Source organism: Pseudoalteromonas sp. NSLLW218, assembly GCF_015864775.1.
Lineage (GTDB): Bacteria > Pseudomonadota > Gammaproteobacteria > Enterobacterales > Alteromonadaceae > Pseudoalteromonas.
In genome coordinates this window covers 1-115,343 of the sequence record NZ_JADYWO010000001.1, presented here as the reverse complement: position 1 = coordinate 115,343, position 115,343 = coordinate 1, and the positions used below count along the sequence as shown (strand labels likewise).

Below are 115,343 nucleotides of genomic sequence, written 5' to 3'. Positions count from 1 at the left end.
TACTGGCATGCCTGTCTCATCTAACGATAATAATCCGGCTGATTGATCAAGCAAACGCATTACAACTGATTCGCCATGCTGAACGGGCATAGTAGATAGGCGCACATCAATACTATGGCTGCGCACTTTTATATTAAAGCGACCATCCTGAGGGAGGCGTTTTTCAGATATATCCAATCCCGACATAAGCTTTAAACGTAGCACGAGTGCCGATGCTATTTTTACTTGGTTAAGAGTGTGCTCTTGTAATATGCCATCTACACGTTGACGAATGCGGAGCAAACCTTCATCTGGCTCAATGTGAATATCGGATGCGCGAACTTGCACAGCATCTTCAAATATTGATTGCAGTAGCTTTACAACGGTTGCATCAGATGTTTCATCACCTAAAGAGTTTAAATCAAACTCTTCTACGTCTTGATATTCTTCATGGAGTTGTGCTGCAAAGTTAGTAATTTCATCTGTACGACGATATACGTTGTCAAACGCAGCCATTATTTGACTTTCTTGTACAACAGCTAAATCTATTCGTTTAGGAGCAAGCATAGTTGCAAGTTGATCAAGCCCCCTTAGATCAGCAGGATCGCTCATCCCGACTAAAACAGAGTCACCATTGTCTTCAATTACTAATGCTCTGTAGCGACGTGCATAAACCTCAGATAAAAGCTTAGATACATCAGCTGATATTTTTCGCTGTGATATATCTAAAAAAGGTACTTGTAATTGCTGCGCTAAAAAACGTAATAGTTGTGGTTCACTAATAAACTCAAGTGTAATAAGCGTCGAACCTAATTTACGACCCGTCGCAGCTTGAACGTTTAGCGCTTCGCTTAGTTGCGCTTCGGTGATCATGTGCTCATGAACAAGTAAGTCCCCTAAGCGCATTTTTAAACTAGGTCTCATACGGCCTCCTTTAGCGCAACTAAACGCTGTAATGCATGCTGCGTCATAGCTGTATTTAGTCCACCTAAATCTAGAGCCACTTTGTAAAGCTGTTTAGCATCGAGGTACTCTCCTAATGCATCTTTTGAGGTTGCAAGTGCCAGCCACCACTTAGCTTGACTAGGCTGTAGTTGTGTAAGATGTTTAAAGCTTTCAAGTGCTTTATGGTGCTTACTCGCACTTTGCGCAGCAGTACCTTGTAGCACCCAAAAATCAAGATTCGCCTGGGATTCAAATTCATCACTTAAAAGCAGTAATACTCCTTCATACTGCTGTTGCATAATGAGTATTTTGCTTAGCATTACACGCCATTCAAGTACGTTAGGGTTTTGGCGAATACCTGCTTGCAAAACCTGTTGCGCAGAATTTATATCTTGTTGTTTAAAGTAAGTTGCAGCTAGTAAATTTCGAGCTTCAACGTGCAAAGGCAATTGCGCTAAAATAATATTTAAATCACTAATGGCTTCGTTGTATAAGCCAAACTGTATTGCTTGTTTAGCTGCGGCTAATTGCTCAATCAATAAAGCCTGTGGCGACTTAGTTTCTGCTGCGCTTTTGATCATAGTATTTTGTGGCTTAGTTTTAGTCACTGAAGTAGTTTTTGGCTTGCTGACAATAACTTTGCTAGCCACTAACATATTATCTTTAGCTAGTGCAGGGCTTTGTTTAACCTCGGCAATTACAACCGGCTCAGCCGTTGGTTGAGAAACCAGTAATGTTGCTTCACTCAACTTGGATTCAGCTAAATCATTCACTTCTGGTTTTATTTGCTCAACTTGCACAGCCTTCTTCACAACTTCTTGCTCAACTAAAGGCTCTACAGTGCTTTTTTCATCTTGAGAATCAGATAAATTAGAGCTCAAAACCGCGACCATCTTTTGCTGTGGTAACACAGACTCACGTTGAGTCTCTTTTTTGTCGGCGGTCGGTAAATATAGGTATGCTAAAAAAATGACACTTAGCATAATAAGTAAAATTACGGCTTTAAATGCAATATTTTTTACATCATATATCGGCTTTAAACTTATACCTTCTTGAGTACTTACTTGTTTAGCTTCTCGTTGCTCAATATTTTTAAGCATATTATTTATAACGCTCATAACCACTGCCTCCATACCCATATGGCAGCAATAGCTAAAACACTAAACATTAAAGCACTGTAGCTCCAATATTGTCCGGTTCGATACTTTGCGCAGTCTTCGGTATCTTTTATGGCAAGTTGAATATGGCGATTTGTTATTGTATTTAACCCTTCACCGTAAGCTTGTAATAGTGCTTTGTGGCATAAAATATTAACTAATCTAGGAATTCCACGGCTAGCTCTAGCAATTTTGAGCCCCATACTATTATTAAATAAAGGAGGCCTATTAAACCCTGCAACTTGTAAGCGGTGATTAATATAATAAACAACCTCAGCGCCAGTCATCGCCCGTAATTTATAGGAAAAACTGATACGTTGGCGTAATTGCCTTACTTTGTTGTTTGCCAGCTTTTCATCAAGTTCAGGTTGTCCAAATAACACAACTTGAATTAGTTTTTCGCTTTCTGTTTCTAAGTTTGTAAATAATCTCAGCGCCTCTAGAGTCTCCCAGCTCAAGCATTGCGCCTCATCTATCAAAAGCACTACACGCTCATTATCTTCTTGTAAGTCGAGTAAGTGATGATTTATAAGCTGCCCTAGTGCTTGCTGATCTAATGCTTTATCTACGTCCATACCCAGCTCAATTGCAATTGCCCATCTAAGCTCTTCTGGGCTTAAATAAGAGTTAGGTAAATAAGCCACAATGTAATCTGGCTCAAGTTGGTTTAATAGCTTTCTACAAAGTAGCGTTTTACCAGTCCCAACTTCACCAGTGACTTTAATAAACCCTTCACCCATTTCAATAGCTGTTGTTAACACTTGCATCGCTTCGTGGTGCGGTTCAAGTGCACAAAAAAACTCTGTGTTAGGGGTTAACGTGAAAGGCATTTCACTTAAATTAAAAAAGCTTAAATACATAGTTAGTTTTCATACCATGTTTTTAAAAGCTGACGGCTTTCACCTTGTTGTTTTTTCCAAGTATCTGGCATAACAACCGTTGGTTTGATTAGAATAATCAGTTCTTTTTTCTCTTGGCGTTTACGAATACTTTTAAATAAATTGCCAAATAGTGGGATATCACCCAACACGGGGGTTTTTGATTCTTCATCCTGTGTTGATGTTTGCATCAAACCACCAATAACCACTATTTCGCCACTTTGAGCGCGAATAACAGTATCTGATTCTCGAATGTTACTTTGTGCTAGAGGCAACTCAAAACGTTGATCGTCTAATGTAATTACTTTTAGCTGCTCTTCTGTTTCAGTTACTGAAGGGTGAACATGCAAAATAACTGAGCCGTACTTGTCAATTTGCGGCGTTACATCAAGGGCAATACCAGAAAAGAACGGCGTTAAATCAATTTCAGGCGAGGTCGTTGTAGCAGTACCCGTTACCGTCGTACTTGATACATTAGTAACAAAATATTCGTCTTGCCCTACTTTTATAACTGCTTTTTGATTGTTTGTAGCGGTAACTCGAGGGTTAGATAGCATTTGCACATCACCTTGCGTTTCAAGCAAATTAATAACCCCGTTAAAGTCTCCTTTTTGAATGGTTAGCGATGACGCTCCACCAATTGCGGCTGAAATACTATTACTAATAGTAGAACCCGCTGTTGTAGCAAACGAAATACCGCCCTCTAAACCACTCGCTATACGCTCCCAGTTAACCCCCTGTTGGTACTCATCTTTTAAAGTTACTTCTATTATTTTTGCTTCTAGAATAACTTGGCGTTGCAGGTTTTCTTGGCTTTGACGCAAAAACTCTTTTAGCTGACTAATTTCGCTTGGTAGTGCATTTACGGTTACCAAACTAGCTTGTGGGCTTGCAACAACATAGCGCCCATCGCTTGCGCCAATTAAAGACTTAAGGGCGACTTCTAATTCTTTCCAAAAATCATTTTTATTAATTGTTTGGATTCGAGAACCGTTTAAATCTAAGCTTTGATTATCGCCGCCAAACTCATTATTTTGCTGGTTACTACTACCTGAACTTGAACCATTCGAACTACTGCTACTTTGTGCAAATTGACTAACCCCACCAGCAACCACACTCACTGTAGACTGACCATGGCGCTGCATCATTAAATAATTTACAGGTATTGTTTCTGTGCGCATTTTGGCTGGCAGTACTTGTACTATTCGTCCTTCATTAACAATATCTAAAGGATACATACGCTTAATAACAGCAATGACTTCATTAAAAGTAACGCTTTTAAGATTTAAACTAATTGTGCCATTTACCTCAGGATGCACAGCAACACTAAAAGGCGTATCGTCTGTTAAGCCTGCAAAAAAGGCGCCTATTTCAACGTCATTAGCGGCTACATCAAAACGCTTTATAGATAAATCATCACTTATAGTTTGCTCATTATTTATTGATGATAGTAGGCTTTGGGTAAGCTCACTCGGCATCTGTAAAGGCGCAATCGCTTTAGTATCTACAGGCTTTTCAGCCAGCTCTTGTTCTATATGAGTTTTAACCTCTTTACCTGGTTTAAAGCTATGGCACGCAGTTAAAAATGTAGGTAACAATAGAAGAACAAGCCACGGATGAGATAAATTATTTTTTAATTTCATAGTCATATAATTCTAATTTTATTTGTTTATCATCATTTGCTAACACAACCTGTTTTGAGTTAATGCTTAGCACCCGAAAATCGTCTACAGCATCACCGACTCGATAAATATGGCCTGAAATAATGGCCTTAAATGCTGTACTGTTTTTAATAATAGATTGCAATTTAAGTTCTGTGTTTTGAGTTACACTCTTGTTGTTATTTACATACATATTTGGTTGAGTAGGATCGCGTAATTGCGCTAATGCACTGGGTGCGAAAGTGAACAAAAGTAATAAAAAACATAAATTATAATGCGATAAATTTTTCATTAGCGCTCACTGTAGCAATTTGTAAAGTTAATTCAGCTTGAGGGTACTCTAGTACCTGATAACTAAACTCCTGTATTAATAACTTATCTTGATTATTTTTTAATGCGGCTAAATATTTTTGTAAGCTAAAGTAGCTACCTTCTAAAGTAACGACCATCTGATGCTCAAAAAATAATGTTTGCGTATCATGTTCACCTAGTTTTTCTACATCGATAGCCTGTGCTGGTTTGACATTAAAGCTACTCACTTTTACGTCGCTACTATCTACGAGCAAATCTTTTAAAACGGCAGGTACATTTTTAGCCGCTACAAAGCCTTGGCTAAAACTATTAAGTTGATTATTTATTTCTGCTAACTCATCTCTGGTTTGTGCAATTTGACTGCGTAAAACCTTAGTGTAGTCGTAGTTTAGTGCTTGATTTAACATGGAGAGTTGCGCATTTATCTGCTGTAACTCCTGCAATGCTGCATTTTGTTCAGAGCGAATATGAGCAACTTCATCTTGCTGTGGAAAAATAACAAACCACAGGCCGAGGTAAATCACCATGAATAAGCCTACAAATACAGTGGAATACTTCTCACGCTTTTGCAGCGATGCAAATTGAGCTCGATACTTTGCCCAAATAGGCCAACCTTTGTCTTTCTTGTTGTTCATGGTTTAGCGCCTTTATCAGCAAGGTCGGTCGCCACATTAAATTCACTCAGACCATCTTTTGTTGACAGTTCTAAAACTGAAAATTCTTTATCAATAAAAAAAGGTGACTGCTTTAAATTATTAAACCACATAGGTAAAAATTTTGACTGCGATACTTGCCCTTGAAACGTGACACTTTGCCCTACAAATTTAATATGGGTAAGCCAGATATTAGGCTCGTGATACTTGGCTAAATCTTGCATAACCTGCGCATAGTCGGTTGCGGATTGATCTGAGCTTTGCTCTAAATAACTAAATATTTGCTGCTTATGCAAAACCTCTTGCTGAAGTGTTTTTAGTTCATTAATAAAAATTGTTTTATTTTGCTTCTCTGCTAGCTGCTGTTTTACAACTTCTAACTGAGCTTTTCCTTGTTTGAGATATTCCTTTTTTTGTTCTAAATCAAGCTCACTTGAATAAGTTTTATAACTGTAAAAAGCCCACGTGATTGCAATAATTAATAGCGCACCTAACCACAGTGTAATCATTCCCGATAAAGGGACTGGGTCTCGGCGTACTCGTAAGGTTTTTTGATAAAAATTAATCCGGGTTTTCATAGCACAGACTCCGGATCTGTTAATTGATAGGCTGCTCCGAGCGCATAATAAAAGTTTGGCTCTAATTGCTGCGCTAATTCTAAGTTAGGCGCAAAATCTACAACTTTTACTTGTAAAAACTCTGCAAGACCGGCTCTAAGAGTTAATGAAGATAAATCATCGCACTGTAGCTGTATGCTGCGAATTGGCGGTTGCTTGAGCTGGCTTTCAAAAAAGTCCATCGAACGCTGAATTTCTAACCCTAACGCCTCTACTAGTTCTTGGTTTTGATCCTTGTCTGAAATACCTAAAAAACCATTTAATCGCCTAGCTAATACTAATTGTCCATCACGAATAATTAAGATTCGAGGTTCATGATTAGCATGCTGCACAATCAGCATATGCGCCTCTTTGTATGAGCCAAATAAAGTTACTAAAACCATTTCTTCAGAGGTCATTGCACGCAAAACTGGTTTAGTTTGTTCAAAACTGTCTATAAACGGAAGTAGCTGCAGCTTATTGGTAATAAATACATTCATTTTGCTGCTTTGCATTGGTAACGTTATTGGATAATCGATAAAGTCAGCTACAATGTTTTCAGAAGCTATATCAACTAAATCTTTTGTAGTCCAAGGCAGCGACTGAATGATTTCTTCATCACTAAGGTTTGGTTTATCCATTTGCACTATTTGATAAAAGTAGTGCGGTATGACTAAATTAACTGAACAAATATCAGTAGACACCTCATTTGTACAAGCAACAATTGCAGCGGTATAATCGGTTTGCTCAGACACATTTACACTGTGAGAACTGTGAACCATCCATTGGTCGCGTTGTTTTTTTAAACATACCGCGTTAACAGTATCTGCGTAAGTTGCAACACCAATAGCTGTATTTGGATCTAAACTACGATTTAACCATGAAAACAGCTTTTCTTTCATATAGCTACTATTGTTAATTGGGTATGAAATAAGTGTCGTACATTTTAACTACTTTGCCAAATTGAAAACCAATAAAATGCATGAAACATTCAAAATAGATGAAAATAACTATATTCAACAATTAGATAGCTCGTTTCTAAAAAAGAGAAATATTTGTTTAGGTATAAAACGTGATGATTTACTCCATCCGCTAATAAGTGGCAATAAATGGCGTAAATTAAAATACAATTTAGCGTATATGCAAAAGATAAATAAAACAGAACTTCTGACTTTTGGTGGCGCGTTCTCAAATCATATTCACGCCTGCGCAGCTGCCGGAAAAGAATTTAATATAAAAACTCGCGCGATTATTCGCGGACCTGAACTGGATAACAACAACCCAACAATCCAATTTGCAAAACATTGTGGTATGAACCTACATGTAGTTAATCGTATAGAGTATCGAAAACGCCACGACACCGATTACCTTAATGCTCTGCAAGAGCGCTTTCCAAATGCTTATATTATTCCTGAAGGTGGTACAAACGAGCACGCCTTATTAGGATGTAAAGAGTTAGTACAAAGCTTACCTGAGCATAACTACTTAGTGTGCCCTACCGGTAGTGGTGGCACGCTTGCTGGATTAATAGAAGGCAGTGCTTCAACAACACAAGTGATTGGTGTAGCAGTATTAAAACAAGCTAATTATTTAAATGAAGAAATAAAAAAGCTGAGCGCTAAAGCTAATAATCAAAACAACTGGCAGTTACTCACAGAGTTTCATGGTGGTGGCTATGGTAAGTTTTCACCTGAGTTATGGCAGTTTTGCCAAGATATGAGTCGCACACATAATCTACCGCTTGAGCCTATTTATAGCGGAAAAATGATGTATGCATTGTGGCAACTTATCGAGCAAGATTATTTCCCATCTGGGAGTAAAATTATTGCGGTTCATACTGGCGGGCTTCAGGGCTTGAATGGACTTAAATATAGAGGGTTAATTTAATTAAATACCGCTTGCGTAAACTCTTGAAGTGGCTCTGAAAAGTAAAACCCTTGAGCTCCCACCACTCCCAATTTGGCAAGCGTAAACAACTCTTTTTGAGTTTCTACACCAACGGCATATACAGGTAAATTTAAAAGGTTTGCGGCTTCGACTATCTTTTTTATTTGCCTTTGATTTTGAGTTTTTTCATTTAATAAATGAATTAGTTCGTATGATAATTTAAGCCCGCATACTTGGTTATAATTAGCTAATACAGCTACTTTCTCACTACTTTTTACATTATCAATCACAACTTGTGAACTGCTTTTTTTAATTACATTAAGTGCATTAGTTATCGATTCTCTATGAGTAGAAAACTCAGCCTCACTTATTTCAAATTGTAATTTAGTACTTAATTTAAGCTCTGCTATTTGACTAGGTAACCATTCCCAAAATACATTATTAAACCAATTTTTAGGGTGTAGATTTACACTAACTGTTAAGGCCGAAGATTCACTCAGCATTAGCTTTTTAACTTGTGTTATTACTGCTTTATCTAATATTAAAGCGTCTTGATTACTATAAACCTGATTAATAAAATAACGAGCAGCTAGTAAACCAAGTTGGCTATGCCTAACCCTGATAAGAGCTTCATGTTCTAAAATTTCCCCGCTAGAGAGCTCAAATAAAGGCTGGAAGAATAATATAAATTTATTCTTTTTAATATTTTCGATAACTTGCTTACTAGAAAGTGGTTTTTCTTGACAGTAATTTAACGCTAAGCGGTGAGAGTGCTGGACTGAGCTGTTTTGCGATAGCATAAGTGCTGATTTTGCTAACTGATAAACCGCAATTTTATCTGCGCCTAATCGATAGTCGCACGCACCTATTTTAATGTTTTTATGAGTCATACTTTTTTGATAATTTTGGCATAGTAAAAACACGCTTTGATGAAGCTTTTCAACGTAGCTGTCTAACTCGGGAGTAGGAATATGTGGCAAGGTGACGGCCAAGTAACTGGAATTTAGTATTTTTACCGACACATCTTTAAATTCAGTCAATTTTCTAGTGATTAACACTTTAAAAATAGCTTCTTTATCGGTTTTCTTGTCAAAGTCACATTCAATGAGTAAAAATAAGCTATGTGATGCTCTATTAACCCCATACAACGAACTTAATTCGCATTTTTTTACTTGTTTAATTAATCGTATTTTATTTTGTTTTTGTTTAATAATTTTAGTAGGTTGTATCATTGTATTTTTGGGCGTAATTTTACGACTTACATTCAATAACCCCCACCAGCGATAAGACCAGCCAGCGGCGCCTAATATGATCAAGTTTAGCAATATAAATAAGTAACTTTGTGTTACCCAAGCAGGATAGTGATAGAGGCTCAAATTTAATGTTTTGTAAGAAAAAACTTCGCGCTCTATATTCACTAAATGCTTAAAATGCTCTGCAGGCTTTGGCACTTCCAACATAAAACCTTCACTTTTAGCCAATGCAGCCAACACTTCATTGTTTATAGAAGGAGATAAATTCAGCTCGTAAACGTGTTTAACGAACTGCTGCCCAGAAGCATGAACTTTTTGATGTAATGCATCATTTAAAATAAAATTAAAACTAATAAGTATCATTAAAAATAAGACAAAAGAGATACCTTTGAAGTACTTGAAAAGCCAGATTTTACTCTTTTGCATAGCCTGCCACTCGTTAAATTATTAACTAAAGTGTTGTTCAATATCTATAGAAGTACAAGGCTATAAACTAAGTTTAAACGTTAATTAATAGTGCTAAACAAAAAACACTCAGATAAACGAGAACTTACACAAACAAACAACTATGCCCTTTATTTTATAAATAGATTAAATTGAATCCTCAAGCTTAAGCGCGTTTTGCTTGTACTATGTGCAGCGAAGCTGTGTGCTTTGTTTATAGTGCCCAACTCACTAACTTCTGACATTGATAATTCAACCTTTGCTGAAATAAACATATGGGAAAAGGATGTATGAGATTTCATATAGCAACCGGTGAGGAAAATTCTATTTTATGAATTGTCTTTTTAAGTTATCCAAAATAGGCTCAAGCCAACGGACGATATTACGATAGGTACTTAATATAGATAATTATTAAATCACTTTAACGGCTCAGTTATTTAAACAGCGGATTATAGTTTCACGTAAATTTTTAGCTTTAATAGGCTTTGCAACATGGGCGTTCATGCCAATGGATAAGTATCGTGTAATATCATCTTTCATAACATTAGCTGTTAAAGCAATTATTGGAATATTTGCGATTGCTTTATCACTATCGTTACGAATAATTTTACTTGCCTCAACCCCATCCATAATAGGCATATGAATATCCATCAAAATAATATCGTACGATTGGGATTTCACGGCTTGAATACATTCTAGTCCATTGTCGACCAAATAAATTTGAGCATCCGCATTTTCTAGTATGTTTGTAACTATTAGTTTATTGATCGAGTTATCTTCCACAACTAATATTTTGATACCTGCTAGCGGCTTTTCACTTACTGCATTTACCACAGGCACTTCATTCAGAGAGCCTACTACTTTACTTTCAATCGCCTCATACAAAACACTTGTGTATACAGGTTTCTGCAAAATAGTTTTTATACTTACTTTTTTGGCTCCATTATTTAGTAAACTTTCGTCACTCATTATAAGCACAATCGTGTTGGCATAAAGTTGAGGGTTAATATTAAAAATGCGTATTAAAAAAGTTTCGCTACTCATTGATGGCATTGCCCAGTCGACAATAATAACTTTAAATTTCTCTTTATTGTGTTCAATAATATCAATAGCTTGTTTAGCAGATTGACAGGCCGTACATGCTAGCCCCATAGCCGTTAGCTGATTTTCAATTACCTTAAGATCATCTTCATTATCATCTACAATTAGTACTTCAAACGCATCAGTAAAAGTTAGGTTAGGAGTATCATCAATTAACGCTTGGTTATTCAGTTTCACCTTAATTGAAGCTATAAATTCACTACCTACACCTTGAGTGCTTTTTACCGTTATATCTCCCCCCATCGATTGGCATAAACGCTTACTTATAGTTAAGCCTAAACCTGTGCCGCCAAACTTCCTAGTTGTAGAGCTGTCAGCTTGAGTAAAAGATTCAAATAAATCGGCAAGGCTTTGCTCGGCAATGCCAATACCTGAATCTTTAACAATAAAATACAAACAAACACTCTTAGGATCGGCTAATGATCTTTTTGATTCTATTAATACCGAGACAAAGCCCTGTGTAGTAAATTTAATTGCGTTAGAGCATAAATTTAGCAGTACTTGGTTTATTCGAACTACATCACCAATTAAATTGAGTTTGACCTCTTCACCAATGACAATATCAAATGTGATCCCTTTGCTTTGAGCTAGCTCATCAAAAGTTGCTTTGATGTAGTCAACAACCGAATTTACAGAGAAAGGAAATTCTTCAAGGTTAATGTTTCCAGACTCAATTTTTGAAAAATCTAAAATATCGTTAATAACTACAAGGAGTTGATCTGAAGAATATTTAATTTTATTTAAATAATGCTCATATTCCCCAGGCAAACCTTTTTCGAGCAAAATGTTGGTTAAGCCAATAATCCCACTCATAGGCGTTCTAATTTCATGACTCATATTTGCTAAAAATTCAGACTTAGCGGATGTCAGCTTTTCGGCCTCATCTTTGGCTTGCAACAGTTCTTCAGTACGCTGATCAACGCGAGACTCTAATCTTTGCTTTTCTTCATCAAGCTCTTTTAAAAGTTGGATTCGGCGTTGATTTAAAAACAATACGAAAACTAAAAAGCTGCTAAGAATACAGATAATCGCAGTAGCGCTGTAAATCAATGTTTTATTTTGCTCAAAATAGGTTGGCTCGTAATAAGATATAATCGACTTTTCTGGCAAGCTTTGTGAAGCTATATCGAACTTGTTTAATTGACGCCAATCGTAAGCATAAACACTTAGTTCTTCACCACTGATTGCACTTAGGCTTTTATTTTCATTGTATAAAATTATCGAATCGGCAATACGTGCGCCTATTTTTTCACCCGACAACACATACCCACCAACAACACCTGAACCTAATAGTACCTCCCAATAACTAAAAACGGGCGCTGAACTTGCTTCAGCTAATCGCTCTACTAGCTGATAAGGGCTAAGAGATTTATTATCGTAATACCTGAAAATGGGTGTAAACAATATAATTGAATCATCTGGCGCATTTTTTATTCTAGTGAGTAGCTCTGGCATTGAAAGATCAAACCACTTTTCTACGTCTAAATACGAAAAGTCACGGTTAATAACCGAAAATAGCCCTCGATAAAAGCTCATCCCAATATCATTTTTTGTATCTAATATAACGATTAATTTTTTAGGCTTCATTAAATTAACAGCGCTTGCTGTTGCTTGCGCGTAGTCTAATTTAGCTTGGATCACTGCTCCATTGGTGCTTTCAGGTAAACTAAATTGAGCGCCTGGTTCTAAATATATTCTTGGAGCATTTATAAAAAAATCATCTAATTGCGATAAAAGTACAGCTGCAGAAGGCGACTGAGTAACAATGATATCTATATGCTTATTTTTATATTTTTGCTTAAGGTAGTCCTTCATTAACTGTTTTTGATTTGCTTCATCAAAGCGGTTTACATCCATATTTTCAACGAAGAGTTCATAACTAAAAGAACGTTCTATAAGTTTTTTACGTAGTCCAGAATCAACACTTTTGTGCCAAGGCATATCTTGGTTTGTTGAATTTATAAATAAAACATGAGTGACATTTGAAGAAGATTGAGCGTTTGAAATTGGACTCAAAAATAGAAAAACAAGAAATAAAAATAAGATATTAGTTTTCATGTTTCTCATTGTGTAATCAAGGTAAAAGTCTTTTAATGGTAAGTGTTAACGATATATATATCAATTAAAGTTAATGTAAACTTCACCATAATTTAACATGCTTACTAATACTATTTCATTTTATTGCTTAATGACGATATTCATTGATAGTTCTTGGGTGTCCTCACTAAACAACCCGTATAAAAAAGCCCAGTATGAACGGGGCTTTTCTGTAATAAATCTTTACACTGTAAAGGTTGGGACACTAGAACGGGATATCGTCGTCAAAATCAATGGTCGGTTCCATTGGGTTTGATGCACCACCTTGCGGGGCGTTTTGCGGTTTAGGAGCGAAGCCACCTTGCTGTTGTGGTGCACTTTTTTGCTGTGGTGCATAACCACCTTGAGGCTGATATTGATTACTTTGCTGCTGTGGTGCTGGAGCCGGTTTTGGTTGTGCTGCTGGTGCGGCTTGTTGCTGTGGATTATAGCCACCTTGCTGTGCGCCTTGACCTTGGTTATTTTGACCGTAACCACCACTTTGTTGGCCACCTTGCGGCTGATTACCTTGGTAACCACCACCTTGTTGGCCGCCTTGATTACCTTGATAACCACCGCTTTGCTGATCGCCACCGCGTGCGCCAAGCATTTGCATTTGACCTGTAAATCCGTCAACTACAATTTCAGTTGTGTATTTTTCTTGGCCTTGTTGATCGGTCCACTTACGTGTTTGAAGTTTACCTTCAACATAAATTTGTGAACCTTTACGACAATATTCACCAACAATTTCAGCTAATTTGCCAAAGAATACAACACGATGCCACTCAGTTTTATCAACCATTTGGCCAGTGTTTTTATCTTTATAGCTATCCGAAGTTGCTAAGGTAATATTTGCTACACCGTTACCGTTAGGCATATAACGAACTTCAGGATCTTGCCCTAAATTACCAACCAAAATTACTTTGTTCACACCGCGTGCCATGGAACCATCTCCTATAAATGTTAGATTAAACCAGCGACTTTACGCGCTTGGTCTAGGTCAAATTCTTTATCATTAATCTTTAAATAGCTGCGACTTTCATCGCGAACCACAGTTGCTTCTATTACGCCAGGTAAAGCAACTAACTGAGAAGCAAGTGTTTGAGCATGCTCTTCAGAATCTAATTTGGTCATTAAACTAATAACTTTACTTTTGGGTGGGACTTGCATTTTCCACGCAATAATAAGCCATATTAACCCAACAAGTGCCGCTGCCGCAAACACAGCTTGCGTCGTTGTCGTTTGTGCTACATAACCACCTAACATACCGCCTAAAAAGGCGCCTAAAAACTGACTAGATGAGTAGCCACCCATTGCTGAACCTTTTTGGCTTGCAGGTGCTATTCGCGATACAAGCGCAGGCATAGTGGCCTCTAAAAAGTTAAACGCCACAAAATAAAGCAGCATACACACAGCAATGCCTACTACACTATTAACCCATACCGACATTGCTAACATACTAATAGTTAACAAGGCTACTGAGCCAATAAATGCTTGTTTTTCTTTCTCTTTTTTAATGGCCACAATCATTATTGGTACCATTAATAAGAATGCTAAAAATAGCACTGGAATATATAAATACCAGTGATGGTCTGCAACCAAGCCATCTTTAATTAACTGACTCGGCAGTACGACAAATATAGTGGTTAGTGTTAAATGCAGTAGCAACACACCAGCATTTAATCGTGCTAACTGCGGATGTTTAATTAGTTTTTTAATATCACTAAAGCTTGCTAATGTATCACCTTTGGGTGCTTTATTTACCGCATTTGGCACTAGCATGGTCACTATAAATATACCAAAAACAGCTAAAATAGCAGTCAACCAAAATACACCCGCAATACCCCACGAAGCTGCGACAATTGGCCCAAGTAGCATAGCAAAGGCAAAGCTCATTCCTATGCTCATACCAATAACGGCCATTACTTTTGGTCGCTGCTCATCGCGGCTTAAATCTGAGGCAAACGCAAGTAGCGCACTGGCTATTGCGCCCATACCTTGTAGAGCGCGGCCTACGGTAACCATTTGAATAGAGTCAGCTAATGCAGCAACTACAGAGCCAATAGCAAATACGACTAAGCCACCAACAATAACCTTTTTACGACCAATTTTATCGGATAAGCGACCCATAGGTATTTGCAATACGGCTTGCGTTAAACCATACGCACCAATGGCAAAACCAATCCAAATAGGCGAAAAACCTTCAAGCGATTGTCCATAAATAGCCAATACAGGCATCAGCATAAACAAGCCGAGCATTCTAAATGCAAACACACTCGCCAGCGATACTGCGGCGCGTTTTTCTCGTGAATTAAGTGAAGATGCGGTCATTATCTGCGTGATCTTACTCTATGAAAAATTGAGGTTGGGATTCTACCATAAGCTTGGCAATAATTAATCGCCTATAAGTAAGGATTTTTCATTGATCAAGGATTAATATTGCTTCGTATTATGCGATACTGAGTAAATAATTTTGGTAATAAACGAGATAGCATGGAAAACATTGAAGTCCGAGGCGCCCGTACGCATAATTTAAAAGACATCAGCCTAACCATCCCACGTGATAAATTAATAGTTATTACTGGTCTATCTGGTTCGGGGAAGTCATCACTTGCATTTGATACACTTTATGCCGAAGGACAACGCCGGTATGTTGAATCACTCTCTGCGTATGCAAGACAATTTTTATCGCTTATGGAAAAGCCTGATGTAGATCACATCGAAGGCCTCTCTCCTGCAATTTCTATTGAGCAAAAATCAACGTCTCACAACCCACGCTCTACGGTGGGTACTATTACCGAAATTTACGATTATTTACGACTTATGTTTGCCCGCGTTGGCGAACCACGATGTCCTACACATGATTTACCACTTGCTGCGCAAACAGTGAGCCAAATGGTAGATACTGTTTTGGCACTGCCTGAGGGCAGTAAATTAATGCTGCTTGCGCCTATAGTAAAAGAGCGTAAAGGTGAGCATGTTAAGTTATTAGAACAGCTATCGAGCCAAGGTTATATTCGCGCCCGTATAGATGGTGAAGTATGTGACTTGTCTGATCCACCAACACTTGAGCTTCATAAAAAACATACTATAGAAGTAGTTGTAGACAGATTTAAAGTAAAAGATGGCTTACAACAACGCCTAGCAGAATCGTTCGAAACCGCACTTGAAATGTCTAATGGCGTGGCACATGTAGCATACATGGATGATAGCAGCGCTGAAGAAATTCTATTTTCAGCAAATTTTGCCTGCCCTACTTGTGGCTATGCAATGACTGAACTAGAACCGCGTTTGTTTTCGTTTAATAACCCTGCTGGTGCGTGCCAAACCTGTGATGGTTTAGGTATACGTCAATATTTTGATCCTAATCGCGTAGTGCATAACCCAGAGTTAAGCCTTGCTGGCGGTGCAATTAAAGGCTGGGATAAACGAAGCTTTTATTACTATCAAATGCTACAAGCCGTTGCGGATCATTACAATTTTGATTTAGATGTACCTTATCAAGATTTAGACAGCGACTCGAAAAAAATTATTTTAGATGGCTCTGGTAGCACTAAAATTGCGTTTAATTACCGTAACGACCGTGGCGATTTAATTACGCGTAATCATGAGTTTGAAGGCGTTTTAAATAACATGAATCGCCGCTACCGCGAGACCGAGTCAAACTCTGTACGCGAAGAACTTGCTAAATACCAAACAAGCCAAGCATGTCCTAGCTGTAATGGCTCGCGTTTACGCGAAGAATCTCGAAATGTATTTATTGGGCAAACCAACTTACCTGCAATCACGTGCATGAGTATTGGTGAAGCTATGGAATTTTTTGAAGGGTTAACGCTAACCGGACAAAAAGGCCAAATAGCTGAAAAAATACTAAAAGAAATTCGCGACCGTTTATCGTTTTTAATTAACGTTGGCCTAAATTACTTATCACTTGAGCGCAGTGCTGACACACTATCAGGTGGTGAGGCTCAGCGTATCCGCTTAGCCAGTCAAATTGGTGCCGGTCTTGTAGGTGTAATGTACGTACTAGATGAGCCATCTATTGGATTACATCAACGCGATAACGACCGCTTGCTACAAACACTGGTCCATTTACGCGACTTAGGTAACACCGTTATTGTAGTAGAGCACGATGAAGATGCTATTCGTGCCGCTGACCATATTATTGATATTGGCCCAGGCGCGGGCGTTCATGGTGGGCATATTATTGCTCAAGGTACACGCGACGATATTTTAGCAAGCAAAGAGTCTGTTACGGGCCAATTTTTATCTGGCGTACGTAGAATAGAAATACCAAAAGAACGTCATCCAACGAACGACAAGTGGTTGGAGCTATTTGGCGCAACGGGTAACAATCTTAAAAATGTAGATTTAAAAATTCCATTTGGTTTAATGACCTGTGTGACAGGTGTATCGGGTTCGGGTAAATCAACGCTAATAAACGACACTTTATTTAAACTTGCTCATACAGAGTTAAATGGCGCAACAACAGCCGAAGCGGCACCGTATAAATCAATTAGCGGTTTAGATCATTTTGATAAAGTGATCGATATTGACCAAAGCCCGATTGGTCGTACTCCGCGTTCAAACCCGGCAACCTACACAGGTATATTTACCGGCATTCGTGAGTTATTTGCAGGTACGCAAGAAGCGCGCTCACGTGGCTACAAAGTAGGTCGCTTTAGCTTTAACGTTAAAGGCGGACGCTGTGAAGCGTGCCAAGGTGACGGCTTAATTAAAGTTGAAATGCACTTTTTGCCTGATGTGTATGTACCGTGTGATGTATGTAAGAGCAAACGCTATAACCGCGAAACGCTCGAAGTACAATACAAAGGTAAAAACATACACCAAGTGCTTGAGATGACTGTTGAAGACGCTCATGATTACTTTGATAAAATACCGGCTATTGCCCGTAAACTTAAAACGCTGATGGACGTCGGTTTATCGTATGTTCGTTTAGGACAAGCCGCTACTACTCTTTCAGGTGGTGAGGCGCAACGTGTAAAATTAGCGCGCGAGCTATCAAAGCGTGATACAGGTAAAACGCTCTACATATTAGATGAACCAACAACAGGCTTACACTTTGCTGATATTGAACAGCTGCTTGTTGTACTTCATCGTCTGCGCGATCACGGCAATACAATTGTTGTTATTGAGCACAACCTCGATGTTATTAAAACAGCAGACTGGGTTATCGATTTAGGACCTGAAGGCGGTGCTGGCGGTGGTGAAATACTCATTGCAGGCACACCAGAAGAAGTAGCCGAATGTGAGCGTTCACATACAGGGCATTACTTAAAACCTCTATTAAATAAATAGAGGTTAAGTTGTGACAAATCAATCGGCATTAAAGTTATTTAACCGTCGAGATTACACTTAATTAAAAATGGCGAGAAGACTCACTTCTCGCTATTTTTTTGCTCTAACTTTTCATTTATCAACATAATACCAATCCGCAATAATACTTAATCATTTTGCGGGTCTAAACGTGTCGCTACCTGTGTTAAAAAATTCTCATTTAGACAAAATCGAAAATGCTATTAAAGAAAAACAACACACCGCTGCAAATTTAACTTCGAAAGATAAACAGGCCCTAGTCGTTCCAACTTATCTGTATTATTTGCATGTCTTTATATTTTGATGCTGTAAAGAAAATATGATTGTTATCACTAATAAAAAATGCGATAGGTTTAAAATCCACATGTACATCTTGTACTGTTTTATCTTCTAAATTAAGCCGAGCAACTCTTGAAATTGCATCAGAGTAGTAAAGGTAATTTCCATTAATGGCAAAAATTTGTGCTTGTCGCGCGTCTTTAGGCAATTCCCAATTCTGTTTATTTGATAATTTAATTAACTGATTATTAGTAATTGCATAGTTAGTACCGTCAGCACCTGAAATTAATTTATTGGCTTTAATATCCTCTAATATAGTTGTGTCTCGCGTTAATAAATTAAACTGACCAAATAGATTTTCTGAACCGCTTCGCTCTAAATAAATTATACTTTCATTATCTTTAGACCATACATAGTTTAGTATCTTTCGCCCTTTAAACTCAGCTATGGTATAGAGCTTGTTCGACATAACGTCAAAAAATGCAATATCACTATTAACTCTTAATAAAACCCGATCTTGCTTACTCGATACCCTTAGTCCACCAATAGCAAAGTTAGATTTCCCTTCATAAGTAAAGTTACTAAGCTGCTTTGTAAGTCCGTTTTGAGATAACCACAACTGACTGCTGCCAGAGCGCTCGGATACAAAAATATGCGCTGGTCCTTTCTCATTAATTACTTCTGCAATGATGTAGTCGTCTTCATCACTTTTGTAGAGTGCTTCATACTCAGGAGCATCGCTAAAAAGATTAGTCGCTTTAATTAACGAAAATGCTTGTGTTTTATTTGCTGAGTAAAAAAGGCTATTAGCAGATTGAACTGCAATATAATAAGGTGAAATTGCTGGGGTAACCGTTAGTGTGCGCTTAATAATATTATTTTTATCAAACACTATGGTTGAAAGCTCAGAGCCTTCAAAAACGATCACGCCTTTATCGTCTGCAAGCCAGTCAAACGCGAAGCTAATTACGCTTTTCTTTGCTTTAAATAACCGCTTAGTTTCATGGGTTTCAAAGTTGTAACTAAATACAGAAAAAGGCTTACCCTTTTGACTAAGTACATATGCTATTTTACTACCAGAATGAGATAAGCGAGGCATGATTACGCCATACATGACGCCTGGTGGTGGGATCACTATGAATTCTTTTTTAAGTTCTAAATCATATTTATATAAACCTGAACCCTCATGCTCATTTTTATATTCGGTGTAATAAATATGCTCACCACTTTCGTCTACTTGCGCATAACCTGTGTATCTAAGGTCACACTTTTTAATTAAGGTAGCCTCTCCTATAACAGGAAATTGGCTTAAATCGACGAGTACCATTTCACACTTTTGCTGCTTTAAGTTGGTCGCTTGTAACAACACAGAGCGCTGATTTAACTGCCACGATAAAATAGATACTTGAAAGCCAGGATAGGTAATTTCAACTTCCCTTTGATCAGATAGTCGCTTTACAAATGCATGCATTACGTCATTTTCAGGTTCAACATTTGTATAAGCTAAATATTGTTTATCTGAAGACATCTCAGGGTGAACCTCACTGCCTATATTCCACGTGCTTGCTACCTTATTAACCGTGATCTGTTTAATCTTTTCACTAGAAGGTGCATTAATAAAAAACAACCCAAACCATATTAAAAAGCACAGGCAAATAATGACGAATAAAGAATAAATCAAAAACTTTTTACTATTCTTTCTTTGAACCGGTTGCGAAATAGTTGCAGTAGCTACTTCTTCATTTTTGGCAGAAATACCCGTTGAGTCAGGAAAAATATTTGTAGACTCTTTAGAAACATTTGCTTGCGTTAAACGTTCAGGTATTACTGTTAGGCTATACCCTTTACGGTAATGCGTTTTTAAAAGCGGTGCTTTTTCAATTGGGTGGGCAAGCTGCTTTCTTAACTCTGAGATTGCACGGTTAATCGCATTATCATCAACAAAGCTCTGTTGCCACACACTCTCAATAAGCTCTTGGCGGGAAACGATTTGTTGAGGCTTATCTATAAAGTGGAGTAATAACTTTACTAAAAGTGGATCTAATTCCCTTTCTAAATGGTTTGAAGTAATCACACAGCGATTACTAATAAATTGCCAAGGTCCGATTTGATAATTCATAGTCTTTACGTATTTTTATTTTTATAAACCGTATCACATCTATACTTTATTTTATAGAAAAGCATTTTAAACCTTATATTAGCATTATAAGGTTTAAAGCTAACATACTAAATTAAAAGAATTATTTAGCTTTAAAATCTTATCTATTAATTGCTCATAACTAGATAAGCGACTCTTAATAAATTCAGCGATATTCTTTAAACCGTCATCAACAAGCAGCTTAGTAAAAAATCATTTGTGATTCTAAATTGGCTGCATTTAAAAATATAAAAGGTTTAATTATGAACAGCACAATGAAAAAAGTACTACCGGCTTTACTACTAGCAACTGCTTTTAATACTACTTCAGTTATAGCAGCTGACACTAAACAAGACACCGTTCAAAATAATTTTGAGAAATGCATGATTGGTGAAAGCATAAAGGCAATTAACCCTGCTAATCAAAAACTACAAAAAACAAACAAAATAGACGCTTCTGAGTCTTTAAAAAATAATGTTGATACACAAACGTTACTTTCTTCACTGGATGAACAAATATCAGCTGAGCTTGACTCTTCAATGAGCAAAATAAACTCGCAAATTGATAAAAATCTTTCAAAGGTAACATCGTCAATTACTGCATATTTCAGCAATCTGTTATCGAACTAAAAACAATAAAATTAAAAGTTATATTAAGGAATTATCATGAAAAAGTTCACAAAAAAATTAGTATCTGCCAGCGTATTACTTAGTTGCAGCCTTTTAGCAAATACAGCACAGGCTCAAAGTTCTGTTTGGAAAGTAAGTAATGGCAATGACTCACTATTTATTGGCGGTACAGTTCACATACTACCTAAAGCTGAAATGCCACTGCCCGCTGAGTTTAACCATGCTTATGAACAAGCAGATACAATTATTTTAGAAGCACCGTTACCTGATCCAGCCGACACCAATGCACAAATGCAAATGCTAGGTGCGCTATCGTATACAAATAACGAAACGTTGAGTCAAAAGCTAGAACCCCAGGTTAAAGCTTCACTTGAAAATAAGCTTAGCGAGTTTGGCGCTAACCTAGCTAAGTTAGATGGTTTTCGTCCTGCTATGGTGAGTATTGTTTTAATGTCGATGGAGCTTCAAAAGCAAAACTTAATGGGTGAAGGGGTTGATGCTTATTTTACTAAAAAAGCGACTGAAGATAACAAAACAAAAAATTACTTAGAAACAATGGAATTTCAGTTAGAGCTTTATAAAACAATGGGTCAAGGCAACGAAAACGATTTCATTAAACGTAACTTAGCTGAGCTTCACAACTATGGCGATATGTTTAAAGGACTTTTAGCTGCCTGGCGCAAAGGTGATACAGACACACTGAATAAAGTGGCACTTGAAGGTATGCAGAAAAATGATCCGAATAGCTATAAACAACTCATTACAGATAGAAATAATGATTGGTTACCAAAAGTAGAAGCCATGTTTAACAACGACAAAAATGAGTTTGTACTTGTTGGAGTTGGGCACCTTGCAGGACAAGATAGTTTACTTACCTTACTTGAAAACAAAGGCTACAGCGTTTCTTTAGTCAGTGTTGATAGCACGGCGGATATAACAGTAAGAGGGGCTGAATAATGGATAAAACAGACAAACTAGCGATATCGCTACTGTTTCTATTTGGGTCTATCATGTTGATATGTGCTATATAAAAAATGCCGCTAACAAGCGGCATTTTTTTATTGTAATAAACTTACCCGCGAGGAATAAAACCAAGCGCATCGTATACCGATTTTAATGTTTTCTCAGCACGTACACTGGCTTTTTCAGCACCTGATTTCATTATGCTATTAAGTAGGTTTTGATCTTCTCTGATCTCTTTAAAGCGAGCTTGAATTGGCTCAATCATGTTTACAACTGCATCAGCTGTATCTTTCTTTAAATGGCCATACATTTTATCTTCATACTCAGGCACTAGGTCTTCTATTGAGCGCTTAGTTGCAACACTTAATAAAGTAAGCAAGTTTGATACACCAGGCTTCTCGCTGCGATCAAAGTAAATACGTGCTTGTTCGTCTGAATCAGTTACTGCTTTTTTAAGCTTCTTCACAATTTGTTTAGGCTCATCTAATAACATAATGTAACCATTTGGGTTTTCGTCAGACTTAGACATCTTTTTAAGTGGATCTTGCAAGCTCATTACGCGTGCACCAAACTCAGGAATGTACGGCTCTGGTAATTTAAATACGTCGCCGTATAAATTATTAAAGCGTGTTGCTATATCGCGAGTCAGCTCTAAGTGTTGCTTTTGATCTTCACCGACGGGTACTTGATCAGCTTGATATAATAAAATATCCGCAGCTTGCAATACCGGATATGAAAATAAGCCTACGTTTACGTTATTTGCATGCTTAGATGACTTGTCTTTAAACTGAGTCATTCGATTAAGCTCACCCATTTGCGCGTAACAATTTAATACCCACGCTAACTGTGCGTGCTCAGGTACTTGTGATTGTACAAATAAAGCAGATTTTTCAGGGTCAATGCCACATGCCGCGTAAAGAGCAATACCATCCAACACTCGAGAGCGCAGTAATTCAGGCTCTTGGCGAACTGTAATAGCGTGTAAGTCTACTAACATAAAGAAACTTTCGTGGTCTTCCTGTAACTTTAGCCACTGGTTAATAGCGCCAACATAGTTGCCTATTGTCATACCACCGGTTGGCTGAATGCCGCTTAAAACTACTGGTTTACTCATGATTTTCCTTTATTTGGCTTAATTAATAATATTTAACGCTGCGTTAGAACAGGTATTATATCTAAGAAGTGATCGCATAGGTACTGTGGATTATAATCCTCAAGATTTTCACCTTGGTTATAGCCATAACTAAGTGCAATTACGTCTATATTCGCGGCTTTAGCTGCAAGTATATCGCTTTTAGAATCACCTATCATTATTGCTTTATTAGGCTGAACATTTAGTTTTTTGCAGGCAAATAGCAATGGCTCTGGCGATGGTTTTTTTGCCATGTCGTCACCACATACAATCACATCAAAATGACTCGTTAGTGCCAGTTTATCGAGTAATTTTTCTGTAAATATTCGAGACTTATTAGTGATTAATGCTTTAGGCATACCACGAAGTGCTGCAAGCCCTGTTTCTACATGTTGGTAAAAACACTATACTCACCAACTTGTTGTTCATAGTGCTTATAAAACTCTAATATTGCTTTACCACTAAGTGACTCATCTAGATGTTCACTCACTTGCATATCGCCACTCAAAGCACGTTTAACGAGGACTTCAACACCATTACCGACCCAACTTTCCACCAAGCGTTGGCTAACAATAGGGAAAGCAAGACCACTCAAGGTTAAATTAATAGCAATATACAAGTCGTAAACACTATCAACCAAGGTACCATCTAAATCAAATAAGGCGACATCGTACTTCATTACTTAACACTTCCAAGCTGTTTACGCATTTGATCAATCACAACCTTGTAATCTGGTTGATTAAAAATAGCTGAACCTGCAACAAACATATCAGCACCCGCTTGTGCTGCTGCTGCAATATTATCGACTTTAATACCCCCATCAACCTCTAAGCGAATTTCTCGACCTGATTCAATAATACGCTGTTTTGCTTGGCGTAATTTTTCAAGCGTATGAGGGATAAAACTTTGCCCACCAAAACCTGGGTTTACCGACATTAGCAAAATGGTATCGAGCTTATCAATAACATGGTCTAAATAGCTTAGGCTTGTTGCTGGATTAAACACTAAGCCTGCTTTACAGCCGTGATCTTTAATTAACTGTATTGTACGGTCAACATGCTCACTGGCTTCAGGATGAAAGGTAATAATTGATGCACCCGCCTCTGCAAATAATGGAATAAGACTATCTACAGGCTTAACCATTAAATGCACATCGATAGGTGCTGTAATGCCGTAATCTCTGAGTGCTTTACACACCATAGGACCAATTGTGAGATTAGGTACATAGTGATTATCCATTACATCAAAATGAACCACGTCAGCGCCCGCATCGAGAACTTTATCAACATCTTCGCCTAACTTTGCAAAGTCAGCAGACAAAATAGAAGGGGCTATTAAATATTTTTGCTCTGGGTTAAACATGATTAACTCCATCAATAAATAGTGTATTGCGTTAATGTAACTTAATTGAAGATGTTACCCAAGTAATATGGCGTAATAGCCCCTATTTCAGGTAACTTTAAGTTTGATATTTAATCAATATTTGCTATGATTAAAAAAGTAACAAATTATTGGATTTCATCATGCGTGCTTTTAAAACTGGGATATTAATTGCGTCGGCATTACTGCTTATCGGGGCGTTTAGCTTTGGTTCAAGCTCTGAGCAAGAATTAAGCTCAGTGGGTAATTGTCATAATACACAAGTGGTAAGTGTTCAAAACACATTAACTACGTGTATTAAAGTTGAAGAAGAGTCATCGTGGTTTTCATGGTTAACTGGCGATAGCCGTAGTGCTCAGTTTCATTACCTCGATTTACTAGAGCTACTTACTAGCTCAGAAGATTCTAAAAACACTCCATCTTTAAAACCTTTATTTTAAATAATGCTGCAACTTTTTAGTGCGTTGCAAAGTGTGCTAGCAGCATTTTTTGGTGTTCAATCTGAAAATAAACGCCAAGTCGATTTTAAACAACACTCTCCTATCTCTATCATCCTAATTGCGATTGTACTATTTATTGCTTTTGTTATCGCAATTTACGCAGTGGTTGCTTGGGTGCTAGATACATAGCCATCAACTCGTCAACTTTATTTCTAGAGCCACCTTTGGGGCTAATAGTGCGCTTTACTTGAATTTGGTCAAGTGATGCTTGGCTATAAATTTTTCGAGTCCATACGGTATCGTGATTGGAAATGAGTACTGGTGTATCATTTTCAAAGGCAGCCTTCTCAGCCAAATTAGCCAAATTAGCCTGATCATCTAAATTAAACCCCCCTTTAGCGTAAGACGTAAAAGAAGCTGTTTTACTTAATGGTACATAAGGCGGGTCGCAATAAATAACAGCATTGTTAGGCACTAACTTAAAAACGTCATCGTAATCTAAACAGGTGAAGGTTGCTTTTTGTGCTTTTTCAGCAAAAAAATACATTTCTTTTTCAGGAAAATAAGGCTTTTTATATTTACCAAAAGGCACATTAAAAATACCTTTTAGGTTATATCTGCACAGTCCGTTGTAACCATGGCGGTTCATGTATAAAAACAATATTGAACGTTCATATACATCACGGCTTTGATTAAACTGCACACGATATTCGTAATAAGCATCTGCGTGATTATTCAAATCAACAAATAACTTTTTAGCATCACTAATGAGCTCATCCGGGGAGCTTTTAAGCTCTTTGTATAAGTTAATTAAGTCTGCATTTATATCGTTGAGAATATAGTGTTTAAAGTCACTATTTAAAAACACAGAGCCTGCACCAACAAAAGGTTCAACCAACGTATCAGCATGCTTGCTAGCTTGGTTTAATCGCGCATTAATGTTTTCAACTAGGCTGTATTTTCCGCCGGCCCATTTAAGGAAGGCTCTACTCTTTTGTTGCATTGGCTCTTTACTTCAATCTGGTGTTGCGCGATTTTACACTAAAATAGTGTGTTTTACTGATCTACGAGTGCTATTTCTTGCTTTATTTTACTAATTTTTTTATAGAAAGGTTTATTTTTTTTAACCCCAGCAGATAAAGTATCCATTGCTGATTTTGCTTCGTTTATACTTCCAAAACTACCAAATGTAACAACCCACCATATTTTATTATTTCGCTTCGTTTGGTAAGTATGAGTTTGCTGCTGTAGATTGAATTGAGCAATAAAGCTATCGCTAACTTCCTGCTGAGTTACGGCTAATAATTGAATAACACTATTTGTATCTGTTTGCTGCATGTACCATATATTATCTTGGCTACTCTGAGTTTGCTCTGCTGTATTTACTTTTAGAGCTTCAGATTTAACCTCACTTGATACACTGCTTTTATTATTAGTACTAACATCAACATCACTGTCTAGTACGTTAACGGAGTTGGCAGACTCGGTAAGGCTTTGCATGATCGCAGGCACATCATTAATGTGTTCGCGTTCTAGCTTAACAGGTTGCTCAACTACTTTTGGTTTATTTAGGCTCGCTACTGAGTCATTTTTCTTTATAACCGGCTCACTTACTTGCTCTACAGATATTGCTGTATTTACGACTTGTGTTTCTTCCTGCTGATAATACTGTTGCCACCACTGTGTCATATCCGACTTATAAAGCAGACCAATAATTAAAAGCATAATCAGCAACATCAAAATCAATAGGTGCAATCGCCAAGATACTTTGTCCTTTACGATAATATCGGCTATGTGCTCACTAGGTTGCCAAGCAAGCAATAAACTGGGATTACCGTGAGCCTCAGCTAAAAAAGTACTAAAAACAGGGTCTTCATCATAAGGTAAGTCTGAAAAATACCATTGTAATAACATCTTACTTTCTCGAAGCGTTAGCGGCTCCAAGTAAATTTCAACAGCGTTGTTTAAAGGCAGCTTAGACTGTGAAGCTATTATTATATATAGCGTATTTGGGCTGTTCTTAGAAAGTAACTCAAGCTCAATTAACATCTCATCAGATAATTGCCTACCGCCATCAAGTACCCATAAACATGGCCCACATGGTTGTTGCTGGAGCAACTGGTAATAGTTTTCAGGTAAACTTAAGTTATGATCGATCAGGGGAGAGTTAAAGCTTTGTTCTAATAACTCACTCATTAGCTGAGCGTCAGTCATTTGTGCACTTACTTGCACGAAGGCTTTATTAAAGTCGTTGTATTTATCTGTAATGAAGGTTTCGAGCATATAACTTTTACCTAGCCCAGAAGTGCCAAGTAAAACAATTAAATTTTGCCCGTACTCAAATTGCAGTGCGATTCTATCCACCAAAGCCGCACGGCTTGGTAAAATTTGTGACTGCATTTACTGCTCGATTAAGTCTCTAACTTGATCATCAGATACATTATCAACTAATGCACACTGGCCAAATTGGGTAGGTAGAATAAAGCGGATAGTGCCTTTTTTATTCTTTTTGTCTTTACGCATATGCGTTAAAAACTGCTCGCTAGTCATTTGCTTTGGAATTTCTGTTGGTAAATTATATAGCTCAAGCAGCTTAATAATTCGATCAACTTCGCTTGCGCTTAAATCTTGGCGTGTCTTGGCAAGTTTGGCTGCTAATACCATTCCTGTTGCAACAGCTTCGCCGTGTAACCAAACGCCATAACCCATCTGTGCCTCAATTGCATGGGCAAATGTATGGCCTAGGTTTAACAAAGCTCGTAAGCCGTGTTCTTTTTCATCTTGAGCAACTATAAGCGCTTTTATTTCACAACATCTAAAAATGATATGCTGTAAGCATGCTTCATCTAGTTGCTGCAAATTAGCTACATTTAGCTCTAAATATTCAAATAATTCGGTATCGTAAATCAGACCATACTTAATTACCTCAGCCATACCTGCTGCAAACTCTCGTGCAGGTAGAGTGTGTAATGTTTGCGTATCAATAAAAACCGCTTGAGGCTGATAAAATGCCCCTATCATATTTTTACCTAACGGATGATTTACTGCCGTTTTTCCACCTACCGATGAATCAACCTGTGAAAGCACTGTCGTTGGTATTTGAATAAACGGTACGCCGCGCTGATAACAAGCCGCTACAAAACCAGTTAGGTCACCTACAACACCACCACCTAACGCAATTAGACACGTATCTCGGCCACAGTTATTTTGTAGTAAAAATGCTGATATTTTTTCAAACCATTCCAGTGATTTATATTGCTCACCGTCAGGAATAATAAAAGATAGCGGATTTAGATCAGCTAATGAATCAAGTAACCTTTGCAAATATAAAGGCGCTATTGTGTCATTAGTAATGATGATAGGCCGACAATCACCAATGTGGTGAACCAGGCGGCCATTATCTTGAAGTGCAGATTGCCCAATATAAATAGGATAACTTCGCTCGTCCAAATTAACAGTTAATTTAAGCATGCTTGGCTATTCCTTTATTATTGGTTTTTAAAAATCTAATTTCTCGATGATTTGGTTAGCAACAACTTTAGCGCTTTGCTCATCGGTACGTACAACAAAATCAGCAACTTCTTTGTATAGTGGCTCGCGTTCTTCTGCTAAGCGCTCTAGTACGTTACGAGGTGCTTCTTCAGTTTGCAGTAATGGGCGACGCTTGTCGCGTTGCGTGCGTGCAACTTGCTTCTCTATAGGTGTCTCTAGGTATACAACGATACCTCGAGCCGAAAGCTTGTTTCGGACTTCTTTGCTCATTACTGAACCACCACCTGTAGCAAGTACAATACCTTGCATCTCGGTTAAATCGCCAATAACAGACTCTTCTCGAAGTCTAAAGCCTTCTTCACCTTCAAGATCGAATACCCATGCAATATCTGCACCTGTGCGGCGTTCGATTTCTTGATCAGAATCAACAAATTCAAGGTGTAATTGGTCAGCGATGTGACGACCAATCGTGCTTTTGCCAGCCCCCATGGGGCCAACTAGAAATATATTACGTTTCTCAGCCATATCTTTTAGTACAAACAAACTCTAAAATTTGAAATAAAACCCCGCCTAACGACCTGGCCCCAAAATTAAGGAGGGGATTATCTCAGTAATTGCGGGGGTATTTCAAGTCAATTAGCATAAAAAGCCATATAACGAGCAATTAATCTAAATAATCACCCGTTGGTTAACATAAAACCACTGTATTTTAATCAATTTGTATTTTTGGTGTCACAAAAATAAGTAATTCACGCTTTTCATTAAACTCACTCGTGGTTTTAAACAGTCTTCCTACGTAAGGAATGTCACCTAAAATTGGCACTTTACTCGTAGTATTAATGATCTGCTGCTGGAAAATACCACCGAGTACTACGGTTTGTCCATTCTCAACTAACACTTGTGTTTGAATCTCTTGGGTATCAATAGACACTGCTTCACCTGTTCCCGTTTGTACGGTATCGCCACGCGTGTCTTGAGTAATAATTAAGTCTAGAATTACTTTATTATCAGGTGTGATATGAGGTGTTACTTCTAAGCTTAGTACCGCTTTTTTAAAGCTTACGGTAGTAGCACCACTTGAAGCTGACTCAGTGTAAGGAATTTCAGTACCTTGCTCTATTCGTGCTTTTTGCTGATTAGCCGCTATGATACGCGGGCTAGCAATAATTTCGCCTTTATTTTCTTCTTCAAGCGCACTTAGCTCTAAATCAATTAACGTACCGTTAGCCAATTTTGCTATATGCAAACCAATGCTGGCCGCAGGGTTAGTGATAGGTAAATTTACATTTAATCGATCTGAAATGCTTGGCGCATTTGTAGTTGATGTTGCGTTATAAATACCTTCAGCGCCTTCAAGGGAGCCTGAAATACCAACACTACTACCTTGGTCACTAAAGCCCCATCGTACACCTAAGTCCTCAGTAACGTTATCGCGCACAGTTACCATCCGAGATTCGATTACAACCTGCTGTACTGGAATATCGAGTGTTTCTATCATCCGGCGAATGTTTTCTATACTCTTTACAGTATCTTTTACCAATAAAGTATTTGTACGCTGATCAACCGACACACTACCGCGGGCAGTTATAATACTGTTCCTATCTGTTTTTAATAAGTCAGCAAAATTTTCGGCTTTAGCGTAGTTTAATCGAATGTATTCACTATAGAGTGGTTCTAAGTCTTCAACTTGCTGTTTAGCTTTTAAATCTTTAGCTTCACGTGCTGCAAGCTCCTCTGCAGGCGCTACCATTAAAATAGAGCCATCCATGCGTTTATCTAGCCCTTTAATACGCAGTACTACGTCAAGCGCTTGATCCCACGGTACGCCATCTAAGCGCAGTGTTATATTACCGGTCACTGAATCACTGGTTACTAAGTTAAAATCGTTATAACCCGCAATAATTTGTAGTGCTGCTCGCACAGAGATATCTTGAAAATTTAAGGTCATAGGACGACCTTGATACTCAACGCCACCATCTAAATAGGCGTTTTGCGTTTCATCTTTTTCTACCGTCAGCGTTAAAATATTATCTATTTGCTGGTACGTAAATGTAAACTGAGCGTTTGGCTCAATAACGACACGACTTAATCCGTCTTCTTTAAAAGTCTCGATATTACTTACGACAGTACCAAAATCTAATACATCTAATTCATAAAGTAGGTCATCTAAAATATCGGTGTGATGAAAGTCTGCGTAAATTTTCCCGCCACTCTCATGAACTTCAATTGCAGCTTGAGTGTCTTGTAAAAATACGAGTACTTTCGCTTCGCCCTTTTCACCACGTCTAAAATCAATTGATTGGATACGGTTAATGTAATTTCCACTTACGTCACCTGAGTCCATCGCTACATCTTCATTTTCAGATTCTGTAAGAGGATTATCAGACACGCGTATTGATACTAAGTTGTTATGAACTTCAGTTTCATAAATTTTTAATCGATCTAAGTTTACCGTTACTTTTAAACCACTGTTAGTTAAAACATTAGTAACACTGCTAATTCCAGCTTGATTAACTTCAACATCATTTAAACCAACCTCTAACTCTGCGGTATCAAAAAACATTTCGATTCGGGCTGGGCTATTAAACACCTGAACTTTTGGCTCAAGCGTTAACTCTTCATCAAAAACAAGCTGTAACTCAGTTTCGCCTTTAAGTAATGGATTATAACGAACATCATAAAGTAACGGCCCTGCAACGGCTGAATTTACAGTGACTAAAGCAACAGCAGCCAGTAATGTTCGTGAAATACGATGAAGCCAAAGTACATCCTTATGCATGCTATTTTTACCTTTTTTATTATTAATTTGCGCCATCTGTTGCCGCCTCTAACATTTCTAATTTAGTCAAGCGCTCTTTCCAACAGCCAGACCCATCAGGGATTAATTCCACTAACTCTATATAGTCGTTACTTACTGTTTTTACTTTGCCATCATAACTACCAAGGTAATTCCCTACCGTTACACGATGCAAAGTAGCATCAGCTGCTGTTATTAATGCCCATATTTGTCCACTAGAACCAATTGTGCCTTTCATTGCTAAGTTATCTAGCGGGTATTTTTCTAACGGTTCGCGGCGACGCTCTTGATCAGGGTGCAAACAGTTTTTTACTTGTGTTAATTTATTTTGGATTATCTCAGGCTGAGGCGCTACAAACGGGCTACGTAGCTGACCAGCACTGTACTCAAATATTTCAAACTTTGTCAGCTCAGGAATTGATTCAACCTTTGGTGTTGTGCTTGCTTTTACCTGGTCAATAAATTCTTTTTGCTCAGACGTATCATCATTACAACCACTCAAAACAAACACCATTACTACAGGTACTACGCGAAGGAGCTTCATTTTTTAACTCCTTCTTCATAACGATATGTTTTTGCAACAACACTAAATGTTAACTGTTTATCGCCCGATGATAAAATAGAAAAGTCATGTAAGCTTACAATTCGTGGTAACTGAGCTACTTTACCCACAAACTCACCAAACTCATGGTAGGTTCCTATCACTTCTATTTTAATCGGTAATTCAGTATAAAATTCTTTCTCGACTTCTGGTAACCAACCTATTTTTAAAAAAGTCAGACCACTTGTTGTGCCAACATACGACAAATCATCAAGTAAACCAGGGGTTTCGTTAGAGGTAGGTAAACGTTTTAATAATTGTGAAAACTTATCTTCCATTTCAATCATTTGTTGACGATAGATCTCAAGCTTACTCGCTACTGCGTATTTAGTACGATAAGTTGTGCGTAACTCGACCTCTTTCGCAACTGCACTGTGGTAACTATCAATTTCATCAGAAACTAATAGGCTATAACTAAAAAACAATACAAGTCCGGCAACAAACGTACAGCAAATTGCTTTAACTGCAATAGGCCAATCGCCAATGTTATCGAGCTCTATTTCATTCCAATCAATTTCACTCAGTGCTTTAAAATCAAGGCTCATCACTAACCTCACCAATTTTATCAAATGGTTTTACATAAAATTCCATATTAAAATCACTAAGTAAACGCGAAGATTGATCGCCTGCAACAATGCCTTGCATTGAAGGATTCTCTAGTAAATATGAGCTTTGTACTTGGCGCAGCATTGTTGATAAACGGTTATTAGATTCACTGCGTCCCAATACATGAATTTGGCTACCTCGGCGCTCGAGTTTTGTTAAATAAACCCCACCCGGCACTATTTTGGCAACTTCATCCATTATTTGCGTACCCAAATTACGGCTGCTTTGTAATTCTTCAATGAGCCTCATACGCTGTTGTAAGTTTTCTTTTCTTTTATCTAAACTTCTAATTTCACTAATTTTTTTATCTAGCATGCTAATTTCTGAACTTAAATAGTTATTCTTTAAGTTTTGACCGTCTTTTAATGAACTATAAAAAGAGCTTAATAAGTACATACTCGCAAAACAAAGTATAACGACACCAATAAGTATAGTTACAAATTTCTTTTTCGATTCTTCGCGCTGCGATTCACGCCAAGGAAGTAGATTTATATGTGGCATGTTGAAAAGCTCCTTAATGCCAACCCTGTCGCAATTGCAAACTGCGTTTTGTGACGTTGCATTACATTACGATCTACTTTTGGAGAAATTTCCATATTTTCAAAAGGCTCAGCAACGACAGAGTGAATACCTAGTTCTTCAATGAGTAATCGGTCAATACCTTTAATCATCGATGTACCACCCGTTAATACAATATAATCGATTTGCTCTTTGCCACTGGTTGTTAAAAACATTTGCACCGCACGTCGCACTTGTTGAAGTAACGAAGTTTGAAAAGGGGCTAATACTTCAAAGGTGTAGTTTGGCGGTAAATCACCTGATGTTTTACCAATTTCAGCTTCATCAAATCCTTTATTATAATAAGCAACGATACTATTTGTATATTGGTCACCACCAAAAACTTGGTCACGTGTATAAATTGTTTCCCCAGCTTGAACAACGCTCACAAGCATTAAAACCGCACCAATATCAACCACAGCCACGCATTTATTAAATGCGTCGCTAGGTAACTGTTGGTAATACACATCCATTGCACGACTTAATGCATAGCTTTCTACATCAACTATTTTAGCTTCTAAATTTGCTGCTTCTAAAGCGCCAACACGCGCTTCAACACTTTCAGTACGGGCAGCTGAAAGCAAAACATTCATTTTACTAGGATCGGCTTCATTCGTCGAAAGCTTCTCAAAGTCGAGGCTTACTTCATCAAGAGGATATGGAATTAAACTATCGGCTTCAATTTCAATTTGCGACTCAAGTTCAGCATCAGTTAACGATACATCCATGAAGATCACTTTTGTGATGACTGTTTGGCCAGAAACAGCCACTGCCGCAAATTTTAACGACTTTGGTAATTTTTTTCTTAATTTTGTAATTACGTTACCAATCGCTTCAATATCTTGGATTGTACGCTCACTCATAGCGCCTTTTGGCATCGGCTCAATTGCAAGTGCTTCAAGTCGAAATCCAGTTTCAATTTCACGTAAAAGCACAGCCTTAATAGAGTGCGATCCAATATCAATTCCTACCATCATTTGGGACGGTTTTTGAAATAGTTGACTTAGCATGTTTCAACTTGGCCTTTGTTTTAATAATAAACAAGTTATAATTTTTATATGAAAAAATATTATTCATTTTTTAATCAATATATACTAGCAGTCAAAACTCGCAATTGGGAGTCCATTTAGGGAAATATAAGTGATTTTATTAAAACGAACTTTACAATTTTTTATCATTTGTGTGTTAATTGGTCTGATTACTTTGATCAGTCTTTATTACTACGTTAAACCTGATATCCCCAGTGTGCAAGTTTTAAAAGACGTGCAATTACAAACTCCTATGCAAGTATTCACTAAAGATGGGCTTTTAATCAATCAATTTGGTGAAAAACGTCGTATTCCAGTGACTATTGATGAAATTCCTCAAACACTCATTAATGCATTTCTAGCGACAGAAGATAATCGATTTTACGATCATATAGGCATAGACCCTATTGGCATCGTACGTTCGGCTGTTGTTCTTATATCTACTGGCGAGAAAAAACAAGGTGCAAGTACTATTACTATGCAGCTTGCTCGTAATTTCTTTTTAACACGCGAAAAAGCATATATACGCAAAGTTAAAGAGATATTTATAGCGCTTCATATCGAAGATGTATTAACAAAAGACGAAATTTTAGAGCTTTATCTTAATAAAATAGAATTAGGTAATCGTGCTTTCGGTATTGGTGCAGCAGCGCAAGTTTATTACGGTAAAGAGCTAAAAGATTTAACACTTGCACAAATGGCGATGATTGCAGGTTTACCTAAAGCACCTTCTGCATTAAACCCAATTCGTAACCCAACGCGTGCAAAAGCACGCCGAAATGTAGTTTTAGGCCGTTTACTTACCGAAGACTATATAACACAAGAGCAATATAACGAAGCAACTAGCCAACCTATTACAGCTTATTTTCACGGCGCAGAAATAAACTTATACGCACCGTATATCTCTGAAATGGTGCGTGCCGAAATGGTTTCGCGCTATGGGGTAGATAAAGCATACAACTCAGGTTTTAAAATTTTTACCTCAGTAGAATCAAAGGTTCAAAAAGCAGCGCAAAACGCACTTGTAAATAACTTACACAATTACGATATGCGTCATGGTTTTAGAGGTCCAACTGATATTTTATGGAATCCTGAAACACAACCAGCTTTAACTGAGCAACAAATACTCAATAAATTACAGAGCGTAAATGAATTAGGCACTTTAAAAGTTGCAGCAGTACTTAGTGTTAATGATAAAACAGCTACTGTATTACTTAAAAACGGTGAACAAACAACCCTCACTTGGGATAATTTAAAATGGGCGCGTAAGTATATTACTCGCTACCGCCAAAGCTTTGCTCCAAAAGCGGCTACCGACATTTTAACACCAGGTATGCAAATATGGGTACGTCAAAACGAAGATAGCAGCTTCTTATTAAGCCAAGTACCGGAAGCATCAAGCGCTATTGTCTCACTCGATCCACAAGACGGTAGAATAAAAGCCATTGTAGGGGGTTACAGCTTTGAGCAAAGCCAATACAATCGTGCGGTACAAGCTAAGCGTCAAGTGGGTTCTAATATAAAACCTTTTATATATTCAGCAGCACTTGAAAAGGGCTACACGCTTGCGTCTATATTAAACGATGCACCTATAAACCAATGGGATAAAAGCCAAGGCGTAGCATGGCGTCCTAAAAATAGCCCCGCTGTTTACAACGGTCCTATTCGAATTCGCCGTGCTTTAGCACAGTCTAAAAACGTTATTTCGGTGCGTTTACTGCGTGGTGTTGGATTACAACGTACAGCTGATCACTTACTAAAATTTGGCTTTAAAGACGCTGACATTAATCGCAGTGAATCATTAGCCCTTGGCAGTGCTTCCATTACTCCCCTTGAACTTGCCCGAGGCATGAGTACATTTGCCAATGGCGGTCACTTAATTGAACCTTACTTCATCTCAGAAATTCAAGATGCTTATGGCAATGTATTGTTTAAAGCAAACCCTGCTCTTGCCTGTGACGAAGAGCCTTTGCCAACACTCAATGCACTCTCAATTCATAATAGTGATGGTGAAGAGGAGCAAACTAAAAAATGTGCACCGAGAATTATTTCTAAGCAGAATGCATTTTTAATTGCCGATGCTATGAATAGTGCAATCTGGGGGGGTGGTAGCTGGGCTCATAAAACAGGTTGGAGTGGAACCGGTTGGCGAGCACAAGCACTAGACCGTCGCGATATTTCGGGTAAAACAGGCACAACTAATGACTCAATAGATACCTGGTTTAGCGGTTTTAATAGTAATGTGATGACCTCAGTTTGGGTTGGCTTTGATAATCCGGGCAACGCTCTTGGTCGCTCTACATATAACAACAACCTAGATAGCAGCCAAATATCAGGTGCTGAATCGGGCGCTAAAACCGCACAGCCAGCATGGGTTGAATTTATGAAAGCGGCACTTGAAGGCAAGCCCGAAGCTCCAATTGAGCCGCCTGAGGGACTTGTTTCTATTCGTATTGATTTAGCTACTGGTTTATTAAGCCATAGAAATGACTACACGAGTCGATTTGAATATTTTGAAAAAGGCACCGCACCTACAAAGTATGTGCTATCTCAGCCTAACGATATATTTGAAGAAGACACTAAAACAGAAGAAGAGCTATTTTAATAATATGTACGTAATACAAAAACGGCAGCTTATTTAAGCTGCCGTTTTTATTTAAACCAAAGGTTTATTTTAAGTTTTGAACAAGCCAATATAAATCAGAGTGCACACCCGCAGCGGTCACTTCCCTACCCGCTCCTGGCCCCTGAATCACTAATGCGTTATCGCTATACCATTTGCTATTAATGACAAAAATATTATCACCAGGAGTAAGGTTTGCTAACGCATCGCCATTAGGCACATACGCTATTCCCACTTTAGCGATTACTTCACCTTGTTTGATTTCTAACAAGCCCGTGTATCTAAGTACTGAATTTTTAGCTTTTGCTGTAGCTGCATGCTCTTCAATGAATGCATCTAGCTGTGTTTTTTTATTTAAAAAGTCATCCCAACTTCCCAGCGCAAGTTCATCAGGCATCAATGCCGATAAGCTAATATCGTCAAGTTCAAGCTCTACACCTAGCTCTCGAGCTAAAATAAGTAGTTTACGCTGCATATCTCGCCCAGATAAATCTTCGCGAGGGTCTGGCTCTGTGAATCCCATTTTCTGAGCTTCTAGTACCAACTCAGAAAATGGCCTAATTCCATCATATTTACTGCATAACCACGAAAGCGTGCCTGAGAAAACACCTTCTATACGTGTTATTTTATCGCCACTATTTTGCAAATCAGCCAAAGCAAAGTTAATAGGTAAGCCAGCGCCTACACTGGTGTTATATCGCCAATGTAAATTACGTTCTAAAATATTACTACGAAGTGCTTTATACCAAGTAGTAGATGCTGTTCCAGCGTATTTATTAGCACTAATTAAATGACAGTCTCTATCTACAAAGTCTGGATATAACAAGCTAAATTGTTCACTTGCGGTAATATCAATTAAAATTTTATGCTCGTAATCGAGCTCATTTATAGCATTCAGTAAATCTGCAGATTGATAGCTATTAGCCTCATGCTGCCATTGAGTTTTCCATTGCTGCGTATTAATACCACTTGCATTAAACAGCATTTTTTTAGAGCGAATTAGACCGACTAATTTAATACTAAAGTCATCCGATAAGCGCTCAAATTGTGCCGATAACTGTTTAATAAAAACGTCGCCAACGTTACCAAGCCCCGCAACTATAATTGCGATTTCTTGGCCTTTATTAATTAGCTTATCGTGTAAGGCACTTTGTATATCACTATCTATAAATTGATCGGTAAGCAATAAAGTATAGCCAGTATCTTGATGGACAAAACGAGGTTTTATGCTGTGGAGTTTTAATAAGTCTAACGCTTGTAGGCATGATGTATTAACGTCTTGCTCAGGCGCTACAATTGCGCAGCCATTTAAATTTGACTCGCTAATATTTGCTCTACCCGCAAAGTAATTAATAACCAGATAAGTTTGTGCTGCTGGCACTACCAGATACACTTCACCATTATGGTTAAAGTGATGAAGGCTATGCTGAATAAGCTGACTAACACTTGCAACCTCTCCTTCACTTAACCCTTCAACCATTAATAGGTCAACATTTTGCAACGTGGTTATAAAACGTTTTTTCTTCGCTGAACCTTCTTTTACTATATCTGTTGGACTTGCTTGCACATCAAAACTACTGCGAACAGCTAGCTTAATATCTGTGTTTTTAAGTGGCGATAGTGTTTTTGCATGTAATACAGGATTACCTAAACGAGCCAATAAATTAGCTTGTCCACGGCAAATTTTGCCGTATTTAATCGCTTTTTGCACTTTACGTGGATCAGTACTAAACACTCCTTGCGTATCAGTCCAAATACATACCTGCTTAGCATTACAGTAATTTGCTAGTAGTGTTGCGCTGTAGTCACTACCATTTCGGCCAAGCGTTACAGTCTCACCATTGATATCTGCGGCTATAAACCCAGTAACAACATTTATTTTATTAGGAAAAATTAACTGCCCACATTTCTGCGCATTTTGCGCATGCATTAATTCACCATCATTCAAGGTAAAAAGAGTGCGGGCATCTTGAGCACATGCCTCAATATTTAGCTGCTGTAAATAAATGGCGAGTAAGCGTGCTGACCACAATTCGCCATGTGCAAGTAACGCAGCCTCTTTTAGCTGCTCAGCTTGAGCAAGTTCTGCAATATCAGTAAGTTCGGTATTTAGTGTTTTAAGTGCACTTCGTTTTAAATCAGCTTCTAATAGCTGCTCTATTAAGTCTCTTTGGTGATTATTTAACTGTAGTAAAATATCAGCTACCGCTTGATTGTCTTGCTTTTGATAGCTTTGCCAAAGTAATACTAGCGTATCGGTTGTCTTACCCGCAGCCGATACCACCACACAGTCACCCGGTTGAGTATGTGTAATTATTATTTTGGCAACGCTTTGGTATCGCTCACTTGAGCTTAAACTCGAGCCACCAAATTTATGTATACAATTAACCATATTTATACCAATTCGCTTAATTAAGTAGTCTATTTTGAGTTTAGTTGTTCTCGGCAACTGCTCCTGCATTGCTCTACCTCCTGCATCCATGCAGTCGTATATCAGAAATTTTTAACGAAGTTAGCGCCAGCTTTAATCCCTCAAATTGATTAGGTATTATTGCGGATTGGTATTGCTTACCAAAGCGCCGGACGGGCTGCACTTAATTTAACGTTACCACCAGAAGTGCCTGCACCTTTGCCTACACGGCCAACATTTTTATTTTGTCCTGGTTTTACAAGTTCAAACACTCGCTCAAAATCAGCAACTAAATCGTATATATCTTCAATACCTACCGAAATACGAATAAGCGTATCGCCCACACCCGCTTCTAAACGTGCTGTTGCGTCCATACCTGCGTGCGTCATAGTTGCAGGGTGACAAATTAAGCTCTCTACGCCACCTAGTGACTCAGCTAAACTAAAGGTTTTAAGGCTAGTTAAAAATGCCGCTGCGTCGTTTATATCGCCTTTAATATCAAAACTAACCATGCCACCAAAGCCAAGTTGCTGTGCTTTAGCAAGTTCATGTTGAGGATGTGACTCAAGACCTGGGTAGTAAACTTGGCTTACATATTCAGAGTTTTCAAGATACTTAGCTATTGCCAGTGCATTTTCTTGATGCTGTCTTAGGCGCACATTTAAAGTACGTAAACCACGAAGCGTTAAATAGCTATCAAAAGGCGCCCCCGTAATACCAATGTTATTAGCCCACCAAGCAAGCTCATCGCCTAACTCTTGTGTTGCGGCAATAACAGCGCCGCCTACTACATCTGAGTGTCCGTTAATATATTTAGTGGTTGAATGCACCACAATATCTACACCAAACTTAATAGGGTTTTGTAAAGCAGGCGACAAAAACGTGTTATCTGCTGCAACCAAAGCCCCGCATTGCTTAGCCACATCAGTAACCGCTTTAATATCTGTTAAACGAAGTACTGGGTTACTTGGGGTTTCTATCCAAATAAGCTTAGGTTTAATTACTAAAATTTGTTGAAGGCTTTCTTCTTTTGTTAAATCTAATATTTCGAGCTTTAGTAGTCCGCGTTTTTGTAAAGATGTAAATAAACGATAGCTGCCACCATAACAATCATGTGGAATTACTAACGTATCGTCACTATTAAGTAGCTGAGTAGCTAAATGCACGGCAGCCATGCCTGTAGCTGTAATTATGCCACGAGCGCCACCTTCAAGCTTAGCAAGCGTCTCAGCTAAAATATCACGATTAGGATTACCGCTACGACCATAATCATACTCACGCTTAGTATCAAAGTCGGCAAACGAATAAGTAGTCGATAAATAAATTGGCGGTACCACCGCACCATGATGTTTATCAGCATCAACGCCGTTACGTACAGCAATGGTTGCTTTGTTTTTTTCGCTCATATTCGTCACCTGATTAATTTGGATGTTTAGACGTCCAAAAGAGTAAGTTATCCGTTTTGATAAGTCAAAGTATTTTAAAGCTCTAGATGGCTATAAGTAGAAGGAGCCTCTGCGAATAACACATTTTAGCTCACAAAAGTGTGCCTATCTTTACACTCACAATAGGCTTATTAAGATAGATCGGTATCTATTATTTGACTATCTTTTTTAAATCGATAGAATTTCACGCATATTTACACGCTTTTTATACCGTGTGAGAAATTAATAATCTGAGGCAACGATACATCTTATGGCTAAATGGAATGGTGAGTATATTCACCCATACGCAGAACACGGTAAAAAATCAGAGCAAGTTAAAAAGATCACCGTTTCGATCCCGCTAAATGTATTAAAGGTATTAACTGACGAACGTACACGTCGTCAAATCAATAACCTTCGCCATGCTACAAATAGTGAATTGCTATGTGAGGCATTTTTGCATGCTTTTACTGGCCAACCTTTACCAAATGACGATGACTTACGTAAAGATAACGCCGAAAAAGTGCCAGAAGAAGTTAAAAAAATAATGCAAGAAATGGGTCTAGAAGTACCCGTTTTAAACGAAGAATAAATATTACAAAGACAAAAAAACCTCAGTAATTACTGAGGTTTTTTTATGTCTAAATTTTATTGCATAGCTCTACTGTATAGATTTACTGCATATAATTTTCTGGCAAATCAATTTGCGCAACACCTGACTCAACAGCAGCTAGGGCAACAGCTCTTGCTATACGCGGCAGTAAACGAGGGTCCATTGGTTTTGGAATAATATACTGTGCACCAAACTCTAATTTATCTACGCCTGCTGCTTTTAAAACTTCTGCAGGTACAGGCTCTTTAGCAATACTACGGATAGCCTCAACTGCAGCAATTTTCATTTCATCGTTAATAGCGCTTGCACGCACATCAAGCGCACCACGGAAAATAAACGGGAAACATAAAACATTGTTAACCTGATTAGGGTAATCAGAGCGCCCTGTTGCCATAATTAAATCGTTACGTGCGCCGTGCGCAAGTGCAGGATCAATCTCAGGATCTGGGTTTGAACATGCAAACACAACTGGTTTTTCAGCCATTAGCTTTAAATCTTCAGCCGCTAATAAGTTAGGGCCAGAAACACCTACAAACACATCAGCATCTGCAATTACATCTTGCAATGTACGCTTATCTGTATTGTTAGCAAAAAGCTGTTTATATTCATTTAAATCATCGCGGCGGGTATGAATAACACCTTTGCGGTCAAGCATATAAATGTGTTCGCGCAGTGCTCCGCACTTAATCAACAGCTCCATACACGCAACAGCGGCAGCGCCAGCCCCTAAACATACAATAATTGCATCTTCAATTGACTTACCTTGTACTTCTAACGCATTTAACATGCCCGCAGCCGTTACAATCGCAGTTCCGTGTTGATCATCATGAAAAACAGGAATGCTACAACGCTCTATTAATGCTTTTTCAATTTCAAAACACTCTGGTGCTTTAATATCTTCAAGGTTAATACCACCGAATGTATCGGCAATATTGGCAACCGTATTAATAAAGTCTTCTGTCGTACGGTGCTTAACTTCAATATCAATTGAATCAAGGCCAGCGAAACGTTTGAACAATAACGCTTTACCTTCCATTACAGGTTTAGACGCTAAAGGGCCTAAATTACCAAGTCCGAGAATTGCAGTACCATTAGTGATAACCGCAACCATATTACCTTTACCGGTATATTTATATGCATTTGCAGGATCTGCAGCAATTTCACGTACAGGTTCGGCAACGCCAGGGCTATAAGCTAGGGCTAAGTCTTGAACTGTTTCAGCAGGCTTTGTTAGCTCAATGCTAATTTTACCAGGTACGGGGTGTGAGTGATAATGTAGTGCTTGTTCACGAAAGTCAGACATAACGCGATGGTATCCTGCAATTTAAGTTAAAGTGAGAGGTGGAGTCTTGGGGTACGATACCCTTATTATTTTTAAATTCCAAGCAATATCAGGTCTATCCTGTTATATGCTATATCCTTTAATTTTAAGAGGTTTTTCAGTAACTTTGCAGGATTATATAAACATTTAATAAATAAAAATTCACCTAAAAAGTAAGTTTTAAGGTGCTTTTATGCCTAGTGAAATATTAAAAAAATGTATGTATAAAGTATCACCATAAACTTAAATAACAGCCTACTACTCTACTTTAAAAACAGATAAGCCCACGTTAGCTACTTTTATCAACCTAGTTAAAAATTGTACTATTTAAAATATAGAGAATATCTATCGATTTGTCTGTAAAGGTTTATGCATACTCAGAATAAGAATAGGAAATAGTTATGCAAAGAGGGATATATCCAAAGTTAGCTAAATGAGGTAATAAATGGCAAATTTTAGGCACAAAAAAAGCACCCTAAGGTGCTTTTTTTAACTAAACAGCAATAATTACTTCTTGCTGCTAAGTGCACCGAAGCGCTTGTTGAAGCGATCAACACGGCCGCCAGTGTCTAAAATCTTTTGCTTACCAGTGTAAAACGGGTGACACGCAGAACATACGTCTAAGTGAATGTCTTTACAAAGAGTTGAGCTAGTTTCGAATTTGTTTCCGCATGAACATGTTGCAGAAATTACTTCGTACTTAGGGTGAATACCTTCTTTCATAGGAACCTCTAGTTAAGGCCGCATCGCTCTCCAAACCCGAAGTCTGGCACCATACGTCGTTAAAACAAATTTGTTGGTGGCGGATTTTATCCAACAACGTTCCCCTACACAAGTATTTATTTATGTTTTAGCCAAAAAAGTGAACAATCTCTTCCTCAAGCACTATTGCTAGTAGGTTTTTTACGGTAATTTTAGTACATTACAGCATTAATTTTACGGGTTGAGTTGTTATGAGTTTTGTTGAAGTTGCTATTAAAGTCCCGCTCCCACGCACCTTTGATTATAAAATAGAAGAACAGCTCAGCGGCCTCTCAACGCCTTTACTACCCGGTATGCGCGTTTTGGTACCTTTTGGTAACCAAAAAAAAGTGGCTGTTGTTCTGGGTATTAAAAGCAGTACCGACGTCCCTTTAGATAAAATTAAGAATATTATAGAGGTAATAGACGACGCCCCTATTTTAAGTACTCAGCACCTAGATCTCCTTAGCTTTACCGCGCGCTATTATTGCTATCCTTTAGGCGAAACTATTCATATAGCGCTACCCGCTGTACTTCGCCAAGGTGAATCACCTGATAAAACCAGTATTAATATGGTTGCTTTAACTGAAAAAGGCGCAAAAGTACCGTCATTAAAAGCTAAAACACAGCTCAACTTATTAAAACAGTTATCGCAATCAGGTAAGTCATCGTTAACTGAGTTAAAGGCACTGGGCTTTAGTAAAAAAACAATAGATAGCCTAATAGATAAAGAGCTTATTACGCAAACTATTGAACACGATAACCAATGGCAAAGCGTTGTACCAACTGTCGGTAGCAAACCTATACTTAATAAAGAACAAGCGGTTGCCTGTACAGCAATAAATCAAAGTACTGGATTTAGCAGCTTTTTATTAGAAGGCGTCACTGGCAGTGGTAAAACAGAAGTGTATTTACAGTGCCTAGAAGAAGTATTAAAACGTGGTGAGCAAGCATTAGTATTAGTGCCAGAAATAGGTTTAACGCCACAAACTGTAAACCGTTTTCGTCGCCGCTTTCCTGATACACCCATTATGCTTTGGCACTCAGCACTTACCGATAACGAACGCTTACAAACATGGCGCTTTTGCGAAAAAGGCAGTTGTGCGATAGTTATTGGGACGCGTTCGAGTATTTTTCTGCCATTTTTAAAACTAGGTATGATTGTTGTTGATGAAGAGCACGACTCGTCATTTAAACAACAAGATACCCTTCGTTACCATGCCCGTGATTTAGCTGCTTACAGAGCTTTTCAGCATAAAATCCCGCTTATATTAGGCAGCGCTACACCCGCTCTTGAAACACTTCACAAGGCAATTAATAACAAATACCAGCTATTAAGCTTAACTGAGCGTGCACAAACAGCGACCGACAACCAATTTAAGTTACTCGATATGAAAGGCCAACCCGACCAAGCGGGTATTGCCCACGCAAGCCTTGCTACTATGCGCCAGCATTTAAATCGCGGTAAACAGGTTATGGTATTTTTAAATCGCCGAGGTTTCTCGCCAACCCTAATTTGTCATGAGTGCGGTTGGTTGAGCGAATGTAAACGCTGTAGTACCAGCGCTACATTTCATAAAGCGATTGGACAAATGATCTGTCATCACTGTGGCGACCAGTACCCTGTCCCTCACCAATGTCCTGATTGCGGGAGCACACAAATATTCCCTAACGGTAAAGGCACAGAGCAAATTGAAGAGTTTTTATCTACCGAATTTCCTGATACACCTGTTACTCGTATAGATCGCGATTCAACTCGTCGTAAAGGTAGCCTTGAAAAAGCACTTGATGAAATCAACCTAGGAGGCGCACGCATTTTAGTGGGAACACAAATGCTTGCCAAAGGCCATCACTTTGCAGATGTAAGCCTTGTTATAATTTTAGATGTAGATAGCGGCTTATACTCATGCGACTTTAGAGCGACAGAACACTTAGCGCAATTAGTCACCCAAGTAGCGGGGCGTGCTGGGCGTTCAGGAGAGCCTGGCCAAGTGTTATTACAAACACACTTCCCAGAACACCCTCTTTTACAAGACTTAGTTAATAATGGCTACCAAGACTTTGCCCGCTTTGCTCTTAGTGAGCGCGATGATGCTGACTTACCGCCCATTACAAATATGGCCATTGTGCGTGCACAAGGACATAGCATTAAGCTAGTCGTCGATTTTTTGACGGATTTGGTTCCTGTGAATGGGGTATCTGGTATACAATTGCTCGGTCCGATCCCTGCCCCACTTGAAAGAGTCGCAGGTATGTATCGTTTTCAATTACATATTCAAGCGCAAGATCGCCGCATATTACATCAGTACCTTGCGCAAATGGTTGATTATTTAAGTACCAGTAAACTTGCACAAAAAGTACGCTGGAGCTTAGACGTAGACCCTATAGACATGATTTAGGTTAAGGCCAAAATAACACCATGGCACAGCACGATTATATTAATAAAAAGCCGGCAGGCAGAAACAGTAAAAAAAATGCACCCGCTAAAAAACCATTTCCTATTCTTTTAGCCGTTATAGCCATCTTACTTGTAGGTGGTTTTGCCTACACACTATGGTTTATTAAAAGTAATGCCGATCCAAAACTTGTCGAAAAACAAGCAAACCCATCTGCGCCCGCAAAAGTGGAAGTTGTTATTCCACGCACACCGGAATTTATTAAAGAAATTAGAAACCACGAGATTCAAGTTGAAGTAAAAGAACTTGAGCAAAAAGGTCCTTATGTTATGCAGTGCGGTTCGTTCAGAACTCATGCACAAGCTGAATCGTTAAAAGCTAAAATCGCATTTGCAGGGCTCATTTCTGAGATAAAACAGGCTGAAGGCAGCAATGGTACTTGGTATAAAGTACGTTTAGGTCCTTATAAAACCAAACGCCAAGCCGAAAGCGATAAAAACAAACTTAAACGTGTAAAAATAGTCGGCTGCGGAATTTGGGGCTGGACTTGAAAATAAACCATTCACCCATATAACCTCATCATAATCGTTTTTTACGAGTTGCCTCTGCAGCTCGATGATGAGGAATAACATGACTACTATCGTAAGTGTTCGCCGCGGCGACAAAGTTGTAATTGGCGGCGATGGCCAAGTTTCACTTGGTAACACCGTAATGAAGGGCAACGCCCGCAAAGTTCGACGTCTTTATAATGGCAAAGTAATCGCTGGTTTTGCCGGCGGTACTGCTGATGCCTTCACTCTTTTCGAACGTTTTGAAAGCAAATTAGAAATGCACCAAGGTAACCTAACTAAAGCCGCAGTAGAAATGGCTAAAGATTGGCGAAGTGACCGTGCACTTCGAAAACTCGAAGCGCTGCTCGCCGTAGCAGACGAAACAGCCTCTTTAATTATTACCGGTAATGGCGATGTAGTTCAGCCAGAAAACGATTTAATTGCAATTGGTAGTGGTGGTAACTTTGCGCAATCAGCTGCAACTGCCCTTTTAGAAAATACAGATTTAAGCGCTCGTGAAATAGTAGAGAAAAGCTTAACTATTGCAGGCAACATCTGCGTATTTACTAATAACTTCCAAACAATCGAAGAATTATAATAGGAACTATTATGTCTGATATGACCCCAAGAGAAATTGTTCACGAGCTAGATCAGCACATTATAGGTCAGGCTAAAGCTAAAAAAGCGGTTGCTATTGCACTTCGTAACCGCTGGCGCCGCATGCAATTAAATGAAGATTTACGCAGCGAAGTAACACCAAAAAATATATTAATGATTGGTCCGACAGGTGTAGGTAAAACAGAAATTGCCCGCCGTTTAGCAAAACTTGCTAACGCACCATTCATTAAAGTAGAAGCGACTAAATTCACTGAAGTTGGTTATGTTGGTAAAGAAGTAGATACGATCATACGTGACCTCGTTGATGTTTCAATTAAAATGACTCGCGAACAGCAAACTAAAAAGTTTAAACATCGCGCCGAAGAAGCAGCAGAAGAGCGTATCTTAGATGCACTTTTACCTCCTGTTAAAGACCAATATGGCGAAAGCCAACGCGACGATACTTCATCTACTCGCCAAACATTTCGCAAAAAATTACGTGAAGGTCAGCTAGATGATAAAGAAATCGAGATTGAATTAGCGCAAGCTCAATCAAACGTAGAAATTATGGCGCCTCCTGGTATGGAAGATATGACCAACCAGTTACAAAGCATGTTTCAAAACATGGGCGGCGATAAACGTACTAAACGTAAGTTAAAAATTAAAGAAGCCTTCAAACTATTAACAGAAGAAGAAGCCGCTAAATTAGTAAACCCTGAAGAGCTAAAAGAACAAGCTATTTTTGCAGTAGAGCAAAACGGTATTGTGTTTATAGATGAAATAGACAAAATTTGTAAGCGTGGTGATTCTTCAGGCCCAGATGTTAGCCGAGAAGGTGTTCAACGCGATTTACTACCTCTAATTGAAGGCTCAACGGTAAACACTAAGCACGGCATGGTTAAAACTGACCATATGTTATTTATTGCCTCAGGTGCGTTCCAAATGTCTAAACCATCAGACATGATACCTGAGCTACAAGGTCGCTTACCGATTCGAGTAGAACTTGAAGCACTTACTGCCGATGACTTTAAGCGTATCCTTACAGAGCCGCATGCATCGCTTACTGAGCAACAACGAGAGCTCCTTAAAACTGAGCAAGTAACGATTGAGTTTAGTGATGATGCAATTGAGCGCATTGCTAAAGCAGCGTGGCAAGTTAACGAAAAAACCGAAAACATCGGTGCTCGTCGCTTGCATACTGTGATGGAAAGATTGATGGAAGAAATTTCATACGATGCTTCTGAAAAAGCAGGTTCATCACTTGTCATTGACGCCGCTTACGTTGAAAAACATCTAGGTGCACTTGTTGAAGATGAAGACTTAAGCCGCTTCATTCTATAAAACGAATATAAACGTTATACTAAAAGCCTCCAGATTGGGGGCTTTTTAATGGGATATATAAAATGAAACACGTAATAAAAGTGCATTATCACAGTGTAAGTAAAAACCTAGATGTTTATTTTGATGATGATAGCCAAGCAGTCTTTAGCTGTGAATTCTTACGCGTTCACTCCCCCTCAGCTGAAGTGCAAGGTCATGGCTCTGGCCCTATGAAACTGGTTTTAAATAAGCAATCCGTAGGTATAAAAAATATAGTACCTGTTGGGCATTATGCACTGCGGTTAGATTTCGATGATGGTCATAACAGTGGGTTATTCAGCTGGAGTTATTTTGAAAAACTACAAGCGCAGCAACAAACATTGAGCAATGAATATTTGGCACGCGTAGCCGAGCACGAACAAAACAAAAACAGTGTACCAATAAAGTTTATTCCTTAAACCTTATAGGTAATTTAGGTGGGTATTTTAGATTAGTTAACCTAAACCCTGGTTAAGATATTTACTATCCAGGGTTCAAGTTGGTTATACTTTGAACTTATCAATAGCGCTAAATAACACTTTAGCTTGCTCAGATACTTCTTCGCTAGTTTGGGCGTTTTTAGCAGCATGTTCAGTTGCATCTTGCGCAATGTCGCGAATTCTGACTACATTTTTATTAACCTCTGATGCCACTTGGCTTTGCTCGTCAATAGCAACCGCTATTTGAGAGCTCATTTCCATTATTGTTTGCACATCTTCAGTAATTGCGCCTAATAACTCACCGGCTTTAATTGCTTGCGAGGCACTTTCATCGCCTTGAGAACGACATTTGTGCATAATACTTACCACTTCTTGAGTACGCTGCTGTAAAGTACTTATAATACTCTCAATCTCACTTGTAGACTCTTGAGTGCGTTTTGCTAATGAACGAACCTCATCTGCAACAACAGCAAATCCACGACCATACTCACCAGCACGAGCTGCTTCGATTGCCGCATTAAGTGCGAGTAAATTTGTTTGATCTGCAATACCCCGGATTACATCAAGCACTGAACCAATTGTTTCGCCATCTTTTTCAAGTTGAGATACTACATTTGATGCATTCCCTAACGAATCAGATAGAGCCCTGATGTGCTTAACGGTAGAATCTACTTCACTACGCCCTTGTTGAGCACTTAGGTTTGTTGATTCGGCTTTTTTTGCGGCCGCTTCAGTATTATGTGAAATATCTTGAATCGTCGCCTGCATTTCAGTAGCTGCAGTTGCAACCATATCAGCTTCATGTAATTGCTCTTGCATACCAGAGCTTGTTGCTGCAGTACTTTCTGATAAATGTTCGGTTGCCACATTAAGCGTATTTAAAGCACCATTAACTTCGTTAATCAAGTTCTTAAAATCGCCTATTAAGCTATTAAAGTCGACCGTCATAGTGGTAATTTCGTCTTTACCTGTTTGCTCTATCATTACGCTCAAATCGTTATTACGACGAATATCATTAATAGTGTGATAGACCCGTTCTATAGGCACAATAATCGAGCGACTCGTGAAATAAACCAACACTAAAACAATAATGCCAGCAGTCACAAAAATAAGAATAGCTAAAAACTGTGCCTGTTCAACGCTTTGTTCTACCTGTTGCTTAGTGCTTAATAGGATCTGCGCAACGATTGCATCACTTTGTTCAACACTTTTACGCATTTCTCCGAGTGCACCTGAATTTAAATCTAGCCCCAATTCAACCTGTGCCTCTACCAATGCTTGAAATTGAGTTTGGTAGGAGTTTAGAAAGCCATTTAATTCAGCAGTATACCCACTATCAAATTGAGCCTGAGAGATTTGCTGCTTTAAAGTATTAACCCCTTCATCAAATCGAGTTAAATACTTAAGGTCAAGACGTAGCATAAAATCTTTTTCAGCTCGTCTTAACTGTAATATTGAAGATAAGAGCTTGTAATCACCTTGCTCTTTGATCAAACTTTCAATCTCATGAACTGCACTTCTTAGTTCGCCATACAATCCATCCTTAGGATGTAACCCTATGCGTTTTTGTAGCACAACAACACTCATAAAATCATTGTTATAAGCACTTATTAAACTCTCTAGATTGCTTATTTTTTGGGTTTCGATACCCTGCTCTTGCATAATTAAGTTCAGCTTAGCAATTTTACTTTTAAGCTGATTATAATCTTGTTCAAATAAGTCTAATGCTTCTTTTTGTTTATAAAAAAGAAAGTTTTTTTCATGTTTACGCAGTTCTAATTCATGAATATTAAGCTCTTCAGCAAGCTGAATTGTTTTATTCAAGCTTAGCGTTGTTCTCGCTTCATAAATTATTACGCATAAAAGGACCACCATTGCTAAACCAACAACGACTGCGTTTAATTGTAAACGTCGTTTGATTGTTAAGTTTTGTAAAAAATTCATCGCTAACGCCTTTTTTTAATATGCATATTTATTATAGCTGATAGATACGAAGCGACTCATTAATTTAACTTTTTATTATTCTTTGTTATTCCTCGCTTTTTTATGTTTATCACTCTAAACCCACGCTGTCCCATAAACCTTTATGTAACGATTGTGTATTATTCCATTGTTTTTTTACCAACCAGTCAATTAAAGGCGCGGGATCGCTTGGGTAATTTATTTGCTTATTTTGTGGTGCGCCATTCCAATCATCAAGAGCTTGCGGGTTTAAATAGTTCATTACATGCGCCATACCCATAGCAAACAATGTTTGCGCATTTGCAGTCTGTTCAAATTGTCCGTTTAAAGGCTTTAATAGTAACTTTTTACCTAACTTAAGCGCTTCGCTGGCAAGCTCAAACCCAGCATTACCAATAACTCCACTCGTGTTTGCTAAGTCGTTTAAAAAACTCAAACGCGATGGGGAGCGTAAATGTATATGTCCAAAAGATTCATTGCGGGCATTTGGGTGATAGCAATAAAATTCTTTTTCGGGAAAGTCTTTTAAGTAATCAACAATGCTATCTAAGTTTTCAAAAGGTAAATATACCAATACCTTGTTCATCACCGCGACAGGGTTTTCATGGTTATGATGAGCAATAAACGGCGGGATTATATTATTTGCAAAAGGTTGCCAGTGCACGCCTAGGTAAGTAGACGCTGGTGCATAATGTTTAATTAGCGATTTTCTGAATATCCCTCGACCAAACATAGGTACGTTATCTGACAAAAATGCGGCTTGATGACTAATGCCAACAACAGGTATATCAGCTCTTTTTGCAGCCCACGCTGTAACGGGCTCAAAGTCATTAAGTACAAAATCGTACTGCTTTATGTCAAGCGATTTTATATCTCTCACCAGCTTACAAATTCGCATGTTTTTAAGTGTTTTTAAATTTTTTATTTGACCATTTTCAGTACTAAACGATAAGCCCCTATACGCTTTATAATCTGAGAATTCGTGCATATCAAAATAATCTTTATTTGCTCGTCCTGAAAACACATAATCAACATCAATACCGAGTTTATTAAAGCAGCTAGCCATAACCCTAGCTCGCGTTATATGACCATTACCGGTGCCCTGCACTCCATACAATATTTTCATACAGGTACCACGAGTGCTAACGCAAATAAACCACAAAAACTGCCAATAATCGCACCAATAACGATATCAGCTGGAAAGTGTACGCCTAATATCACACGAGAAATAGCCACACCAGCAGCCCAACTAAGTAGTAGCCATACATACTCAGGAAAAAAATGACTTAGTATAATTGCAACTAAAAACGCTGCAGCGCTGTGACCAGAGGGTAAACTAAATTTATCACTTGGTACTATATAGGCATTTTTTACTAAACAGTCGCATGGGCGGATCCGGGCAAATCTGTTTTTAGCTAATAAGTAAATAGGTCTTTCTAAAGCAAAACCAATCAATATCGCTACAGGTAATAATTGATGCTGCTCATTATTACTAAGCCACCACACTGCTAAACACACGAGTATGTAAAGCCCACCATCACCGCTTTTAGATAACCCGAACGCCATTGTTTTAAACCACTTCGGTGAGTTGCAATTAAATAGAGTTAAAAATAATTGCTCATCTAGCAGAGCTGCCCTTTTAAACATATTATTGTTACCCATCACTTACCCCTCATTGCATAATATATGAACACCGATTTAGCTTAGGTGTTGTAAATAACAATTGAGTGACGCTTTTAAGACACTATTATTGCGATTAGTGTTCTAGCTCATGTTTTGCCTAAATTTACTGCGATTAAGTCGTTGTTATTGCTTATAAGGAGGGTATACTGAGGTATAAATTAATGTATCTTTTGAGGATAAAATAATGGATTACAGCACTTCTGATTTATGCGACCACTTTGCTGATGTGGTTGATGTGCTAGAGCCAATGTTCATCAACTTTGGTGGTCGACACAGTTTTGGTGGCCGCATTAAAACGGTTAAATGTTTTGAAAATAATGAACTGATCCGCGAATTACTTTCTCAAGATGGTACAGGCTTAGTACTTCTTATTGACGGTGGTGGCTCAACTCGCCGTGCACTTATTGATATTGAATTGGCTGAACTTGCACTTGAAAACAACTGGAATGGGATTGTTGTTTACGGCGCAGTACGCCATGTTGATGAGCTTGAAGAACTCGATTTAGGCATTCAAGCTATTGCTTCTATTCCTGTTGCAGCCGACAGCGAAGGTGCTGGCGAAGATGCTATAGGCGTTAACTTTGCAGGCGTATCATTTTTTGATGACGACTTTATTTATGCTGATAGCACAGGCATTGTTTTATCTGCAGAAGAATTAGAATTGGAAGTTGTAGAAGTATAACGTGACCTCCCATTTAAAAATATATGATGAAAGCGCGGTTAGATCACTTTGTTCTAGCCGCGTAAATGAAAAAAAAGCATGGCAATCAATGGCCTTGCTCGACACTCAAGTAAACCTGCAACAAGCACTTATTGACGCTGCTCAATTTGGTATTCGCTATGTACTTCTTGGTATTTGCGAAGATATAGGCCCAAAAGCAAACTTAGGAAATGGCGGTGCAAACGAAGCATGGCCGGCTTTTTTAAAACGCTTTTTAAACCAACCTCATAATCAGTTTATTGCCACTCAAAAAGTACTTTTATTGGGTGAAGTAAATACTGATGATTTAATGGCGCAAAGTAACCAACTTAATAATCAGCAAGCCCAGCAGCTAACTCAATTACGAGATTTATGCCAACAACTTGATGAGCGCGTAGAGTCAGTATTAAGCCTTATTTTTAAAGCAGGGCTTGAGCCAATAGTTATTGGTGGCGGCCATAATAATTGCTTGGGAATCATCCGCGCACTCAGCCAGTCAAAAGACACACCTGTTAATGCAATCAATTTTGATCCTCATGCCGACTTTAGAGAATGTGAAGGTCGCCATAGTGGTAATGGATTTCGTTACGCGTATAACGAGCAACATCTAAGTAATTACCATGTTATTGGCTTACATGAATTAAAAAACAATCAAGCAATTATAGATGCAATGAGTGAAGCTAACTTTAAGTTTGATAGCTATCAATCCATACAAGTTAAGCGCAAAATTACACTAACGCAGGCAATTGAAAATGCACTAAGTAATTTTAATGATTCACCACTGGGTGTTGAAGTTGATTTAGATAGTATTACTTATATGCCAGTTAGTGCGTATACATATTGTGGATTTAGTGTGAGTGACACTGAGCACTTTGTGCATTTAGCTGCAAGCCATCGCCACTCTATGTACTTACACTTATGTGAAGCAGCGCCTAGTCAGCATCCTAACGGGTTAGATGCCGGTGCTACCCATGTAGGGCAAGTAATTAGTGCACTTGTAAATAGCTACCTACAAGCCAAAGAAAACACTTAACGTTGTTGAACCAATCGCCACTCTTTTAGCCAGCTCATTAAACCGATACTACTTAGCGGGTGACCAAAGTAATAACCTTGGGCAGCATAACCTTTTAAGCTTTTTACAAACTTAAGTTGCTCAAGTGTTTCTACTCCTTCAAAAATTACTTTTGTTTTTTGTTGGCTATGCATATCAACCATTCCACCAACTAGACTACGTATATTGTTTTGATTACTAAAGTCAGCGGTAAGTGAAGGTGAAACCTTAATATATTCAACTGATAAACTTGGTAGCTTAGAAAGCAGTACCGGGTTATCGCCAAGTCCATCAACACATACTTTTAAGCCTATGTTATTAAGCCTTGCTATCATACCTCTGCCTTTGTCATCTAAACCAGCAAAAATATGTAAAGGGCATTCAACAATTAAGTCTCCCGCCTCTAAGTGATGCTCATTTATAACAACATCAACAAATTCAACAAACTCTTCATTTAGCATTTCAGGGCCAAATACGTTAATGCTAAGCGGTATAGAAATACCTTCTACTCTAAGCGCCATTGCAAGCTCAGCGGCTCTTTCCATTACAAATTTAGCAAGCGGGTAACCAAGCCCTGCAATTCTGATGTCGTCAATAAAACGATTAGCAGATAAAATTCCTTGCTTAGGATGCTGCCAACGCAGTAGTAATTCTAAAAACTCAATTTGACCATTGTCATTACAAATTATAGGTTGAAAATAGAGTTCTAATTCGCTCGAAAAATCAATATTTGCCAACTCTTTTAGTCGCGCTTGTTGCTCTCGCAGTTCAATCATCATTTGTTGATGATAAGGCACAACCTTGCGATTTGGGTGGCTATCGAGTGCTAGGTATGCGTACGATATTAAATTATCAAAGTTATTGTCTTGCTCATTACAATCAACATAACTCGCCCTCGCTTTTACCTCTACAGTGCAGTTAGCAACATTAAATGGCTTAAGCGTTGCACCCAGTATTTGTTCAATAACCAACTCATGTAAATGTTTTTGATTCGCGAAACTACAAATAAACGCAAAGTTAAGGCCCCCTAAGTGGGCAAGCTTTTCTTGCCCTACTAAAGTCACTATTTCGTCACTTGAAAGTAGTTCTTTTATTCGATTAGCCGATTGTGCTAAAAGTATATCGCCAAAATCACGTCCAATATGCTGGTTAACTTGCTCAAATCCTTCAAGACGAATAACGACTAATGCAGCACTTACTTGCTTATTGTCGCACCATGCATAGTAACCTTGACGTAACTGTTTTCTATCTGCAAAAACCGAAAGCGGCGACTCTTCAATAAATGCATCATCTGTTGGTTCTGGCTCTATCACGACTTCTATTTCAGCGCTTTCATCATTTAAAAAGCCAACAATAGTTAATAATAATATTGCTAACACAACCCAAAATAGCGGAACTTCCAATAATAAATGAGCTGAAAATAGAACAACAAATAAAAGACCAGCCAGTGAGCTGGTAATAATCATGCTCCAATTATTTCGCTCGAAGGCTTGCCATAAATGAAAACAAAATCCAAAGGCAAGTAGAATGGCAAGCCAAGCCGCACCACTGCTCAAAATAGCCAAACCAACAGCTGCGGTGCATAAATAACTAAACTTAATACTGACATTTTTAACGGCAAATAAAGTGGCAATCATCGCCATCAATAGTGCACCACTAAAAAATATTGGAAAATTACTGTCGGTTAGTATGTTCAAATTAACGGCATCCGTATTCGCTAAAAAAGTTTAAACCAGATTATATGTGGGTAAAAATAATACAAACTAGTTAATTCTACCCAAAATCCATAAATTTAACAGTTTATTTACGCCAAATTGGTAACTTAATTGTGATGGATGACTTATTTGCCAATGCGCAATATCAGCTCTTGCGCCAACTTTTAAAATACCACGATCGTCTAACCCTAGTGCTTTAGCTGCATTACGTGTAACACCTGCCAATGCTTGCTCGGGTGTTAATCTAAACAATGTGCATGCCATGTTCATCATCAAGTGCACTGAGCATAGTGGTGAAGTACCTGGATTAAAATCACTCGCAATAGCTATAGGTACTTTATATTGATTAAGTAACTCAATAGGTGGAAATTTAGTTTCTCTTAAAAAATAAAATGCACCGGGTAATAACACCGCGACCGTCCCAGCGTTTGCCATGGCTTTTACACCCTCTTCATCAAGATGCTCAATATGATCTGCCGAAAGGCCATTGAACTGCGCCACCAGCTCAGCACCATGTTGATTAGATAACTGCTCAGCATGACATTTTACTGGGAGATTATGCTTTTTAGCCGCCTGAAAAACACGTTTGGTTTGCGAATGACTAAAGCCTACATTTTCACAAAATACATCGACTGCATCAGCAAGGTTATTAGCCACTACCTGATCAAGCATATCAGTACATACCAAATCAATATATTCATCAGCGCGGCCTTTGTATTCAGGCGGTAGAGCATGCGCCCCTAAAAAAGTAGTTTTAATATCAATAGGATGATGCTCACCTAATAAACGAGCTACTTCTAATATTTTTATCTCGTTTTCAGTATCCAGTCCATAACCCGACTTTATTTCAACGGTAGTTACACCTTCTTTTAACAACGTATTTAAGCGATCTTTTGCATCAACAAACAATTGCTCACGGTCGGCTGCTCTCGTCGCTTTAACCGTACTTGCTATGCCACCGCCTTGTGCCGCAATTTGCTCATAACTTACACCCTGCAAGCGCTGCTCAAACTCTTGCGATCTTGAACCTGCAAACACTAAATGCGTATGACAATCTATTAAGCCCGGCGTTAACCACTGCCCTTTTACACTCAATGTCGGCGTTGCAAACACATCAAAATTGGGCAACGTTGATTGCTCTCCAATCCACGCAATTTTACCATTTTTAATAGCTATAGCAGCATTTTCGATTGCGCCATAAGGGGCATTTATATTGCTATCCATAGTGGCAATATTGGCATCAGTCAAAAGTAAGTCAATTTCTTCTAACTCATAATTTTTTGTTGTGCTTTGCATTTTGCAGCCCTTTTTACGCCCAGAGTGATGAAAATATAGTCTAACAACCCATCTTGTATATACAAGACAATTGTGTCATCTTATTTATATAGTTTATTTTTAATGTAACCATAAATTTAATGACGACACCTAAATTTGCGCAAATAAAACAATTCATTGTTGATAAAATTCGCAGCGGTACGTGGCAAGAAAACCAACGTGTTCCCTCTGAAAACGAACTTAGTAGTCAATTTAGTGTCAGCAGAATGACAGCCCGCCGAGCACTGAGCGAATTAACCGAGGTAGGTATTTTAACCCGCAGCCAAGGGCTAGGTACATTTGTAGCCACATTTAAATCGCAGTCATCGTTACTCGAAATAAAAAACATTGCTGATGAAGTAAAAGAACGTAACGGTAATTACACCTGTAGTGTACTCATACTTGAATCAATAAATGCAGTCGCACCTATTGCCATTGCGCTTGGTGTTGAGATTGACAGTGTTGTATACCGAAGTGTACTCGTGCATAACGAAAACGACAGCCCCTTGCAGCTAGAAGAGCGTTTTGTAAACCCTGCTCTTGCGGCTGGTTACTTACAACAAGACTTTAGCACGCTTACACCTCATGAATACCTATCTAGTGTTGCACCACTTACACAAGCAAGGCATACCGTAGAGGCTATTATGCCAAACAGCGAGATGTGCCAATGGTTGAACTTATATAACGAAGAGCCGTGCTTACAAGTTATTCGACGCACATGGTCTGTTAACGGCATTGTAAGCTTTGCGCGCCTTGTATCACCGGGCAGTAAATATCGTTTAGGTGGCCACTTAACATTTAAAAAATAACAAACAATAGCGCTTACTGCGCTTTTTTTATAACAAATCACCTTGTATATACAACAGGAGCAAAACATGAACAACCGACTCGACACAAGTCGCGTAATACGTGCACCTCATGGCGATAAAATAAGTGCTAAAAGCTGGCAAACTGAAGCAGCTAAACGCATGCTAATGAATAACCTAGACCCTGAAGTTGCAGAACATCCTCATGCACTTGTTGTATATGGTGGTATTGGCCGAGCAGCTCGCGATTGGCCAAGTTATGACAAAATTATAGAAACCCTCGATAGGCTCGAAAACGACGAAACCCTACTTGTACAATCAGGAAAACCCGTTGGTGTATTTAAAACCCACAGTAATGCCCCTCGTGTACTTATTGCCAACTCAAACCTTGTTCCGCACTGGGCAAATTGGGAACATTTTAACGAGCTCGATAAAAAAGGCTTGATGATGTATGGGCAAATGACAGCAGGTTCTTGGATTTATATTGGCTCTCAAGGCATAGTACAAGGTACTTACGAAACATTTGTAGCTATGGCAAAGCAACATTTTTTAGGCTGCGCTAAAGGGAAATGGGTATTAACAGGTGGTCTTGGTGGTATGGGCGGTGCGCAACCACTTGCAGCTACAATGGCAGGGTTTAGCGCGCTAGTTGTTGAATGCGATGAAAGCCGTATCGATTTTCGTATAAAAACAGGCTACGTTGATATAAAAGCAACGAGCCTTGAACACGCACTGCAATTAATAACCGATGCATGTATAAAAGGTGAAGCCCTATCGGTGGGTTTGCTTGGTAACGCTGCTGATGTATTTAATACACTGGTTAAAACAGGTATTACACCTGATGTAGTTACAGATCAAACATCAGCTCACGATCCACTCAATGGTTACTTACCACAAAACTGGACAATGGAGCACGCAGCACAAATGCGTGAGCAAGATCCAAAAGCGGTAGTAAAAGCCGCAAAACAATCAATGGCAGTCCAAGTTAGAGCCATGCTGGCGCTGCAAAAAGCGGGTGCCGCCACTACCGATTATGGAAATAATATTCGTCAAATGGCGTTTGATGAAGGTGTTACCAACGCGTTTGATTTTCCTGGATTTGTACCCGCCTATATTCGCCCTTTATTTTGTGAAGGTATTGGACCGTTTAGATGGGTAGCGCTATCGGGCGACCCAGAAGATATTTATAAAACCGATGCAAAAGTAAAAGAGCTTATTCCTGATGATGCACATTTGCATAACTGGCTTGATATGGCCCGTGAACGCATCCAATTTCAAGGGCTACCTGCACGTATTTGTTGGGTAGGTTTAAAAGATAGAGCACGCCTTGCATTAGCCTTTAACGAAATGGTTAAAAATGGGGAACTTAAAGCCCCTATCGTTATTGGTCGCGATCACCTCGACTCTGGCTCAGTTGCCAGCCCTAACCGTGAAACCGAAAGCATGAAAGATGGCTCTGATGCGGTATCAGATTGGCCATTACTCAATGCACTCCTTAATACGGCAAGTGGTGCTACTTGGGTGTCACTTCATCATGGCGGCGGTGTAGGTATGGGCTTTAGCCAGCACTCTGGTGTGGTTATTGTTGCCGATGGTACTAATGAAGCTAAAGAGCGTATTGCTCGCGTACTTTGGAACGACCCTGCAACGGGCGTAATGCGCCATGCTGATGCTGGATACGACACAGCAAAAAACTGCGCTAAAGAGCAAAATTTAGACTTACCAATGTTAGACAAGGAATAATCATGTTCGAACTTACTCTCACGCCAGGCTCACTTGATTTAAACACACTGAGAAAAATTAATAATTCACCAGTAAAATTAAGCCTTGTAAAGCATGCTGAATCACAAATAGCAGCCAGCGCACAAACCGTTCAAAACGTTATTAATGAGCACCGCACTGTATATGGGATTAACACCGGCTTTGGGTTATTAGCTAATACCAAAATAGCCGACGACGAACTTGAATTATTACAGCGCTCCATTGTGCTTTCACACGCTGCGGGCATTGGCGAATACATGGATGACAGCACAGTAAGGTTAATGATCACCTTAAAAGTAAACTCGCTTTCGCGCGGCTACTCGGGTATTCGCCTGCAAGTAATCCAATTTTTTATGCAGCTGCTTAGTAGCGAAGTATATCCGTGCGTGCCTAAAAAAGGCTCCGTGGGGGCATCGGGGGATTTAGCCCCTCTTGCGCATATGTGCCTACCTTTATTAGCTGAAGGTCAAATGCGACATAAAGGAAAAATAATTAGTGCAGCACAAGGGTTAAAAATAGCGGGGCTTGAACCTCTTACCCTTGCAGCTAAAGAAGGCTTAGCATTACTAAATGGCACACAAGCGTCGACTGCATTTGCACTACAAGGCCTATTTAGAAGCGAGAACTTATATGCACAAAGCTGCGTTATCGGCTCGATAAGCATAGAAGCTGCAATGGGTAGTCGCGCGCCATTTGATGCACGTATTCATGATATTCGTGGTCAGCGCGGACAAATAGACACTGCTCAAGTATTTAGAGAGCTACTCGATACGCACTCTCAAATTAGTGATTCCCACGTCAATTGTGAAAAAGTACAAGACCCTTATTGCCTTCGCTGCCAACCTCAAGTGCTAGGTGCTTGCCTAACTCAGATACGTCAAGCCGCAGAAGTATTGTTATGCGAGTCAAACGGTGTAACCGATAATCCGCTAGTTTTTGCCGATGTAGGCGACATAATATCGGGAGGTAACTTTCATGCAGAGCCAGTTGCAATGGCCGCTGATAACTTAGCTATTGCAATTGCCGAAATTGGCGCATTAGCAGAGAGGCGAATTGCATTACTTATCGATTCAAACCTATCCAAGTTACCGCCATTTTTAGTTGAAAACGGCGGTGTAAATTCAGGATTTATGATTGCCCAAGTTACCGCAGCAGCGCTTGCGTCAGAAAATAAATCATTAGCGCATCCAGCTTCGGTTGATAGCTTGCCTACATCTGCAAATCAAGAAGATCATGTTTCTATGGCAACCTTTGCAGCAAGGCGCTTAGATGAAATGGCCAATAATACCCAAGGTGTTTTGGCAATAGAATGGTTAGCATCGGTTCAAGGGCTAGAATTTAGAAAACCGCTTGAACCATCAAATAAAGTACAAAGCGCTAAAGCGTTATTGCGCGAGCATGTGAGTTATTATGATAAAGACCGCTATTTTGCTCCCGATATAGAAGCTGCCAATACATTATTAAGTGAAGGTAAGTTATGCGACTTCATAGAGAGCAGTCCCCTACCTTCAGCATATTAAATACCATATTGGTAAGTAAAGCCTAGCGCTTCGATAGCTGAGCCAATAACTTTGCGCTCAGCTTTATCATCACTGGTAAAGCGTGGTAACTCACCGCCATGTTCTGCACACTTCACTGCGTAGTATTCAGCTTTAGTTGGGTGCGCAGGATTAACCACATTATAAATATTTTGCCCTACTTGCCAGTGCTCTATCACCGCAAAAATAGCATTAATTACATCTTGTTGGTGCACCATATTTACCACTTGCTCACTTGATGTATTGAGCTCTTTACCTGCCACAAAACGCCCAGGTTCTCTATTAGGCCCTAGTAATCCAGCTAAACGCAGCACTTTTCCGTCTTGCTCAAGTACTTGCTCTTCTGCCTCATAGAGCTTTATTTGGCGCTCGTTTGTGCATGAAATATCGCAACTTTCACTATATACACCAGGCTCTTGATCGTATACCCCGGTTGATGAGCACAATAAAAAGCCCTTTGCGTTTAACTCCTTTGAAAGCTTAAGCGCTGCGGTAAGTGTTTCAGGATAATTACCCTCACTGTGCCTGCTACGTGGTGGAATAGCGCATACCCAATAAGCATTTTGTAAATCAACTTGATGCACTAATTGTCCATCTTCAAGTGTAAACTGACGCTCAAAGTCAAACTCGTGTATATCTGTTCTATGCGTTCCTTGTACTTGCCAATCAGCTTTTTGCGCACTTACGCATAAAGCATGTCCTAACCATCCTGCACCTAATACTACTAATTTATTACTTTTATTTGTCATTTTTGTATAAGCCTTTATTTTAAACGCATAATTAGTTCTTTCTATCTAACTTTATAGAGATTTTAAGTAAGATATGATTAGATATAATTTCATAAATAATAAAAATATGCGTACTCATGCTAAATAATTTATCATTACGGAAGAAAATATTATTATTGATTGGTGGAACAATTACCGTTTTACTAATTATTGCCTCAACATTTTTTGTTAAACACATTGCCAACCTCTCTAGAGAAAACATAGAAAACGAAGCACAGAGTTATCTACAGACCGAGCAACTTTCAATGCAAAGTTACTTTGCGATGTACGGTAAAATGGTATCAACCTTTGTTAATAACCCACATTTAATCAATTTTTTTGAAAATTGGGATACTCGCGATCAAGCACTTGAAAGCGCGCCAGGTTACAACGAAGTAAACCAAGACTTTGTGCGTTTAAGCTCAAACGACGAAAATATTTTATCGGCCTTTTTTGCCTCAGCAACCACCGGTGAATACTTTAAAGAAAATGAACGTACAAGTCACTACAACGGCCAGCCTTATTACGCCTACAAGCGTGGTTGGTGGCAAGAAGCCATGCAAGTTAACAAACTTTACGTAGGTCCAATCTCCGTTGATTTAACCACAGGCGTAGCATCCGCAGTTGTACAACAACCTGTTTATAACGCACAGCGTAAACTCATTGGTATGGGCGGTGTTGATTTACAATTAAACAAAATTAACGACATGGTCGAAAATATTCGCTTTAATGGCCAAGGTTATGGGTTTTTACTCGATGGAAATCAAAAAGTAGTGCACTTTTCAAAAGCCACTGGGCACAAGCTTTCAATTACAGATGAAGGTGCAAACGGTAAAGAAGGACTCGATGCGCTTGAACAACAATTTACAGATACCGCAGGCTTTAAAGAGTTAAACACACAAATGCGAAATAACCTTGAAGGCAGCCAAATGGTTACCTTTAAAGGAGAGCAGTTTTATGTGGTTTACCATCGTCTGCAGTTAGAGCAGCCTTATATAGATTGGTATGTAGGTCTACTTATTCCTACTAGCATGATTGAAGAGCCCGTAAATGCTGCAGTAACTGCAACAACAACTGCAGTAATTATTATCTTAATTATTATATTAGCTATGATTTTATGGGCTACCCATATGATTTCAAAACCCATTACAACGCTTACACACATTATGCGTGATATAGCATCGGGCGAAGGCGATCTTACTCAAAAAATTGATATTGATAGCCAAGATGAAGTCGGCCAACTGGCCAATCACATGAATACGTTTATTGATAAGTTACGCGCCATGATGCTCGAAACCGCAGCTCAAGCAGAGCAACTAAGCAACGCAGCAGCTCAACTAAGACATGTTTCTGAGCAAACTAATTCTGAAATTCAACAAGAGAAGCAACAAGTTGATAGCGTGAGCGCTGCGGTAACTGAAATGGCAACTACCGTGCTTGAAATATCACGTAATGCACAACATACAAATAACGCAGCTGAAGAAGTTCAGGCAATTACAGCTGAAGGTGCAAGCCGTTCTACACAGGCGCAAAAAGTAATGACTGAACTGGCGTTGCATATTGGTGAAGCATCCAAAGTGGTTGCGGGCCTTGAACAAGAAAGTAATAACATTGGTGCATTAGTCGATGTTATTAACTCAATTGCCGATCAAACCAACTTACTTGCACTTAATGCGGCTATAGAGGCTGCTCGTGCTGGCGAACACGGTCGAGGCTTTGCCGTTGTTGCGGATGAAGTACGCTCACTAGCAAGTCGCACACAAGAATCAACCGACGATATTCGTAATATGATTTCGCGTTTGCAGCAAATAGCTCAACAGGCCTCGGTGATGATGCAACAAGGACAAGACCAAACCGAAGGCTCAGTGCTGCAAACTAAAGAAGTACTTAGCTCACTTCACAATATTGCGCAGTCGGTCACTAAAGTACAAGACCAAAGTCATCAAATAGCAACATCAACTGAGGAGCAAACAGTCGTTGCTGAAGATATTAATACGAGCCTTTCGGCAATTAATAACTTAGTGAACAGTACCGCTGACCATGCACACACCCTCGCTGACGAAGCTCGTGACTTAAGTGATTTAGCTGCAGCGCTTAACAAAACGGTTAATCAATTTAAATTATAAAACTCTCATTTAATAGCTGTGTTTAAGCGTCAAACTTAAGCGCAGCTATAACCCTTGTTTTTAATTTATTTAGCACCATATCTTTACAGTTCGCTACTATTTTTACTGTAATTGAGTAATACAAAGTTATTTTTGCGAACCAGATCAAATTTTTCGATTTTATACACAGATCTTTTTATTGAGATAGTTTGTTGTTTGGCAGAGTCTGGTATAGTAGCGCACGTAATAAACAGTGCTTTTTGAGCGGTTTAATACAATATTGCTAATTAATATGTTCTAAGTGTTATTTAAAAGCACATATTAATTACCAATTGTTAAAAATGGGTTAGCCGATACTCGGCTGACAAAGAATATATTGTAACGGTTTTATCATGATATCTAATTTATTTACCAAGCTTTTTGGTAGTCGCAATGACCGCACTATTAAAAACTTAAGAAAGACGGTCGCGCTAATCAATGCGCTAGAAACGCAACTTGAAGCGCTTTCTGATGAAGATTTAAGAGCTAAAACAGCTGAGTTTAGAGAACGTTACGATAACGGACAAGGCCTTGACGATATTCTACCTGAAGCTTTTGCTGTGGTACGTGAAGCGTCAAAGCGCGTAAATGGCATGCGTCATTTCGACGTGCAGTTATTAGGTGGTATGGTTTTACATCAAGGTCGCATTGCAGAAATGCGTACCGGTGAAGGTAAAACATTAACAGCTACCCTACCAGCTTATCTAAACGGCTTAACAGGCAAAGGTGTTCACGTAATTACTGTGAATGACTACCTTGCTAAACGTGATGCTGAAACCAACCGTGCGTTATTTGAATTTTTAGGCCTTACTGTAGGCTGTAACGTACCTGGTATGATGCCACAGCAGAAGAAGCTAGCTTATACTGCTGACATTACGTACGGTACAAATAACGAATTTGGTTTTGACTACCTTCGCGATAATATGGCTTTTAGTATTGATGAACGTGTTCAGCGTCCATTATTTTATGCTGTAGTCGATGAAGTGGATTCAATCTTAATTGATGAAGCGCGTACTCCGCTTATTATTTCAGGCCCAGCTGAGGACAGCTCTGAGCTATACACTGAAATAAATACCATCGTTCCTTTACTTGAACTTCAAGAAAAAGAAGACGAAGAAGGTGTTGAAGGCGACGGCGATTACACTATTGATGAAAAGTCTAAGCAAGTTCATTTAACAGAACGTGGTCAAATTAAAGTAGAAGAGCTACTTACTGAACGCGGTTTAATTGAAGAAGGCGATTCGCTTTACTCCGCGGCAAGCATTACGCTATTAAGTCACGTTTATGCGGCTCTTCGTGCTCACAAGCTATACCAAAAAGATGTTGATTACGTTGTAAAAGAAAACGAAGTAATCATTATCGATGAGCATACTGGTCGTTCAATGGAAGGTCGTCGTTGGTCAGAAGGTTTACACCAAGCTGTTGAAGCTAAAGAAGGTGTAAATATTCAGAACGAAAACCAAACACTTGCATCTATTACGTTCCAAAACTACTTCCGTTTATACGAAACACTAGCAGGTATGACAGGTACTGCTGATACTGAAGCTTTTGAGTTTCAATCTATCTACGGCCTAGATACCGTTGTTATGCCAACTAATAAGCCAATGGTTCGTGATGATCGCGCCGACTTAGTTTATCTAACGCAAGAAGAAAAATACGAAGCAATTTTAATTGACATTAAAGACTGCCAAGACCGCGGACAACCGGTACTTGTAGGTACTATTTCAATTGAAAGTTCTGAGTATTTATCACAGTTTCTACGCAAAGAAAAAATTAAGCACAACGTACTTAATGCTAAATTTCATGCGCAAGAAGCTGACATCGTTTCAGACGCGGGTCTGCCAGGTACAGTAACAATTGCAACCAATATGGCCGGTCGTGGTACCGATATCGTGTTAGGCGGCAACTGGAACAGTGAAGTTGAAAAACTTGAGAACCCAACTGCTGAGCAAATTGCTGATATTAAAGCGGCTTGGAAAATTCGCCATGATGCAGTAATTGATGCCGGCGGTTTACATATCATTGGTACTGAACGTCACGAATCTCGTCGTATAGATAACCAATTACGTGGTCGTTCTGGTCGTCAAGGTGACGCCGGCTCTAGCCGTTTCTACCTATCGATGGACGATGCACTAATGCGTATCTTCGCTGGTGAACGCATGACTAACATGATGCGTAAACTAGGTATGCAACGCGGTGAAGCAATTGAACATCCATGGGTTAACCGTGCGATTGAAAATGCACAGCGTAAAGTAGAAGCACGTAACTTTGATGTTCGTAAGCAATTACTTGAGTACGATGATGTAGCAAACGATCAACGTCGCGTTGTTTACTCTCAACGTAATGAGCTACTTGAAGAAGGCGATATTTCAGAAACTATCACAGCAATTCGTGGTGATGTTCTTGCTGGTGTAATTGATCAGTACATTGCACCGCAAAGCCTTGCTGAAATGTGGGATATTCCTGGCCTTGAAGAGCGTTTAAAACAAGATTTCTTAATTGAGTTACCAATCACTCAGTGGTTAGCTGATGACAATAAGCTATATGAAGAAAAGCTTCGTGAGCGTATTGAAGAAGCTGTTGAGCAGTCATACAAGCAAAAAGAAGAGCAAGTAGGCGATTCTGTTTTACGTCAGTTTGAAAAAGCGATTATGCTACAAAGTCTTGATCAACATTGGAAAGATCACCTTGCTGCGATGGATCACTTACGCCAAGGTATTCATTTACGTGGTTACGCGCAAAAGAATCCTAAGCAAGAGTACAAGCGTGAATCGTTTGAGTTGTTTTCTGAAATGCTTGAAAACTTGAAAGTAGATGTTGTAAGCATCCTAAGTAAAGTACAAGTACGCGCAGAAGAAGATGTTGAAAAAGTAGAAGAGCAACACCGTAAAAGTGAAAATGCTCCTCGCGAATACCAACATGAAGAAGCTGAGCAAGTAGGTGGCGAAGCGCCAGCACCAGAAACAGCGACTGTAATGGCTCGTACAGAACCAAAAGTAGGTCGTAATGACCCTTGCCCTTGTAAATCAGGTCAAAAATTCAAACAATGTTGCGGTAAATTAAAATAGCCCAATATTGTTATTAGCTTATTAAAAAGCGGCGCTAGCGTCGCTTTTTTTATGGAGTTTTAAAGTAATGACTATAGAAATTGTACATGTAGCTGTTGGTGTTATTAAGAAGAATAACGCTATATTCATTTGTAAACGCGCAGATGAACAACATCAAGGCGGTTTATGGGAATTTCCTGGTGGCAAAGTAGAAGCAGGTGAAAGTGTTTTTGTTGCACTTAAACGCGAGCTTATTGAAGAAGTTGGATTAACAATTCACAGCTCTAGTCAACTTATGGTGATTGAACATGACTACGGCGATAAGTGCGTTAAATTAGATGTACACGTAGTGAGTAACTTTAGCGGTGAAGCACATGGCGCTGAAGGGCAACCTAGTGAATGGGTAGCAATTAGTGAATTAGAAAATTATGATTTCCCTGAAGCTAATGCTGAAATTATCCAGAAAATAGTAGCCCGATACGCATAACAAACTAGGTACAAGTGAGCGCAATGAACATCTCAATACAAAATAAGCTAAGCGAAGAATTAGCATTAAATCCTGAGTTAACTCAAGTTAGTGTGATTGGTAGCGGCCATATAAATAGTACATGGCTACTTAGATGTATTGATAAACAGTTTATTGTGCAAAAACTTAATACTGAGGTATTTAAATACCCTGCTCAGTTAGTAAGTAATGCAAAACTAATTGAGCAGCATTTAAATACCAAACAACTACAAAGCAACTACCCCCTTGAAACAGTTAAGCATATAGCTACGCAGAACAATGAATACTTAATAGAAATAGATAACGAACACTATCGTGTACTTAATTATATTAGTGACAGCTACAGCGAAGACGTTGTTAAAAACACGCAACAGAGCGAGCAAGCGGCTTACGCTTTTGGTGTATTTACGCATGCCTTGCAAGACTTTGATGCACAACAACTACATACTGTAATTCCTGATTTTCATAACTTAGCGATGCGCTTTGAGCAATTAAATACCGCAATCACAAATAACTCTGTAAATAGAGTAAAGCACTGCGCTGACGAAATAGAATATTGCTTATCGCAGCAGCATTTAATTACTGAGCTTAGTAGTATAGCTAAGCAGATACCACTAAGAGTGTGTCATAACGATACAAAAATAAATAATATGCTGTTTTGTAGTGCAACTCACAAAGCAAAAGCAGTGATTGATTTAGATACCTGCATGGCGGGATTTCGGCTTTATGATTTTGGTGACATGGTACGCACTTTCTGCTCCCCCGAAGCCGAGGATTCAACAAACTTACGCAACGTTGTTATTCGAAAAGATATATTTTCAGCCATTGTTAAAGGCTATGTAACGCCATTAAAAAGTAGCATGAGTAAACAAGAACAAGAAAGCCTGCTGCTAGGCGCTAAAATAATGCCGCTCATGTTAAGTGTGCGCTTTTTAACTGATTACTTAAATAACGATGTGTACTTTAAAGTGGCTCATGCAGAGCACAATTTAGAGCGCGTACAAAACCAACTCGCGCTTTATAAAAACATACTGAGTAACGAAGAATGGATGCACGCGTGCTTAGTCGATGAACAAATTCAAGATACAAAAAAACCAGTAAGCTAAAAACTTACTGGTTTTTATTATTTACATACAATGTAATTACCAGATTTTTACGCGGTCTTCTGGTTTGATATACATTTTATCACCTTCTTTTACGTCAAACGCTTCGTAAAACTCAGGCATATTCGACAAGATACCGATTACACGGTAGTGACTTGGTGAATGAGGGTCTGTTAATAAACGATTACGTAACTCTTCATCGCGATAGTTACGACGCCAAATTTGTGACCAACCCATAAAGAAACGTTGATCGCCTGTGTAACCATCAACCACAGGTGCTTTTTTATCACCTAAAGATAGCATATACGCTTTATGCGCAACCGTTAAGCCACCTAAGTCACCAATGTTTTCGCCAAGCGTTAGCTCGCCATTAACACTTGCATCTTCAAATGGTTTATATTCGTTATACTGTGCAACTAAAGCCGCTGTACGCTCTTCAAATTGCTTAAGGTCAGTCTCACTCCACCAGTTACGTAAGTTACCGTCACCGTCATATTTAGCACCTTGGTCGTCAAAACCATGACCAAGCTCATGCCCAATTACTGCGCCAATTGCGCCGTAGTTTACAGCATCATCCGCTTCTAAATTAAAGAATGGCGGTTGTAAAATAGCAGCAGGGAATACAATTTCATTGTTTACTGGGTTGTAATACGCATTTACTGTTTGCGGAGTCATGTGCCACTCAGAGCGATCAACTGGTTTACCCAATTTAGCAATCATGTCTGCGTATGCCCATTCGCTATAACGAATGTAATTGCCTACTAGCTCATCTGAATTAATCTCTAGCTCAGAGTAATCTTTCCACGTATCTGGGTAACCAATTTTAGGTGTAAATTTGTCTAGTTTTTCTTTCGCTGCAAGCTTTGTTTCAGGACTCATCCACTCAAGATTTTCAATAGCAACACCGTAACCTTTAATTACGTTATCAACTAATTCCTCCATGCGTGCTTTCGCTTCTGGCGGGAAGTTATCTTTAACGTATACCTTACCTAAAATTTCACCAAGTACACTGTTAGATGCATCAACCGCTTGCTTCCAAAGAGGTGCTTGTTCTTCTACGCCACGAAGTGTTGTGCTGTAAAAGTCAAAGTTAAGGTTAACTAAATCTTCACTAAGTAGCTCTGCATAACCACTTACAAAATGAAATTTTAAGTAGTTTTTCCACGTTGCTAAATCAGTGTCTTTGTAAATAGTAGCAAGTGCTTCTAAGTAGCTTGGTTGACGTACAATAATGTCACTTGCACTCACGCCTGCATCTTTAAAGAATGAAGCTAAATCAAGGTCACCCATCAACTTGCTTGCATCTGTTACTGTCATCTTGTTATAAGATTTAGTTGCATCACGGCTTTGCACACGGCTCCACTGAGCATCAGCTAGTGTTTTTTCAAATGCGAGTACGCTCTTAGCAGCTTCTGCTGCATTTTTAACGCCTGACTTTGCTAAAACATCAGTGATGTATTGCTCGTAAGAAGCGCGAATTTTAGTGAATTTTTCATCATCGTTTAAGTAATAATCACGATCAGGTAAACCAAGACCCGACTGAGATAAATACAATGCATACTCGCTTGAGTTTTTAGCATCGTTATTTACAAACCAACCAAACGGTAAAGTACCGCCTTGTTTTTGAATTTTAGCCATTAAACCCACTAAATCAGCTTTAGATTTAACGCTATCAATTGTATCTAATGACGGTTGTAATGGCGTAATACCTAGCTCATTACGCGCATCTTTATTCATATAGCTTTTATAAAATGCACCAATTTTGTACTCATCACTGCCTTTTTTAGCGGCTTTGTTTGCGGCTGCACTTTCAAGGGCTATTTTCATCGCTTTTTGCGACTCATCATATAACTGCGAAAAAGAACCGTAGTTAGATTTATCACCTGGTATTTCAGTTTTAGCTAACCACTCGCCATTTACATGGTAGTAAAAATCGTCTTGTGCGCGTACTGAACTATCCATATTAGCTAATTCAATACCAAGCTCTAGTGGTTTTTCAGCGGGTGCTGTTACTACTGGAGTGTCGGTTACTTTAGTTTCTTGTTGTTTTTCACCACAACCTACCAAGCCAAGTGCAAGTGCAATACTTGCAGCAGCCATTGTTACTTTATTCATAATGATTCCGTTTGTTAGTTAGAATTTAATACCAACTCCATTAAATTCTTGAATATAGCAGGAGTAAAAATAGCACTGCCTACACGCTTTTACTTAATGGAATGGGTATCAAAGAGCTTTCGATCAATATAAAGCCCACGCAGTATCATAAACCTCATTAAGCCAACAATAAAATGGAATATGTAACAAAGTATTTTGAATGCGGTGAGCTGCCAAATTAGCCCCACCAATAACAAGATGATGGGTAGTTAAGGCTCGCTTTTATTTTTTCCATGAAGCGCTAAACGCTCAAGTTTTTCTTTTAAAGAAGGAGGGGCCGAAGATGCTATGGCGTTTAAGTAATCAGCTGTTTGCTCACTCATTTTACGAGAGTTGGTAACTGCAGGACTGCCCGACTTATTCGCAGTACTTAATCGCTGAGTCGCCTGAGGATTTGCCGTGATTTTTATTTGCCCAAGCTCTGCCATCCCGGCGGCTCTAAAATGTGAAAGCATATCCATTTTTAGATAGTTAAGCCTAAGCGCGATAGGTGCAGATACCGCCTCTATCATTAGCGTACCGTCTCGGTAATTACTTACTCGGCATTTATCACCCAACTTAGGACCTAAAAAATCTTTTAATAAAGTTTGCTGTGTATCAAGTGCTTGGCTTTTGCCTGCATAAGCTGATAAACGATTATTTAACCCCGCCATAATATCGGTTAGCGGTTTTGGTGCATATCTATCTTTAGCCATTTTACACCTCGTAAAAGCTCACTTAGACCCAGAGATAATACTCTAGGTCTAAGTATACACTGCGTATTAATACTACGCGCCGGCTATTTGCATTTGCTCTATTAATATTGAGCCAGTTTGAATACCACCACGGCGCTCTATGTCACCACCAATAGCAGATATACCTTTAAACATATCTTTTAAATTACCAGCAATGGTAATTTCACTTACAGGATATTGGATTTCACCATTTTCAACCCAAAAACCAGCAGCACCACGAGAGTAGTCACCCGTTACTGTATTTACGCCCTGCCCCATTAGCTCGGTTACTAATAAGCCTGTGCCCATGGTTTTTAATAGTGCAGTTAAATCGTTATGAGTTTGTTCAACAAGCCAGTTATGTATACCGCCCGCATGCCCTGTTGGCGTCATATTCATTTTACGCGCAGCATAGCTTGCTAATAAATAAGTTTGTAACTCGCCGCCTTGAATAATTTCTCTGTCAATGGTTTTAACGCCTTCGCTATCAAACGGTGACGACGCCAAACCTTTTAAAATATGCGGGCGCTCAGCTATATTTACACAATTACTAAATACCTGAGTGCCCAAACTATCAAGTAAAAAACTCGATTTACGATACAAAGCACCACCACCAATTGCCGACACTAAGTGACCAAACAATGAATTTGCAATATCGGCTCTAAAAATAACAGGCACTTTCATTGTGCCTAGCTTTTGACTATTTAATTTAGCGAGCGTTTCAGCTGCCGCTTCAAGCCCAACTGCCGCTGCGTCATTTAAACCCGCTTGATCGCGCGCAACCGTATAAGCAGAGTCGCGTTGCATCTGTTCGCCATCTTGACCTATCACCATAGTGCTAATGCTATGACGAGTACGTGGAAAACCGGTTATCAAACCATGGCTGTTACCATAAACACGTAGCCCTTGATGCGATGAAAAGCTCGCACCATCAGAGTTAACAATACGCTCATCAGCATTTAGTGCAGCTTGCTCAGCAGCATGACAAAGCTCAATGCCTTCCTCAGGACTTACATCCCAAGGGTGGTATAAATCTAAATCTTTAGGATTAAATTCTAGCAATTCTTTATCAGCAACGCCGTTAAATGGGTCATCAGATGTAAACTTAGCTATATCAATCGCTTTTTCTACTACCATACGCAACGTTTTTGGATTTAAATCAGCGGTTGACGCCGAGCCTTTATTATTACCAACATATACGCTAATGCCTAAGCCACCATCTTGGTTAAACTCAATGGTTTCTACTTCACCCATTCGAGTACTAACCGATAAACCAGATGTACTAGACATGGCCGCTTCGGCAGCTGTAGCGCCTAATTTTTTAGCATGTTCGAGTACTTCTGCTACCGCATCTTTAACTTGCGATATTTGAGAATAAATTGGATCGTTTTGTTGGCTTTTCATAAATTAAGTCCTGAGCCTTAGAGGCATAATGCACGCATTTCTTATATTTAAATGCTAACACACTCAATGCATCACATCAGCTAATATTCCTAAGTATCATATTCATGTATAATGGCAAAAGTTATTTTTATTTAAGAGCACCCCATGGCAAAGAAAAAAGGCAAGCCTGCTGAAATTGAAGAAGAAATTGAATATGTATCAAGAACGGAGCTTAAGCGCGAAGCGCAAGAGTTTCATCAGTTAGGTACTGAAATTGCCAAAATGGGTAAAAAACAGCGCGAACGCCTGCCATTAAATGACGATTTAAAAGCGGCAATGGTTGTTGCTGATAAAATAAGTAATAAAAGCGATGCGTATCGCCGTCACTTAAACTACATTGCTAAAACGTTGCGTACTGTAGAAAACATTGACGCTATTAGAGCGATTATCGATGTAATGCTTAATAAAAATAACCAAGCTGAAGTATTGGTCAAAAAAATTGAGCAACTACGTTCAGACTTAATTGAACAAGGTGATGATCTTATCAATGAGACTATTGAGCAGTTCCCGTCTCTTGATCGTCAGCAAATGCGTCAATTGGTTCGTAATGCGGCAAAAGAAGCGAAAGCTGAAAAGCCAGGTAAAGGTTATAAAGAGTTATTTCAATATCTCAAAGATGCACATACCGTTACGTATTAATTAGACCGTATTAATTGATATTTTATTAAAAAAGGTGCTTCGGCACCTTTTTTGTTATAGATCAAACCGCCTCCCTGCGTACTTTTTTATAATCCCCCTAAATAAATACTTAGGTGCGCGTGATGATTAAACTTCCACAGTGGGATCAAACCCTAATAAACAAATATAATGTGTCTGGCCCGCGTTATACCTCATACCCCACGGCTCTATCACTGCGTGACGGTTATCAGCAACAAAACTTACTAAACGCGATAGAATCGTCAACGAGTCGTTCACTTTCTTTATATATTCATATTCCATTTTGTAGTCAGCTTTGCTACTACTGTGGCTGTAATAAAATAATTACCCGCCATCAATCTAAAGCAGATACGTATCTCGACTTTTTAGCAAAAGAAATTACTGCTCAAGCGCATTTATTTAAAAGCTACACGGTTGAGCAATTACATTTAGGTGGCGGTACACCCACTTTTTTAACCGCAAAACAAATGACCCGTTTAATAAAGCTTTTAGAGCAGCACTTTAATTTTACGCGAACTACTGAACGCGGTATTGAAATAGATCCACGTTCGCTTGCCGATAACATGCTTGTTGATTTAAGGATGCTTGGCTTTAATCGTGTCTCGTTTGGGATTCAAGACTTTAACGACGACGTGCAACTTGCTGTTAATCGTCCGCAAAATGCAGATACGGTTAAGCAATTAATTACACAAGCTCGCGAGCTGGGATTTCAATCTATTAATGCAGATATGATTTACGGGCTTCCTCTGCAAACACCAGAGAGCTTTAAGCAAACTATAGAGCAACTTATTGAGTTAAGCCCTGACCGAGTATCGGTGTTTAACTACGCGCATTTACCAGAGCGCTTTGCCGCACAGCGAAAGATTAAAGATGCAGATTTACCCAGCGCACATAATAAACTCACCATGTTTAAAAATACGCTGGAGCAGATGACGCAAGCAGGCTATCAATTTATTGGTATGGACCACTTTGCAAAAATCGACAACGAACTAGCTGTTGCGCAAAATGAAGGGAAATTACATCGTAATTTTCAAGGTTATACAACCCATGGAAATTGTGATTTATTAGGCTTAGGCGTGTCATCAATTTCACAGATTGGCACTGCCATTTTACAAAATCAAAAAGAATTAAAACATTATTACCACAGCGTAGAAACACAAAGCGCCTGTGCTCTTAATAAAGGTATGCACTTAACACATGATGATGTAATTCGTGCTGATGCAATTAAGCAGCTCATTTGTCAGTTTGAATTAGATATACAAGCCTTTAGCGAAAAGCATGAACTTGTATTTAATGACTACTTTGCAGATGCACTCGTTGCGCTTGCACCACTGATTAAAGATGAGTTAGTGATTATAACTGAGAATAAAATTAGCGTAACGCCACGCGGTAACTTATTTATTCGTATTATTTGCATGTGCTTTGATGCACATTTACAAAAACAAATAAATGCGACGCGTTTTTCACGGGTAATTTAACTGATACTAATTTAATTCAATTGGTATAAAATTTTTTACGCATAAAAAAAGCAGACTAAGGTCTGCTTTTTCTGAGTACTCGAAAAATTAAAGCTAGTTAAAAACCACTTTATCGCTACCTGGAGCGGCTTTAAACTCGATGATAATTTTGGCGCAATCGGCCTTAACCTCATCTTTAAGTGTTTCTTCAGCTTGCCAGCGAGCCTTATCTAGCTTAAAAATCTCTTTTTTAGCGTATTTTTTACGTGCATCGTGTGTCGGCATTTCTTTAACTACCTGGTACATTTTATAAATGCCAGGATATTGCGTCGTTAAATCACGCTCGCTCTCAAAGCCATATTGAGACATAAGTACCCAAATACGTAAACAACCTTCAGAAAACTCACACTGCTCTTCATTCATTGCACGCGCAATTAAATGAATACTATCGGCTAGTTTGGCATTTCGCTTTAAACGCGACTTCTCAAGCTTTTGCTTTTGTTCAGCCTGCGTTTTAGCAATTAACTTTTTTTGCGCATTTAACTTGTACAGCAACTGACCCGCATAAAATGCCAGACCAACTATTATAGCAGCGCCTAAAAGTAAGGCTAAAATTACCGCGGTACTCATTATTTATCCTTACTATTTGTCGTCTTCATCTAACCATTCGTTGGCTAAATCGTCAGATAAGTATTGATCGAAATCAGAATTGCCTTTGCTTTCAATATCATCTTCAAAGTCATCTTCAAATTCGTCTTCATCCTCGTCTTCAATACCAAGAATTTCACATAACGCCTGATGACGAGCAATACGGCTATTAAAGTACTTAGCATCTTTACCTGTTAGCATTTCACCTTCTTCATGACGCTCTACTAATTTAAGTAAACGTTCGTCATTCTCAAGTGCTTCTAGCTCTTGTTCAGGTGTGAATTCAGGCTCGATTACCTTTTTCAGCTCAATAGTTGGCTTTAAGTTGCGTTTCATTTCAACTTTAGGCTCAGGCGCAGTTGCAATTAATGGTACTGGCTTTTTACTGCCTACACGCTTATCTTTAGGCGCGTGACCACCATTGTGGCTTTCGCTATCTAGTAAATCTGGCGCGTTACGAGAACCTGGCTTAGCGCCTTTGGTTTTTTTAACTCGCTGCTCTTTTAATGCGCGCATTTCTTTAAGCTTATCTTGGCTTAAACGAACAGGTCCATTTGCAGGGCTTTTGCGTGACTTTTTAGTTCTACTCATATCTTGATCATCTCACTTAAGAGGTTTTGAGCGAAGCGCAAATTAATGGGCATCGCAGTGCTGGCCTAGCCAGAAGAATTCAGTTTGCGCTATAGAGGTTGGGTTTCCCATTTAAAAGCGCCTTAGCTAATTAATCGCTAATTTTAAACGGTGGGTATTGTAACAGGACAAATAAAAAGGCGGTAGAGAAAACATCTCTACCGCCTGCTAATCTGAGCGCCATTATCTGGACACTTCTCCCTTCGACTTTTTTTAGTCTTTATTATTTTTATTATTATCAGTCCGTATTGTTATTATTTTTACGTTCCTTGTTACATTCCATTTTGTTTTTATTATTAAACTTCCATGAGTTTTTTATTATTATCGGCCATCCTGACACTTTTTTATTATTTCCTTTAGTAGCACTAATCTTGTGCTATGTAGTCATGCCGCGCTACTTTCCTTGATAGTAATTTCCGTTTTATTATTGTTGTTTTGCGACAGTGGTTAATTTACTCGTTAATGATTTTGTTACAACTGGTTTATATAACTTTTATTATATTAATTACATTAGGATATTGAAATCAACATAAATTACAACAACTTAAGATGTAACAAGAAATAAAAAGAAGACTTATCTTACAATCAAACATGGTCAATGTCCTACATTTAAGCGGGCGATATCGTTAATTTTTGACACAAAAAAAGCAGCCAGGGCTGCTTTTTTTAACACATTGTAGTTTATTTATTATTAACTGCTAAATAAATACGACTTTAGTGTAAACCACCTAAGTACTGAGATAGTACTTCAATGTCTTTATCTGTTAATTTCTTTGCAATGTCGCCCATCATGCCATTTAAGTCATTATGACGAGTACCATCACGGAATTTTTCAAGTTGAGACTTGATGTATCCTGGATGCTGAAAAGAAATTTTTGGAAACTTAGCCAGTGACGAGCCATTACCACGTGGACCATGACATGCTGCACATGATGGAATTCCACGCTCTGCGTCGCCTGCTTTAAAAAGCATTTCGCCAACTTCAACAACATCTTTAGGTGTAGCACCTTCAGACATGTTCATTGAAGAAAAATAAGCAGCTAGATCTTTCATGTCTTGCTCGCTAAGTGGCATAGCCATAGCGCTCATTACTGGATCCATACGCCCTTCTTTGCCGCCTGACGTCATACCTAATTTTAAATCCTGAAGTTGCTTAAGGATATAATCTGGATGTTGACCTGCAATTTTAGGGTAAATATTAACCGGCGCATTACCGTCTGGGCCGTGACAAGCCGCACACGTTGCTGATTTTTCTTTACCTGCGTTTACATCGCCATCAAATGCTGTTGCGTTGCTTGCTGACAACGCACCAAGCAATATTGTTAAAGATAGTGCTATTTTTTTCATGGTGAATTCTCTGTTTCCGACCCTGTATCATCTACAATCGTGATGCTGTAATACATATATTCTACACGATAATAAATTCTCTGGCACGTTTTCTACACATATTAAGCTTATAATTTACAGGGTTTTGACTTAGATTAAGCTTTAACATGTTTTAAATGTACCATAGGTGCTGTTTTTAGGTGGTTAAATACGCTTTTTAATACATCCTTTATAGTATAAAATACGCGCCCTGAGTGAATTTGGTTTACTCAACGTTATTTTTTTAAGTTTTAGGAGAGCCTGTGCTCAAATCTCGTATCAAATATAATACTGCGTCTTTCGTAACAAGCGCTCCCGACATTACTAAATTACCTGCTGATACGGGAATTGAAGTTGCGTTTGCCGGTCGCTCCAACGCAGGTAAGTCGAGTGCATTAAATGCATTAACCGATCAAAAACTAGCACGTACAAGTAAAACACCTGGACGTACTCAGCTAATCAATACATTTGATTTAGCTGATGTTGACGATATGCGCCTTATCGATTTACCAGGCTATGGTTTTGCTAAAGTACCAATCGAAATGAAAAAGAAATGGCAGAAGTCGTTAGGCGAATATCTACAAAAGCGTCAAAGCTTAAAAGGTATTGTTATTTTAATGGATATTCGTCATCCATTAAAAGATTTAGACCGCGATTTAATTAATTGGGCTATTGGCAGTGAAATTCCAGTATTGGCTCTATTAACTAAAGCCGACAAGCTAAAGCAAGGTCCTCGTAAATCACAAGTGCTGCAAGTTCGTCGTGAATTAAGTACGCTTGATGGGGATATTACAGTTCATGCATTTTCATCATTAAAAGGCACGGGTTTACCAGAAGTGGCTAAAAAACTAGATGAGTGGTTTTTAGGTCCTGTTATTGCTGTACCACCTACCGATGAAACAATCACAGACGAAGCTAACCCAGAAGCCTAAACGCTGGCGTTACGATAAATAAAACTGCTTTCCTGCAGATTTAATAAAATAGCCGAGCTTGTCAGTCTCGGCTTTTTCAGCCCACTGATAAAATACACTTCGCGTAACACGCGCACTACAGCCATAAGGTAGCTTTAAATAAGGTACTTTAGACCCTTTGTAATCTTTTATAACTAAGGGTTGCTGAGCGCTCACTAACCACTGCCTAGCTAAATTATCAATACAACACAACACCGGCCCTTGCGCTGTATTTTCAAAACGCCAATCAACAATAATAAACGGCGCATCATCAACCGTTATTGTTATTTTTTCGGCCGGTGTTTTTAAATAAAATAGCTCACCTTCTTTACATAAAACAGAAGCAAACAGCTTCACCATGGCTAGGCGTGTTATTTCGCTGCCATCGTAAAACCATTTCCCCTCATGATTAATGACAATTGGCAGTTCACCACAATGAGTTGGCTGCCAACTATCAAAAGGTTTGCTTGGCTCGCTTAATTGCTTGCTAAGCTCACTTAAAGAAATCACTGCTTTTTAAGTGTAATTGCAAAAGTAACAGGTACTGCTGTTGCAATTGAAGGTAAGCCCGCTAGCTCTTGCAGCTTTTTAACGCCTTCGGTTACACCAAAATCAGCACTATTAATAATAATAGGTGTTAATGATGATACCGTTAAATCACCACTTTGCGTGCTGCTAACGAGTACATCAATTGCCAATGGCTTTTTATTACCGTGAAAATCAAGCTCAGCTTTAATACCCTTCAATACATATTGACCAGGCTTTTTAATATTACTCAGCTCTTTAGTTAAATTTGCAGTTAAAATCGCGTTTGGAAATTTAGCTGCTTCAAACAAAAGTGCTGTTAAACGCTCATTACGAATAGGAATTAAAGTTTCAGCTGATGTTAAATCAACATTAACGCTAAACTCACCTTTATCAGAAAGCATACCTTCAAGGTTAGTAAAATGGTGAGCTTCAGCAATCGAATCTTTTTTAATTGAAACAAAACTTAGTTGGCTTTTATCATTCACTAGCTGCCAATTGGCCTGAGCAACATTAGAAATAACTAAACTTGATAAAGAAAAACCTGCAATAGCTAATGCTTTAAACATAACGCACTCCTTAGTAATAAAATGAAAAGAATAAAAATAATATCGCTTCGATGGTACCACCTGCGATGTACCCAAACCACCTCGAAATGACGAATGAATAATACAATTGGTATGGCGCAATAAAGAATTAATTAGATAGGATTTTCAGGCGTAAAACAAAAAACGGCCCACCAAACAAGTTGGTAGGCCGGTATAGCAAACTGGGGAGAAGCTATCAATTTGTTGCACCCTTTCAGATGCATCATCAACAGGATGTCCTACAGGATAGGACAGACGGGACTTTAACAAAAGCACGCATTAAAATACAATCATATTCCTGTAAAACAGCTCGAATTGACGAACATATAACTATTTAATACAAATAGTTGCTTAAATTAACCTTATTTTAACTAAAGCTTGCATATACCTGATTGAACCGTTGTTATTCGCCATTTTTATTAAACATAAAAAAAGCGCCAAAAGGCGCTTTAATTAAAATGCTTAAACTGCATTAATGGGCTTGTTCCCAGTTGTCACCTTCATCGGCTTCAACTATAAGTGGTACATCTAGCGCAGCAGCTTGCGACATTAGTTCACAAATATGTTTTGTGTATTGTTCTGCGCAGTCTGTTTTAATTTCAAATACTAATTCATCGTGTACTTGCATAAGTAGTTTAATTGTATTTGGTGCTTGTTCGTGTACCCAACGGTTAACGCTCAGCATTGCTTTTTTAATAATATCGGCGGCAGTACCTTGCATTGGTGCGTTTATAGCAGCACGTTCGGCTCCTTTCCTGCGCGCCCCATTACGTGCGTTTATTTCTGGTAAATGTAAACGTCGGCCAAATATTGTTTCAACGTAGCCATTTTCAGCTGCTTTTTCGCGTGTTGTTTCCATGTATTCTAATACACCAGGAAAACGCTCAAAGTATTTATCTATGTAATGCTGCGCCTCATGGCGTGGCACATCTAGTTGACGCGCTAAACCAAATGCCGACATACCATAAATCAAGCCAAAGTTTACTGCTTTCGCCTTACGGCGCATATCGGTAGTTACATCATCAAGCTCTACACCAAATACTTCAGCGGCAGTTGCACTATGTACATCTAAGCCGTTAGCAAATGCATTTAATAGACCTTTGTCTTGTGAAAGATGCGCCATAATACGCAGCTCAATTTGACTGTAATCGGCAGCGACAATTTTATAACCATCTGCAGCTATAAACGCTTCACGAATACGACGTCCTTCTTCTGAACGAATAGGAATATTTTGTAAATTAGGATCAGTTGAACTCAAGCGTCCCGTAGCTGTAATTGCCTGATGATAAGACGTATGTACACGCTGGGTTTTCTCATTGACCATTAATGGTAATTTATCGGTGTAAGTTGATTTGAGCTTTGATAAACCACGGTGCTCTATAATTACTTTAGGTAGCGGATAATCATGAGCAAGCTCCTGCAGTACTTCTTCTGCGGTAGAAGGTGCACCTTTAGGTGTTTTTTTAATAATAGGCAACCCAAGCTTTTCGAACAACAATACTTGTAGTTGTTTTGGAGAACTTAAATTAAATGGTTCGCCTGCTATTTCAAACGCCTCTTTTTCAAGCTCAATTAAACGCTCACCTAAGCGCTGGCTATGCGCTGCAAGCATATTGCTATCTATCGCAACACCGGTGCGTTCAATATCAGAAATCACACTAACTAGCGGCATTTCTATATCTTCAAATACCGATTTTAGCTTTTCATCAGCTTCAATTTTTGGCCAAAGCACTTCGTGTAAACGCAAAGTAATATCGGCATCTTCTGCGGCGTAAGGCGCTGCTTTTTCAAGTTCAATTTGGTTAAAGGTAAGTTGCTTTTTGCCTTTTCCAGCAATATCTTCAAAGCTAATATTTTTATGACCTAGGTATTTAAGTGCTAACGAGTCCATATCGTGACGCGTGCCTACACTATTAAATACATACGACTCAAGCATGGTGTCAAACTTAATACCATTTAGCGCAAAGCCTGCATTCGCTAATACGCTTTTGTCATATTTGAGGTTTTGCCCTACTTTTGCTTTATTTTCATCTGCTAAGATTGGACCCAGCTTTTGCATTACAAATTCAAGGCTTAATTGTTCAGGCGCACCCGGGTAGTCATGCGCTATAGGTAAATACACAGCTTCACCCGCTTTTACGGCAAAGCTCATACCCACCAATTGCGCTTTCATGTAATCAAGGCTGGTTGTTTCAGTATCAAATGCAAATAACTCAGCACTATTTAATTGCTCTATTAGCGTACCAAATTGCGCCTCAGTTAAAATAGTTTCGTAATGAGCGTCTTCTACTTTTGGTAATTCAGTCGCTTCGGTAGGTACCGCTAGGTGTGTTTCTGCATCTTTAGGGTTATCAAGTAACTCAGCTAACCAACGACGGAATTCGCACTCACCATATAATGCAATTAATTCGTCTTTGTTAGGCTCTTGAAGTTTGAATGTATCAAGGTCAGATTCCACTTCAACATCGCACTTAATTGTCGCAAGTTCGTAGCTCAAAGGAAGATGATCAAGCGCAATTGCTAACTTTTCACCTATTTTACCTTTAATCTCACTAGCATGATCCATCACACCTTGAAGAGAGCCATATTTTTCTAACCATTTAACCGCAGTTTTAGGTCCACAACCTTCAACACCGGGAATGTTATCGACCTTATCACCCATTAATGCTAAGTAATCGATAATAAGTTCAGGGCCTACACCAAATTTTTCAACCACAGTAACGGGATCTGAAATACTGTCGGTCATCGTGTTTATTAGCGTAACGTGTTCATTAACAAGCTGTGCCATGTCTTTATCGCCAGTAGAGACGAGTACATGTCTTTTTTGCTCTGATGCTATACGTGCAAATGTACCAATAACATCATCAGCTTCAACGCCTTCAATACTAATTAGCGGAAAGCCCATCGCTTTAATAATACTGTGTATAGGTGCTATTTGAGTGCGTAAGTCATCCGGCATAGGCGGACGATTTGCCTTATATTCGCTATACATATCGTTACGGAACGTTTTACCTTTAGCATCAAATATAACCACCATATGTGAGGGATCGTATTGTCTGATCAAGCTTTTAAGCATGTTGATCACGCCATAAATAGCGCCCGTAGCTTCACCTTTAGAATTAGTTAAATGCGGCGGAGAATGATAAGCACGAAATAAATATGACGAGCCATCAACTAAAATAAGTGGGTTTTCGGGGATCTGAGCCATGGTGAATTTGGATCCTAAATGCAAAAAATTAAGGTAATTATAAGCATGCCATAAGGTAGTAAATAAAACGACTGTGAATTACTGCTTATCGTGTTATTAAAACTATAGCAAGCTGTGGATAAGTGTGTAGATAACAGCCACGAGCTATTCTTCCAAAGCATTGTAAAATGCCTAGAAAATACTTTAACTGTATGTTTTAATTTAAAAAAGATAATACGAGGTTCTTTTTTTATTATTTTAAACCAATGTGGAAAAAGGTTTTCTAACGACTGCTTGTGTTGTTATTCACTTTGATTATTCGCGTCCATTTAAATAACCGGAGGAGTATTCTAGCACAATGGATCGAAGATCATAGCGATCCTTTATAATTTTTTTAAAGGCAAAGTGATCGCAAATGGCATAAACCGCAAAACAACTTGCATAGAGAATGATTTTTGAACTAGAAATTTATTTTCGCGAGAAATTTTGAGCATGTTAGACTTCATCCGATCGACTTATAAAAAAGACTTTAGGGGCACAAAAGCATGAAAAACGTAGCGGTAATATTAGCAGGATGTGGTGTGTACGATGGTAGTGAAATTAATGAAGCAATTTTAACTTTATTACATATAGCCAAAAATGGCGCAACTTATCAGTGTTTTGCACCGGATATTGAACAACTTCATACCATTAACCATTTAACGGGCGAAGTAATGCCTGATAAACGTAATGTATTAACAGAAGCGGCTCGTATTGCACGGGGTGACATTAAATCGCTGCTTGAACTAGATGTAACTCAGTTTGACGCATTAATTGTACCTGGCGGTTTTGGCGCTGCAAAAAACTTATGTGACTTTGCAATTAAAGGCGTAAAAGCAAATATTAATAAAGACGTACTTAATGCTTGTAAATCATTTGCAAAAGAAAATAAGCCTGCTGGTTATATGTGTATTGCACCCGCTTTGATCCCATTTATTTACGATAACGCTGTACTTACTATTGGTAGCGATGCAGAGACAGCACAAGCGCTAAGCACATTAGGCGCTAAACATATAAATTGTGCAGTAGATGATGTTGTTATTGATCAGCCAAATAAGCTAGTTACCACCCCTGCTTATATGCTTGCGCAATCAATTCTTGAAGCCGATGCAGGGATCGAAAAACTCGTTAGTAGCGTATTATCAATAAATTGATCTTAGGATCTAAAAAGTTAATTGTATGACTGTTTGCAATTATTAAATTGCTTAACGAAAAACAGTAAATAATTAAATTTTATTGCGTTAACGCAAAAAGTAGTCAGTTTTATTAATAAAAACGCCTCTTAGCATTTTATAAATTGGCTCAGAGAGTTATAATCGGTTTAATTTCCGTCATCTTTAATCGTGATTGATCACGTTCAAATCGAAGTGAGCAAGGCAAAATGAAAAAATTAACAGCTGCAGCATTATTAATGCTAGCAACCACAGCATACGCACAGCCATATGATAACTCTATGACTGAAGATGCAATTAAAGCACGTCTCGCGCCGGTTGGTGCTGTATACCTTGAAGGCGACAAAGCTGCTGTAGCAGCTGCGCCTACTGGTCCTCGTTCTGGTGAGCAAGTGTATCAAGGTGCATGTTTTGCATGCCACGGTACTGGTGCACTAGGCGCGCCTAAATCGCCTGACGATTGGGCTCCACGTATAGCTAAAGGTAAAGACACTTTACTTGAACATGCACTAAATGGCTTTAATGCTATGCCTCCAAAAGGCACCTGTATGGATTGTTCTGATGATGAGATAAGCGCAGCTATCGACTTCATGACATCTAAGTAAATACAGCTGAAATACACAAAAAAGGTTTACCTCGGTAAGCCTTTTTTAATACCTAAAATAGTGTTTCTAGCCAGTATGGTAGTACGAATATCAACTTGACGATAAGCGCTAAAAGTGAAAGTATAAGGCTAATAACTATACAATAAAAATAGCCGGTTAGATCATTGGAAGATAAACACCCTGTATCGAGTAAATTAGCGTATCAAAATAAACGTCTTAAAGCGCTACTAAAAAAATACAAACAATCACATCACTTACAAAGTGCGCTGATCCAATTATCAGAGCAAGCTAGTACTGTTGCCGAGCTAACTCTATTATACCCTGCCATCCACGATATTTTACAAAAGTATGTACCGAGTAAAAGCTTTTATGTGGTGCTATTAAATCAACACAGTCAATCATTAGAGCTATCTTACTTCTCAGATGAGAAAGACGGTATTGCTGTTGCCCTTAATCAATCAAATAGCTTTGATGAAGGAGCAACTGGTTATGTGTTTAAGCAAGGTAAAACAACATGCTTTACGAAGAAGCAAATGCAAGACGCTGCAACCGAAGGCTTATTTAAAGCATTAGGCACACCAGCAGAGCATTGGGTAGGTGTACCTGTTTACCAAGAACATAATATTATTGGTGTATTAGCAGCGCAAAGTTACGATACAAAACAAGGTTATAGTTCACAACAAATACAATTACTCGAGTTTATGTCGCTTTATTTAGCAACTGCAATAGAGCGTGTAAAAAAACGAGAGCTCCTTGAATCGGAAGTAAAAATTCGCACCCGAGCACTCACTCAAAGTAACGATGCATTAAACCTTGAAATAGAGCAACGTAAACGCGCACTTCAACGTCAACAAATTCTGTTCAAAATATCTGAAATAGCAACGCAAGCTAAAAATCTTGATGATGCTTACTTTAAGATACATCAAATAATAAAAACAATTACCTATGCAGAAAACTTATATATTGCACTTTATGATAAAGAGTCTGGCTGGATAAGCTTTCCTTATTGTGTTGATGAATTTAAAGAAAATACACAACCAAGACGCTTTGCTAAAGGTTATAGTGAATTGGTAATAAGCACTGAAGAAACGCAACTAATACACCCATGTAGGGCAAAAGAATTAATAGAAAGCGGTGTAGTACAAAGAGCCAAGCCTGTACAAAAAGAGCAAATGGCCACCAGTTGGCTAGGCGCTCCACTTAAAACCGCTCAGGGTGTTATCGGCCTTATTGTTTGCCAAGCTTACGATAATAAACATATTTTCAGCCAAGATGATTGTGAGTTAATTACCTTTGTATCACATCAAATTGCAGCTGTTTTGCAGGCAAAGCTAGCCAATCAAGCGATTGCAAAAAGCCATCAAGAACTCGAATTTAGAGTAAACGAAAAAACCAAAGAATTGCGCCAAACTAATCTTCACTTACAAATGCAAATTGATGAGCGTAAAAAAATAGAGCAACAGCTTTATCATGATGCACATCATGATTCACTTACTAGCTTACCTAATCGTAGCCTATTTTTAACTCAGCTTGAAAAAACGCTACAACATTATCAACGTTTTCCTGAGCATCACTTTGCCGTTTTATTTATCGATTTAGATAAATTTAAAGATATTAATGACCAGTTGGGCCACCATGCTGGCGATCAGTTTTTAATTAATGTTAGTGAGTTATTCGCCCAATGTATCCGCGAACACGATTTACTAGCACGCTTAGGTGGCGATGAGTTTGTTATTTTATTAACGCATTTAACTGAGCCTCAACAAGCAGAAGATGTTGCAAATCGCATTATCGACTTAATGGAAAAGCCTTTTTGCCTTAAAGGGGAATATTTACAAAGTGGTGCAAGTATAGGGATAACCTATTCAAAGAAAAGCTATATGCATACGGATGAAATTATTCGTGATGCTGATGCCGCAATGTATCACGCTAAAAACTCAGGAAAAAATCGCTACGAGCTATTTCATCCGCTACTAACACAATCAATACCTGCGCAGGCTCTAAAAGCACAACATCACCTTGATATATTACCTATGAGCTTTAGAGGCTCAGAAATAATTACGCTTGATGAGCAGCATCAGTCTGAATCTTTATTTGAAGCATTTGGTGAACACCCAATACTTGGCTTTACTAGCTTTGATATTTTGAAAAAGTTTGCATCAGATAAAGAACAGCACCTCGAGATAGAGTTACAATTATTACAACGCGCTTATGCACAAGCAATTACCGCAAATGTAACTATGGCGCTGGTTCCTTGTTCTGGTTTACTACTTGAGGAGCACGAATTTGTTTTATTTACAGATACGCTAAATAAACAACAAGGACATAGCCAGCTCTGTTTGCTATTTGATGAGCAAGAGATTCGCCATGCAAGTGCAACACAAATAAAAAACCTCAAAAAGCTGCCGCAACTAGGCTATTCGATTGGTTTAAACAATTTTGCTAAAGATAGATGCGAACTGAATTTACTAACCGATATTAACTTTGATTATCTGCTACTTAGCTCGACCTTTAGTAAACGTGTTTTACAACAAGAAAGTTACGATTTTCAGCTACAAGGTGTGCTAGCAATTACGAAGCTAAAAGCAATGAAAGTTATTGCTAAAGGACCATCGATACTCAATTTTAGAGCTTTACTAGACAAACACGGTTTGGCATTTTTTGTGGGAAAACAACACGCTCTAGTGTGCTCTGAGTTACCTGAAATACAAGTAACCCAGTCTTTATAAAATTAGCCTGAAGTATTACTCAGGCTTTTTAAACATTGCACGAAGGTTAGCGACTCTTGCTTGGCCTTTTTCCATTCGCTCTGCTTGCGTATTTGGCGCTTTTTTGTTTTCGAATGCGAGATCGCTCTGCGGTAATTCCTGTACAAATCGGCTTAACTCAGTTTGTGAGGTTTCACCAAATTGACGACGTATTTTTGCATAAGTAAGTGTTAACTCCTGTTGTGCACGAGTAATACCAACATAAGCTAACCGACGTTCTTCATCTACGTTATCTTCATCAATACTTACCTGATGCGGAAGTAAGCCCTCCTCCATACCCACCATAAATACGTACGGATACTCTAGGCCCTTTGATGCATGTAGTGTTGATAAGTGCACTGCATCGGTTTCATCTTCTTCTTCGTTGCGCTCTAGCATATCCCGAAGGGTTAGCTTGCTAACAACCTCAGCTAATGTCATTGGTTCGTTGTCGGCATCACCGGTCAACATATCGGTGATCCAGCGATACAATTCAGATACGTTTTTCATACGCATTTCAGCGGCTTTTGCGCTCGGTGACGACTCGTACAAATATGCCTCGTAATTAATGTTACGCACTAAGTCTTTAACAGCTTCGAGCGTATCACCACGTACTGCGTTATCAGATAGCTCAACAACCCAGCGTGCAAACCCAGCAAGCGCATTAAAGCCACGCCCTTTTAATCTATAACCTAAATCGTTATCAAAACAAGTAGAAAATAAGCTCACGTGTTTTTCGTTAGCGAGCGTTCCAAGCTTTTCAAGTGTGACCGTGCCTATTTCGCGTCGTGGTGTATTTACAATACGTAAAAATGCATTGTCATCATCTTGATTAACTAGCAAACGTAAATACGCCATAATATCTTTAATTTCTGAACGAGCGAAAAACGACATACCGCCACTAATTTTATAAGGGATACGGTTACTCATTAATGACTTTTCAAAGCCACGTGCTTGATGATTACCACGATATAAAATCGCGTAATCTTTATAGCTTGTGCGCTTCATAAACTTATGCGAAATTATTTCAGCAACCACGCGTTCAGATTCATGCTCTTCATCGCGGCACCCTATTACTTTAATCGGCTCACCATAACCTAGTTCACTAAATAACTTTTTTTCTATATCGTGTGGGTTATTTGCAATCAAAATGTTAGCCGCTTTTAGTATTCGTCCTGCACTTCGATAGTTTTGCTCAAGCTTTATAAGTCTAAGCCCTGGGTAGTCTTTACCTAATAACACTAAGTTTTGTGGGCGAGCACCACGCCATGAGTAAATTGATTGATCGTCATCACCTACCACAGTAAAACGGGCACGCTCGCCTACTAGCAATTTAACAAGTTGATATTGGCTTGTATTGGTATCTTGATACTCATCCACCAGCAAGTATTTAAAGCGTTGCTGCCAGCGCTCACGAGACGTGGCGTTATTAGTAAGTAACAAAGTAGGGATCATAATTAAATCATCAAAATCCAGTGCGTTATAAGCACGTAGCTGATTTTGATAGCGAGCATACAGCTGTGCAAACAATGCCTTTTGCGCATCACGCGCTTCGCGTATTGCTTGCTCTGGCAGTACTAATTCATTTTTCCAACTACCAATTTCCATTTTAAGTAGTTTGAGTAAGTCCTTGTCTTTTTTTAGCTCATCCTCGGTGAGTTCACTAAGAAGCTGATTAGTATCTTGATCATCAAATAACGAAAAGCCGGGTTTAAACCCTAATGTACTTAACTCTTTTTTTATTATTTCTAAACCAAGTGTATGAAACGTTGATACCCATAAACCTTTAGCGTCTTGTTTACCAAGCGTTTGCAGTACTCGCTCACGCATTTCTTTGGCTGCTTTATTGGTAAAAGTAACAGCGGCTATATTTCGCGCTTTGTACTCACATTTTTTCACTAAATAAGCGATTTTATTAGTAATAACACGGGTTTTACCAGAGCCTGCGCCCGCGAGTACTAAGCAGGGACCACTAATATATTTTACGGCTTCATCTTGTTTAGGATTGAGTTTCATAACGACCAAAGAAATTTAAAAGACGCACAATTTTAACGTAACCATTACTGCGAGCATAGCAATTGCCTTAATTAATTAAGGTAAAGATGATCATGTGTTAAATACCGTGGGTATAAGGTAATATTAGTTATTATCATTTAGGCAATGCCGAAGGGACAATTATGATCAACCCAGCAAAACTTGAAGAAATTGCTAAGCAAATTACTAGCAATATGCCACAAGGTGTAAAAAACCTAGCAGACACACTCGAAGGTAAAACAAAGCAAGTTTTACAAAACAAGCTTGCTGAGATGGACTTTGTGAGCCGTGAAGAATTTGATGTGCAAAGCCAAGTACTTATTCGTACTCGCGAAAAGTTAACTGAGCTTGAAGCTAAAGTTGCCTTACTTGAGCAACAACTTAGCACTAAAACTGACGCTGAATAATTAAAAAAAGGCAGCTTAGGCTGCCTTTTTGCGCTTTACTAAGTTTATTCAAATAGCTCATCAAGTACATAGTAAGATAACTTAACCTGCTGCGCTAAACTCACACTCAGCATTTTTTGCGCAACTTGCTCGCCAGTTATTGGTTTGTAACGCTTTAAAAACGCAAATCGTGTAATAACAGGAAAAATAATACTGCCTATCTTTTCTGCCACTCTAAATTGCTCACGATCACCTAATAATAAAGACGGTTGTAAAATACTTATTTTATCAAAAGGGAGTGCTTTAATATGTTGCTCAAGCTCACCCTTCATTTTCAAATAAGCACTATTACTGTGCGTGTTCGCCCCGCTTGATGACACTAAGCAGTAATGCGTAACACCATTACATGCCGCTAACTGCGCCGCTATAAACTGATAATCAAAATCTACTTTACGCTGAGCTTGTGTAGAGCCCGCCCGTTTACGGGTTGTACCCAAACACGAAAACAATACGTCACCTTTAAAAAGCTCAACGTATTGAGTTAATTTTTCAAAATCAATAACGTGATTAACTAGCTTTGCGTGTGTAATAGGCAAAGCCCGACGACTTAACGTAACCACTTTAGTATAACGATCGCTATTAAGTAGCTTGTGTAGCAACTCATTACCGACCAAACCTGTAGCACCTATTAATATCGCCGTTTTAGTCATAAATTTATTTATTTTCGCCCACTTTATTAAGTACGTGCTGCACTGCTTTTTTGTAGCTTTGCGTTTCTTCACTCGCGCACGTTACTACAGATTCTAAATCATGAAGATGGCCGTTTTCTAAACCATAAACCCAACCATGAACGCTTAGCTCTTGGCCGCGTTCCCACGCATCTTGCACAATGTTAGTACGGCATACATTACGTACTTGCTCAATTACATTTAGCTCAATAAGGCGGCTTAAGCGTTCGCTTTCTGGCATTGCATCAAGTTGTTCAAGATGCTTTTCTTTTACATCCCCTACGTGGCGTAGCCAATTATCAATAAAGCCGAATTTTGCATTGTTTAAAACGGCTTGTACGCCACCACAGCCATAGTGACCTACTACCATGATATGTTTTACTTTTAAAACCTCTACAGCGTACTGCATAACCGACAAGCAGTTATGGTCAGTGTGTACAACCACGTTAGCAACGTTACGATGTACAAATAATTCGCCTGGTAATAAATCAACTATTTGATTAGCAGGTACACGAGAGTCTGAACAACCAATCCATAGATACTCTGGATTTTGTTGCATTGATAAAATTTTAAAAAACTCAGGATCAGCTTCGCTTGTACGTGCAGCCCAACGTTTATTGTTATCGAATAAATTTTTTAACTTTCTCATTGCATCTCTTATTAAGTCGAGGACGGAAATTTAATGGATATTAGCAAGAATCAAAATATTACGAGGCGTTAACTGCTTTTCACAAAAAGTATTCACACTCACCTGATAGCCTTGCTGTTGCAAATATAAAGCACGATCGAGCACAAGCCAAACCTCAATTGCCCTTCTGAACACATGTCGAACCAGTTCAACTCGGTCAGTTATTTTTTTTCGAGCAACCCCAACACCTAAATATTTATTATAATCAGTATCTTGCGGTAGTTTTATTGCCTTTTTGTCTGCAGCCCATGCACAAAATGATTTAAACGAATCTGAGAATATAGCTTTGTTAACCGAAGGTACGCTTACATAATATTGCTCGCCAGTAATCGATTTTCTAAGTGCGTCAAAACCAAGTCGCCATTCTAGTTCTGTTTTGCGTACTTTTTCCAGGCGAGAAGGTGCTGTAACGGTTTCTTGTAATGCGAGCTTTAAATCGCGATGCATTAGGTTAAGCTTGCTTTGATTTGCAACCTCACTCATTACACGGTACTCATTAGCCGTAAATAAATGATAGCAACAAGGTGAAAAGCTAATTTGTTGAACTTTCGCCAAACTTGCTTGGCGCATAAATGCTTGGTGCAAACCACCACATGCGTGTAGCGCTACGGCATGCATATCAGCATTAAAAAATTGAGTGATATCGTCTTTTAATACATCAGCTTGGCTAAAGTGCATTGCTAAACCTTGTTGCTGTGCACTTTTTTGCCCTTGCTCGCATAAGCTTTGTTGCAGCTCAATACTATGCACATTACTTGCGCCATTAAAAGCAAGCATTCGCCCTAAGTGCCCTTTACCCGCACACCACTCTAAAACCGGTTGCTTAGTAGTAGGTAATGCAGATACAAAATCTTGTAACTGATCAAACTTACGACCTTTAATCCCGTTACTTATCCAAAATGGATAGTCGACTCGAGAGTGTGCAGAGCTAGGTAACTCACATAGCTTAGCAAGTTCATCAAGTTGGTTTATGTGTTGGCTAAAAAATTTGTATAGCTGATTTTGATCGTTATCAAGAACGGTTACCTGATCATCAGTTAGTTCGTTAAGCATGCCTTGCAGCTCTGGCCAAGGAATAGTGTCAAAATCAAACGCGGTGCACTGCCAATACTGACGATGGCTCATTAAAAGTGAATCAAGTGCAAAAAATTGCTCGGCTAAAGTCATAACAGCTTAAAAAATAAAAAGACAATTAATTATATCAGCTCAGTGAGTTCTCATTAAGCAGTTATTTTTGGCTAAAAATCAGCCGTAAATACAAAGGTATTGAAATAACACTTACCAAAATAGCGGCTATGAGCATCCAAGATAATTGCATCTTTTCGGGTTCTTGGTATTTATAAATAAAGTGAGATTTCACTTCGTCAAATTCGTTTTGCTGTATGCCATATAAGTCAGCAATTAAGCGCCATTTTGCTATCGACATATGCCCTAAACTAGTGGTGGGTGGAGTTATATAACTTTTTAGTACTTCAGCCTCAAAGGCGAGCTGATGAAAGCTTTTGCTCGGTGCATAGTTTTGCTGGGTGACTGCAATGGCTTCATCCATATTCATCATTGCATAGCGCCAACCTTTTAGGCTCGCTTGGTAGAATTTTTCGACCGTTTGCGGATTTTTCTTAAGCATGTTTTCGCTGGTAAATAAAATGTCGCTATACACGTCCATTCCATATCGCTGTGGGCAAACAAGCCGATGGGCTACGCCTTGCTGAGTCATATAATAAGGCTCTGTAGTAACATACACTTGCATAGCATCTAGTTTGTTTTCAATCCAAGCCTGAGCTGGATTCTCGCCATCGTAAACTTTGAGATTACCTACTCCTACACCACTGCGTTTAAGCATAACAAGTAACTCGGTGCTATCTTTTAGACTCACCGCTGTAATACGTTTATTAACGAAGTCACGTGGGTGAAAAATATCAGAGGTGTCTTTTACCATCCAGCAATAAGGTGAAAACTGCAGTAAAGCAGCCATAGCAACAAGAGGCTGACCATTAATGCGCTGCTGCAAAATACCAGAATGCCCTACGCCAAATTGCGCTTCACCACTTGCAACAGGACCAAAAGTATCAGGTTTCATTGGATTAGCTTGTTTAATGGTGACATCAAGGCCAACATCATTATAAAAACCTTTTTGCTTTGCCATATAATAACCGGCAAACTGAAATTGATGTGTCCATTTTAACTGTAATGTAACTGATTCTTGCGCCATTATGTGGCTGCAAAAAAAGCACAATCCAATGATTAATCCTTTAAATAGCAACGAGGTGTCCTCAAAAGCATGACGATTACCTGTAACTATATGTAAAACGTGTGATAAAGCAAGCACCCTAGTTAGGTGCCTGCCTTTAAGGAAGGGTTATACTGAGGCGAGTTTTTCGACTTTTTCTGCTTGCGGTTTTGATGTTAAAAATTGAGTAAAACACGGGTTTTGTGTTTCATCTTGTACACTGTAACCTAAGCGATTTAAATGCTCGTTAAACATCTCATACTGACTCGGCTCAATAGCAAAACCGGCTAGTACATTCCCCATAGAACCACCGTGATTACGATAATGAAACAAGGTAATGTTCCAATTACTGCCTAAAGTATCTAAAAAGCGTGCAAGTGCGCCCGGATATTCAGGAAACTCAAAGCGAAGTAGACGTTCATGTAATTGCTCTGGCGCTTTGCCCCCAACCATGTAGCGCACATGTAATTTAGCGAGTTCGTTGTCTGATAGATCGCAAAATTGATAGTCGTTACTTGTTAAGTCTTGCTTTAGCTCATTAAGCTCTTGCTCGCCTTGGCGCAGGGCAATACCTACAAATATCTGCGCTTCACCAGGTCCTGCATAGCGGTAGTTAAACTCAGTAATAGCACGGCCACCTAAAGAAGCACAAAACTGCTTAAAGCTGCCTTTTTCTTCTTTAATAGTAACAGCTAATAACGCTTCGTTTTTTTCACCCAACGCAGTGCGCTCTGCTACATAACGCAAACGATCAAAGTTTAAATTAGCACCCGATAAAACAGCGGCTAAGTGCAACCCTTTTAATCCCGATTGCTGACTCCACTTTTTAAGCCCAGCTGTTGCAAGGGCACCTGATGGTTCTGCAATTGCACGCGTAGATACAAAAATATCCTGCATGGCTGCACATATTTCGTCGCTAGTTACTGTAACAACCTCATCACAAAACTTTTGCGCTAAACGAAACGTTTCAGTACCAATAATTTTAACCGCTACGCCATCGGCAAAACTACCAACGCGATCAAGCTCTACTGGCTTACCGGCTTCAAGTGCTGCTTGTAAACATGCACTTTCGTCAGCTTCTACGCCAATTACTTTTATATCTGGACGCAACGATTTAATGTAAACCGCCATACCAGCAAGTAAACCACCACCGCCAACAGGAATAAACACAGCATCAAGCTCGTTTAATTGCTGCATTAACTCGCGTGCTACAGTGCCTTGACCAACAATAACGTCTGGGTCATCAAATGGTGGGACAAATATACCGTTACGCTGCTCTGTAAGCTCAAGCGCATATGCTTTTGCTGCATCAAAATGATGGCCATGTAATACAACTTCACCGCCAAGTGCACGGACTGCGCTGACTTTTATTTCAGGTGTTGTTACTGGCATTACAATAGTTGCTTGATGCCCAAGGTGAGATGCACTTAATGCAACCCCTTGAGCATGATTACCCGCAGAGGCAGTGATAACCACCGAGCCTTTAGGTAATTTATTTAATTTGTTATAGGCACCGCGTAATTTAAACGAATACACGGGCTGTTGGTCTTCACGCTTTAACCAAACATGGTTACCTAGCTTTTTACTGAGTTCAGCCATTTCGCTGACCTCAGTAACTTTAGCCAAAGGCTCCATGTTTGCTTGAATAATAGCGCGAAAATAATCGAGCTCTTGAGAGACCATAATTAACTAAGCGCCTCCAATTTAGCTAAATCGCGCACAGCGCCTTTATCGGCACTCGTTGCAAGTAATGCATAGGCTTTTAAAGCAGACGACACATAGCGCTCACGATCAACTGGTTTGTACGCCATTTTTCCGCGTGCTAATTGCTTTTGTTTACGCGCCTCAAGTTCTTCATCGCTTAGCGCTAACGTGATTTCGCGTGTTGCGATATCAATAATGATTTTATCGCCATTTTCAACATAAGCAATTGCACCACCACTTGCCGCTTCTGGCGACACGTGACCAATTGATAAACCTGACGTACCACCCGAAAAGCGGCCATCCGTAATAAGGGCACACTTTTCAGCTAAGCCTTTCGATTTTAAGTAGCTTGTTGGGTATAGCATTTCTTGCATACCAGGACCGCCTTTTGGTCCTTCATAACGAATAACCACTACATCACCGGCTTTTACTTCATTATTTAAAATACCTTCTACCGAATCATCTTGTGATTCGTACACCACTGCGGTGCCTTCAAAATGCAGCATTTCATCAACGACACCTGCACTTTTCACAACACACCCATCAACGGCTAGGTTGCCCGATAGCACAGCCAAACCACCGTCTTGGCGATAAGCGTGTTCAACGCTTCGAATACACCCATTCACACGGTCATTATCGCCTTCATCCCAACGACACTCTTGGCTCATTGCTTTAGTTGTACGAATGCCCGCAGGACCCGCACGATAAAACTTGCGCGCAGCTTCGTTAGTTGGGTCTGTTGCATCCCATTTTTTAACAAGCTCAGCCATCGTTGACCCAGCGACATGATTAACCGACATATCAACTAAACCCGCTTTACCAAGTTCGCGAACAACTGCCATCATGCCACCAGCACGGTGGACATCTTCAATATGGTACTCTGGTGTTGCTGGTGCAACTTTACATAAAAACGGTGTTTTACGAGAAAGCGCATCAATGTGCGACATATCAAAATCAACGCCCGCTTCTTGCGCTGCAGCGAGTAAATGTAATACGGTATTTGACGAGCCGCCCATTGCAATATCAACAACCATTGCATTCATAAAGGCTGTTTTATTGGCAATAGCGCGTGGCAATACATCTTGATTATCTTTTTGATAATACTCACGACATAAATCAACAATACGAGCACCCGCTTCAACATACAGTTGTTTACGGTCTTTATGAGTGGCAAGCGTGGTACCGTTACCCGGAAGTGCTAAGCCTATTGCCTCTAACAAACAGTTCATTGAATTTGCAGTAAACATACCTGAACACGAACCACATGTAGGACACGCAGAACGCTCTACTTGCTCTGAATCTGCATCACTTACCGATTCATCAGCGCCTTTAACCATGGCATCAACTAAATCAAGTTTAATATCGATGTTAGCAAGCTTAGTTTTACCCGCTTCCATTGGACCGCCCGATACAAATATTACCGGTATGTTTAAGCGTAGTGCTGCAAGCATCATCCCTGGAGTGATTTTGTCGCAGTTTGAAATACAGATCATAGCATCGGCGCAGTGACCATTTACCATGTACTCAACCGAATCAGCAATTAAATCGCGCGAAGGCAGCGAATAAAGCATACCGCCGTGTCCCATCGCAATACCATCATCAATCGCAATGGTATTAAATTCTTTAGGAACGCCACCGGCTTGGGTTATTGTCTCACCCATAAGTTCACTAAGCTGATTAAGGTGTACATGTCCTGGTACAAATTGTGTAAACGAGTTAACTACGGCAATAATCGGTTTACCAAAATCAGAGTCTGTCATACCTGTTGCGCGCCATAATGCTCTTGCGCCTGCACGTTTACGTCCTTCAGTTGTTGTTGCACTTCTTAATTTAGCCATAGTTACCTCTGTTTTTGCCGCAATAAAAGCGGGCATTCCTCATTCTAAAATTGGTAAATAACTGAGTGTCTCAGTTACTCGTAAATTATTTTTTAATTCGTAATTACACAGCCTGTTGGTGCTGTAAATTTTGTAAAGTGACTTCTTTAACATCCACTAGCTTATTTAGCTGGCTTGTTAATAGGTGAATAGGTTTATCACTATCTACCGTCATGGCTACATTGTATAACCCATCATCTATATTGAGTTGAAAATGCGTAAGGTCAAAACCACGATGACGCACCACTCGTAAAAAGCGCTCTACCGCTATACTTTGGCTTTTTAATGCAATAGTTAGGCTATGTTTCATTTTGCTTTCTCCGTCATCATTTCGTCGTTAGCAGCCCCAGGTGGTACAAGTGGCCAAACATTTTCTTTATCATCAATACAGGCATGTACTATGTACGGACCTTTGCTGTTTACTAATGCAGTAATAGCATCATCAACTTGGTTTGCATGGGTAATTGTTTGCCCTGGAATACCAAATACTGCAGCTAATTGAACAAAGTCAGGGTTATCCGAAAGGTTAGTTTCAGAGTAACGGCCTTCAAAAAATAGTTCCTGCCATTGGCGAACCATACCCAAGCGTTGGTTATCTAAAATTAATATTTTTACAGGTAAATTATTACGGCGAATAGTGGCTAATTCTTGAATATTCATCATTATTGAACCATCGCCCGACACAGTAATAACAAAGTCATCAGGGCGTGCTACTTGTGCGCCAATAGCGGCCGGTAAACCAAAGCCCATTGTGCCAGCGCCACCACTGCTTAAATGATTACTCGGGTGGCTAAACTTCATGTGCTGTGCTACCCACATTTGGTGCTGACCCACATCGCAACACACAACACCCGTTTTTGGCATGCGTTGGCTCAGTTGGTTTAATAAGTACGGTGCATAAACCTTCTCACCCGGGTAGTCGTAACGCCACGCGTGCTTAATATTCATTTCTTTGTTTGTGTCACACCACGCTTTAGGTGTTACAAAACACTCAAGTGCGGGTAAAGAGGTTTTTAAATCAGCAATTAATGAAGCTTTAGCTGGTTTACGCTTACCGACTTCAGCGGCATCAATATCTAAATGAATTACTTTAGCTTTAGCTGCAAATTTAGCTAAGTTACCCGTTACGCGGTCATCAAAGCGCGCACCTATACACACAAGTACATCACATTCCTGCACTGCAATATTAGCAGATTGAGTTCCATGCATACCAAGCATGCCTAAGTAATGCTCGTAGTCAGGTAATACACTGCCCAATGCTTTTAGTGTTGATACAGCAGGCATCTGGGTTTTATTTAAAAACTGCATTAACTCGTCTTGCGCATCAGCGGCTTGTACACCACCGCCTACATACGCTACAGGCTGTTTAGCCTCACTCAACAATTGATTAGCAATAGCAACTTGCTTTAAATCTAACTCTGGTAAGTATTCATCAGCCGCAAGCCAAGGTTTAAAAGGGACTTGCGCCATTTGAATATCTTTAGGGATATCGACAAGTACAGGACCTGGACGACCGCTTTGCGCTAAATGGATAGCTTCTTGTAGTATTTCTGCTAAGTCTTCCGCTCGTTCTACCATGTAGCTGTGCTTAGTACACGAAAGCGACATACCTAATACATCTATTTCTTGAAATGCATCTGAACCAATAGCTGCAGTAGGCACTTGGCCGGTGATCGCCAATAATGGCACTGAATCCATCATTGCATCAGCAAGAGCGGTTATTAGGTTAGTTGCACCTGGGCCCGATGTTGCAAAACACACACCTAATTTACGCGTACTGCGAGCATAACCAACAGCTGCAAACCCTGCACCTTGCTCATGGCGAGTAAGGTAATGTTTGACTGGCGCGCCATACAGCGCATCGTAAATTGGCATAATAGCTCCGCCTGGGTAGCCAAATACTTCATTTACGCCGTGTTTGGCCAATAAGTCGATTGTTAGTTCTGCGCCTGTCATTAATAAACCCTCATTCCTCAGTGACAACCCAATTACATTTTTACGCTAAAAATTTTATCCTTAAAACTAAAAAGCCCTCCGAACGGTTAAGTGCGGAGGGCTCTTTAATGCTTAAGTTTTTAAAGCACTACGAAGCCCTCGCGGGAATAATCACCACGATAATAATCAGGACTAGGTTAAGTGCGTTTGTAAGCATGTAATTAATACCAAATTTTGTTCAATTATCGCGAAGGTTATTCCTTCGCTCTCTTTTTATATTAGTACCGCGCTAGGCCCTTTAAGTCAACACCAAAGTTAATCTAACAAAAAGACTAAAACACAATTTATCAGGTTTTAAAATTCACTATATAGGTTAGTAGTGGTTTTTTTATGCTCTAATTTTAATCTCAGAAATTCACTATTCTTATATCCCTTATTTAAGGTTTGATTAATTTTTGAGAATATTTTTATAAATAAAATTATTTATCACCTTCAGGTAATGCGTAGGTTCTCTTAAGCGACTCTTAAGTGTTGTTGCATAGCATGGCGTTGTTATTTTAAACGAGCCTAAATATGAACGTAATTAGTCAAACACCAGCACAAAAAAAACCAAACCGTAGCAAACGGTTTTACATTCACTGTAGTGCAAATGCCTTTGTAGTGATGATTGCCTGTTATTACTGTTTAGTTATAAACATTCCTTTTATTCAAGGTTCGTTTAGCGCCATAACCTCTCTTGCATCTTTTTCGTGGCTATTTTTACTTTCAGTGCCACTGCTTTTGTTATGCCTTTTAATTATTTTCTTTTCAATAGTGTCGGTTAGGTGGTTACTAAAACCAATTAACTACCTTTTACTGATAATTTCGAGTGCCGTGCTTTACGGCTCATTAAATTACGGCGTCGTGTTTGACTATTCGATGATTCAAAACACGTTCGAAACAGACTCAAGTGAAGCGCTGAGCTATTTAAATCCGCAGCTCATAGGCTTTCTACTGCTGTTTTGTGCGCTACCTGTTTTTATATTAAGCAAAGTAAAAATACACTTTACCCGCCCTCACCAAGAAGCGATTAGTCGTATAAAACTTATTGTAGCGTGCTGCTCACTAATTGCTTTAGTGGTCGTAAACTTTTACGCCGACTACGCAGCCACTGGCCGCAATAACCGCATTTTAAAAAAAGAACTCATCCCATTTCAGTATCTCTCTAGCGGTTATAAATATATGCGCGATCAGCTGCTGTATACCAATATGGAATTTAAAAATATAGATGCAACACCCACTCTTATTGCGCCTAACACCACCAGCGTAACAGTTATGGTTGTTGGTGAAACCGCACGAGCAGAAAACTTTGCTTATCAAGGTTATGGGCGCAACACCAACCCTTATACACAAAAGCATAATGTGACGTATTTTAATAATGTGGTGTCTTGTGGCACCGCTACTGCAGTGTCTGTGCCGTGTATGTTTTCACTGCAAACACAAGATAACTTTGATCGATTAGCAGCCGACAACCAACAAAACCTGATTGACTTAGCACAACAAGCTGGCAGTGACGTACTGTGGGTTGATAACAACAGCGGCTGTAAAAACGTATGCACCCGTGTTGTTAATATTGATATACCAACCACCCCATCAGCGCTTTGCGATGGGAAATATTGTTTTGATGAAGCACTGCTTGCTCCGCTTAAGCGCAAACTCGCTAATTTAAGCCAAGCTAATACCGTTATCGTCCTACACATGATGGGCTCACACGGACCAACCTACTTTAAACGCTACCCAAATAAATTTAAGCAATTTACGCCCACGTGCGACAGAAGCGACATTCAAAACTGCTCACTCGATGAATTAGTTAATACCTACGACAACACAATTGCGTACAGCGACTTTGTTAACGCCCAGGTAATTGAGCAATTAAAAGCGCTGCCAAGCAATATAGATAAGCAGTTTTTATATGTCTCTGATCATGGTGAATCACTTGGCGAAGCTGGGGCTTATTTACATGGTTTTCCGTATAGCTTTGCACCTAGCACACAAACGCATGTTCCTCTTTATATGTGGGCTGATGAGCATAATCAGCGCATTACCAATACCTGCTTGGCTAATTTAGACACCACTGCTGCACGCTCACACAACAATATTTTTCACACCCTTTTAAATTTAATTGGCATTAAAAGTAAAACGTATCAGGCATCACTTGATTTACTTGCTAGCTGCCAAACAACACCAAGCGAAATAAAACTATGAGCAATAAAACCGTTATAAAACGCCAAGGCTTAATGCGCCTTATTTTTACCTTAAGTCATTCTTTTAACGGCTTAAAATGGATGAGTCGATTTGAAGCAGCGTTTCAACAAGAGCTAGCACTGTTTTCGTTACTCGGTGTGTTTGTGTGGCTACAAGAGATTGCACTAAGCGATAAATTACTGCTTATAGCCAGCCTGCTTTTTGTATTGTTTGCTGAGCTGGTAAATACGGCAGTTGAGGTTGTAGTTGATAGAATTGGCAGTGAATACCATGAGCTTTCGGGGCTAGCTAAAGATATTGCCTCTGCAAGCGTGTTTATAGCCATGCTAATTGCCGCACTTATTTGGTGGGCTGTGTTATGGGCATAAAGCTAACTTTTATACCTAAAATAACGAGGCTAATATTTAAAGTAATACCTAAAATACAAAATGCACTTGGCCCTGTATGGATTTTAGTTGTATTTGCTGTTTTAGCACTTAGCTTTTTAACACTTGCTCGCTTTGGTTTAAGTGTATGGCAAGGGGAGCGTGTATTTGGATCGCATGCGTGGGTGTCTATATTTATAGGTGGTTTAAGAGTTGATATAGCCACTCTAAGCTACATTATTATGCCCGCATTACTACTTACTTTACTGATGCAAAGCGTAGGTTGGCAAAATAAAGTACGCGGCCTCATTAAAATTTATTTAGTGACGATGTCTGCTTTACTTGTTTTTTTTGAAGTGATTACGCCTACGTTTATAAACGAGTACGATTTACGCCCAAACCGCTTATTTATAGAATATTTAATTTATCCTAAAGAAGTCTCAAAAATGATTTTTTCAGGCTATAAGTTAGAAGTATTTATTGCTGTTATAACACTTATTTTAAGCTGTAAATTTGCAAGTAAAGTATTTAGTAATCAATGGCAAAGCAAGTCATCACTAACAGGCTTAAACCAATCAATTTTAGCGCTCGTTTTAGTATGCTTAACTATTTTAGGCGCCCGCAACTCATTAGGGCACAGACCACTTAACCCCGCCATGGTCTCGTTTTCTACTGATCACTTACTTAACGACTTAACCCTTAACTCACTTTATAGCGTCGCGTTTGCAGTTAAGCAACTTTCTAATGAGCAATCAAGCCAAGACTATTACGGTAAAATGCCCACCGATGAATTGCTTAGTATTGTGCGTAGTAACATGCAAAATACGCAAGCCGCATTTAGTGATGTAACTGCCCCTACAAAAACGTTTCATGGCGCAAGTAATACAGGTAAACCCAAAAATTTAGTCATTATTTTACAAGAAAGTTTAGGTGCTCGTTATGTAGGCACGCTTGGCGGTTTACCACTTACACCTAATATAGACGCCCTTTATAAACAAGGCTGGGGGTTTGATAATTTATACGCTACGGGTACACGCTCTGTTCGTGGGATTGAGGCGGTAATTACAGGGTTTACACCAACGCCTTCGCGTGCGGTTGTTAAGCTTGATAAATCACAACGCGACTTTTTTACCATTGCTGATTTTTTAGCGAAGCAAAATTACAACACGCAGTTTATTTATGGCGGCGAAAGCCATTTTGATAACATGCGAAGCTTCTTTTTAGGCAACGGTTTTAAAAGTATTGTAGATACAAATAACTTTAAAAAAATAGACTTTAATGGCTCGTGGGGCGCATCAGACGAAGACTTGTACGACCAAGCCGACATAGAACTTACTAAGCTTAAAAAACAAAATAAACCCTTTTTCAGCCTTATATTTTCAAGCTCTAATCATAGCCCGTATGACTTTCCTGACGATAAAATAACGCTGTACGATAAACAAAAACAAACCCGTAATAATGCTGCCAAGTATGCCGATTATGCACTAGGCACGTTTATCGAAAAAGCTAAAAAATCGAGCTACTGGGATGATACTGTATTTATAGTTATTGCCGATCACGACTCGCGCGTATCTGGGGCGAGTTTAGTACCGGTTGATCACTTTAAAATCCCGGCCGTTATTTTTGGTAAAGGTATTACCCATAAACGAGATAGCCAACTAGCCAGTCAGCTCGATATTCCTGTTACTCTACTGTCTTTAATTGGCGCAAGTGGTAAGCACCCTATGATAGGTCATGATTTATCAAAGCCAATTAGCGGCAACAAACAACGCGCAATGATGCAATACGACAAAAACTTTGCCTACATGCACGATAATAAAGTAGTGGTGTTACAACCACAAAAACCAGCAACCACCTATACGTATAGCAATAACCAGCTTGTGCCATGTGAAAACGATGAGCAACTAGTTAAAAAAGCCCTAGCTCACGCGAACTTTGGTAATTTAGCTTATACAAATGGTTGGTACCATTAAGAAAGTGACTTGATAATAAAGCCTTGTTAAAGTAACAAGGCTATTTTTATAAACCGAGTAAACATGAAAATCCTCGTTATTGAAGACTCTGAAGCATTAAGACGCAGCTTGCAAGTTGGCCTTAGCAACCTTGGTTTTACCGTAGATGAAACTAGTGATGGCTCAGAAGGGTTGAGTATGGCACTGAGTGGAAACTACGACCTCCTCGTACTTGATTTAATGCTACCGAGCGTTGATGGCATGAGTATTTTACAAGCACTGCGCAGCAGTAATAGCCAAAGCCGTGTGCTAATTTTATCGGCACGAAGTGAGCCTCAAGATAAAATTAACGGCCTTATGAAAGGCGCTGACGATTATTTAACTAAGCCATTTTCGTTTGAAGAACTCAATGCTCGTGTCCTTGCATTACTTCGTCGCGGTTCACTGCAAAACCAACAAAATACCCTTACCGTAGGTGATTGCGTATTAGATCTGTCACTTAAAACTCTTCACTACAAGCAACATGCCATTGAGCTCACGCGTAATGAATACAAAATAATAGAATGCTTATTTAACGCCCCAGAGCGAGTATTAGGGCTCGAGCTTATAAGTGAAGCCGTGGTAGGTCAGTTTGATATGCTCTCTAAAAATGCGCTTGAAGCACACATCTCAACCATACGTAAAAAAGTAAGACAGATTGATGGCGAACTCCCGATAAAAAACAAACGTGGATTTGGTTATGTCGCAACAACAAAATAAAAGTCACTCAATAAAGCGTAAACTCGTTAATAATATTAGCGCTGTGATCTCAGTTATTTTATTCACCATATTTTTAACCGTTGATTTAAGTGTTGATACTTGGGTGGAAGATCAGTTTAATCAATCTCTAACTAACAAAGCTAACTACTTAAAAACCTTAGTTGAAGATGACAACAACGTGGTTGAATTTGATTTTGCTGGTGAGTTTATGTCGGAGTATGAAGCAGCCGATGCCACGGAGTTTTACCAGTTATGGCATGGCAGTGATGTGTTTGAGCGCTCGGACTCATTAGAGCTTTATGAAAATGCTAACCTGCCTTTTTTAGAAATGCCGATAAACGAATCTAAAATTATAGATTACGAGCTTCCTAACGGGCGTGATGGCCGCGCACTTATAAGTCACTTTGTAGCCCAAAAAGACGATAGAAACCCTACTCATTCTGCTGTTTTTAATACCATGACTCTTGCGATTGCAGCGCCCACCGCCGAACTTAATAAAGTATTGATTATTATTGATCTGGTTTTTATTTTAACCTGTGTGCTTGGTGTGTTTGGTGTGCGCTATTTAGTGACACGTATTGTAAATAAAGGCCTACACCCGCTACACAACTTAAACGACCAAATTAAGTTACTCGATATTACCGGTGTTGCGCAAACAATAGAAAGCGACTTTAAAGTAGAAGAAATAGAACCTATACGTAACGAGCTAAATAAGTTTATTACCGTTAATCAGCAACTCTATAGTAATGAAAAACGCCTAACAAGCGACATTGCACACGAGCTTAAAACCCCAATAGCTGAACTAATAAGCCTCTCAGAGGTGGCTATTCGCTACCCTGACGATAAACGCATTAGCGACACCTATACCAGTGATGTGCTTAATATTTCACAGCGTATGAAAACGATTGTTAGCAACCTATTACTGTTGCAGCGCTCAAGTAGCAGTGCAATGCAATTAAATGCACAAAATATCATTCTAAATAACCTAGTAAATCAAATTGTTGATGAGCTGACCTTTAAGCACCTAAGTATTAAAGCGCGTTTAAATAATGAGATAACTGACGAGTTTACACTTAATGCTGACGAATTTAGTTTAAATACCATTTTATGTAACTTAATCGATAACGCACTATTTTATGGACTCTCTGAGGCACCAATTAAATTAACTGCCGTAAATAACAGCACAAACATGACCATCTCTGTTAGTAACAAAGTAAATAAACCACTAAGTAGTGAACAGCTCACTGCTATTTTTGACCCGCTCTATCAGCTAGATTCATCTAGAACTAATAACCAGCGCCATGGTTTAGGATTATCAATTGTACAGAGCTTATGTAACTTAAATGGCTTTACTATTACGGCCAGTAATACCGAAAGCAATACGCTAACGTTTATATTAACGTTACCTCTGAAGTAAATTTAGGTTAGTATTTACACTACTAATTTTGAGATTTTAAGGACAAACCATGAATGCTCTTATCCGTGTTAGCCACTTTTTTATTGTGGCATTACTTATAACATTTAGCCTTAACAGCTATGCAGCTCCTGCTTTATATAAAATAGAAAAAAATGGCGTCAGCTCTTACTTGTTTGGCACTGTACACGTTGGTGATGCCAGCATGAAAGGCTTACCTAAAAATGTAACCGATGCAATTAGTGCAAGCAAAGAAGTGATTGTTGAAGTTGATATAAGCAAACTTACTCCCCTTGAGATGCAGCAGCGCTCAATGCCATTTATGGTGCTAAGTGACGGTAAAACGTTGCAAACTGAGCTTTCAAAACAAAATTATACCAAGTTAAAAGATTACTTTGCTAAAAAGTCGATTGATATTGCTATGTTTAATGGCTTAAAGCCTTGGGCTGTTATGGTGACTATGATGCAAATTGAATTTCAAAATGCAGGTTATTCGGATAAAACCGGCATAGATAAGCAAGTGCTTAGTTATGCTAAAGAGCATAATATTAAAATTGGCGAGCTTGAAACCCTAGAGCAACAACTACAAATGTTTGATGGTATGGCACTATTAAGCAATGAAATGATTGAAGAAACCTTTGAGCAACTCGCCGATATTAATACTTACTTTATCAAGTTAGTTAATGCGTGGAAAAGCGGTGACATGGACACACTAACCGATTACTACAACATGAGTTTTGATGACAGTAATTACGGTGAAATTAGCGAGCAAGTAATGCTAACTAACCGCAATAATAATTGGGTTAAACAACTCACACCGCGCTTAGCAAACGAGCAGCTATTTATTGCTGTAGGCGCCCTGCATTTACCTGAAAAACACGGTCTAATTAAACAGCTTCGAGATAAAGGCTTTAGCGTTACTCGTCTTTAGAATTAATGGCCCCAATAGAGCTTACGTAAACAAACTCGCTAAGTAAGCTCATAATGTTCAGGTAAATTATGAAACGTTTTCAATTTGAGATTTTATTTTTTCTCACGATGCTTTTTATCAATGGAATATATTACTACCAAGAGGGGCATTTTAAACCAAGTGGTGGGTTAATCCTTGCCTCTATTTTTATTGCAATTGAAATTGTTATTTATTTAATACAAAGCATTAATAAAAAATATAAAAAACGAACTAACACCTAAAGTCTTCCATTTTTAAGTAGCTCTCTATCCCTTTAATTTTGTCTGCCGCATGATGATTTACATAAATCACAGTACTTGTGTTGGCAGCACAAATCTTCTCTATTAATAGCAGTACACGTTGCCTGTTTGCTTCATCTAAGCCTAAGCAAGGTTCATCTAAAATAAGTAACGTTGGGTGCTTTACCATAGCTCGCACAATTAATAACATACGCTGATCGCCGTACGAAAGCTGGGTGAATGAGGTGTTTTGTTTATCACTTAAACCAATAAATGCCAGCCACTGCTGAGCAATATTAATTTGTGCGTCGCTCGGTTTTTGATATAAACCTATGCTGTCGTAAAATCCTGAAATAACAGTATTTAAAGCCGATATACTTACGCGGTAATCCATATGTAGCGCGTTAGATATAAAACCAATATGCTGTTTTATATCCCAAATACTCTCCCCTGTTCCACGTTTAAAACCGAACACTTCAATGTCATTGTTATAACACTGTGGGTTATCACCTGTTATTAAATTTAATAAGCATGTTTTACCTGAACCGTTCGCTCCACTGAGCTGCCAATGCTGATGCTTTTTTATAGTCCAATTGAGATTTTTGAATATGCTTACGTCACTATAACTAACTTTAGCATTACTCAATTTAACTAAGGTATTACCAGTGAATGCCTTTTGCTCTTGCTCGGTATCAGGAGATGGCATATCCAATGAAGTATGTTCTAAATGAAGTAGTTTTAGTAAATCACTCAATTGCTCACTACTTGGCTTTGCCAAAGTATGTAACAAGCAGCCTTGGTTTACATAGCCATAGTGAGTAATGAATGAAGGGATTTCGTCTAAGCGGTTTAGTACAAAAACAAAAGTAATTGTTTGGCTAAGTTCTATGAGTATTTTATTAAGTTGCTGGCACGATTGTACATCGAGTCCATGAAATGGCTCATCAAGCACGACTAAGTCACTATGGGAGCTGAGTGCTTTTATAAGTAGGAGTTTACGAGTTTCTCCCGTTGAAAGGTCTCTAAAATGCCTATTTAGTAATGAGCTAAATTTAAATAATTCTATTAGCTGCGCTAATAACTCATCATTATTACTATGCCCTGTAAAAATAAGGTCTTTAACGAGGCTGTGCTTTTCATGCTCTAACTCTTGGGCCAGTAACTGTTTATGCGAATCAGAAGACACGAGTATAAGCTTATTAATACTACTTATACGCTTACCAGTTTCGCACTTAGCCTCACCAACTAATGCAGCTGTCAGGGCAGATTTACCAGCTCCATTAGCACCTAAAAGTAACCAATGTTCTCCTAGGTTCACTTGCCAATCTAGGTTGTATATAGCGTAACGGCTTTTACCTTGCCCTTGTAAATAACCATTGAATTGCTCAAGCGTAATTGACTGCACTAACTTTTCCTAATAAACCTTAAAACAGTAAGTTAACGTATATTAAAAGTGCTTAGCAAGCTTGTTATCTGCAAAATTAATTTATTTCACTAGGGCGTATTGATCTTTGTGGATTGAAATTTGTTCAATCTAGGGGCGATTAAATCGCGGCGCGAGGTTTGTAACCTAGTGGGCTAAGTCAAAACCGAGTAACAAAGAGTTAATCGTCCCTAGAAAGAACCCAATGGGCAGCGCATGTTTGGTATTTATGCTGCGTTATCGCCTATTTATGGGGAATAACCACGCTACATAGGCTCTGCCTTGCCTAAAAACCAAACAGTCTGCTGCAAATTCAACTACCAAAGATCAACACGCCCTAGCAACGCTAATACTATTTAATGCATCTTCAATTGCTTGTTTATTTATTGGTTTATGAATATGAAGGTTAGCCCCGTATTTATAAACTCGCTCCATATCTTTTTGTGAGGTGTTTGCTGTTATAACAATAATTGGCGTTACCTTATTAAGTTCAGAGCGTATTTTTTTAATCGCCTCAAACCCATCCATTACTGGCATATTTAAGTCCATAAAAATAATATCGTAGTGATTTTTACATACCATGTCGCACGCCACTTGGCCATTTTCAGCGCAATCATAGGTTAAATTTAACAAAGTAAGTATTCTGGTCAATAACATGGTATTTAATGGGTTATCTTCTACAACTAAACATTTTAGTTTGTTATTTATTTTACGAGATTCTGGGAGATCTTTACTGACGATTATTGGTAAACTCAACGATACCAACGCTCCATGGACTTCATTATTTTTAAAAGTAATTTCGCCGTGCAAAGCTTTTACAACATACTGAACCCGAGTGAGACCTGTTCTTAACCCTTGGAAGTGGTTTGTTTGTTTAAATGAATCAAATTCAAGCTCAGTAATCTCTTTCGAAAAACCACAGCCAGTATCACTTACCGTTACACACAGCTCGTCATTAAAGAGCTTAGCAGATACAGTAATTTTACCTTCAGTCGTAAACTTAATAGCGTTACTAATTAACTCTGTTAATGTGTGCTGAAACCGTTGATGATCCAATTTACAGACAAAATTTAACGACTCATCTAAATAACTTACTAGTTTAAGACCTTTTTGCTGACAAGCATGCTCGTAAGCCATTAGTACTTTATTACACGACTCTAGAAGGTTTTCATCATTTAAATGCGGTACCCACTTACCAGCGCTTAAAGCCTGCAAGTCTTGTAATTCATCTAATATAGCTATTAACCTAAGCGCGCAATAGTTAGCTTGGGTTTTAACGCTTTGCTGTTTATCAGAAACCTCTAGTTCTTCAATAGATGTTATAAGACCCTGTAAAGGTGTTCTAAATTCGTGACTAGCTCTGGCAATAAAATGTTCTTTATTTTGACTTGTTTGATAAACAAAATCTTTTTGTTTTTGTAGCTCTAAAAGCGTGTCTGAAACCTCTTTTTCCATTGGTATAAAAACAAACCTTAGCTCAACAAGTAGCAACGCCATTGCCAATAACCAGCATAGTATCTCTAGGTTGGCGACCCAATTTACTTTTTTAACAGCTTGAGATTCAAATAAGCTCACTGCCTTATCAAGCTTTGTTAATAACGTTTCAACATGCTCTATTGAAAATAGAGACTGGTTTACCTCACCTTTTTGATACAAAAGCCTTTCAGTTTGTTCTACATATTCTAATACGGTCTTATCCAAGCCAGTAGTTGCACCAAAATATAAATCCACTAATGCTGAATCTAAATAAATGTATTCACCATCAGAATTTTTTGTTAATAATGTTTGGTGGGATTTTTTAAATGTATTGAGAGATTTCTCAAGCGATTCAGTATGAAGTGGTGAGTAATTACTAATGTTGAGTATGGCATTGCTATGCCACGCTATTTTTTGCGACAGCATTCTTTGCTTACCAGCAATATTAATAACTTTTGCATCGTACTTTTGAACGGAGAAGCTATATTGTAACAATAGAGCAGAACCACTGATTAGAAGAGCAATAGTCAATAACGCCCATCGATATCGCTTTCTAACACTTTTAATAATATCGAACATGCAACAGCCTGTTTTTTATTTAAGTGTAGACTAATTTTATAAAACAAAAAATCAGTCAGAGTAATTATGTTTTTAAGTTAATAAGCAATAAAAAGCCCAGCAAAAGCTGGGCATATTAAGGTAAGCGTTAACGGTTCTCTAATCGATTATAATCAAACATTCCATATTCTATACCTCGATATTTTTTAGCCGTTTCGTGCAATATATCGCTGTATTGCCAAAACTGTGGGTGAGTGCGGCGAATACCATATTTACTTTTTAAAGCGCGATAATCAGCTTCAATTTGCATCATTGGTAATTGCTCAGTAAAAGCATTCACTTGTTGCTCATTATTTAAATACCAAATAGACGCCGGGTAATCTCCAATAAAGCCGGGGACTATTGTAGCTGTATCTTCATTATAAGCACGCTGCCCATCTTCATTTAACAAACTAGATATATTGTAGTGCGCGTTATGATGGATAATGGTGTAAGCCTTATGACTATTATCGGCTTGCTTAACTAATACAAAAGACAATTGTGGTAATAAATTGATCGCTTTTGCTGGCATGTTATTTATTATACTTAACTCTTTAGAAACTTTAGTATAATCATATTGCTCACTTAATACAGGCGCTAAGGCTTCTTTCATCAAGGTATATAGCTCATGCTGTGGATCATCAGTTACATAGTTAATACCACTGGGCTGGCTAAATTCTCGGTTACTTTTAAAGAACTTAGATAAGTCAGGCGGTGAATTACGGTACCACTGCTTTTTGATTTGATTACGCTTGTGCTCAGGTAATAGAGCTAAAAAGTTTTGCTCCCCCTCTAAACGTAAAAAGTCCATATACAAACGTGTAACTAATTGATGGCCTATATTTCCGTATACATCAAAGCCTGCCACAAGCAAATAATGAATACGTTCGAATAACGCATAATCAAGTATCCAAGTGGTTTTAGGCTCTTGACCAATAAAGCCTTTAACAACGGTTGCACTATCAAAGTGGCGGAAAATAGTCAGTGCAGCATTTTTATTATGCCCATCACCTTTCCAAAGCAAGTCAGTTGTAAGATGCTCACCACCTTTGAACATTTCGTTAGCAAGCTCAACTTTTGCCTGTAAATATTTTTTCTCACGAACTGAATATTTAACCCAGCTAGAAATAGGTAACGCATTACTTTCTTCTGCAGCAGGAAGTTCTAACGCTTCCTCATGTTGCATTAGCATTTCACCTACAGCAGGAGTCGCAACCTTATCAGGATCAGCAAACGCCACCCAAAAGTGATCGTTTATAACATTTAAAGCAATCTGACCACGACAAACAGGCCCTTTTATAAAGCCCATAATAATTAACTCTGCTTCATCAAGCATAAACTGATATTTAGACTTAATAGGGATCACTTCGAAGGTTTTAAAAGGATTAGAAGCCGACTCTGCTTTATAGCTAGGCATTTGCGTGACAGTATAATCTGGCGCAATAAACTGCTCGTATAAACGCAGTAACTTAGCTTCATTAAGCTCAAGCGGTAAATGCGTTTTAGAAAGTATTGTTGTACGCTCTTGCATAAAGCGATAATAAACACGGCTAACTTTAGGATCGTCATATGGACGACGCGTATTTATTAACTTTATTGTCTCACCAGGAGGTGTACTCGAGCGAACGAGTTTAAAAAAGCTTTGTGGGTTCTCTGATGTAAAATAAATATGGGCTAAAAACCAATGCTCATAAATATAACGTGCTGATAACTGATACTTTAAATTATCTTGATTTAAAAAGGCCTCCCAGCCTTTTATTTTATTCTGATCATATTCACTTGGAGGCTTAACGTGTGACATTTTACCGCCACTTTTAAGCCAGTTCTGCAAATGATTAAACTCTTCGCGCGAAACCCCAGGTAAGCCATAAGGCATACCACCATGAGGTTGCTCGTCAGCTAATCGGTCAAACTCTCCCATTGTCGCACAGGTTTGCGAACGCCCTAATGAAAAATCAAATTCATCATCTAAAATCTCATTAGCTGGTAATTCATAACTTTGCTTTAGCACTAAACTATTAAATAAAACGCTACCCGCTAAGTTAGCCTCTTCACTTTGCACGCGCTCATTTAGCACTGGGGTAAAGTTTTTTTCTCGCCATTGTTGTGTATTGGTTGCATCAAACAATAAACGGCTTGGGGTCGTTGCCAATAAACGAGTTCCATCGTAAACAAGCTCTTTACTCAAACCTCGGTCAATACCTTCAGGGGATGAGAGCTTAAGCTGGCAAGGTGCGTCGTAACAACCATGGCAAACAACGCAGCGGGTATCGAGTACTGGTTTTACATTTTGTAAAAAATCAGCTCCAGCAAGAGTAGAATGTGGAACGATACGCTCTTGCGCTTGTTCAGGTCCAAATAAATCATCGTAATGTGCATTACCTAGGTAAGCACAACCACTAAGGATAATTAATACAAATGTACTTATTATTATTTTTTTCATTCGTCCTCGTCACCTAAATCAAAGGTGGGCATCATATCCATTTGAGGAGAAACGAATGTTTTCTGACTTTCTGTATTTAAAACAACACTTAAAAGAGGTCCATGCGTTAATGTTATCTGCGCATCATGCTCTTGCTCTAATATACTTAAATACAGAGAATCCGTTGTAAGCAATTCATAACCACTAACGGTAATAGCTACACTGCTATCTTCACTTGGATTTTGGCAAATTTGAGCAAGTAACTCATCATCAAGTCCAATTGATATTTCAAAATCAGGCTGCTCTAAATCTCTAGAGCTTAATGATTCATCTAATAGAAATAAAGGAAGGGTTAAATTGCTATCTTGTTCAAATTCCATTGCGTTCTCTGCACTTTCTGACGATTTAATTGGCGCGTATTATAGCAAACTAACGAGTAAATTAACGCTAAAGCTAATTTAGTTGTTTAAACGTCATCCATAACAGATTCGATCACCGAAAATACCGCACCTTGAGAGTCGCATATAACACTAAAACGACCAACTTCGGGGATATCTGTTGCAGGAACACATACTTGCCCACCTAAGCTAGCGGCTTTATTTACTGCCGTATCGCAGCTCTCTACTGCAAAATAAATCATCCAATGAGCAGGAATATCTTCGGGCCAGTCGCTTGTCATCTCAAGCATACCGGCAATTGGCTGTCCATCCACTAAGAATAAAGTGTAGTCCATACCTTCCATTGGCTTTATTTCACTTTCCCAGCCTAGTAAAGCACAGTAAAAGTCTCTACTTACTTTACCATCTCTGGTTGCTAACTCATGCCAATAAGGCGTGTTTAATTCACCTAAGTGCTTAAAACCTTTATGCTCATTGCCTTGCCATAGCGCTACAGTTGCACCTACAGGATCTTTTAGCATCAACATTCGGCCTGCATTCATAACATCATGAGGACCTGCAATAACTTCAGCACCCAGTTCTTTTGCTTTTAGAGCACAGTCATCAACATTATCGACGGCAATGTAAGCCAACCAATGACTTGGGATCCCTGCACTAATTTGCTCTTTAGGCATTTCATACATAGCGGCTATATCATCACCTTGCTTTTGTAGCATGGTGTAGTATATGTTTTCTCCAATAGGTTGATCGTCATATCCCCAATCAAATAATGATGTATAAAACGCCTTACCATCTTTCCAATTGTGCGTACAAAGTTCTGACCAACAAAAAATACCATGCGGATGATTATCAATTTCACTCATTGTTAAACCCTTATTATTCTAATTTTATCTAAACGAGCTCTGTCACATTTTATAAACTACATAATTGAACAGATCATAAATTGAGATTAGAGCAATAACTAAGCGGAGTCGATAAAAGAAGGGCAAAAAATTCGTTATTCAGTTGTTTCATACATGAGGTTTTTAACGTATTTAGCGTCAGGTTTAAACCCTCAAATTGATTAAATATTATTGCTGATTGATATAAATGATTTACTAAGAAGTTCTTCGTTCTAGAGGAATCCCTGAATCAATTTTTTGCAGACGTAAAAAAGCCCGACTCTTTCGAATCGAGCTTACTACAATTTGAGGTCGGTGCGCTACGCAGTAGGATGTCATGGTGCCCACCGCAGTAAAAAGTCACAGTGAAATGCTACATACTTATCGGCGTGCAGAGATATTGAGGGCTTTTGGTGTGATTCTAGCGTCGGAAGTCGCTTCGCTCGCCCTACGTGATAGGTGTTGATGTGAGTGTTAACTGCGCGCATTTTACTTTTCTGCAGACGTAAAAAAGCCCGACTCTTTCGAATCGGGCTTTCTACGATTTGAAGCCTGGTAATGTCCTACTTTCACATAGCAAATGCTACACTATCATCGGCGCTGTTTCGTTTCACTACTGAGTTCGGCATGGAATCAGGTGGGTCCAAAACGCTATTGTCACCAAGCAAATTTGGGCGTTAATACGTATTTCTACGTACTAACTGAATTTGGAAAATATCTGATAATATTTTTTAAGTCTTTCTTAAGTAATATCTACTTTAGTTATATTAACTTCTTCGCTTGTTTCACTATCACATAAAACGCGTTTGGCGTTGTATGGTTAAGCCTCACGGGTAATTAGTACAAGTTAGCTTAATGGCTCACACCACTT

Annotated in this window: 93 protein-coding genes, 1 rRNA gene and 1 pseudogene (1 of these 95 running past the window's edge); 36 read left to right on the top strand and 59 right to left on the bottom strand. The window is 38.9% G+C overall.

Going from position 1 to position 115,343, the window contains the following annotated elements:
• The 8 genes in view from I6E80_RS00475 to I6E80_RS00440 are tightly spaced (at most 2 nt apart) and all read right to left on the bottom strand, a layout consistent with a single transcriptional unit that may run on beyond the window.
• A protein-coding gene (locus I6E80_RS00475) for a GspE/PulE family protein (RefSeq protein WP_076925387.1) crosses the window boundary here: on the bottom strand, positions 1 to 903 show its 5' portion. 825 nt of this gene lie to the left of the window's left edge; the window shows 903 of its 1,728 coding nt (coding positions 1-903); its start codon is at positions 901 to 903; the stop codon falls past the left edge of the window.
• Entirely contained in the window at positions 900 to 2,042 is a 1,143-nt protein-coding gene (locus I6E80_RS00470; RefSeq protein ID WP_197184512.1) for a tetratricopeptide repeat protein, read from the bottom strand. Before I6E80_RS00470 ends, I6E80_RS00475 begins: the two co-directional genes overlap by 4 nt.
• On the bottom strand, positions 2,039 to 2,941 hold the full coding sequence (locus I6E80_RS00465; RefSeq protein WP_182752290.1) for an ExeA family protein: 903 nt from the start codon (positions 2,939 to 2,941) through the stop codon (positions 2,039 to 2,041). Before I6E80_RS00465 ends, I6E80_RS00470 begins: the two co-directional genes overlap by 4 nt.
• Before the next feature lie 2 nt (positions 2,942 to 2,943).
• On the bottom strand, positions 2,944 to 4,602 hold the full coding sequence (gene mshL / locus I6E80_RS00460; RefSeq protein ID WP_182736356.1) for a pilus (MSHA type) biogenesis protein MshL: 1,659 nt from the start codon (positions 4,600 to 4,602) through the stop codon (positions 2,944 to 2,946).
• Positions 4,586 to 4,912 (bottom strand): agglutinin biogenesis protein MshK, encoded by a 327-nt coding sequence (locus tag I6E80_RS00455; RefSeq protein WP_024594540.1) that lies wholly within the window; start codon positions 4,910 to 4,912, stop codon positions 4,586 to 4,588. The genes mshL and I6E80_RS00455 overlap by 17 nt, the downstream gene beginning before the upstream one ends.
• Positions 4,890 to 5,567: a hypothetical protein gene (locus I6E80_RS00450; protein ID WP_024598056.1), complete on the bottom strand. Its 678-nt coding sequence runs from the start codon at positions 5,565 to 5,567 to the stop codon at positions 4,890 to 4,892. Before I6E80_RS00450 ends, I6E80_RS00455 begins: the two co-directional genes overlap by 23 nt.
• Positions 5,564 to 6,163: a PilN domain-containing protein gene (locus I6E80_RS00445; protein ID WP_231616675.1), complete on the bottom strand. Its 600-nt coding sequence runs from the start codon at positions 6,161 to 6,163 to the stop codon at positions 5,564 to 5,566. The genes I6E80_RS00450 and I6E80_RS00445 overlap by 4 nt, the downstream gene beginning before the upstream one ends.
• Positions 6,160 to 7,083 carry an MSHA biogenesis protein MshI gene (locus I6E80_RS00440; protein WP_197184511.1) on the bottom strand — a complete coding sequence of 308 codons (924 nt, stop codon included), beginning with the start codon at positions 7,081 to 7,083 and terminating at the stop codon, positions 6,160 to 6,162. Before I6E80_RS00440 ends, I6E80_RS00445 begins: the two co-directional genes overlap by 4 nt.
• Positions 7,084 to 7,159: 76 nt before the next feature.
• Between I6E80_RS00440 and I6E80_RS00435 the strand changes: the two genes are divergently transcribed.
• Positions 7,160 to 8,068 (top strand): 1-aminocyclopropane-1-carboxylate deaminase/D-cysteine desulfhydrase, encoded by a 909-nt coding sequence (locus tag I6E80_RS00435; RefSeq protein ID WP_197184510.1) that lies wholly within the window; start codon positions 7,160 to 7,162, stop codon positions 8,066 to 8,068.
• On the opposite strand, the gene I6E80_RS00430 is transcribed toward I6E80_RS00435, so the two are convergent.
• From I6E80_RS00430 to I6E80_RS00415, 4 genes are all read right to left on the bottom strand, one after another.
• On the bottom strand, positions 8,065 to 9,684 hold the full coding sequence (locus I6E80_RS00430) for an EAL domain-containing protein (RefSeq protein WP_197184509.1): 1,620 nt from the start codon (positions 9,682 to 9,684) through the stop codon (positions 8,065 to 8,067). The genes I6E80_RS00435 and I6E80_RS00430 overlap by 4 nt on opposite strands.
• A 510-nt stretch (positions 9,685 to 10,194) precedes the next feature.
• Positions 10,195 to 12,924: a response regulator gene (locus I6E80_RS00425; RefSeq protein ID WP_197184508.1), complete on the bottom strand. Its 2,730-nt coding sequence runs from the start codon at positions 12,922 to 12,924 to the stop codon at positions 10,195 to 10,197.
• Positions 12,925 to 13,168: 244 nt separating this feature from the next.
• Complete coding sequence (gene ssb, locus I6E80_RS00420; protein ID WP_024598062.1) at positions 13,169 to 13,885, bottom strand: single-stranded DNA-binding protein; 717 nt, start codon at positions 13,883 to 13,885, stop codon at positions 13,169 to 13,171.
• Positions 13,886 to 13,905: 20 nt separating this feature from the next.
• The gene (locus I6E80_RS00415; protein ID WP_010553785.1) at positions 13,906 to 15,273 is read right to left on the bottom strand and encodes an MFS transporter; all 1,368 of its coding nucleotides are present in this window, start codon (positions 15,271 to 15,273) and stop codon (positions 13,906 to 13,908) included.
• A gap of 162 nt (positions 15,274 to 15,435) precedes the next feature.
• Between I6E80_RS00415 and uvrA the strand changes: the two genes are divergently transcribed.
• A complete protein-coding gene (uvrA, locus tag I6E80_RS00410; protein ID WP_170072570.1) occupies positions 15,436 to 18,261 on the top strand; it encodes an excinuclease ABC subunit UvrA in 2,826 nt (941 codons plus the stop codon).
• Positions 18,262 to 18,535: 274 nt separating this feature from the next.
• Here uvrA and I6E80_RS00405 read toward each other — a convergent pair whose 3' ends face one another.
• Positions 18,536 to 20,677, bottom strand: a complete 2,142-nt coding sequence (locus I6E80_RS00405) for a transcriptional regulator (RefSeq protein ID WP_197184507.1) — start codon at positions 20,675 to 20,677, stop codon at positions 18,536 to 18,538.
• A 281-nt stretch (positions 20,678 to 20,958) separates the two neighbouring features.
• Between I6E80_RS00405 and I6E80_RS00400 the strand changes: the two genes are divergently transcribed.
• Together I6E80_RS00400 and I6E80_RS00395 are read left to right on the top strand one after the other, a co-directional pair.
• Positions 20,959 to 21,324 carry a hypothetical protein gene (locus tag I6E80_RS00400; protein ID WP_182696186.1) on the top strand — a complete coding sequence of 122 codons (366 nt, stop codon included), beginning with the start codon at positions 20,959 to 20,961 and terminating at the stop codon, positions 21,322 to 21,324.
• A gap of 36 nt (positions 21,325 to 21,360) precedes the next feature.
• Positions 21,361 to 22,281: a TraB/GumN family protein gene (locus I6E80_RS00395; RefSeq protein WP_076925378.1), complete on the top strand. Its 921-nt coding sequence runs from the start codon at positions 21,361 to 21,363 to the stop codon at positions 22,279 to 22,281.
• 115 nt (positions 22,282 to 22,396) lie between these two features.
• Here the strand turns inward: I6E80_RS00395 and trpS are convergent, their stop codons facing one another.
• The 3 genes and pseudogenes from trpS to rpe form a co-directional block, all read right to left on the bottom strand.
• The gene (gene trpS / locus I6E80_RS00390) at positions 22,397 to 23,401 is read right to left on the bottom strand and encodes a tryptophan--tRNA ligase (protein ID WP_024598066.1); all 1,005 of its coding nucleotides are present in this window, start codon (positions 23,399 to 23,401) and stop codon (positions 22,397 to 22,399) included.
• A gap of 32 nt (positions 23,402 to 23,433) precedes the next feature.
• Positions 23,434 to 24,098: pseudogene (locus I6E80_RS00385) on the bottom strand (phosphoglycolate phosphatase).
• Positions 24,098 to 24,781, bottom strand: coding sequence for a ribulose-phosphate 3-epimerase (rpe, locus tag I6E80_RS00380; protein WP_024598068.1), 684 nt, complete (start codon positions 24,779 to 24,781; stop codon positions 24,098 to 24,100). Before rpe ends, I6E80_RS00385 begins: the two are co-directional and overlap by 1 nt.
• Positions 24,782 to 24,942: 161 nt before the next feature.
• On the opposite strand from rpe, the gene I6E80_RS00375 reads away from it, so the two are divergent.
• Together I6E80_RS00375 and I6E80_RS00370 are read left to right on the top strand one after the other, a co-directional pair.
• Positions 24,943 to 25,239, top strand: coding sequence for a hypothetical protein (locus I6E80_RS00375; protein WP_024598069.1), 297 nt, complete (start codon positions 24,943 to 24,945; stop codon positions 25,237 to 25,239).
• A gap of 3 nt (positions 25,240 to 25,242) precedes the next feature.
• Complete coding sequence (locus tag I6E80_RS00370) at positions 25,243 to 25,428, top strand: DUF2970 domain-containing protein (RefSeq protein ID WP_076915754.1); 186 nt, start codon at positions 25,243 to 25,245, stop codon at positions 25,426 to 25,428.
• Here the strand turns inward: I6E80_RS00370 and I6E80_RS00365 are convergent.
• From I6E80_RS00365 to I6E80_RS00325, 9 genes are all read right to left on the bottom strand, one after another.
• A complete protein-coding gene (locus I6E80_RS00365) occupies positions 25,385 to 26,242 on the bottom strand; it encodes a Dam family site-specific DNA-(adenine-N6)-methyltransferase (RefSeq protein ID WP_024589888.1) in 858 nt (285 codons plus the stop codon). The two genes, I6E80_RS00370 and I6E80_RS00365, sit on opposite strands and share 44 nt — an antisense overlap.
• A 53-nt stretch (positions 26,243 to 26,295) precedes the next feature.
• A complete protein-coding gene (locus I6E80_RS00360; RefSeq protein WP_197184506.1) occupies positions 26,296 to 27,639 on the bottom strand; it encodes an AAA family ATPase in 1,344 nt (447 codons plus the stop codon).
• Positions 27,640 to 28,710, bottom strand: coding sequence for a 3-dehydroquinate synthase (gene aroB, locus I6E80_RS00355; RefSeq protein ID WP_024598071.1), 1,071 nt, complete (start codon positions 28,708 to 28,710; stop codon positions 27,640 to 27,642).
• 27 nt (positions 28,711 to 28,737) lie between these two features.
• A complete protein-coding gene (gene aroK, locus I6E80_RS00350; protein ID WP_004589350.1) occupies positions 28,738 to 29,256 on the bottom strand; it encodes a shikimate kinase AroK in 519 nt (172 codons plus the stop codon).
• A gap of 184 nt (positions 29,257 to 29,440) precedes the next feature.
• Complete coding sequence (locus I6E80_RS00345; RefSeq protein ID WP_197184505.1) at positions 29,441 to 31,546, bottom strand: type IV pilus secretin PilQ; 2,106 nt, start codon at positions 31,544 to 31,546, stop codon at positions 29,441 to 29,443.
• Positions 31,533 to 32,072 carry a pilus assembly protein PilP gene (locus tag I6E80_RS00340; protein WP_007586272.1) on the bottom strand — a complete coding sequence of 180 codons (540 nt, stop codon included), beginning with the start codon at positions 32,070 to 32,072 and terminating at the stop codon, positions 31,533 to 31,535. The genes I6E80_RS00345 and I6E80_RS00340 overlap by 14 nt, the downstream gene beginning before the upstream one ends.
• Entirely contained in the window at positions 32,069 to 32,674 is a 606-nt protein-coding gene (locus I6E80_RS00335) for a type 4a pilus biogenesis protein PilO (protein WP_007586270.1), read from the bottom strand. Before I6E80_RS00335 ends, I6E80_RS00340 begins: the two co-directional genes overlap by 4 nt.
• Positions 32,664 to 33,236 (bottom strand): PilN domain-containing protein, encoded by a 573-nt coding sequence (locus tag I6E80_RS00330; RefSeq protein WP_024598073.1) that lies wholly within the window; start codon positions 33,234 to 33,236, stop codon positions 32,664 to 32,666. The genes I6E80_RS00335 and I6E80_RS00330 overlap by 11 nt, the downstream gene beginning before the upstream one ends.
• Positions 33,224 to 34,303 (bottom strand): pilus assembly protein PilM, encoded by a 1,080-nt coding sequence (locus I6E80_RS00325; RefSeq protein ID WP_024598074.1) that lies wholly within the window; start codon positions 34,301 to 34,303, stop codon positions 33,224 to 33,226. Before I6E80_RS00325 ends, I6E80_RS00330 begins: the two co-directional genes overlap by 13 nt.
• Positions 34,304 to 34,433: 130 nt before the next feature.
• Between I6E80_RS00325 and I6E80_RS00320 the strand changes: the two genes are divergently transcribed.
• Complete coding sequence (locus I6E80_RS00320) at positions 34,434 to 36,926, top strand: penicillin-binding protein 1A (RefSeq protein ID WP_197184504.1); 2,493 nt, start codon at positions 34,434 to 34,436, stop codon at positions 36,924 to 36,926.
• 64 nt (positions 36,927 to 36,990) lie between these two features.
• On the opposite strand, the gene metL is transcribed toward I6E80_RS00320, so the two are convergent.
• Positions 36,991 to 39,336 carry a bifunctional aspartate kinase/homoserine dehydrogenase II gene (gene metL / locus I6E80_RS00315; RefSeq protein ID WP_197184713.1) on the bottom strand — a complete coding sequence of 782 codons (2,346 nt, stop codon included), beginning with the start codon at positions 39,334 to 39,336 and terminating at the stop codon, positions 36,991 to 36,993.
• 176 nt (positions 39,337 to 39,512) lie between these two features.
• Positions 39,513 to 40,760 (bottom strand): cystathionine gamma-synthase, encoded by a 1,248-nt coding sequence (gene metB / locus I6E80_RS00310; RefSeq protein WP_024598077.1) that lies wholly within the window; start codon positions 40,758 to 40,760, stop codon positions 39,513 to 39,515.
• Between the two features lie 289 nt (positions 40,761 to 41,049).
• Between metB and metJ the strand changes: the two genes are divergently transcribed.
• Entirely contained in the window at positions 41,050 to 41,370 is a 321-nt protein-coding gene (gene metJ, locus I6E80_RS00305) for a met regulon transcriptional regulator MetJ (protein ID WP_007586263.1), read from the top strand.
• Between the two features lie 82 nt (positions 41,371 to 41,452).
• On the opposite strand, the gene I6E80_RS00300 is transcribed toward metJ, so the two are convergent.
• Both I6E80_RS00300 and rpmE read right to left on the bottom strand, forming a co-directional pair.
• A complete protein-coding gene (locus I6E80_RS00300) occupies positions 41,453 to 42,694 on the bottom strand; it encodes a malic enzyme-like NAD(P)-binding protein (protein ID WP_076925368.1) in 1,242 nt (413 codons plus the stop codon).
• Between the two features lie 525 nt (positions 42,695 to 43,219).
• Positions 43,220 to 43,435 (bottom strand): 50S ribosomal protein L31, encoded by a 216-nt coding sequence (gene rpmE / locus I6E80_RS00295; protein ID WP_002958369.1) that lies wholly within the window; start codon positions 43,433 to 43,435, stop codon positions 43,220 to 43,222.
• 230 nt (positions 43,436 to 43,665) lie between these two features.
• On the opposite strand from rpmE, the gene priA reads away from it, so the two are divergent.
• The 5 genes from priA to I6E80_RS00270 all read left to right on the top strand — a co-directional run bounded on the left by priA (position 43,666) and on the right by I6E80_RS00270 (position 48,775).
• Positions 43,666 to 45,852, top strand: a complete 2,187-nt coding sequence (priA, locus tag I6E80_RS00290) for a primosomal protein N' (protein ID WP_076925366.1) — start codon at positions 43,666 to 43,668, stop codon at positions 45,850 to 45,852.
• Positions 45,853 to 45,872: 20 nt separating this feature from the next.
• Positions 45,873 to 46,400: an SPOR domain-containing protein gene (locus I6E80_RS00285; protein ID WP_024600429.1), complete on the top strand. Its 528-nt coding sequence runs from the start codon at positions 45,873 to 45,875 to the stop codon at positions 46,398 to 46,400.
• A gap of 79 nt (positions 46,401 to 46,479) precedes the next feature.
• Positions 46,480 to 46,998, top strand: coding sequence for an ATP-dependent protease subunit HslV (hslV, locus tag I6E80_RS00280; RefSeq protein WP_002958366.1), 519 nt, complete (start codon positions 46,480 to 46,482; stop codon positions 46,996 to 46,998).
• Positions 46,999 to 47,009: 11 nt separating this feature from the next.
• Positions 47,010 to 48,338, top strand: a complete 1,329-nt coding sequence (gene hslU, locus I6E80_RS00275; protein WP_024600428.1) for an HslU--HslV peptidase ATPase subunit — start codon at positions 47,010 to 47,012, stop codon at positions 48,336 to 48,338.
• A gap of 62 nt (positions 48,339 to 48,400) precedes the next feature.
• Positions 48,401 to 48,775, top strand: a complete 375-nt coding sequence (locus I6E80_RS00270) for a gamma-butyrobetaine hydroxylase-like domain-containing protein (protein ID WP_197184503.1) — start codon at positions 48,401 to 48,403, stop codon at positions 48,773 to 48,775.
• Between the two features lie 84 nt (positions 48,776 to 48,859).
• Here the strand turns inward: I6E80_RS00270 and I6E80_RS00265 are convergent, their stop codons facing one another.
• From I6E80_RS00265 to I6E80_RS00255, 3 genes are all read right to left on the bottom strand, one after another.
• Positions 48,860 to 50,740, bottom strand: a complete 1,881-nt coding sequence (locus tag I6E80_RS00265; protein WP_197184502.1) for a methyl-accepting chemotaxis protein — start codon at positions 50,738 to 50,740, stop codon at positions 48,860 to 48,862.
• A gap of 109 nt (positions 50,741 to 50,849) precedes the next feature.
• Positions 50,850 to 51,884 carry an MJ1255/VC2487 family glycosyltransferase gene (locus I6E80_RS00260; RefSeq protein WP_197184501.1) on the bottom strand — a complete coding sequence of 345 codons (1,035 nt, stop codon included), beginning with the start codon at positions 51,882 to 51,884 and terminating at the stop codon, positions 50,850 to 50,852.
• Positions 51,881 to 52,420, bottom strand: coding sequence for a phosphatase PAP2 family protein (locus I6E80_RS00255; RefSeq protein ID WP_076925362.1), 540 nt, complete (start codon positions 52,418 to 52,420; stop codon positions 51,881 to 51,883). Before I6E80_RS00255 ends, I6E80_RS00260 begins: the two co-directional genes overlap by 4 nt.
• A 205-nt stretch (positions 52,421 to 52,625) precedes the next feature.
• On the opposite strand from I6E80_RS00255, the gene rraA reads away from it, so the two are divergent.
• Together rraA and I6E80_RS00245 are read left to right on the top strand one after the other, a co-directional pair.
• Positions 52,626 to 53,123: a ribonuclease E activity regulator RraA gene (rraA, locus tag I6E80_RS00250; protein WP_008169908.1), complete on the top strand. Its 498-nt coding sequence runs from the start codon at positions 52,626 to 52,628 to the stop codon at positions 53,121 to 53,123.
• Position 53,124: 1 nt separating this feature from the next.
• A complete protein-coding gene (locus tag I6E80_RS00245; protein ID WP_197184500.1) occupies positions 53,125 to 54,174 on the top strand; it encodes a formimidoylglutamase in 1,050 nt (349 codons plus the stop codon).
• On the opposite strand, the gene I6E80_RS00240 is transcribed toward I6E80_RS00245, so the two are convergent.
• Positions 54,171 to 55,835, bottom strand: a complete 1,665-nt coding sequence (locus I6E80_RS00240; RefSeq protein WP_076925360.1) for an EAL domain-containing protein — start codon at positions 55,833 to 55,835, stop codon at positions 54,171 to 54,173. The genes I6E80_RS00245 and I6E80_RS00240 overlap by 4 nt on opposite strands.
• Positions 55,836 to 55,955: 120 nt before the next feature.
• Positions 55,956 to 57,203: an imidazolonepropionase gene (gene hutI, locus I6E80_RS00235; RefSeq protein WP_170072542.1), complete on the bottom strand. Its 1,248-nt coding sequence runs from the start codon at positions 57,201 to 57,203 to the stop codon at positions 55,956 to 55,958.
• 119 nt (positions 57,204 to 57,322) lie between these two features.
• Between hutI and hutC the strand changes: the two genes are divergently transcribed.
• The 3 genes from hutC (at position 57,323) to hutH (ending at position 61,308) form a co-directional block, all read left to right on the top strand.
• Positions 57,323 to 58,030 (top strand): histidine utilization repressor, encoded by a 708-nt coding sequence (gene hutC / locus I6E80_RS00230; protein ID WP_197184499.1) that lies wholly within the window; start codon positions 57,323 to 57,325, stop codon positions 58,028 to 58,030.
• Between the two features lie 66 nt (positions 58,031 to 58,096).
• Positions 58,097 to 59,770: a urocanate hydratase gene (gene hutU / locus I6E80_RS00225; RefSeq protein WP_170072541.1), complete on the top strand. Its 1,674-nt coding sequence runs from the start codon at positions 58,097 to 58,099 to the stop codon at positions 59,768 to 59,770.
• Positions 59,771 to 59,772: 2 nt separating this feature from the next.
• Positions 59,773 to 61,308: a histidine ammonia-lyase gene (hutH, locus tag I6E80_RS00220; RefSeq protein ID WP_197184498.1), complete on the top strand. Its 1,536-nt coding sequence runs from the start codon at positions 59,773 to 59,775 to the stop codon at positions 61,306 to 61,308.
• Here hutH and I6E80_RS00215 read toward each other — a convergent pair.
• Complete coding sequence (locus I6E80_RS00215; RefSeq protein WP_197184497.1) at positions 61,305 to 62,075, bottom strand: NADP-binding protein; 771 nt, start codon at positions 62,073 to 62,075, stop codon at positions 61,305 to 61,307. The two genes, hutH and I6E80_RS00215, sit on opposite strands and share 4 nt — an antisense overlap.
• Before the next feature lie 116 nt (positions 62,076 to 62,191).
• Here I6E80_RS00215 and I6E80_RS00210 point away from each other — a divergent pair, with 116 nt between their 5' ends.
• From I6E80_RS00210 to I6E80_RS00195, 4 genes are all read left to right on the top strand, one after another.
• Positions 62,192 to 64,219, top strand: coding sequence for a methyl-accepting chemotaxis protein (locus tag I6E80_RS00210; RefSeq protein ID WP_170072537.1), 2,028 nt, complete (start codon positions 62,192 to 62,194; stop codon positions 64,217 to 64,219).
• A gap of 371 nt (positions 64,220 to 64,590) precedes the next feature.
• The gene (secA, locus tag I6E80_RS00205; RefSeq protein ID WP_024600415.1) at positions 64,591 to 67,305 is read left to right on the top strand and encodes a preprotein translocase subunit SecA; all 2,715 of its coding nucleotides are present in this window, start codon (positions 64,591 to 64,593) and stop codon (positions 67,303 to 67,305) included.
• Between the two features lie 67 nt (positions 67,306 to 67,372).
• The gene (gene mutT / locus I6E80_RS00200; RefSeq protein ID WP_024600414.1) at positions 67,373 to 67,771 is read left to right on the top strand and encodes an 8-oxo-dGTP diphosphatase MutT; all 399 of its coding nucleotides are present in this window, start codon (positions 67,373 to 67,375) and stop codon (positions 67,769 to 67,771) included.
• A 23-nt stretch (positions 67,772 to 67,794) separates the two neighbouring features.
• Entirely contained in the window at positions 67,795 to 68,895 is a 1,101-nt protein-coding gene (locus I6E80_RS00195) for a phosphotransferase enzyme family protein (protein WP_197184496.1), read from the top strand.
• Positions 68,896 to 68,931: 36 nt separating this feature from the next.
• Here the strand turns inward: I6E80_RS00195 and I6E80_RS00190 are convergent, their stop codons facing one another.
• The 3 genes from I6E80_RS00190 to pmbA all read right to left on the bottom strand — a co-directional run bounded on the left by I6E80_RS00190 (position 68,932) and on the right by pmbA (position 73,163).
• Positions 68,932 to 71,007 (bottom strand): M13 family metallopeptidase, encoded by a 2,076-nt coding sequence (locus I6E80_RS00190; RefSeq protein WP_197184495.1) that lies wholly within the window; start codon positions 71,005 to 71,007, stop codon positions 68,932 to 68,934.
• A gap of 248 nt (positions 71,008 to 71,255) precedes the next feature.
• On the bottom strand, positions 71,256 to 71,741 hold the full coding sequence (locus I6E80_RS00185; RefSeq protein WP_024605297.1) for a DUF721 domain-containing protein: 486 nt from the start codon (positions 71,739 to 71,741) through the stop codon (positions 71,256 to 71,258).
• A 72-nt stretch (positions 71,742 to 71,813) separates the two neighbouring features.
• Positions 71,814 to 73,163: a metalloprotease PmbA gene (gene pmbA, locus I6E80_RS00180; protein WP_024600410.1), complete on the bottom strand. Its 1,350-nt coding sequence runs from the start codon at positions 73,161 to 73,163 to the stop codon at positions 71,814 to 71,816.
• A gap of 144 nt (positions 73,164 to 73,307) precedes the next feature.
• On the opposite strand from pmbA, the gene yjgA reads away from it, so the two are divergent.
• Positions 73,308 to 73,841: a ribosome biogenesis factor YjgA gene (gene yjgA, locus I6E80_RS00175; RefSeq protein ID WP_007582068.1), complete on the top strand. Its 534-nt coding sequence runs from the start codon at positions 73,308 to 73,310 to the stop codon at positions 73,839 to 73,841.
• Between the two features lie 122 nt (positions 73,842 to 73,963).
• Entirely contained in the window at positions 73,964 to 75,337 is a 1,374-nt protein-coding gene (hemN, locus tag I6E80_RS00170) for an oxygen-independent coproporphyrinogen III oxidase (RefSeq protein WP_197184494.1), read from the top strand.
• A gap of 93 nt (positions 75,338 to 75,430) precedes the next feature.
• On the opposite strand, the gene I6E80_RS00165 is transcribed toward hemN, so the two are convergent.
• From I6E80_RS00165 to I6E80_RS00155, 3 genes are all read right to left on the bottom strand, one after another.
• Entirely contained in the window at positions 75,431 to 75,946 is a 516-nt protein-coding gene (locus I6E80_RS00165) for a DUF2489 domain-containing protein (RefSeq protein WP_010553820.1), read from the bottom strand.
• Between the two features lie 12 nt (positions 75,947 to 75,958).
• Positions 75,959 to 76,555 (bottom strand): Der GTPase-activating protein YihI, encoded by a 597-nt coding sequence (gene yihI, locus I6E80_RS00160; protein ID WP_170072525.1) that lies wholly within the window; start codon positions 76,553 to 76,555, stop codon positions 75,959 to 75,961.
• A gap of 753 nt (positions 76,556 to 77,308) precedes the next feature.
• On the bottom strand, positions 77,309 to 77,941 hold the full coding sequence (locus tag I6E80_RS00155) for a cytochrome c (RefSeq protein ID WP_024600405.1): 633 nt from the start codon (positions 77,939 to 77,941) through the stop codon (positions 77,309 to 77,311).
• 281 nt (positions 77,942 to 78,222) lie between these two features.
• Here I6E80_RS00155 and yihA point away from each other — a divergent pair, with 281 nt between their 5' ends.
• Positions 78,223 to 78,891, top strand: a complete 669-nt coding sequence (gene yihA / locus I6E80_RS00150; RefSeq protein ID WP_024600404.1) for a ribosome biogenesis GTP-binding protein YihA/YsxC — start codon at positions 78,223 to 78,225, stop codon at positions 78,889 to 78,891.
• A gap of 9 nt (positions 78,892 to 78,900) precedes the next feature.
• Here the strand turns inward: yihA and I6E80_RS00145 are convergent, their stop codons facing one another.
• From I6E80_RS00145 to polA, 3 genes are all read right to left on the bottom strand, one after another.
• Positions 78,901 to 79,419: a DUF1285 domain-containing protein gene (locus tag I6E80_RS00145; protein ID WP_024600403.1), complete on the bottom strand. Its 519-nt coding sequence runs from the start codon at positions 79,417 to 79,419 to the stop codon at positions 78,901 to 78,903.
• Positions 79,416 to 80,003 carry a YceI family protein gene (locus tag I6E80_RS00140; RefSeq protein ID WP_024600402.1) on the bottom strand — a complete coding sequence of 196 codons (588 nt, stop codon included), beginning with the start codon at positions 80,001 to 80,003 and terminating at the stop codon, positions 79,416 to 79,418. Before I6E80_RS00140 ends, I6E80_RS00145 begins: the two co-directional genes overlap by 4 nt.
• Positions 80,004 to 80,493: 490 nt before the next feature.
• Entirely contained in the window at positions 80,494 to 83,229 is a 2,736-nt protein-coding gene (polA, locus tag I6E80_RS00135) for a DNA polymerase I (RefSeq protein ID WP_076925346.1), read from the bottom strand.
• Positions 83,230 to 83,753: 524 nt separating this feature from the next.
• On the opposite strand from polA, the gene elbB reads away from it, so the two are divergent.
• The 3 genes from elbB (at position 83,754) to I6E80_RS00120 (ending at position 87,753) form a co-directional block, all read left to right on the top strand.
• Positions 83,754 to 84,401 carry an isoprenoid biosynthesis glyoxalase ElbB gene (gene elbB / locus I6E80_RS00130; protein WP_197184493.1) on the top strand — a complete coding sequence of 216 codons (648 nt, stop codon included), beginning with the start codon at positions 83,754 to 83,756 and terminating at the stop codon, positions 84,399 to 84,401.
• Positions 84,402 to 84,628: 227 nt separating this feature from the next.
• Positions 84,629 to 85,024 (top strand): cytochrome c5 family protein, encoded by a 396-nt coding sequence (locus I6E80_RS00125; RefSeq protein ID WP_007582093.1) that lies wholly within the window; start codon positions 84,629 to 84,631, stop codon positions 85,022 to 85,024.
• A gap of 164 nt (positions 85,025 to 85,188) precedes the next feature.
• Entirely contained in the window at positions 85,189 to 87,753 is a 2,565-nt protein-coding gene (locus I6E80_RS00120) for a diguanylate cyclase (RefSeq protein ID WP_197184492.1), read from the top strand.
• 15 nt (positions 87,754 to 87,768) lie between these two features.
• On the opposite strand, the gene rep is transcribed toward I6E80_RS00120, so the two are convergent.
• A complete protein-coding gene (gene rep / locus I6E80_RS00115) occupies positions 87,769 to 89,787 on the bottom strand; it encodes a DNA helicase Rep (protein ID WP_197184491.1) in 2,019 nt (672 codons plus the stop codon).
• Positions 89,788 to 89,948: 161 nt separating this feature from the next.
• On the opposite strand from rep, the gene I6E80_RS00110 reads away from it, so the two are divergent.
• Positions 89,949 to 90,212, top strand: a complete 264-nt coding sequence (locus I6E80_RS00110; protein WP_024600398.1) for an accessory factor UbiK family protein — start codon at positions 89,949 to 89,951, stop codon at positions 90,210 to 90,212.
• A 44-nt stretch (positions 90,213 to 90,256) separates the two neighbouring features.
• Here the strand turns inward: I6E80_RS00110 and I6E80_RS00105 are convergent, their stop codons facing one another.
• From I6E80_RS00105 to ilvG, 8 genes are all read right to left on the bottom strand, one after another.
• Positions 90,257 to 90,901, bottom strand: coding sequence for an NAD(P)H-binding protein (locus tag I6E80_RS00105; RefSeq protein ID WP_170072517.1), 645 nt, complete (start codon positions 90,899 to 90,901; stop codon positions 90,257 to 90,259).
• A gap of 4 nt (positions 90,902 to 90,905) precedes the next feature.
• Positions 90,906 to 91,568, bottom strand: a complete 663-nt coding sequence (gene can / locus I6E80_RS00100) for a carbonate dehydratase (RefSeq protein WP_007582103.1) — start codon at positions 91,566 to 91,568, stop codon at positions 90,906 to 90,908.
• A gap of 30 nt (positions 91,569 to 91,598) precedes the next feature.
• The gene (locus I6E80_RS00095; protein ID WP_197184490.1) at positions 91,599 to 92,774 is read right to left on the bottom strand and encodes a methyltransferase; all 1,176 of its coding nucleotides are present in this window, start codon (positions 92,772 to 92,774) and stop codon (positions 91,599 to 91,601) included.
• A 61-nt stretch (positions 92,775 to 92,835) separates the two neighbouring features.
• On the bottom strand, positions 92,836 to 93,819 hold the full coding sequence (locus I6E80_RS00090; protein ID WP_033037225.1) for an ABC transporter substrate-binding protein: 984 nt from the start codon (positions 93,817 to 93,819) through the stop codon (positions 92,836 to 92,838).
• Between the two features lie 147 nt (positions 93,820 to 93,966).
• Positions 93,967 to 95,520, bottom strand: a complete 1,554-nt coding sequence (gene ilvA, locus I6E80_RS00085) for a threonine ammonia-lyase, biosynthetic (protein ID WP_024600394.1) — start codon at positions 95,518 to 95,520, stop codon at positions 93,967 to 93,969.
• Positions 95,521 to 95,522: 2 nt separating this feature from the next.
• Complete coding sequence (ilvD, locus tag I6E80_RS00080; RefSeq protein ID WP_024600393.1) at positions 95,523 to 97,379, bottom strand: dihydroxy-acid dehydratase; 1,857 nt, start codon at positions 97,377 to 97,379, stop codon at positions 95,523 to 95,525.
• A gap of 103 nt (positions 97,380 to 97,482) precedes the next feature.
• Positions 97,483 to 97,728 (bottom strand): acetolactate synthase 2 small subunit, encoded by a 246-nt coding sequence (gene ilvM / locus I6E80_RS00075; RefSeq protein WP_024600392.1) that lies wholly within the window; start codon positions 97,726 to 97,728, stop codon positions 97,483 to 97,485.
• On the bottom strand, positions 97,725 to 99,374 hold the full coding sequence (gene ilvG / locus I6E80_RS00070; protein ID WP_076925339.1) for an acetolactate synthase 2 catalytic subunit: 1,650 nt from the start codon (positions 99,372 to 99,374) through the stop codon (positions 97,725 to 97,727). Before ilvG ends, ilvM begins: the two co-directional genes overlap by 4 nt.
• A 552-nt stretch (positions 99,375 to 99,926) precedes the next feature.
• On the opposite strand from ilvG, the gene I6E80_RS00065 reads away from it, so the two are divergent.
• The 7 genes from I6E80_RS00065 to I6E80_RS00035 all read left to right on the top strand — a co-directional run bounded on the left by I6E80_RS00065 (position 99,927) and on the right by I6E80_RS00035 (position 107,278).
• Positions 99,927 to 101,597 carry a phosphoethanolamine transferase gene (locus I6E80_RS00065; protein ID WP_197184489.1) on the top strand — a complete coding sequence of 557 codons (1,671 nt, stop codon included), beginning with the start codon at positions 99,927 to 99,929 and terminating at the stop codon, positions 101,595 to 101,597.
• Complete coding sequence (locus I6E80_RS00060) at positions 101,594 to 101,965, top strand: diacylglycerol kinase (RefSeq protein WP_024605310.1); 372 nt, start codon at positions 101,594 to 101,596, stop codon at positions 101,963 to 101,965. The genes I6E80_RS00065 and I6E80_RS00060 overlap by 4 nt, the downstream gene beginning before the upstream one ends.
• Positions 101,956 to 103,935 (top strand): LTA synthase family protein, encoded by a 1,980-nt coding sequence (locus I6E80_RS00055; protein WP_076925338.1) that lies wholly within the window; start codon positions 101,956 to 101,958, stop codon positions 103,933 to 103,935. Before I6E80_RS00060 ends, I6E80_RS00055 begins: the two co-directional genes overlap by 10 nt.
• A gap of 63 nt (positions 103,936 to 103,998) precedes the next feature.
• Positions 103,999 to 104,673: a response regulator transcription factor gene (locus tag I6E80_RS00050; RefSeq protein WP_197184488.1), complete on the top strand. Its 675-nt coding sequence runs from the start codon at positions 103,999 to 104,001 to the stop codon at positions 104,671 to 104,673.
• Complete coding sequence (locus I6E80_RS00045; protein WP_076925336.1) at positions 104,654 to 106,090, top strand: HAMP domain-containing sensor histidine kinase; 1,437 nt, start codon at positions 104,654 to 104,656, stop codon at positions 106,088 to 106,090. Before I6E80_RS00050 ends, I6E80_RS00045 begins: the two co-directional genes overlap by 20 nt.
• 49 nt (positions 106,091 to 106,139) lie before the next feature.
• Positions 106,140 to 107,018 (top strand): TraB/GumN family protein, encoded by an 879-nt coding sequence (locus I6E80_RS00040; RefSeq protein WP_197184487.1) that lies wholly within the window; start codon positions 106,140 to 106,142, stop codon positions 107,016 to 107,018.
• 68 nt (positions 107,019 to 107,086) lie between these two features.
• Complete coding sequence (locus tag I6E80_RS00035) at positions 107,087 to 107,278, top strand: hypothetical protein (protein ID WP_182779468.1); 192 nt, start codon at positions 107,087 to 107,089, stop codon at positions 107,276 to 107,278.
• Here the strand turns inward: I6E80_RS00035 and I6E80_RS00030 are convergent.
• From I6E80_RS00030 to rrf, 6 genes are all read right to left on the bottom strand, one after another.
• The gene (locus I6E80_RS00030) at positions 107,268 to 108,680 is read right to left on the bottom strand and encodes an ATP-binding cassette domain-containing protein (protein WP_197184486.1); all 1,413 of its coding nucleotides are present in this window, start codon (positions 108,678 to 108,680) and stop codon (positions 107,268 to 107,270) included. The genes I6E80_RS00035 and I6E80_RS00030 overlap by 11 nt on opposite strands.
• A 345-nt stretch (positions 108,681 to 109,025) precedes the next feature.
• A complete protein-coding gene (locus I6E80_RS00025) occupies positions 109,026 to 110,753 on the bottom strand; it encodes a response regulator (protein WP_197184485.1) in 1,728 nt (575 codons plus the stop codon).
• A gap of 127 nt (positions 110,754 to 110,880) precedes the next feature.
• Positions 110,881 to 113,214, bottom strand: coding sequence for a fatty acid cis/trans isomerase (locus I6E80_RS00020; RefSeq protein ID WP_197184484.1), 2,334 nt, complete (start codon positions 113,212 to 113,214; stop codon positions 110,881 to 110,883).
• Complete coding sequence (locus I6E80_RS00015; protein WP_197184483.1) at positions 113,211 to 113,573, bottom strand: hypothetical protein; 363 nt, start codon at positions 113,571 to 113,573, stop codon at positions 113,211 to 113,213. Before I6E80_RS00015 ends, I6E80_RS00020 begins: the two co-directional genes overlap by 4 nt.
• A gap of 86 nt (positions 113,574 to 113,659) precedes the next feature.
• Positions 113,660 to 114,454 carry a VOC family protein gene (locus tag I6E80_RS00010; protein WP_197184482.1) on the bottom strand — a complete coding sequence of 265 codons (795 nt, stop codon included), beginning with the start codon at positions 114,452 to 114,454 and terminating at the stop codon, positions 113,660 to 113,662.
• Between the two features lie 568 nt (positions 114,455 to 115,022).
• Positions 115,023 to 115,137 (bottom strand): 5S ribosomal RNA (rrf, locus tag I6E80_RS00005).
• Between the last annotated feature and the right edge of the window lie 206 nt (positions 115,138 to 115,343).

Bases quoted from the DNA above. Each gene is read 5' to 3' on its own strand.
- I6E80_RS00470 (WP_197184512.1), bottom strand. From the start codon at position 2,042: ATGAGCGTTATAAATAATATGCTTAAAAATATTGAGCAACGAGAAGCT.
- I6E80_RS00465 (WP_182752290.1), bottom strand. From the start codon at position 2,941: ATGTATTTAAGCTTTTTTAATTTAAGTGAAATGCCTTTCACGTTAACC.
- mshL (WP_182736356.1), bottom strand. From the start codon at position 4,602: ATGAAATTAAAAAATAATTTATCTCATCCGTGGCTTGTTCTTCTATTG.
- I6E80_RS00455 (WP_024594540.1), bottom strand. From the start codon at position 4,912: ATGAAAAATTTATCGCATTATAATTTATGTTTTTTATTACTTTTGTTC.
- I6E80_RS00450 (WP_024598056.1), bottom strand. From the start codon at position 5,567: ATGAACAACAAGAAAGACAAAGGTTGGCCTATTTGGGCAAAGTATCGA.
- I6E80_RS00445 (WP_231616675.1), bottom strand. From the start codon at position 6,163: ATGAAAACCCGGATTAATTTTTATCAAAAAACCTTACGAGTACGCCGA.
- I6E80_RS00440 (WP_197184511.1), bottom strand. From the start codon at position 7,083: ATGAAAGAAAAGCTGTTTTCATGGTTAAATCGTAGTTTAGATCCAAAT.
- I6E80_RS00435 (WP_197184510.1), top strand. From the start codon at position 7,160: ATGCATGAAACATTCAAAATAGATGAAAATAACTATATTCAACAATTA.
- I6E80_RS00430 (WP_197184509.1), bottom strand. From the start codon at position 9,684: ATGATACTTATTAGTTTTAATTTTATTTTAAATGATGCATTACATCAA.
- I6E80_RS00425 (WP_197184508.1), bottom strand. From the start codon at position 12,924: ATGAAAACTAATATCTTATTTTTATTTCTTGTTTTTCTATTTTTGAGT.
- ssb (WP_024598062.1), bottom strand. From the start codon at position 13,885: ATGGCACGCGGTGTGAACAAAGTAATTTTGGTTGGTAATTTAGGGCAA.
- I6E80_RS00415 (WP_010553785.1), bottom strand. From the start codon at position 15,273: ATGACCGCATCTTCACTTAATTCACGAGAAAAACGCGCCGCAGTATCG.
- uvrA (WP_170072570.1), top strand. From the start codon at position 15,436: ATGGAAAACATTGAAGTCCGAGGCGCCCGTACGCATAATTTAAAAGAC.
- I6E80_RS00405 (WP_197184507.1), bottom strand. From the start codon at position 20,677: ATGAATTATCAAATCGGACCTTGGCAATTTATTAGTAATCGCTGTGTG.
- I6E80_RS00400 (WP_182696186.1), top strand. From the start codon at position 20,959: ATGAACAGCACAATGAAAAAAGTACTACCGGCTTTACTACTAGCAACT.
- I6E80_RS00395 (WP_076925378.1), top strand. From the start codon at position 21,361: ATGAAAAAGTTCACAAAAAAATTAGTATCTGCCAGCGTATTACTTAGT.
- trpS (WP_024598066.1), bottom strand. From the start codon at position 23,401: ATGAGTAAACCAGTAGTTTTAAGCGGCATTCAGCCAACCGGTGGTATG.
- rpe (WP_024598068.1), bottom strand. From the start codon at position 24,781: ATGTTTAACCCAGAGCAAAAATATTTAATAGCCCCTTCTATTTTGTCT.
- I6E80_RS00375 (WP_024598069.1), top strand. From the start codon at position 24,943: ATGCGTGCTTTTAAAACTGGGATATTAATTGCGTCGGCATTACTGCTT.
- I6E80_RS00370 (WP_076915754.1), top strand. From the start codon at position 25,243: ATGCTGCAACTTTTTAGTGCGTTGCAAAGTGTGCTAGCAGCATTTTTT.
- I6E80_RS00365 (WP_024589888.1), bottom strand. From the start codon at position 26,242: ATGCAACAAAAGAGTAGAGCCTTCCTTAAATGGGCCGGCGGAAAATAC.
- I6E80_RS00360 (WP_197184506.1), bottom strand. From the start codon at position 27,639: ATGCAGTCACAAATTTTACCAAGCCGTGCGGCTTTGGTGGATAGAATC.
- aroB (WP_024598071.1), bottom strand. From the start codon at position 28,710: ATGCTTAAATTAACTGTTAATTTGGACGAGCGAAGTTATCCTATTTAT.
- aroK (WP_004589350.1), bottom strand. From the start codon at position 29,256: ATGGCTGAGAAACGTAATATATTTCTAGTTGGCCCCATGGGGGCTGGC.
- I6E80_RS00345 (WP_197184505.1), bottom strand. From the start codon at position 31,546: ATGGCGCAAATTAATAATAAAAAAGGTAAAAATAGCATGCATAAGGAT.
- I6E80_RS00340 (WP_007586272.1), bottom strand. From the start codon at position 32,072: ATGAAGCTCCTTCGCGTAGTACCTGTAGTAATGGTGTTTGTTTTGAGT.
- I6E80_RS00335 (WP_007586270.1), bottom strand. From the start codon at position 32,674: ATGAGCCTTGATTTTAAAGCACTGAGTGAAATTGATTGGAATGAAATA.
- I6E80_RS00330 (WP_024598073.1), bottom strand. From the start codon at position 33,236: ATGCCACATATAAATCTACTTCCTTGGCGTGAATCGCAGCGCGAAGAA.
- I6E80_RS00325 (WP_024598074.1), bottom strand. From the start codon at position 34,303: ATGCTAAGTCAACTATTTCAAAAACCGTCCCAAATGATGGTAGGAATT.
- metL (WP_197184713.1), bottom strand. From the start codon at position 39,336: ATGGTTAATTGTATACATAAATTTGGTGGCTCGAGTTTAAGCTCAAGT.
- metB (WP_024598077.1), bottom strand. From the start codon at position 40,760: ATGAGCGAAAAAAACAAAGCAACCATTGCTGTACGTAACGGCGTTGAT.
- metJ (WP_007586263.1), top strand. From the start codon at position 41,050: ATGGCTAAATGGAATGGTGAGTATATTCACCCATACGCAGAACACGGT.
- I6E80_RS00300 (WP_076925368.1), bottom strand. From the start codon at position 42,694: ATGTCTGACTTTCGTGAACAAGCACTACATTATCACTCACACCCCGTA.
- rpmE (WP_002958369.1), bottom strand. From the start codon at position 43,435: ATGAAAGAAGGTATTCACCCTAAGTACGAAGTAATTTCTGCAACATGT.
- priA (WP_076925366.1), top strand. From the start codon at position 43,666: ATGAGTTTTGTTGAAGTTGCTATTAAAGTCCCGCTCCCACGCACCTTT.
- I6E80_RS00285 (WP_024600429.1), top strand. From the start codon at position 45,873: ATGGCACAGCACGATTATATTAATAAAAAGCCGGCAGGCAGAAACAGT.
- hslV (WP_002958366.1), top strand. From the start codon at position 46,480: ATGACTACTATCGTAAGTGTTCGCCGCGGCGACAAAGTTGTAATTGGC.
- hslU (WP_024600428.1), top strand. From the start codon at position 47,010: ATGTCTGATATGACCCCAAGAGAAATTGTTCACGAGCTAGATCAGCAC.
- I6E80_RS00270 (WP_197184503.1), top strand. From the start codon at position 48,401: ATGAAACACGTAATAAAAGTGCATTATCACAGTGTAAGTAAAAACCTA.
- I6E80_RS00265 (WP_197184502.1), bottom strand. From the start codon at position 50,740: ATGAATTTTTTACAAAACTTAACAATCAAACGACGTTTACAATTAAAC.
- I6E80_RS00260 (WP_197184501.1), bottom strand. From the start codon at position 51,884: ATGAAAATATTGTATGGAGTGCAGGGCACCGGTAATGGTCATATAACG.
- I6E80_RS00255 (WP_076925362.1), bottom strand. From the start codon at position 52,420: ATGGGTAACAATAATATGTTTAAAAGGGCAGCTCTGCTAGATGAGCAA.
- rraA (WP_008169908.1), top strand. From the start codon at position 52,626: ATGGATTACAGCACTTCTGATTTATGCGACCACTTTGCTGATGTGGTT.
- I6E80_RS00240 (WP_076925360.1), bottom strand. From the start codon at position 55,835: ATGGCGATGATTGCCACTTTATTTGCCGTTAAAAATGTCAGTATTAAG.
- hutI (WP_170072542.1), bottom strand. From the start codon at position 57,203: ATGCAAAGCACAACAAAAAATTATGAGTTAGAAGAAATTGACTTACTT.
- hutC (WP_197184499.1), top strand. From the start codon at position 57,323: ATGACGACACCTAAATTTGCGCAAATAAAACAATTCATTGTTGATAAA.
- hutU (WP_170072541.1), top strand. From the start codon at position 58,097: ATGAACAACCGACTCGACACAAGTCGCGTAATACGTGCACCTCATGGC.
- hutH (WP_197184498.1), top strand. From the start codon at position 59,773: ATGTTCGAACTTACTCTCACGCCAGGCTCACTTGATTTAAACACACTG.
- I6E80_RS00215 (WP_197184497.1), bottom strand. From the start codon at position 62,075: ATGACAAATAAAAGTAATAAATTAGTAGTATTAGGTGCAGGATGGTTA.
- I6E80_RS00210 (WP_170072537.1), top strand. From the start codon at position 62,192: ATGCTAAATAATTTATCATTACGGAAGAAAATATTATTATTGATTGGT.
- secA (WP_024600415.1), top strand. From the start codon at position 64,591: ATGATATCTAATTTATTTACCAAGCTTTTTGGTAGTCGCAATGACCGC.
- mutT (WP_024600414.1), top strand. From the start codon at position 67,373: ATGACTATAGAAATTGTACATGTAGCTGTTGGTGTTATTAAGAAGAAT.
- I6E80_RS00195 (WP_197184496.1), top strand. From the start codon at position 67,795: ATGAACATCTCAATACAAAATAAGCTAAGCGAAGAATTAGCATTAAAT.
- I6E80_RS00190 (WP_197184495.1), bottom strand. From the start codon at position 71,007: ATGAATAAAGTAACAATGGCTGCTGCAAGTATTGCACTTGCACTTGGC.
- I6E80_RS00185 (WP_024605297.1), bottom strand. From the start codon at position 71,741: ATGGCTAAAGATAGATATGCACCAAAACCGCTAACCGATATTATGGCG.
- pmbA (WP_024600410.1), bottom strand. From the start codon at position 73,163: ATGAAAAGCCAACAAAACGATCCAATTTATTCTCAAATATCGCAAGTT.
- yjgA (WP_007582068.1), top strand. From the start codon at position 73,308: ATGGCAAAGAAAAAAGGCAAGCCTGCTGAAATTGAAGAAGAAATTGAA.
- hemN (WP_197184494.1), top strand. From the start codon at position 73,964: ATGATTAAACTTCCACAGTGGGATCAAACCCTAATAAACAAATATAAT.
- I6E80_RS00165 (WP_010553820.1), bottom strand. From the start codon at position 75,946: ATGAGTACCGCGGTAATTTTAGCCTTACTTTTAGGCGCTGCTATAATA.
- yihI (WP_170072525.1), bottom strand. From the start codon at position 76,555: ATGAGTAGAACTAAAAAGTCACGCAAAAGCCCTGCAAATGGACCTGTT.
- I6E80_RS00155 (WP_024600405.1), bottom strand. From the start codon at position 77,941: ATGAAAAAAATAGCACTATCTTTAACAATATTGCTTGGTGCGTTGTCA.
- I6E80_RS00140 (WP_024600402.1), bottom strand. From the start codon at position 80,003: ATGTTTAAAGCATTAGCTATTGCAGGTTTTTCTTTATCAAGTTTAGTT.
- polA (WP_076925346.1), bottom strand. From the start codon at position 83,229: ATGGCTCAGATCCCCGAAAACCCACTTATTTTAGTTGATGGCTCGTCA.
- elbB (WP_197184493.1), top strand. From the start codon at position 83,754: ATGAAAAACGTAGCGGTAATATTAGCAGGATGTGGTGTGTACGATGGT.
- I6E80_RS00125 (WP_007582093.1), top strand. From the start codon at position 84,629: ATGAAAAAATTAACAGCTGCAGCATTATTAATGCTAGCAACCACAGCA.
- rep (WP_197184491.1), bottom strand. From the start codon at position 89,787: ATGAAACTCAATCCTAAACAAGATGAAGCCGTAAAATATATTAGTGGT.
- I6E80_RS00110 (WP_024600398.1), top strand. From the start codon at position 89,949: ATGATCAACCCAGCAAAACTTGAAGAAATTGCTAAGCAAATTACTAGC.
- I6E80_RS00105 (WP_170072517.1), bottom strand. From the start codon at position 90,901: ATGACTAAAACGGCGATATTAATAGGTGCTACAGGTTTGGTCGGTAAT.
- can (WP_007582103.1), bottom strand. From the start codon at position 91,568: ATGAGAAAGTTAAAAAATTTATTCGATAACAATAAACGTTGGGCTGCA.
- I6E80_RS00095 (WP_197184490.1), bottom strand. From the start codon at position 92,774: ATGACTTTAGCCGAGCAATTTTTTGCACTTGATTCACTTTTAATGAGC.
- I6E80_RS00090 (WP_033037225.1), bottom strand. From the start codon at position 93,819: ATGGCGCAAGAATCAGTTACATTACAGTTAAAATGGACACATCAATTT.
- ilvA (WP_024600394.1), bottom strand. From the start codon at position 95,520: ATGGTCTCTCAAGAGCTCGATTATTTTCGCGCTATTATTCAAGCAAAC.
- ilvD (WP_024600393.1), bottom strand. From the start codon at position 97,379: ATGGCTAAATTAAGAAGTGCAACAACAACTGAAGGACGTAAACGTGCA.
- ilvM (WP_024600392.1), bottom strand. From the start codon at position 97,728: ATGAAACATAGCCTAACTATTGCATTAAAAAGCCAAAGTATAGCGGTA.
- ilvG (WP_076925339.1), bottom strand. From the start codon at position 99,374: ATGACAGGCGCAGAACTAACAATCGACTTATTGGCCAAACACGGCGTA.
- I6E80_RS00065 (WP_197184489.1), top strand. From the start codon at position 99,927: ATGAACGTAATTAGTCAAACACCAGCACAAAAAAAACCAAACCGTAGC.
- I6E80_RS00060 (WP_024605310.1), top strand. From the start codon at position 101,594: ATGAGCAATAAAACCGTTATAAAACGCCAAGGCTTAATGCGCCTTATT.
- I6E80_RS00055 (WP_076925338.1), top strand. From the start codon at position 101,956: ATGGGCATAAAGCTAACTTTTATACCTAAAATAACGAGGCTAATATTT.
- I6E80_RS00050 (WP_197184488.1), top strand. From the start codon at position 103,999: ATGAAAATCCTCGTTATTGAAGACTCTGAAGCATTAAGACGCAGCTTG.
- I6E80_RS00045 (WP_076925336.1), top strand. From the start codon at position 104,654: ATGTCGCAACAACAAAATAAAAGTCACTCAATAAAGCGTAAACTCGTT.
- I6E80_RS00040 (WP_197184487.1), top strand. From the start codon at position 106,140: ATGAATGCTCTTATCCGTGTTAGCCACTTTTTTATTGTGGCATTACTT.
- I6E80_RS00035 (WP_182779468.1), top strand. From the start codon at position 107,087: ATGAAACGTTTTCAATTTGAGATTTTATTTTTTCTCACGATGCTTTTT.
- I6E80_RS00025 (WP_197184485.1), bottom strand. From the start codon at position 110,753: ATGTTCGATATTATTAAAAGTGTTAGAAAGCGATATCGATGGGCGTTA.
- I6E80_RS00020 (WP_197184484.1), bottom strand. From the start codon at position 113,214: ATGAAAAAAATAATAATAAGTACATTTGTATTAATTATCCTTAGTGGT.
- I6E80_RS00015 (WP_197184483.1), bottom strand. From the start codon at position 113,573: ATGGAATTTGAACAAGATAGCAATTTAACCCTTCCTTTATTTCTATTA.
- I6E80_RS00010 (WP_197184482.1), bottom strand. From the start codon at position 114,454: ATGAGTGAAATTGATAATCATCCGCATGGTATTTTTTGTTGGTCAGAA.